The organism is Mesoterricola sp. MK458 (genome assembly GCF_055384935.1).
This window is the reverse complement of the sequence record NZ_AP045075.1, coordinates 2171021-2285730: the sequence shown is the minus strand read 5'-3', so window position 1 is coordinate 2285730 and position 114710 is coordinate 2171021. Positions and strand designations below refer to the sequence as shown.

At 69.9% G+C, this 114710-nt stretch carries 92 protein-coding genes (2 of these 92 running past the window's edge); 42 read left to right on the top strand and 50 right to left on the bottom strand.

Annotated elements, in window-relative coordinates; translation table 11 throughout:
• The 6 genes in view from oraE to argF are tightly spaced (at most 57 nt apart) and all read right to left on the bottom strand, a layout consistent with a single transcriptional unit that may run on beyond the window.
• On the bottom strand, positions 1-578 hold the beginning of the coding sequence (gene oraE / locus ACZ5LB_RS10015) for a D-ornithine 4,5-aminomutase subunit OraE (protein WP_464606106.1). Its footprint begins 1627 nt before the window's first position; the window shows 578 of its 2205 coding nt (coding positions 1-578); the start codon lies at positions 576-578; the stop codon falls past the left edge of the window.
• A complete protein-coding gene (gene oraS / locus ACZ5LB_RS10010; RefSeq protein ID WP_464606104.1) occupies positions 575-949 on the bottom strand; it encodes a D-ornithine 4,5-aminomutase subunit OraS in 375 nt (124 codons plus the stop codon). The genes oraE and oraS overlap by 4 nt, the downstream gene beginning before the upstream one ends.
• Positions 950-966: 17 nt before the next feature.
• Complete coding sequence (ortB, locus tag ACZ5LB_RS10005) at positions 967-2370, bottom strand: 2-amino-4-oxopentanoate thiolase subunit OrtB (protein ID WP_464606102.1); 1404 nt, start codon at positions 2368-2370, stop codon at positions 967-969.
• A complete protein-coding gene (gene ortA / locus ACZ5LB_RS10000) occupies positions 2367-2645 on the bottom strand; it encodes a 2-amino-4-oxopentanoate thiolase subunit OrtA (RefSeq protein WP_464606100.1) in 279 nt (92 codons plus the stop codon). The genes ortB and ortA overlap by 4 nt, the downstream gene beginning before the upstream one ends.
• Positions 2646-2702: 57 nt before the next feature.
• Entirely contained in the window at positions 2703-3758 is a 1056-nt protein-coding gene (gene ord / locus ACZ5LB_RS09995) for a 2,4-diaminopentanoate dehydrogenase (RefSeq protein WP_464606098.1), read from the bottom strand.
• A gap of 13 nt (positions 3759-3771) precedes the next feature.
• Positions 3772-4758 carry an ornithine carbamoyltransferase gene (argF, locus tag ACZ5LB_RS09990; RefSeq protein ID WP_464606096.1) on the bottom strand — a complete coding sequence of 329 codons (987 nt, stop codon included), beginning with the start codon at positions 4756-4758 and terminating at the stop codon, positions 3772-3774.
• Between the two features lie 76 nt (positions 4759-4834).
• On the opposite strand from argF, the gene ACZ5LB_RS09985 reads away from it, so the two are divergent.
• Positions 4835-5389, top strand: a complete 555-nt coding sequence (locus tag ACZ5LB_RS09985; RefSeq protein WP_464606094.1) for a helix-turn-helix domain-containing protein — start codon at positions 4835-4837, stop codon at positions 5387-5389.
• A 267-nt stretch (positions 5390-5656) separates the two neighbouring features.
• On the opposite strand, the gene ACZ5LB_RS09980 is transcribed toward ACZ5LB_RS09985, so the two are convergent.
• Complete coding sequence (locus tag ACZ5LB_RS09980; RefSeq protein ID WP_464606092.1) at positions 5657-5881, bottom strand: MoaD/ThiS family protein; 225 nt, start codon at positions 5879-5881, stop codon at positions 5657-5659.
• Positions 5881-7611 carry an aldehyde ferredoxin oxidoreductase family protein gene (locus tag ACZ5LB_RS09975; RefSeq protein WP_464606090.1) on the bottom strand — a complete coding sequence of 577 codons (1731 nt, stop codon included), beginning with the start codon at positions 7609-7611 and terminating at the stop codon, positions 5881-5883. Before ACZ5LB_RS09975 ends, ACZ5LB_RS09980 begins: the two co-directional genes overlap by 1 nt.
• Positions 7612-7833: 222 nt before the next feature.
• On the opposite strand from ACZ5LB_RS09975, the gene ACZ5LB_RS09970 reads away from it, so the two are divergent.
• Positions 7834-9801, top strand: a complete 1968-nt coding sequence (locus tag ACZ5LB_RS09970) for a sigma-54-dependent Fis family transcriptional regulator (RefSeq protein WP_464606088.1) — start codon at positions 7834-7836, stop codon at positions 9799-9801.
• Positions 9802-9807: 6 nt separating this feature from the next.
• On the opposite strand, the gene ACZ5LB_RS09965 is transcribed toward ACZ5LB_RS09970, so the two are convergent.
• On the bottom strand, positions 9808-10977 hold the full coding sequence (locus ACZ5LB_RS09965) for an acetate/propionate family kinase (protein ID WP_464606086.1): 1170 nt from the start codon (positions 10975-10977) through the stop codon (positions 9808-9810).
• 226 nt (positions 10978-11203) lie between these two features.
• On the opposite strand from ACZ5LB_RS09965, the gene glpX reads away from it, so the two are divergent.
• Positions 11204-12280, top strand: coding sequence for a class II fructose-bisphosphatase (gene glpX, locus ACZ5LB_RS09960; RefSeq protein WP_464606084.1), 1077 nt, complete (start codon positions 11204-11206; stop codon positions 12278-12280).
• On the opposite strand, the gene ACZ5LB_RS09955 is transcribed toward glpX, so the two are convergent.
• Complete coding sequence (locus ACZ5LB_RS09955) at positions 12277-14148, bottom strand: malate synthase (RefSeq protein ID WP_464606082.1); 1872 nt, start codon at positions 14146-14148, stop codon at positions 12277-12279. The two genes, glpX and ACZ5LB_RS09955, sit on opposite strands and share 4 nt — an antisense overlap.
• A 106-nt stretch (positions 14149-14254) precedes the next feature.
• On the bottom strand, positions 14255-15397 hold the full coding sequence (locus ACZ5LB_RS09950; protein ID WP_464606080.1) for a glycerate kinase: 1143 nt from the start codon (positions 15395-15397) through the stop codon (positions 14255-14257).
• 155 nt (positions 15398-15552) lie between these two features.
• Here ACZ5LB_RS09950 and ACZ5LB_RS09945 point away from each other — a divergent pair, with 155 nt between their 5' ends.
• From ACZ5LB_RS09945 to ACZ5LB_RS09935, 3 genes are all read left to right on the top strand, one after another.
• Complete coding sequence (locus ACZ5LB_RS09945) at positions 15553-16140, top strand: isochorismatase family protein (RefSeq protein WP_464606078.1); 588 nt, start codon at positions 15553-15555, stop codon at positions 16138-16140.
• 24 nt (positions 16141-16164) lie between these two features.
• On the top strand, positions 16165-18300 hold the full coding sequence (locus tag ACZ5LB_RS09940; protein WP_464606076.1) for an FUSC family protein: 2136 nt from the start codon (positions 16165-16167) through the stop codon (positions 18298-18300).
• 132 nt (positions 18301-18432) lie between these two features.
• Positions 18433-20190 carry a methyl-accepting chemotaxis protein gene (locus ACZ5LB_RS09935; RefSeq protein ID WP_464606074.1) on the top strand — a complete coding sequence of 586 codons (1758 nt, stop codon included), beginning with the start codon at positions 18433-18435 and terminating at the stop codon, positions 20188-20190.
• A gap of 7 nt (positions 20191-20197) precedes the next feature.
• Here ACZ5LB_RS09935 and ACZ5LB_RS09930 read toward each other — a convergent pair whose 3' ends face one another.
• A complete protein-coding gene (locus ACZ5LB_RS09930; RefSeq protein WP_464606072.1) occupies positions 20198-23248 on the bottom strand; it encodes an AAA family ATPase in 3051 nt (1016 codons plus the stop codon).
• Positions 23245-24387: a metallophosphoesterase family protein gene (locus ACZ5LB_RS09925; protein ID WP_464606070.1), complete on the bottom strand. Its 1143-nt coding sequence runs from the start codon at positions 24385-24387 to the stop codon at positions 23245-23247. The genes ACZ5LB_RS09930 and ACZ5LB_RS09925 overlap by 4 nt, the downstream gene beginning before the upstream one ends.
• A gap of 196 nt (positions 24388-24583) precedes the next feature.
• On the opposite strand from ACZ5LB_RS09925, the gene ACZ5LB_RS09920 reads away from it, so the two are divergent.
• Both ACZ5LB_RS09920 and ACZ5LB_RS09915 read left to right on the top strand, forming a co-directional pair.
• Positions 24584-25069 carry a YaiI/YqxD family protein gene (locus ACZ5LB_RS09920; RefSeq protein WP_464606068.1) on the top strand — a complete coding sequence of 162 codons (486 nt, stop codon included), beginning with the start codon at positions 24584-24586 and terminating at the stop codon, positions 25067-25069.
• Positions 25062-25265, top strand: a complete 204-nt coding sequence (locus ACZ5LB_RS09915) for a hypothetical protein (protein ID WP_464606066.1) — start codon at positions 25062-25064, stop codon at positions 25263-25265. Before ACZ5LB_RS09920 ends, ACZ5LB_RS09915 begins: the two co-directional genes overlap by 8 nt.
• Here the strand turns inward: ACZ5LB_RS09915 and ACZ5LB_RS09910 are convergent, their stop codons facing one another.
• The 7 genes from ACZ5LB_RS09910 to fadB all read right to left on the bottom strand — a co-directional run bounded on the left by ACZ5LB_RS09910 (position 25266) and on the right by fadB (position 37509).
• The gene (locus ACZ5LB_RS09910; protein WP_464606064.1) at positions 25266-28457 is read right to left on the bottom strand and encodes a S41 family peptidase; all 3192 of its coding nucleotides are present in this window, start codon (positions 28455-28457) and stop codon (positions 25266-25268) included.
• An 82-nt stretch (positions 28458-28539) separates the two neighbouring features.
• Complete coding sequence (locus ACZ5LB_RS09905) at positions 28540-29511, bottom strand: electron transfer flavoprotein subunit alpha/FixB family protein (protein WP_464606062.1); 972 nt, start codon at positions 29509-29511, stop codon at positions 28540-28542.
• The gene (locus ACZ5LB_RS09900) at positions 29511-30278 is read right to left on the bottom strand and encodes an electron transfer flavoprotein subunit beta/FixA family protein (protein ID WP_464606060.1); all 768 of its coding nucleotides are present in this window, start codon (positions 30276-30278) and stop codon (positions 29511-29513) included. Before ACZ5LB_RS09900 ends, ACZ5LB_RS09905 begins: the two co-directional genes overlap by 1 nt.
• Before the next feature lie 15 nt (positions 30279-30293).
• Entirely contained in the window at positions 30294-32318 is a 2025-nt protein-coding gene (locus ACZ5LB_RS09895; RefSeq protein ID WP_464606299.1) for a (Fe-S)-binding protein, read from the bottom strand.
• Positions 32319-32320: 2 nt separating this feature from the next.
• Positions 32321-34138 (bottom strand): acyl-CoA dehydrogenase, encoded by a 1818-nt coding sequence (locus ACZ5LB_RS09890; protein WP_464606058.1) that lies wholly within the window; start codon positions 34136-34138, stop codon positions 32321-32323.
• Positions 34139-34186: 48 nt separating this feature from the next.
• The gene (gene fadA, locus ACZ5LB_RS09885) at positions 34187-35350 is read right to left on the bottom strand and encodes an acetyl-CoA C-acyltransferase FadA (protein ID WP_464606056.1); all 1164 of its coding nucleotides are present in this window, start codon (positions 35348-35350) and stop codon (positions 34187-34189) included.
• Positions 35351-35352: 2 nt separating this feature from the next.
• Positions 35353-37509, bottom strand: a complete 2157-nt coding sequence (gene fadB / locus ACZ5LB_RS09880; protein WP_464606054.1) for a fatty acid oxidation complex subunit alpha FadB — start codon at positions 37507-37509, stop codon at positions 35353-35355.
• A 34-nt stretch (positions 37510-37543) separates the two neighbouring features.
• Here fadB and ACZ5LB_RS09875 point away from each other — a divergent pair, with 34 nt between their 5' ends.
• The 3 genes from ACZ5LB_RS09875 (at position 37544) to ACZ5LB_RS09865 (ending at position 41746) form a co-directional block, all read left to right on the top strand.
• Complete coding sequence (locus ACZ5LB_RS09875; RefSeq protein ID WP_464606052.1) at positions 37544-37753, top strand: hypothetical protein; 210 nt, start codon at positions 37544-37546, stop codon at positions 37751-37753.
• Between the two features lie 22 nt (positions 37754-37775).
• Positions 37776-39584: an AMP-dependent synthetase/ligase gene (locus ACZ5LB_RS09870; RefSeq protein WP_464606050.1), complete on the top strand. Its 1809-nt coding sequence runs from the start codon at positions 37776-37778 to the stop codon at positions 39582-39584.
• A gap of 89 nt (positions 39585-39673) precedes the next feature.
• The gene (locus ACZ5LB_RS09865) at positions 39674-41746 is read left to right on the top strand and encodes a prolyl oligopeptidase family serine peptidase (protein WP_464606048.1); all 2073 of its coding nucleotides are present in this window, start codon (positions 39674-39676) and stop codon (positions 41744-41746) included.
• A 17-nt stretch (positions 41747-41763) separates the two neighbouring features.
• On the opposite strand, the gene cadR is transcribed toward ACZ5LB_RS09865, so the two are convergent.
• Complete coding sequence (gene cadR, locus ACZ5LB_RS09860; RefSeq protein WP_464606046.1) at positions 41764-42195, bottom strand: Cd(II)/Pb(II)-responsive transcriptional regulator; 432 nt, start codon at positions 42193-42195, stop codon at positions 41764-41766.
• A 59-nt stretch (positions 42196-42254) separates the two neighbouring features.
• Between cadR and ACZ5LB_RS09855 the strand changes: the two genes are divergently transcribed.
• Positions 42255-44408 (top strand): heavy metal translocating P-type ATPase, encoded by a 2154-nt coding sequence (locus tag ACZ5LB_RS09855; RefSeq protein ID WP_464606044.1) that lies wholly within the window; start codon positions 42255-42257, stop codon positions 44406-44408.
• Between the two features lie 117 nt (positions 44409-44525).
• Here the strand turns inward: ACZ5LB_RS09855 and ACZ5LB_RS09850 are convergent, their stop codons facing one another.
• Positions 44526-45125 (bottom strand): YceI family protein, encoded by a 600-nt coding sequence (locus ACZ5LB_RS09850; protein ID WP_464606042.1) that lies wholly within the window; start codon positions 45123-45125, stop codon positions 44526-44528.
• Positions 45126-45234: 109 nt separating this feature from the next.
• On the opposite strand from ACZ5LB_RS09850, the gene ACZ5LB_RS09845 reads away from it, so the two are divergent.
• Positions 45235-45717 carry a MarR family winged helix-turn-helix transcriptional regulator gene (locus ACZ5LB_RS09845; protein WP_464606040.1) on the top strand — a complete coding sequence of 161 codons (483 nt, stop codon included), beginning with the start codon at positions 45235-45237 and terminating at the stop codon, positions 45715-45717.
• A gap of 22 nt (positions 45718-45739) precedes the next feature.
• On the opposite strand, the gene ACZ5LB_RS09840 is transcribed toward ACZ5LB_RS09845, so the two are convergent.
• Positions 45740-47344 carry a serine hydrolase domain-containing protein gene (locus ACZ5LB_RS09840; RefSeq protein ID WP_464606038.1) on the bottom strand — a complete coding sequence of 535 codons (1605 nt, stop codon included), beginning with the start codon at positions 47342-47344 and terminating at the stop codon, positions 45740-45742.
• Between the two features lie 103 nt (positions 47345-47447).
• On the opposite strand from ACZ5LB_RS09840, the gene ACZ5LB_RS09835 reads away from it, so the two are divergent.
• The 3 genes from ACZ5LB_RS09835 to ACZ5LB_RS09825 all read left to right on the top strand — a co-directional run bounded on the left by ACZ5LB_RS09835 (position 47448) and on the right by ACZ5LB_RS09825 (position 52625).
• Positions 47448-50216 (top strand): PAS domain S-box protein, encoded by a 2769-nt coding sequence (locus ACZ5LB_RS09835; RefSeq protein ID WP_464606036.1) that lies wholly within the window; start codon positions 47448-47450, stop codon positions 50214-50216.
• A 39-nt stretch (positions 50217-50255) separates the two neighbouring features.
• A complete protein-coding gene (locus ACZ5LB_RS09830; protein WP_464606033.1) occupies positions 50256-51350 on the top strand; it encodes a S1C family serine protease in 1095 nt (364 codons plus the stop codon).
• Between the two features lie 105 nt (positions 51351-51455).
• On the top strand, positions 51456-52625 hold the full coding sequence (locus ACZ5LB_RS09825; RefSeq protein WP_464606031.1) for a pentapeptide repeat-containing protein: 1170 nt from the start codon (positions 51456-51458) through the stop codon (positions 52623-52625).
• Positions 52626-52644: 19 nt separating this feature from the next.
• On the opposite strand, the gene ACZ5LB_RS09820 is transcribed toward ACZ5LB_RS09825, so the two are convergent.
• The 10 genes from ACZ5LB_RS09820 to ACZ5LB_RS09775 form a co-directional block, all read right to left on the bottom strand.
• Positions 52645-53331 (bottom strand): hypothetical protein, encoded by a 687-nt coding sequence (locus ACZ5LB_RS09820; RefSeq protein WP_464606029.1) that lies wholly within the window; start codon positions 53329-53331, stop codon positions 52645-52647.
• A gap of 2 nt (positions 53332-53333) precedes the next feature.
• Positions 53334-55730 (bottom strand): hypothetical protein, encoded by a 2397-nt coding sequence (locus tag ACZ5LB_RS09815; protein WP_464606027.1) that lies wholly within the window; start codon positions 55728-55730, stop codon positions 53334-53336.
• A gap of 323 nt (positions 55731-56053) precedes the next feature.
• Complete coding sequence (locus tag ACZ5LB_RS09810; RefSeq protein ID WP_464606025.1) at positions 56054-56887, bottom strand: DUF3667 domain-containing protein; 834 nt, start codon at positions 56885-56887, stop codon at positions 56054-56056.
• A gap of 49 nt (positions 56888-56936) precedes the next feature.
• Complete coding sequence (locus tag ACZ5LB_RS09805) at positions 56937-58559, bottom strand: serine/threonine-protein kinase (RefSeq protein WP_464606023.1); 1623 nt, start codon at positions 58557-58559, stop codon at positions 56937-56939.
• A 9-nt stretch (positions 58560-58568) separates the two neighbouring features.
• Positions 58569-60191, bottom strand: coding sequence for a SpoIIE family protein phosphatase (locus tag ACZ5LB_RS09800; RefSeq protein WP_464606021.1), 1623 nt, complete (start codon positions 60189-60191; stop codon positions 58569-58571).
• Between the two features lie 310 nt (positions 60192-60501).
• On the bottom strand, positions 60502-61833 hold the full coding sequence (locus ACZ5LB_RS09795) for an IS701 family transposase (RefSeq protein ID WP_464602688.1): 1332 nt from the start codon (positions 61831-61833) through the stop codon (positions 60502-60504).
• 179 nt (positions 61834-62012) lie between these two features.
• Positions 62013-62819 (bottom strand): acyltransferase, encoded by an 807-nt coding sequence (locus tag ACZ5LB_RS09790; RefSeq protein WP_464606019.1) that lies wholly within the window; start codon positions 62817-62819, stop codon positions 62013-62015.
• Positions 62820-62878: 59 nt separating this feature from the next.
• Entirely contained in the window at positions 62879-63259 is a 381-nt protein-coding gene (locus tag ACZ5LB_RS09785) for a PilZ domain-containing protein (RefSeq protein WP_464606017.1), read from the bottom strand.
• 18 nt (positions 63260-63277) lie between these two features.
• Positions 63278-64246 (bottom strand): LacI family DNA-binding transcriptional regulator, encoded by a 969-nt coding sequence (locus ACZ5LB_RS09780; protein WP_464606015.1) that lies wholly within the window; start codon positions 64244-64246, stop codon positions 63278-63280.
• Positions 64243-65286, bottom strand: coding sequence for a glucokinase (locus tag ACZ5LB_RS09775; protein ID WP_464606013.1), 1044 nt, complete (start codon positions 65284-65286; stop codon positions 64243-64245). Before ACZ5LB_RS09775 ends, ACZ5LB_RS09780 begins: the two co-directional genes overlap by 4 nt.
• A gap of 255 nt (positions 65287-65541) precedes the next feature.
• On the opposite strand from ACZ5LB_RS09775, the gene ACZ5LB_RS09770 reads away from it, so the two are divergent.
• From ACZ5LB_RS09770 to ACZ5LB_RS09715, 12 genes are all read left to right on the top strand, one after another.
• Entirely contained in the window at positions 65542-67206 is a 1665-nt protein-coding gene (locus tag ACZ5LB_RS09770; protein WP_464606011.1) for an alpha-amylase family glycosyl hydrolase, read from the top strand.
• 45 nt (positions 67207-67251) lie between these two features.
• Positions 67252-68607: a carbohydrate porin gene (locus tag ACZ5LB_RS09765; RefSeq protein ID WP_464606009.1), complete on the top strand. Its 1356-nt coding sequence runs from the start codon at positions 67252-67254 to the stop codon at positions 68605-68607.
• Positions 68608-68699: 92 nt separating this feature from the next.
• A complete protein-coding gene (locus ACZ5LB_RS09760) occupies positions 68700-70373 on the top strand; it encodes an alpha-amylase family glycosyl hydrolase (protein ID WP_464606007.1) in 1674 nt (557 codons plus the stop codon).
• Between the two features lie 110 nt (positions 70374-70483).
• Positions 70484-71530 carry an ABC transporter ATP-binding protein gene (locus ACZ5LB_RS09755; protein ID WP_464606006.1) on the top strand — a complete coding sequence of 349 codons (1047 nt, stop codon included), beginning with the start codon at positions 70484-70486 and terminating at the stop codon, positions 71528-71530.
• Between the two features lie 37 nt (positions 71531-71567).
• A complete protein-coding gene (gene malE, locus ACZ5LB_RS09750) occupies positions 71568-72770 on the top strand; it encodes a maltose/maltodextrin ABC transporter substrate-binding protein MalE (protein WP_464606004.1) in 1203 nt (400 codons plus the stop codon).
• Between the two features lie 58 nt (positions 72771-72828).
• Positions 72829-74364 (top strand): maltose ABC transporter permease MalF, encoded by a 1536-nt coding sequence (gene malF, locus ACZ5LB_RS09745; protein ID WP_464606002.1) that lies wholly within the window; start codon positions 72829-72831, stop codon positions 74362-74364.
• 10 nt (positions 74365-74374) lie between these two features.
• A complete protein-coding gene (gene malG / locus ACZ5LB_RS09740) occupies positions 74375-75265 on the top strand; it encodes a maltose ABC transporter permease MalG (RefSeq protein WP_464606001.1) in 891 nt (296 codons plus the stop codon).
• Positions 75266-75327: 62 nt separating this feature from the next.
• The gene (locus tag ACZ5LB_RS09735; RefSeq protein WP_464606000.1) at positions 75328-75783 is read left to right on the top strand and encodes a pullulanase-associated domain-containing protein; all 456 of its coding nucleotides are present in this window, start codon (positions 75328-75330) and stop codon (positions 75781-75783) included.
• A 79-nt stretch (positions 75784-75862) separates the two neighbouring features.
• Positions 75863-77527: an alpha-amylase family glycosyl hydrolase gene (locus tag ACZ5LB_RS09730; protein WP_464605999.1), complete on the top strand. Its 1665-nt coding sequence runs from the start codon at positions 75863-75865 to the stop codon at positions 77525-77527.
• Between the two features lie 14 nt (positions 77528-77541).
• Positions 77542-79170, top strand: coding sequence for an alpha-glucan family phosphorylase (gene glgP, locus ACZ5LB_RS09725; protein ID WP_464605998.1), 1629 nt, complete (start codon positions 77542-77544; stop codon positions 79168-79170).
• 17 nt (positions 79171-79187) lie between these two features.
• Complete coding sequence (locus ACZ5LB_RS09720) at positions 79188-81428, top strand: alpha-amylase family glycosyl hydrolase (RefSeq protein WP_464605997.1); 2241 nt, start codon at positions 79188-79190, stop codon at positions 81426-81428.
• Positions 81429-81558: 130 nt separating this feature from the next.
• Positions 81559-83379, top strand: a complete 1821-nt coding sequence (locus ACZ5LB_RS09715; protein ID WP_464605996.1) for an AMP-dependent synthetase/ligase — start codon at positions 81559-81561, stop codon at positions 83377-83379.
• Here ACZ5LB_RS09715 and tsaA read toward each other — a convergent pair.
• Positions 83335-83856, bottom strand: coding sequence for a tRNA (N6-threonylcarbamoyladenosine(37)-N6)-methyltransferase TrmO (gene tsaA, locus ACZ5LB_RS09710; protein WP_464605995.1), 522 nt, complete (start codon positions 83854-83856; stop codon positions 83335-83337). The genes ACZ5LB_RS09715 and tsaA overlap by 45 nt on opposite strands.
• 44 nt (positions 83857-83900) lie before the next feature.
• On the opposite strand from tsaA, the gene ACZ5LB_RS09705 reads away from it, so the two are divergent.
• Positions 83901-84416, top strand: coding sequence for a hypothetical protein (locus ACZ5LB_RS09705; RefSeq protein ID WP_464605994.1), 516 nt, complete (start codon positions 83901-83903; stop codon positions 84414-84416).
• 267 nt (positions 84417-84683) lie between these two features.
• Here the strand turns inward: ACZ5LB_RS09705 and ACZ5LB_RS09700 are convergent, their stop codons facing one another.
• The gene (locus ACZ5LB_RS09700) at positions 84684-85094 is read right to left on the bottom strand and encodes a bacteriohemerythrin (RefSeq protein WP_464605993.1); all 411 of its coding nucleotides are present in this window, start codon (positions 85092-85094) and stop codon (positions 84684-84686) included.
• 61 nt (positions 85095-85155) lie between these two features.
• Entirely contained in the window at positions 85156-85518 is a 363-nt protein-coding gene (locus ACZ5LB_RS09695) for a proteasome assembly chaperone 4 family protein (protein WP_464605992.1), read from the bottom strand.
• Between the two features lie 114 nt (positions 85519-85632).
• Between ACZ5LB_RS09695 and ACZ5LB_RS09690 the strand changes: the two genes are divergently transcribed.
• The 4 genes from ACZ5LB_RS09690 (at position 85633) to ACZ5LB_RS09675 (ending at position 89266) form a co-directional block, all read left to right on the top strand.
• Positions 85633-86292, top strand: coding sequence for a methyl-accepting chemotaxis protein (locus tag ACZ5LB_RS09690; RefSeq protein WP_464605991.1), 660 nt, complete (start codon positions 85633-85635; stop codon positions 86290-86292).
• A 70-nt stretch (positions 86293-86362) separates the two neighbouring features.
• The gene (locus ACZ5LB_RS09685) at positions 86363-87334 is read left to right on the top strand and encodes a sensor histidine kinase (protein WP_464605990.1); all 972 of its coding nucleotides are present in this window, start codon (positions 86363-86365) and stop codon (positions 87332-87334) included.
• 6 nt (positions 87335-87340) lie between these two features.
• Positions 87341-88681 (top strand): sigma-54-dependent transcriptional regulator, encoded by a 1341-nt coding sequence (locus tag ACZ5LB_RS09680; protein WP_464605989.1) that lies wholly within the window; start codon positions 87341-87343, stop codon positions 88679-88681.
• An 81-nt stretch (positions 88682-88762) separates the two neighbouring features.
• The gene (locus tag ACZ5LB_RS09675) at positions 88763-89266 is read left to right on the top strand and encodes a DinB family protein (RefSeq protein ID WP_464605988.1); all 504 of its coding nucleotides are present in this window, start codon (positions 88763-88765) and stop codon (positions 89264-89266) included.
• Between the two features lie 49 nt (positions 89267-89315).
• Here ACZ5LB_RS09675 and ACZ5LB_RS09670 read toward each other — a convergent pair whose 3' ends face one another.
• Entirely contained in the window at positions 89316-91856 is a 2541-nt protein-coding gene (locus ACZ5LB_RS09670) for an ABC transporter permease (protein ID WP_464605987.1), read from the bottom strand.
• The gene (locus ACZ5LB_RS09665; RefSeq protein WP_464605986.1) at positions 91853-92530 is read right to left on the bottom strand and encodes an ABC transporter ATP-binding protein; all 678 of its coding nucleotides are present in this window, start codon (positions 92528-92530) and stop codon (positions 91853-91855) included. The genes ACZ5LB_RS09670 and ACZ5LB_RS09665 overlap by 4 nt, the downstream gene beginning before the upstream one ends.
• Before the next feature lie 30 nt (positions 92531-92560).
• On the opposite strand from ACZ5LB_RS09665, the gene ACZ5LB_RS09660 reads away from it, so the two are divergent.
• A complete protein-coding gene (locus tag ACZ5LB_RS09660; RefSeq protein WP_464605985.1) occupies positions 92561-93184 on the top strand; it encodes an arylesterase in 624 nt (207 codons plus the stop codon).
• On the opposite strand, the gene ACZ5LB_RS09655 is transcribed toward ACZ5LB_RS09660, so the two are convergent.
• The 5 genes from ACZ5LB_RS09655 to ACZ5LB_RS09635 are packed head-to-tail and all read right to left on the bottom strand — an operon-like array spanning position 93156 to position 98426.
• The gene (locus ACZ5LB_RS09655) at positions 93156-93704 is read right to left on the bottom strand and encodes an NADPH-dependent FMN reductase (protein WP_464605984.1); all 549 of its coding nucleotides are present in this window, start codon (positions 93702-93704) and stop codon (positions 93156-93158) included. The two genes, ACZ5LB_RS09660 and ACZ5LB_RS09655, sit on opposite strands and share 29 nt — an antisense overlap.
• Positions 93705-93735: 31 nt before the next feature.
• Positions 93736-94788 carry a lipocalin-like domain-containing protein gene (locus ACZ5LB_RS09650; RefSeq protein ID WP_464605983.1) on the bottom strand — a complete coding sequence of 351 codons (1053 nt, stop codon included), beginning with the start codon at positions 94786-94788 and terminating at the stop codon, positions 93736-93738.
• Positions 94785-97280, bottom strand: a complete 2496-nt coding sequence (locus tag ACZ5LB_RS09645) for an FtsX-like permease family protein (protein ID WP_464605982.1) — start codon at positions 97278-97280, stop codon at positions 94785-94787. Before ACZ5LB_RS09645 ends, ACZ5LB_RS09650 begins: the two co-directional genes overlap by 4 nt.
• Positions 97277-97942, bottom strand: a complete 666-nt coding sequence (locus ACZ5LB_RS09640) for an ABC transporter ATP-binding protein (protein ID WP_464605981.1) — start codon at positions 97940-97942, stop codon at positions 97277-97279. The genes ACZ5LB_RS09645 and ACZ5LB_RS09640 overlap by 4 nt, the downstream gene beginning before the upstream one ends.
• Position 97943: 1 nt before the next feature.
• Positions 97944-98426, bottom strand: coding sequence for a hypothetical protein (locus ACZ5LB_RS09635; RefSeq protein ID WP_464605980.1), 483 nt, complete (start codon positions 98424-98426; stop codon positions 97944-97946).
• A gap of 76 nt (positions 98427-98502) precedes the next feature.
• Between ACZ5LB_RS09635 and ACZ5LB_RS09630 the strand changes: the two genes are divergently transcribed.
• The 3 genes from ACZ5LB_RS09630 to amrB are packed head-to-tail and all read left to right on the top strand — an operon-like array spanning position 98503 to position 102188.
• Positions 98503-98964, top strand: coding sequence for a (2Fe-2S)-binding protein (locus ACZ5LB_RS09630; protein WP_464605979.1), 462 nt, complete (start codon positions 98503-98505; stop codon positions 98962-98964).
• Positions 98961-101051: a xanthine dehydrogenase family protein molybdopterin-binding subunit gene (locus ACZ5LB_RS09625; protein WP_464605978.1), complete on the top strand. Its 2091-nt coding sequence runs from the start codon at positions 98961-98963 to the stop codon at positions 101049-101051. The genes ACZ5LB_RS09630 and ACZ5LB_RS09625 overlap by 4 nt, the downstream gene beginning before the upstream one ends.
• 3 nt (positions 101052-101054) lie before the next feature.
• Positions 101055-102188: an AmmeMemoRadiSam system protein B gene (amrB, locus tag ACZ5LB_RS09620; RefSeq protein ID WP_464605977.1), complete on the top strand. Its 1134-nt coding sequence runs from the start codon at positions 101055-101057 to the stop codon at positions 102186-102188.
• Between the two features lie 24 nt (positions 102189-102212).
• Here amrB and ACZ5LB_RS09615 read toward each other — a convergent pair whose 3' ends face one another.
• Positions 102213-103007, bottom strand: coding sequence for an alpha/beta hydrolase family protein (locus tag ACZ5LB_RS09615; protein WP_464605976.1), 795 nt, complete (start codon positions 103005-103007; stop codon positions 102213-102215).
• 218 nt (positions 103008-103225) lie between these two features.
• Here ACZ5LB_RS09615 and ACZ5LB_RS09610 point away from each other — a divergent pair, with 218 nt between their 5' ends.
• Genes ACZ5LB_RS09610 through ACZ5LB_RS09590 form a run of 5 tightly spaced genes read left to right on the top strand, consistent with a single transcriptional unit; the run spans position 103226 to position 106240 of the window.
• Complete coding sequence (locus ACZ5LB_RS09610) at positions 103226-104170, top strand: CsgG/HfaB family protein (RefSeq protein ID WP_464605975.1); 945 nt, start codon at positions 103226-103228, stop codon at positions 104168-104170.
• Positions 104167-104463 (top strand): hypothetical protein, encoded by a 297-nt coding sequence (locus ACZ5LB_RS09605; protein WP_464605974.1) that lies wholly within the window; start codon positions 104167-104169, stop codon positions 104461-104463. Before ACZ5LB_RS09610 ends, ACZ5LB_RS09605 begins: the two co-directional genes overlap by 4 nt.
• Entirely contained in the window at positions 104460-104825 is a 366-nt protein-coding gene (locus tag ACZ5LB_RS09600) for a DUF4810 domain-containing protein (protein WP_464605973.1), read from the top strand. The genes ACZ5LB_RS09605 and ACZ5LB_RS09600 overlap by 4 nt, the downstream gene beginning before the upstream one ends.
• On the top strand, positions 104822-105484 hold the full coding sequence (locus ACZ5LB_RS09595) for a DUF799 domain-containing protein (RefSeq protein WP_464605972.1): 663 nt from the start codon (positions 104822-104824) through the stop codon (positions 105482-105484). The genes ACZ5LB_RS09600 and ACZ5LB_RS09595 overlap by 4 nt, the downstream gene beginning before the upstream one ends.
• Positions 105485-106240, top strand: a complete 756-nt coding sequence (locus tag ACZ5LB_RS09590; RefSeq protein ID WP_464605971.1) for a YdcF family protein — start codon at positions 105485-105487, stop codon at positions 106238-106240.
• Positions 106241-106243: 3 nt separating this feature from the next.
• On the opposite strand, the gene ACZ5LB_RS09585 is transcribed toward ACZ5LB_RS09590, so the two are convergent.
• From ACZ5LB_RS09585 to ACZ5LB_RS09560, 6 genes are all read right to left on the bottom strand, one after another.
• Positions 106244-108247, bottom strand: a complete 2004-nt coding sequence (locus tag ACZ5LB_RS09585; RefSeq protein ID WP_464605970.1) for an ATP-binding protein — start codon at positions 108245-108247, stop codon at positions 106244-106246.
• Entirely contained in the window at positions 108247-109083 is an 837-nt protein-coding gene (locus tag ACZ5LB_RS09580) for an enoyl-CoA hydratase-related protein (RefSeq protein ID WP_464605969.1), read from the bottom strand. The genes ACZ5LB_RS09585 and ACZ5LB_RS09580 overlap by 1 nt, the downstream gene beginning before the upstream one ends.
• Positions 109080-110936, bottom strand: coding sequence for an acyclic terpene utilization AtuA family protein (locus ACZ5LB_RS09575; protein WP_464605968.1), 1857 nt, complete (start codon positions 110934-110936; stop codon positions 109080-109082). The genes ACZ5LB_RS09580 and ACZ5LB_RS09575 overlap by 4 nt, the downstream gene beginning before the upstream one ends.
• Positions 110937-110943: 7 nt before the next feature.
• Positions 110944-112551, bottom strand: coding sequence for a carboxyl transferase domain-containing protein (locus ACZ5LB_RS09570; RefSeq protein WP_464605967.1), 1608 nt, complete (start codon positions 112549-112551; stop codon positions 110944-110946).
• A 2-nt stretch (positions 112552-112553) separates the two neighbouring features.
• The gene (locus tag ACZ5LB_RS09565) at positions 112554-113699 is read right to left on the bottom strand and encodes an acyl-CoA dehydrogenase family protein (protein WP_464605966.1); all 1146 of its coding nucleotides are present in this window, start codon (positions 113697-113699) and stop codon (positions 112554-112556) included.
• Positions 113700-114001: 302 nt separating this feature from the next.
• Positions 114002-114710: the 3' portion of a citrate synthase gene (locus ACZ5LB_RS09560; protein ID WP_464605965.1), read on the bottom strand. It continues 578 nt past the right edge of the window; the window shows 709 of its 1287 coding nt (coding positions 579-1287); the start codon falls outside the window, past its right edge — the gene reads right to left on this strand; its stop codon occupies positions 114002-114004.

Here is a 114710-nt window from a genome sequence, read left to right as displayed (position 1 = left end):
ACGTTGCGGTAGAGGACGTTGTACTGCGGGTCCTGGTGGGCGCCGTTGATGCCCTCCTCGGCGAACAGCACGGCCACTTCGGGACCCGCCACACCCGAGACGTAGGAATGGAAGTTGATGGGCCGGCCCACCTCCTCCTCGATGAGGTCGCAGGCCTTGCGGCTGGCCCGGATCTGCTTGCGGGTGATGGGAACGCCGCCGATGCCCTCGGGGGTGCCTTCCAGCAGGCCGTCGATGTGGCTCTGCCCGGTGGTGCGGATGACCATGATGTGGTCCGCCCCGTGCCAGGCCGCCATGCGCATGCGGCGGATGTCGTCCTCGAAGCGCCCGGAGGCGATCTCGGTGGTGACCACGCAGGAAGGCTGGGGGTCGATGTGGTCGAAGTACTTGGAGGCGGGAAGGCCGATGGAGTTCTTCAGGGGCTTGGACATGTCCCGGAAGTGGAAGGGGCCCATGTTGACGCCTTCCGTGGGCACGTCGCGCCAGGTCCAGCCCTTGCGGGGGGGATGGTAGGTCTCCAGGCCCTCGAGGATGTGCTCGACGTCGAGCTTGACGTTGGGTTCGAGATGCTCGCTCATGCGTTCACGCTCTGGAAGAGGTTCTTGAGGACGTCCTGGTTCTCGAGGATCGCCGCGGCCGCGCCGCGCACGTCCTTCCCGGTGCGTTCCGCCACCCGCAGGAGCACGTTGCCCGCGCCCTTGGACAGCAGGCCCGCCTCGAAGATCCGGTCCACCACGCCGTGGGAGCTCACGCTGTCCACGCCCATGCGCAGGAGCACGGAGCGCTCGATGGAGGGGCTGGTGTGGGTGCGGGCCAGGTCCACGATGGGCTCCACCACCTGGTTGCAGAGCTGCCAGAAGCGCTCCTTGAGCTGTTCGTCGCTCATCCGGGCCAGCTCGGCCTGGCGCCGGGCGAACCGTTCCTTGCGTGCCTGGGATTCATCCGTCATGGGGGTCTCCGTTGGGTTCACAGGGTCGCGGCGGCCGTGGCCACCCAGTCGAGGTCCTTCTTGAGGTCGGCGGCCAGGAAGGCCCGGTCCGCGTCGGTCCACAGGGCGACGGGGTGGGCCTTGGCGGCGTTGCGCAGGTAGGACATGCGCAGCTTTTCCATGTCCTGGACGCTGCCCTGGACCTGGTCCAGGCGCTCGGGAATGACGATGGCCTTGCCCGGGACGTTCTCCCTGGGGTCGCCCACCCGCACCTCGATGCCGTTTTCCCGGGCGAAGGAGAGCTGGCGGTTGTGGTGCTTGCCGGCGCCGGTGTACTCGGTCTCCTGCACCACCACGATCTGGTCCCGGTCCATGGTGCGCGCCAGGGTCACCGCCGCCGTGAGGCTGGTGTTGCCCGCGGGTCCGCGCTCAAGGCCCTCCAGCTTGGCGAGGAGCTCGGTGACGTAGAACACCTCGCCCTGGGTGACCAGCTGGTACTCGTCCATGTAACGCAGGCTCCGGGCCGCGTTGCGGGGCACGTCCACCCGGTCCGGCCAGGTGGCGAAGGGCACGCCGAAGCCGGTGTGGCCGGTGGTGAACGACTTGCGGTTGAAATCGGTGTCGGAGGCCATGTGCAGGCCCCCCAGGTCCACGGAGCAGGCCACGACGCGGGTACCGGTGCTGCCGGCCGCGATGAAGCCGCGGGCGGTGCCCGTGAGGTTCCCGCCGCCGGCATGGGTGATCACCACGGCGTCGGGGTCCTTGCCGTAGCGGGCCCGCACCTGTTCGGCCACCTCGACGCCCAGGGTCTCCACGCCCTTGATGCCGAAGGGGGTGTAGAGGCTCGCGTTGAAGAAGCCGGTCGTTTCCAGGGTGAGCAGGAGCTGGAAGAAGAGCTCGGGTCCCACGGAAAGGCGCTGCACCTCGGCCCCGTAGGCCTCGCAGGCGCGGCTCTTCTCCAGGATCTCGGGCTGGCCCACGCCCCGGCTGTCGAAGACCTCCTGGACGATGATGCACTTGAGGCCGCGCATGGCGGCCTGGGACGCCACGGCGGCGCCGTAGTTGCCCGAGGTGGCCGCCACGAGGCCGGCGTAGCCGCGCTTCTTCGCCTCGAAGGCGCTGATGGCCGCGCGGCGCGCCTTGAAGGAGCCGCCGGCGTTGGCCGCCTCGTCCTTGACGAGGATCCGGGCGCCCTTGCCCGGTCCCGCGAAGGCGCGCACCGCCTCGGTGAGGTTGGTCAGCTCGAACAGCGGCGTGTTGCCGACCTTGGTCTGGGCCTGGATGCGGACGATGTCCTCCAGGGAGTACCCGGTCTCGCGCATCATGCGCTCGTAGTCGAAGGCGATGGGGCTCTGGATGTAGTCGGAGAAATCGATTCCCAGGCTGGCCTTCATGATCTCGTTGCGCCGGCCCATGACGGCCTGGTAGGACATGTCGTTCATGGGCGCACCCCGATGTGGAGGAGTTCCGGCACGGTCGGTCCGAAACTATGGGTATAACCGGGATTGGCGACCTTCAGGACGCCCTGGTGGGCGTGGCCGATCAGGCTGAGCACCGTCACCTGGGCGCCCAGCTCGGCATCCGCCTGGAGGAAACCAGAGATCCTCAGGACATAAGGGTGGATGCGGGTCTCCTCCGGAAGGTTGGGGGCCCGGTCCTCGGGCTGAAGCAGCACCCGCTCGATCTCGACCCAGGTGCCCTTGGGAATGACGGTCATCTCTTGCCTCCCTATGCCGCCTTCGGCGGCCCTCCGGAGAGGGCCGCCGGGAGCGGGCTACTGATGGATCTGCTCCCTCATGTCGCCCATGATGGCGCGGGGCACGGGGAGGTCGATCATGGTGAAAAGGCCGGGCCTTGCGTTGATCACCTGGGGAATCATGTTGATGCACATGGCGATGGTGCCGATGCCGCCGGGGATCTCGGGCTTGTTGGACAGGTTCACGTTGGGCGTGCCCTTGATCACCACGTAGTCGCCGGTGTCGGTGCCTTCCAGCTCGGGCTCGATCTGCTGGGGGTGGACCATCTCGACGGCCACCTTGCCGTCCACGGTGCCGAAGCCCAGCATGGTGCAGCCGGCGACGTTCCCGGGCTTCACTTCCGCGTACTTCGTCTTCCGCAGCACGTTCGAGACGATGGGCGCCATGGACTGCTCCACGGGCTTGTCCAGCTTCCAGCCGATGGCGTCGCAGATCATGTTCACGGACTCGTTGAAGCCCACGTGGCCGGCCAGGTGCCCGGAGGCGGCCTGGCTGTTGAACGCGTCCAGGGTGAGGCCCACGCCCTGCTCCTCCATGACCGCGGGGCCGAAGGGGGAGAGGCTGTTCACGCGCTCGGCCTTGATGTGCTCAACGTCGGTGCAGGCGCCGGTCATGAGGATCACCAGCAGGTCCATGATGAGGCCGGGATTGATGCCGGTGCCCAGGATGCTCACCCCGTTGGCCTTGGCCAGGCGGTCCAGCTCCTCGGCCAGGGCGGGCTCCTTGGCCTTGGGGTAGGCCATCTCCTCGGCGGTGGAGATGACGTTGATGCCCTGCTCCACGACCAGCTTGATCTTGTCGAAGGCCTTGCGGGTGAAGCTGTCGGTGGCGAGGATCACCACGTCGGCGCTGCCGCGGGTGACGACCTTGTGGACGTCGCCCTGGATGATCACGTCGGGGCGGCCTCCCCGGGGAACCCCCAGCACCTCGAACATGCTCTTGCCGACGCGGTCGGGGTGGATGTCGCACACGCCGACGATGTCGACGCCCTTCTTGCGCAGGAGCACCTCGGCGATGCCTCCGCCCATGGCTCCGAATCCCCAGATGGAGACCTTCACGTTTTCCTGTCTCATGTTATCTCCCGTGCTACAGCGTGGCGACCATGACGGCCTTGATGGTGTGCATCCGGTTCTCCGCCTCGTCGAAGACCTTGGAGTGGTGGCTGCGGAAGACCTCGTCGGTCACCTCGCGGATGTCGTGGCCCTTGTCCTTCATGTCCTTGGCGAGCTTCGTCTCGAAGTCGTGGAAGGCCGGCAGGCAGTGCAGGAAAATCATGTCGGGGTTCTTGGTGCGCTTCACGAGGTCCATGGTGACCTTGAAGGGGGTGAGGAGGCGCACCCGCTCGGGGATCTGGTCCTCTTCGCCCATGGAGGCCCACACGTCGGTGTAGATGACGTCGGCGCCCTCGACGGCGTTCACGTCGTCGGTGATCTCGATCTTGGCGCCGGTGAGCTTGCCCACTTCGCGCACGCGGTCAAGGATCTCCTGGCTGGGGTAAAGCTCCTTGGGGCCCAGGCCCACGAAGTGCATGCCCGTCTTGGCCGCGCCGTACATCAGGGCGTAGCTCATGTTGTTGCGGATGTCGCCGGCGAACACCAGCTTGACCTTGTTGAGGGGCTTGGCCACATGCTCCTCGATGGTGAGGAAGTCGGCCAGGATCTGGGTGGGGTGGTCGATGTCCGTGAGGCCGTTCCACACCGGCACGCCGGAGAACTTCGCCAGGTTCTCCACCACTTCCTGCTTGAAGCCGCGGTACTCGATGCCGTCGAAGAAGCGGCCCAGGACCTTGGCGCTGTCCTCCAGGGACTCCTTCTTGCCCATCTGGGAGCTGTTGCTGTCCAGGAAGGTGACGTGGGCCCCCTCCTCCAGCGCGGCCACCTCGAAGGCGCAGCGGGTGCGGGTGGAGGCCTTCTCGAAGAGCAGGACGACGTTCTTGCCCTTCAGGAGGTAGTTATAGACGCCCATGCGCTTCTTGGCCTTCAGGTCACGGGAGAGGTCCAGGAGGTAGCGCACCTCCTCAACGGTGAAGTCCATGAGGCTGAGGAAGCTGCGTCCCTTGAGGTTGACGGCCATGGCGGTTCTCCTTTTCGGCATGGCAAGTATATTGCGCATTTTTGGGATGTGCAATATATTACCCTTTGAGGTTCCCATGGCCTTCGATCCCCGAAAACTCTTCCTGCCCATCTCTCTGAACATTGTCAAAAAGCGGCACGACCTGAAATGGAGCCAGCAGGAGCTGGCGGACCGCGCCGGGCTCAGCCGGCGCATGATCGGCATGATCGAGAGCGGCGAGAGCAACGTGAGCCTGGCCACCCTGGGCCACATCGCCGCGGCCTTCGACCTCACCTTCTCCGAGCTGGTGGACGCGGCGCAGGAGGATGCCCACCCCGACCGGGGCCTCCAGTTGTGGCAGGGCAGCAGCGCCGGCACCAAGGTGGACCTGCTCCAGAGCTTTCCCGCCCGGCGCACCGTGGAGCTCTGGAAGTGGACCATCGCCCCGGGGGACCGCTACCAGGGCGAGCCGGACCTTCCGGGCTACCGGGAAATGGTCTACGTGGTTCGCGGCGAACTCACCCTGGAGCGCGACGGCACCTCGGAGGTGCTCAAGGCGGGCCAGTCCATCGCGTTCCCCTCCGACACCCCCTACGCCTTCGCCAATACGGGCAAGGGAAGCCTGAGCTTCATCCTGAACGTGGTGGCCTAGGAGGCTGTCCAAGTATTCCTCGGCCCCGCGATGATGGCACCGGCCATGGCAAGACAAGGCACGCGAGGAGAGCGATTCGGGTAATCGTTCGACGAGCGTAACGCGGGATTGCCGTGGCCGCTGCCATCACCCGTAGGGCGGCGCCTGGAAGCCCGCTTCTCGTGTGCAAGCCCCTTGAAAATATGACCTATATTTCCTGCGGGTCTTGCGCTCGATAATCGGGCTTCCAGGCGCCGTCGCGGGGCCGAGTAATACTTGGACAGCCTCCTAGCCCCCGCCCACCAGTGGGAACAGGGCGAGCGTATCCCTGTCCTCCAGGGGCCTGTCCAGGGCGGCATGCAGGCCGTTGACCATCACGATCCCCATGTCCCTCGCGGTGAAGTCCAGGCTGTGGATGACGTGGAGGCAATCCGCGCCTTCCGGGAAGGCCTTCTCGGCCTCCTTGAACCTGCCGTTGCGGAAGTGCGCGAAGAGCTTGACGGTGATGATCATCAGAAGTTCCAGAACGCGTCGACCTCTTCGTCGGTGAAGTCCCACACGGCGTCGTGGGGGGCGACGGGGTCGGTGCGGAAGAATTCCGGGAGCCGGTCGTGGACGCTGGTCAGGCCCGCGGCGAGGTTGAAGGCGCGCTCGGTCTTGAGGACGGTCTTGCCCAGGGCCGCCACGTCGTCGCCGGTGAGTTCGGCGCCGAAGCGCGCGTTGATCATGTCGATGAGGGCCGGCAGGCACTCGGGGACGTCCAGGGCGGGGAAGGCGATGAAGATGCACATCCCGGTGGAGTCGATGGCGGCGGTGGCGATCTGGAGGTTCCGGCTGAGCTCCACCTGGCCGTCCTTCTTGAGGGGATCCACCTGGCCGCCCACGTTGAGGATGTTGGTGGCGATGGTGTAGCCGGCGGTGTGGTCGGCGCCCATGGGGGTGGTGGCGTAGGTGATGCCGATGCCCTTGACGGAGCGGGGGTCGTAGGCGGGGATGCCCTGGTTCTTCACCACGGGGACGCGGGTGATGCCGTACGTGCGGCCCACGGCCCCGGCGCCCGAGGCGATGACGCGGCCCAGGGCGGTGCCCCGGCCCACCTCCTCGCGGAGGATGCGAAGCACCTCCTTGCCGTCGCCCCAGGGGAGGATGCCCGCTTCCATGGCCACGCCGAAGGCCACGGCGGTCTCGATGGAATCGATGCCCAGGTCGTCCATGATGCTGTCGGCCGTGGCGATGTCGTCCAGGTCCGTGATGGTGCAGTTGGCGCCCAGGCCCCAGATGGTCTCGTACTCGAAGCCGGAGGTGAGGTAGTTGCCGCCCGCGTCGTTGTAGACCTGCGAGCACTGGATGACGCAGCCGGCGTGGCAGCCGTGGCGGGGCTTGCCGCCCCGGGCGACGATGGTCTCGTGCATGGTCTCGCCGCAGATGGCGTCGTGGCCGTCGAAACGGCCGGAGGTGAAGTTGCGGGTGGGGAGGCCGCCGGCTTCGTGCAGGATGTTCACCAGGACGTTGGTGCCGTAGGTGGGCAGCCCGGTGCCGCTCACGGGGTGGTCCATGAGGGCCTTGGTGAACGTGCGGGAGGCCGCCTTGAACCGCTCCGGATCCGCCAGCCGGATGCCGGGGCCCCCTTCGTCCTCGACGGTGATGAACTTGACGCGCTTGGAGCCCATGACGGCGCCCAGGCCGCCCCGCCCGTGGCTGCGCAGCTTGCCGGAGGGGTCCCGGACGGAGATGTTGGCCGCGGTCACCCGCAATTCGCCGGCGGTGCCGATGCAGAGCACGCCGGCCTTCTTCCCGAGGCGGCCCTCGATGGCTTCCAGCACCGCGAAATTGTTCCTGCCGATGAGCTCCCGTTCCTCCTGGATGGCGACGCCGTCCTTGGTGACCCGCAGGCCGTACCAGGCGTCCCCCTTGGGCAGACCCTCGATGATCAGGGCCTTGATGCCCAGGCGCGCGAACATCTGGGCCGCGGTGCCGCCCACGTTGCTCTCCTTGATGCCTCCGGTCAGCGGGCTCTTGGCGCCGCAGGAGAGGCGGCCCGAGTTGGAGGCCGAGGTGCCCGAGAGGAGGCCCGGGGCGAAGACGAGCTTGTTGTTGGGTCCCAGGGGGTGGCAGGCGGGGGGCACCTCCTTGGCCACGATGGTGGAGGTGAGGGCGCGGCCCCCAAGGCCCGCCCAGGCCGCGGGCGTCTCCTCCGTGCGGGTGGTGAGGTCGGTCAGATTGACCCTCAGGATCCTGTCCATGGTCTGCTCCCTTCGAACCGCAAGGCGGAACCCGTGTAAACGCACGGGTTGTGCCATGTCCTCGCCCCGGGGCGGGATGCCAGGCGCCGCCAGGGGCGGGGCAGGAAAAAAGGACGAAATATCAACGTTCCATGTACGTGCAACTTCGTCACAGGTTGCGCCAGGGCGTACCACGGGGCGAACGATATGGGACACTTCGGTACGGTCCAGTCCGGAGCAGCCATGGGATACCGCAAGATCGACACGCCCGCCATCCTTTCGGCCTGGGAGCAGTTCGTGAGCACCGGCGACGTGGAGCCGGGGGTCCTGGCCCCGGAGGTGGAGGCGTCCTGGCGCCGCTGCCAGGCGGCTGGGGTGGACCCCTTCGCGGGCAGGGCCGTGGGGGTGCTCAGGCCGTCGGCCTTCGCGGCGCTGGTCGAGCGCAAGCAGGACCTGATCCGGGTGGCCAAGCCCTTCATGGACAACCTGTTCAGCCTGGTGGCGGGGGCCTTCGTCGTCCTGCTCTTCGATGAGCACGGGATCCTCCTGGAGGCCGTGGGCGATCCGGAGCGCATCCGCACCTGCCAGGACCTCAACCTCAACGGCGGGGCCCTGTGGGACGAGCACGAGGTGGGAACCAACGGAGCGGGAACCTGCCTGGTCCTGGGCCGGCCCTTCCAGGTTTCGGGCCCGGAGCACTTCTGCCGCAAGCACCACCGCTGGACCTGCTCAGGCGCCCCCATCCTCGATCCCGAGGGCCGGGTCCTGGGCCTCCTGGACCTGTCCGGGCCCGTGGACGAGACCCATTCCCACACCCTGGGGCTGGTGATGGCCGCCGTGGCGGCCATCCAGAACTCCCTGGCCCTGGAGCAGCGGAACCAGGAATTGACCCTCCTGAACGACCGGCTCTCCCGCGTCCTGGGCACCGTCACCGACGGCGTCATCGTGGTGGACGCCCACGGCGCCATCGGCCAGATCAACCCCGTTGCCGAGCGCCTCCTGGGCATCCGGGAGCCCCTGGCGGGAACCGCGTCCATCCAGGATCTGGTGCTGGACCCGGAGCCCCTCGCCGAGCTCCTGGAACGGGGGCGGGAATTCCTGGACCGCGAGATGGACCTGCGAAGCGGGCAGGGCCCGCAGCACTGCCTGGCCAGCGGCAAGCCCATCCTGGGCGCCGGGGGCGCGGTGCGCGGGGCCGTGCTGTTCGTGAACCCCATCAACAAGCTCAAGCGGCTCGTGAACCGGTTCTCGGGGGCCCAGGCCACCTTCCGGTTCGAGGACATCCTGGGGCGCGGGGAGGCGCTGGCCAAGGCGGTGCAGCTGGGCCAGGCCGCCTCGGAGAACGACAGCAACGTCCTGCTCACCGGCGAAAGCGGCACGGGCAAGGAGATGTTCGCCCAGTCCATCCACAACCAGTCCGCAAGGAGAAGGGGGCCCTTCGTGGCGGTGAACTGCGGGGCCATCCCGCGGGAGCTCATCGCCAGCGAACTGTTCGGGTACCAGGACGGCGCCTTCACCGGGGCCGCCAGGGGCGGGCGCCCCGGCAAGTTCGAGCTGGCCGGGGGCGGCACCCTTTTCCTGGACGAGATCGGGGACATGCCCCTGGAGCAGCAGGTGGCCCTTCTGCGGGTGCTGCAGGACCGCACCATCACCCGCCTCGGGGGGGACCGGGCCTTCCTGGTGGACGTCCGGATCATCTGCGCCACCCACAAGGACCTTCGCGAGGAGGCCCGGCGGGGCACCTTCCGCCAGGACCTCTACTACCGGCTCAACGTCTCGACCCTCAGGCTGCCTCCCCTGCGCGAGCATCCCGAAGACGTCCCGCTGCTCCTGGAGGCCTTCCTCCGCAAGCAGGGCCGTGAGGGCCTGGACATCGATCCCGCGGTGGTGGCCGCCCTCCAGGCCCACCCCTGGCCCGGCAACATCCGGGAATTCCAGAACGTCGTGGAGCGCATGGTCCTGGCGGCGCGGGGAAGGCGCATCACCGCCGAGCACCTGCCGGAGGAGCTCATCAGGCCCGCCCAGGCGCCAGCGCCGCCGGCCCCCGTGGCCTCGGGACCGGTGCGTCTACGGGACCTGCTGGCGGAAGAGGAACGGGAGGACATCCTCGCGTGCCTGAGGTCGGCCCGGGGGAACATGACCCGGGCGGCCCAGAGCCTGGGCATCTCCAGGAACACCCTCTACCGGAAGATGGAGAAGTTCGGAATCTAGCTCTCGCTAGCGCACCGCTTCCCTTGCGATCATCAGCTCCTCGTTCGTGGGCACCACGGTCACCACGACCTTGGAGTCGGGCGTGCTGATGATCCGTTCGCCCTTGCCGTGCTCGTTGGCCTCGGCGTCCAGCTTGACGCCCAGGAACGTGAGCTTGCTGCAGACCTTGGCCCGCACGAAGGTGCTGTGGGTGCCGATGCCGGCGGTGAAGGTGATGGCGTCCACCCCGTCCAGGACCGTGGCGTAGGAGCCGATGAATTGGCGCACGTTGTAGGTGAGGAGGTCCCGGGCCAGGCGGGCCCGTTCGTTGCCCTGGTTCGCGGCCAGTTCGATCTCCCGGAAATCCGAGGAGACGCCGGAGATGCCCAGGAGGCCGGACTTCTTGTTGAGCAGGTCGGTGATGGCCTTGTAGTCCAGGTTCTCGTATTCCATGAGCATCTCGACCACGCTGGGGTCGATGGTGCCGCAGCGGGTGCCCATGATCACGCCCTGCAGCGGCGTCATGCCCATGCTGGTGTCCATGCTCTTGCCGTTGAGCACGGCGCAGATGCTCGTGCCGTTGCCGATGTGGCAGGTGATGATCTTCAGGGAGCGCAGGGGGCGGCACAGGAGCAGCGCGGTGCGGGCGGCCACGTACGCGTGGCTGGTGCCGTGGAAGCCGTAGCGCCGGATGCCGTACTTCTGGCTGAGGTCGTACGGGATGCCGTAGATGCGGGCGAAGTCCGGGATGTCGTGGTGGAAGGCGGTGTCGAACACGGCCACGTGGGGGACGTCCGGGAAGGCCTCCATGGCGGTGCGGATGCCCAGGGCGTTGGCGGGGTTGTGCAGGGGGGCGTAGAGGGCGAAATGCTCGATGTCGGCCACCACCTCAGGGGTCACCAGCACCGAGTCCCCGTACTTGGGCCCGCCGTGCACGACCCGGTGGCCCACCGCGTGGATGGGCGTGTCGTGGAGGACGGCGGCGCGCAGCCGCTCCAGGATGGCCTCCAGGGCCTCCCGGTGCGTGGGCAGGGGCAGGGCCTCCTTCCGCCTGTCGCCGGCGAGGGTGCACTCCAGGTTGGTATCCGCCAGCCCGATGCGCTCGGCCATGCCGTCGGCGATGGAGACCTCCTTCGCCATGTCGAAGAGGTTGAACTTCAGACTGGAGGAGCCGGCGTTCAGGACGAGTACGAACATGGCAGAAACAATACCAGGAGTTGCAAGGGAATCTTCCGGATGCTCCGGGGATTCGGACGGCCCCGGAAACCCGGGCCCGGGGATCGGCCGCCCATACAAACAAGCAAGCGTAGGATGGAGCTACCGAAACCCTGAAAATGTTCCCCATAGCCTCCAGGGAGGGCTGGTTCCGTTGTACCGTTCCTAGTCAGCCCCATTCAGCAGCATTCAGCTTAAAGGTGTTCGCATGGCAATCGATCCACCCCCCTTTTCCGACCTGGGCGCCTACGACCGGGAGCGGATCCTGGAGTTCGAGTTCGTCCGGGCCACGGAGAACGCGGCCCTGCAGGCCATCCGGTGGTCGGGGCGGGGCGAGAAGGAGAAGGCGGACGCGGTGGCCTGCGCGGCCATCGCGGGGGTGTTCGACCAGCTGGACATCCAGGGCGAGGTGGTGATCGGGGAGGGGATCAAGGACCAGGCGCCGGGGATCTTCGTGGGGGAGAAGCTGGGCACCTGGCGGCCCGGGGCCCCCCGCTTCGACATCGCCCTGGACCCCATCGACGGCACCACGAACATCGCCAAGGGGCTCCCCAACAGCATCTCGGTGATCGCCGCGGCCCAGGTGGCCGACGGGGCCACCCACGCCCTGCGCCACATTCCCAGCTTCTACAGCCACAAGATCGCCTATGGCCCGGCGGTGAAGGCGGCCCTGGACCGGAACCCGGGGCCCTCCTTCCTGGACCGGCCCCTGGACGAGGTGCTGGGTTTCGTGGCCGAGGCCCTGGGAAAGCGCGTGAGTGAACTGGTGGTGGTCACCATGGACCGGCCCCGGCACGACGACATCATCCGCCAGGTGCGCGAGGCGGGTTCGGCCCTGCGCCTCATCTCCGACGGCGACATCACCGCGGCCGTGGCGCCGTCGCTGCCCCTGTCGGGCGTGGACCTGTACCTGGGCATGGGCGGGTCCCCCGAGGGCGTCCTGGCCGCCGCGGCCCTCAAGTGCCTGGGCGGGGACATCCAGCTGCGCATGTGGTTCGACGGCGAGCGCCACCCCGAGCACCTGGCCGAGGTGGCCGCCCGGGTCCCGGCCGCCGAACTGGGGCGGGTCTTCCACGTGCGGGACTTGGTGGTGGGTGACAGCGCCCTGTTCTGCGCCACCGGCATCACGGACAGCTCCCTGCTGCCCGGGGTCAAGCTCATCGGCCACCAGGCCGAGACCCACTCGATCCTCATGCGGGCCCGCAGCGGCACCGTGCGCCACATCCAGGCCGTCCATCACCTGGACCGGAAGGGCACCCCCATGCGGGAGGGCTTTCTCCGCTAGAAATCCAGGTTCGCCGTGATGCGTTCCCCTGTGGTCTTGAAGGTCTCCAGGAACCGGGCGATGCGTCCCTGGGCGGCCTCCCGTTTTTCCACCCCCAGGTTCAGGTTCAGCAGGTCCACGTACCAGGGGGGCTTCACGTCGCTCTGCACGTAGGCCCAGGCGATGGCCCGGGCGATGGGGAGGGTGGTGGTCTTGGAGTCCTCGTGGACGTCCTTGCCCCGGGCGCGGAGCAGCTTGGCGTACTCCTCCTCCAGCAGCCGGTTGAAGAGGGCGGGGGTGAGGGCGTCGCCGGGGCGCACGCCCAGGACCTCGTCCCCGTCGGTGAGGGGGGCCTTCTTGTGGATCCACTCCCAGAGAATGGAGAGGCGGATCTCTCCGGTGGCCATGTCCTCCATGAGGTAGAGCACGTCGTCGTTGCCGAAGTGGTCCGCGGGCTTGAGCGCGGCGGCCTGGAGCCCCTGCAGGAAGGCGTTGCCGTACTGCAGGGCCACGGAAAGCAGGTCGCGGGCGCCGGGCACGGTGCGGGGGGCGGGTTCGAGGAGGGTCAGGCCGGCGGCGTCCTCCGGGCCGTAGGTCAGGGCGGGGAAGGACCGTCCGGCCTGGTTGTCCTGGCCGGCCTTCTCCCACACGGGGCGCACGATGTGGACCATCTTCCAGTGGGCCACCCACTTGCCCGAGGCGCCTTCCCGCTGCTCCCGCTCGGCCCCGGCCACGGCCCGGCGCATGCTCGCGGCCACGCCCACGTCCGAACCCACGGGGATGTTGGGTTCCATGCCACCCTGCCAGAGGGCGTGCCGGCCCAGGCGGTCCGGGGTGTTCACGGCCCGGCGCACCCGGTCCTCGTAGTTCCCCATGTACCCGTAGGTCATGGTGATGGTGTCGATGTTGGGGTTGTGGAAGGCGGGATCCCAGGCCAGGGCGTCGGCGACGCTGTTGATGTAGTCCCAGCGGCCGGTGTTGAAGCCCACGAAGTGGGGCGCGAGGGCGGCGCGGATCTCCATGAGCTGGAAGCTCTGCTCCAGCTGCTCCACCAGGACGTAGGCCTTGAGGGTGCCGGGCCGCAGATCCAGGTGGGCCTCCACGGCCAGGAGGAGCGCGTTCCACCAGGCCGCCTCCGCGGCGGTCTGGATCTTGGGCAGGTAGTACACGAGGCTGCGGCCCGCCCCGCGCAGGGCGGCCGCGTTGGTCACCGCGAAGGTGGCCAGGTCGGCGATGGAGGCGGAGAACGCGGCGCCGCCGGCGTGGCGGATGTGGCGGTCGTCCAGGTGCATGCCCCGGGCGCGGTAGAGCACGGTGGTTACGTCCAGCTGGCTCCGCCAGTCGGCGATGATCGGGTGGCCGAAAAAGCCCTGGGCCCACCGGTTCATCTCCCGGGAGACCCCTTCGGCCACATCCAGGAAGATGGCGTCCCGGCCCAGGGCGAGCCTGAGGTTGCGGTGGTTGTCCAGGCTCATGGACGCCACCTGGCCCAGGGCGTCCTCCCCGTCGAACATCCATCCGTCGGCGCCCGAGAGGAGCGCGTAGGCCACGTTGCGGATCCCCGAGCGCACGTCGGCATAGGGCTTGGTGGCCGGGCCCGTGCCCTGGATCCACTGCCTGCGCAGGTCGGGGGGGATCTCCGCCCCCTCGAAGTCGCCGGCCCGGGCCGCGGCCACGGTGATGGAGGTGCCGGGGATGGTGGAGGCCGGGTCCAGGAAGCCGATGGGCTCCCGCCGCTCCGCGCGGTCCCGGCGGCGCGCGGCGCGCTCGGCCATGAGCTCCCGTCGACGCGCGTCCAGGGGCGCCAGGGCCTCCAGGGCCCGCTGCACCTGGGGGGTGAGGACGTCGGGGTACTGCGAGAGGATGCCGTTCCGGAATTCCAGGGCCATGGAAAACCTCCGCCAGGGATTCAATTTGGCCCTGGTTTCCTTATGAATCCAGGGAAATCATCGCTCGTCCGGGATTCGAATGGTTCGATAAGGGGTTTCGCCTCCGCTACCGCAGGGCCAGGCCCACCTTCACGAGCCGGCAGACCCGGGCGGCGGCGGCCTCCAGCAGGTGGGCGCCCTGGCTGATGCACGCCTCCAGCGGCATGGGCGCCGGCACGATGCTCGCGAGCGCGTCGATGCCGTGGCCGAGCACCTCGTCGGCGCCCTCCCCGAGGCCCCCCGACAGGCAAATGACCGGCACGCCGTGGCGCCGGGCCACCGCGGCCACGCCCACGGGGGCCTTCCCCATGGCGGTCTGGGCGTCGGTGCGGCCTTCGCCGGTGATGACCAGGGCGGCGCCCCGGACGAGGTCCTCGAAGCCGGTGGCTTCCAGCACGATCTCCACGCCGGGGCGGAGCCGGGCGGGGGTGAACCACAGGAGGCCCGCGCCCAGGCCGCCCGCGGCGCCCGCGCCGGGGCGCAGGGCCACGTCGCGGCCGGTGGCGGCGGCGGCGACCCGGCCGAGGATGCCGAGGGCATGGTCGAGCTCACGCACCGCCTCGGGGGAGGCGCCCTTCTGCGGGCCGTACACGGCCGAGGCGCCCCGGGGACCGCACAGGGGGTTGTCCACGTCGCAGGCCACGAGGATGCTGGCCGCGGCCAGGCGGGGGTCGAGGCCGGAAAGGTCGAGGGTCTCCAGGCGTGCCAGGGCGGCCCCGCCCTCGGGGAGGGGGCGGCCTCCGGCGTCCAGGAACCGCGCGCCCAGGGCCCGGGCCATGCCCGCGCCGCCGTCGTTGGTGGCGCTGCCGCCGATGCCGATGACGAAGCTGCGCAGGCCCGCGTCCAGGGCGGCCTTGATGAGGTGGCCCACCCCCGCGGTGGTGGTTAGCCGGGGGTCCCGCCGGTCCCTGGGCACCAGCGGCAACCCGGACGATGCCGCCATTTCGATGACAGCGGTGGCGCCGTCGCCCAGGACCCCCCAGAGGGCCGTCACCGGCTCGCCCAGGGGCCCCGGCACCTCCGTGCGGAAGAACCGCCCCCCGGTGGCCGTCACCAGGGCCTCCACCGTGCCTTCGCCGCCGTCGGCCACCGGGATCTTGCGCACCTCCGCGCCGGGGAACACGGCGAGGATGCCCCGTTCGATGGCGTCGGCCACCCCGGTGGCCGAGACGCTTCCCTTGAAGGAGTCAGGTGCTACGACGATGCGCATGGGGCTACCCCTATCGGCTCCGGCTTGGAATGGATATGAACATATCAGGGGACGTGCCCCGACCGTGCATCCGTGTGGCGCCGACGCAGGGTTTCCGCCCTGCGGCCGCGCCCCGGCGGTTCCCGGATCGTGCGAGAATCACCGCGGAGGCACCCATGGCCCTTCTCGACGCAAACCGGAGCATCCTGGTCGTCATCGACCTTCAGGGCAAACTGGTCCACATGGTCCACCGCCCGGCCACGGTCCTGGAAGCCACCCGCAGGCTCATGCGCCTGGCGGACCTGTTCCAGGTGCCCGTGGTGTTGACCGAGCAGTACCCCCAGGGCATCGGCCCCACGGAGGCGAGCATCCAGGCCGCCTTCGACGGCCTCACCACGCCCACCTTCTACATGGAGAAGACCTCCTTCGGCTGTTGTGGGGATCCCGCCTTCGAGAAGCTGCTGCGGGCGGCCCGGCCCGGCCTGGAACCCGCGAAGCGCCAGATCGTCGTGGCGGGCATCGAGGCCCAGGTGTGCGTGAACCAGACGGTTCTGGAACTCCTGGCCTCGGGCCACGAGGTGCACCTCTGCTGGGACGCGGTGAGCGGCCGCGGGGAGGACTACCGCAGGCACGCCATCGAGCGCATGGCGGCGGCTGGCGCCGTCCTCACCAACCACGAGTCCGTGGCCTTCGAGTGGTGCCGGGACAAGGTCCACGCCCAGTTCAAGGCCATGTCCGCGATCATGAAGGAAGGGCAGCCTTGAAATGAGCCTCTGATACCATTCCGCATGGCCCTTTCACGACTGCTCGGACGCGTTGCCGCCCGGGAACTGGTTGACCCAGCCGCCACCCGCGCCCTGCGGGCCACGGGGGCCTTCATGCTGCCCCTGGTGCTGGCGTCCCTGGGCCTGATCACGGGCACCCAGGCGGTGCTGGCCTCCTTCGCGGGCCATGCGGTGGGCGGGCTGGATGTGAAGGGCGCCTATTCGCTGCGCCTGTTCCTCCTGGTGGGCCTGAGCGGGGTGTTCGCGGGGGCCGCGTGGCTGGGGGTGGAGGCCGGGCGCAGCGTGCCCATGGCGGTGCTGGCCACGGGCCTCATCGCCCTGGGGGCGGGGGCCTGGCGGCACGGGCTGGGGGAGTACGGGCCTTCGGTGGCCTCCACGGCGGCGCTGCTCTTCTTCCTGGGCCTGATCAACCACGCGGAGGCCTCGGCGCCGGCGGCCGCGGTGGCCACCCTGGCCGGGTGCGCCCTGAGCATCGCGGTGCACGCGGCTTTCTGGCCCTTCCTGGCCCAGCATCCGCTCCGGCGCACGGTGGCGGCGGCCTGGCTCGCCCTGGCGGACCTGGCCGAGGCCCTGCCGGCGGTGGAGGCGGCCGACGCCCCCGCCCGGCACGAACGGGTGGTGGCCTGCGAGAACGAGCTGCGCGCCGCCCTGGACTTGGCCACCGAGGCCCTCAAGGGCGCCAACGCCACCAGCAGCCGTCCCCTGGTGCGGGAGCTGCAGGCCCTGAACGGGGCCGCGGCCCAGACGGCCAACTACCTCATGGCCCTCAACCCCAGCATCGAGCGCCTCATGGAGCCGCCGGGGCCCGGGGCCCTGGCGGCCTCCTTCCGGTCCTTCCTGGCCAGCACCGTGAATTCCACCCGGTCCCTGGCCCTGACGGTGGTGTCCCACCAGGCGGGGCACCTGTCGCGGTTCGAGGTGCGGCTCCGGCGCATGGGGCGCCTGCTGCGGGTGCTCCAGTCCCGGGTGGCCGCCAAGGTGAAGGACACCCCGGAGCGGGCCCACCTGGCGGACGTCCTGGACAAGCTCCAGGAGCACCTGCCCACCCTGAGCGGGACCCTGCGGGCCTCCCTGGAGCGGGTGCGGGAGCGGGGCCCCATCTCCTTCGAGCTGTTCGACCTGCGCGCCTGGAGCCTGCGGCCCCTGGCCTCGGCCCTGAACTTCAGCCTCCAGGTGGACCCGGCCCTGGTACGGTTCACCTTCCGCCTGGCGGTCATCATGATGGCCGGCACCTGGGCCTGGCGCGCCTGGAACCTGCCCCACGGCTTCTGGATCCCGCTGTGCGTCATGGTGGTGCTCCAGCCGGACTACGGGGCCACCCGGCTCCGGGCCACCCAGCGCGCGGTGGGGACCCTCGCGGGCGGACTGGTGGGCAGCGTGCTGCTCTGGCTGCACCTTCCCCTGGGACTGCTCCTGGCGGCCACCGCGGCGGTGTGCTGGACCTTCACCTTCTACGTGAAGCGCAACTATGCCGTGGCCGTGTTCTACATCACCCTGCTGGTGGTGCTGCAGTTCGAAGCCTCGGGTCCCGTGACCCTGAGCCTGACCCTCCACCGGCTCGCCTTCACCATGGCAGGCTGCCTGTTGGCGCTGCTGGCCGCGCTGAGCTTCTGGCCGGTGTGGGAGCGGGACCGGTTCCCCCCGCTCCTTGCCGGCGCCCTGCGGGCCAACGCCCTCTTCCTGGACCGCCTCTGCCAGGGGCTGGGGGGCGATGCGGACATGACGCCCGCCCTGGTGCTCAAGGCCAAACGCAAGGCCCAACGGGCCAACAGCCTCGTGTTCTCCTCCCTGAACCGCATGGCCGGCGATCCGGACGTCATGCGGGAGGGCATCGAGCGCAACGCGGCCCTCGCGAACCACAACATTCGCGTCACCCGCTGGCTCAGCGTGGCGGCGGTGCATTTCCGCGCCGGCGACCCGCCGGTTCCCGGCCTGGAGGCGCTGGCCCGCGCGGCGGGAGGGGCCCTGGAGGCCATGGCCGCGGTGGCCGAAGGGGCGGACCCCTCGACCCTGGCCGGTCCCCGGGAGGCCCTGGAGGCGGTGGAGCTGTCCGGCCTGGCGGAGCCCCGCACCTCCTACGTCACCTCCCAGCTGGATCTGGCGGGGACCGAGCTGAGCGCCATGCTCATCGAGTTCTAGTTATGAAAGAAAAATTCCCCTTCCCGCCCAAGGGCATGCGCCCTGCCCCCCGCCCAAGGATTCCGGAGGCGAAAGCGCGCTGAGCGGTCACTATGTTTGGTGACACCACCAACCACACCGAGGGGGACTGCAATGTTCCTTTTCAAGCTCCTCTACCAATTCCTGGAGAGGACCGTTTTCAATACCCTGCTGCGGAAGATCCTGGGCATCATGGCCCCGCTCTTCCTGATGATGCTGGTGCTCAGCGCCGAGCTTTTGCGCGTGGCCGGGGCGCTGAAGGCCGGGGCGCCGCCCGAGGCCCTGGAGACGCTGGCCCGGGCGCAGATGCTCGCCGTCGCCGTGCCCCTGGCGGCCCTGGTGGTGGCGGCCGTCGCCTACCTCACCTTCCACCTGTCGGTGGTGGCGCCGCTGCGCACCCTCTCCTCGGTGATCGGGGCGGGGGATTTCTCCGGGGACCTGAAGCTGGAGACCCACGACGAGATCCGCCAGCTGGCCGAGGCCTTCAACGTGTTCTCGGGCAAGGTCCGTGACATCCTCAACGAGTCCAAGCGCCTGGGGCTGACCATCGCGGTGGGGTCCACCCGCACCTTCAAGCTCTCCTCGGATTCCGCCAAGGGGGCCCAGCAGCAGGGTGAACTCTCCGAGGTCATCACCCGCACGAGCCGGGACGTGGAGGAGGCCGTGCGCGAAGTGGCCCAGGCCACCTCCCACATCGCCGCACTGACCCAGGGCAACCTCGAGACGGCCCAGTCGACCCGGGAGGAGCTGCTGGAGGCGGTGCAGGGCATGGCCGTCACCAACGGCCGGCTCGCGGACTTCGCCCTCCTGGTGGAGCGGCTCAAGGAGCGCTCCGAGCGCATCAGTGGCGTGGCCCAGCTCATCGAGGGCATCTCCGACCAGACCAAGCTCCTCGCCCTGAACGCCACCATCGAGGCGGCCCACGCCGGCAACGCCGGCCGGGGCTTCGCCGTGGTGGCCGAGGAGGTGCGCAAGCTCTCGGACCGGGCCCGGGAGGCCGCCATCGAGATCAGCCGGAACCTGGGGGACATGCTGGAGGACACCGGGAGCACGTCGCTGGGGATCGCGGGCATCAGCGAGGACATCCAGGGCACCTCCGCACTCCTGGGGCGGGCCTCGGAGCACTTCGGCAGGCTCGTGGGGGACTTCGAGGACAGCACCTCCCAGCTGGGCGGCGCCACCACCGCCGTGGAAGGCATCTCCGCCACCAGCGAGACCATCCACGGCCAGTCCCGGGAGATCCTGGCCCTCAGCCGCGAAGGGGCCCAGCGCCTGGAGGAATCCACCCGTTTGTCCAGCGAGATGAACCGCGCCACGGAAAAGCTGCTGGAGCTGGTCTCGGGCTTCCGCACGGGCGAGAGCGAACTGGAGGCGGTCATCGCCAAGGCCTACCGGTGGCGGGATGCCATGCAGGCCCGCATCGCCGCCCTGGCCGCGAAGGGGGTGGACGTCTTCGACCGGAACTACCGCCCGGTGCCCGGCACTGACCCCCAGAAGTTCCTCACCGGCTACACCGAGGTCCTGGCCGGGGACCTGCAGCCCCTCTTCGACGAGGCGCGCAGGGACCTGGAATCCATCTACGCCGTGGCGCTGGACGTGAACGGGTACCTCGCCGTGCACCACTCGGGCGTCAGCGACCCCATGACCGGCGACCCCCAGGTGGACCTCCTGAAGAGCCGGAACATGAGGCTCTACTTCAACGTCGAGACGGAGAAGCGCCGCTCCCGGAACCTCCAGACCTTCCTGCTGCAGACCTACATGCGCGACACCGGCGAGATCCTGAACGACCTCTCCATGCCCATCCACGTGGGGGGAAAGCACTGGGGTGCGCTCGTGATGGGCTTCAACCCCGAGCGCTTCATCCAGGGCTGAGGGGGCGTCACCGCGACACCCTCACCAGCTCCACCCGGCTGCCGCCGTCCTGCTTCCGCACCCGGACCTGGCAATCGATGGCCTGCTTCATGGCCTCCACGTGGCTAATGAGGCCCACCATGCGGCCCTGGCCCAGCTTGTCCAGGACGCGCATGGCCTTCTCCAGCGTCTCGTCGTCCAGGGACCCGAAGCCCTCGTCGATGAAGAGGGCGTCCAGCTCGATGCCGCCGCTGCGGCCCTGGATGACCTCGGCCAGGCCCAGGGCCAGGGAGAGGGAGGCCAGGAACTTCTCGCCGCCCGAGAGGGTGCGCACGCTGCGCAGGCCGTTGGCGTAGGCGTCGTGCACGTCGATCTCCAGGCCCGCGGAGCGGCGCTTGTCGTCCACGTCCGTGCGGAGCCGGAAGCGGTAGCGGCCCCCGGACAGCAGGTCCAGCTGGCGGGAGGCGTGCTCCAGCACCCGCTGCAGCCACCACGCCAGGGCCCAGGAGGAGAACTTCATGCGCCGGCGGTTGGTGCCGTCCAGTTCGGCCGAGAGCTGGAGGAGGTCGGCGGAAGCCTCGGTGGCGGCCGCGAGCTTGTCCTGGAGGTCCTGGACCCGGGCCCGGCGGGCGCGGAAGGCCTCCAGGGCGTTCCGGGCGGACTGGGCGGCGCTCCCCGCGCGGGTGAAGGCTTCGGCGGCGTCCTCGCGGGCGCCTTCCAGGGCCTCCAGGTCCGGGCGGGCCATGCCGTCCAGGGCGGCATCCAGGGCCTCCAGGCGGGCCAGGCGCACGGTGCGGTCGTCGGCGGCCTTGCGCAGGAGGGCTTCCAGCTCCTGGAGGCGCCCGGGCTCCCGGAGAGCGGCGCGCTGGTCCGTGACCGAGGCGAAGCCGCAGCCGGCCAGGGCACGTTCCAGGGCCGCGAGGGCCACGGCCAGCGCCGTTCCGGCCTGGGCCAGGTGCTCCCGGCGGACCTCCAGGAGCCGGGCCAGGGTTGCCTGGGCGGCGTCGGCCTTCTCGCGCCGGGCGCCCAGGTCCGCAAGGCTCCGCTCCTCCTCCTGGATCCGGGCCTCGCGGGCCTTGTGGGCGCGGGAAGCCTCCCGCCAGGCCTGCTCGGGGTCGTCGATGGCCAGGCCCAGGCTCCGCTCCAGGCCCCGGCAGGTCTCCTTGGCGGCGGTTTCGGCCTGGCGGGCCCCGTCCAGGCTGCCGCGGGCGCCTTCCAGGGCCTCCTGGGCGGCCTTGAGGCCGGTCCTGAGGGGGTCCCGGCCCGCCAGGAGGTCGGCGGTTTCCTGGAGGCGCGCATTCCCTTCCCGGGTGCGGGCGTCCAGTTCGGTCCGGGCCGCGTCGTAGGCGGCGACGTGGGGCCAGCCGCCCTCCCGGAGCCGGGCCAGGGACTGCCCGTGGCGGAGCGCGTCCTCCTCGAGCCGGCTGGCGGCCTGGGCCAGATCCGCCCGGGCGCGGCGGTCCGCTTCCGCCCGGGCCTCGTCGGGGCGGGGCGGTTCGGCGGCCAGGGCCGCGGGATCCAGATCCCCCTGCGCCGGATGCGGGTGGTCGGCGGACCCGCACACGGGGCAGGGGACCCCATCGGCGAGGCGGGCGGCGAGGGCCGCGGCGAGGTTGGCTTCCCGGAGGGCGCGGGCCGCCTCGACCCGGTCCCCGTCCTCCCGCAAGCGGTCCGCGGCGGCGCTGGCGCGGGCCTGGGCCGCCTCCACCGCCTTGCGGCGCTCGGCTTCCAGGGCGGGCCAGGTCCGCACCACGTCAGCGTCGGCCTGCAGACGGTCCAGGTGGCCGCGGCGGGGGACGAGACCGTTCAGCTCAGCCTGGAGGGCCTCCCGGTTCCGCTCCACCGGCTCCAGGGCTTCCAGGGCCGCCTGGAGCTTCGCGACCTCGCCCTGGGCCGTCTCGAAACGCTGGGCCGCGGATTCCAGGGCCGCGGCGGCCTGGGTGCTTTCGCGCCAGGCCGTGCCGAAGGCCTTGAGGTCCTCCAGCCGCTTGAGGCTGAGCACCTGCTCGGCCCGGAGCTCCCCCAGGGCGGCCTGGCGCCCGGGGACTCCGTCCAGGTCCCCCTGGAGGGCGGCCCGGTCCCCCACCGCGGCGGCCAGGTCCCGCTCGGTGTCAGCGAAGGCCCCGGCGGCCTTCTGCTGCGCGGATCCGGCGTCCTCCCAGGCCTTCACGGCGGATTCGCACACGGCCGCCCCCCGGGCCAGGGCGACTTCCCGCTCCTGGGCGGCGCGCTGGACCTCCTCCCTGCCGTAGGCGTCTTCCTCTTCCCGGAGGCGGTCCCGCTCCCGGAAGCGCTGGGCATCCCCCTGGGCGGCCACCACGGCGGCCATGGCTGCGTCGCGGCGCTCCAGGGCGGCCCGCAGGAACGCGTCCGCGGCGGCCGCGGCCCCGTCCAGGTCCGCTTCCTCGGCCTGGGCCTCGGCGGCGTCCCGGGGGCCGCCGCCCCGGGCCTCCTCCAGGCGGAGGCCCAGGTCGGCCTTGAGGGTCCGGGCCTCGTCGGCCTGGCCGCGCACGTACTCGGCCAGGCGCTGGTGCTCCCGGATGGGGAAGAGCTTTTCCAGGATGGCCTCCCGGTCCAGGGTGCCCATTTCCAGGAAGCGCTGGAAGTCGCCCTGGGGCAGCACCAGGATCTTGGCGAACTCGTCCCGGGTGAGGCCCAGGATGGCCTCGATGCGGGCGTCGAAGTCCGATTTCCGGGAGGTCAGGGGCGTCCAGCCGCCGTCCCCCCAGACCTTGAGGGCGTGGACCTCCTCGGGCTTCCGGAACCCGGCGCCCTTCTTCTTCGCCTCGAACCACGCCGGGGACCGGGTGGCGAGGTGGCGCACCCCGCGCACCTCGAACTCGAATTCGGCCAGGGTGCTCTCGCCGTCCCCGGCGAGCTTGGAGCGCACGGTGGACTCGGTGCGGGTGCCCAGGGGCGAGCCGTACAGCGCGTAGCAGATGCCGTCGAACAGCGAGGTCTTGCCCGCGCCGGTGTCGCCGGTGATGAGGAAGAGGGGGTCGAGCCGGGCGAAGTCCACCACGACGGGGTCCCCGGCGTAGGGGCCGAAGTTCATCAAGGTCAGGCGCAGGGGCTTCATGCGGTCTCCAGGCGGGCCAGGTCGGCCACGAGGCTCGCGGCCAGGGCGGTGCGGCGCTCGACCGTTTCCGCATCCAGGCCCAGGTCGGCCGCGAACTGCCGGTAGTCGGACAGGAGGTCCCCGGCGCGCTCGGTCACGGGCGCGTCCGGAGGGGCCTCGCCGCCTTCGGGATCCAGGTAGGTCAGGTGAAGCAGGAAGGGGAACCGCTGCTTGAGGAGGGCGAAGGGGTTCGCGCCGGCGTCGCGCGGATCCAGGGCGATCTCCAGGAAGCTGTCCGCGTGGGGCGCGAAGGCGGGGTCGTCCAGGAGGGCCTGGAGGGTCCCCCGCAGGCGCTTCATGGGATGGGGCGGGAGGAAGGGGCGGGGCGTCACCTCCGGGGTCCGGCCCCGGGCCAGGTCCACGGCGAGGGCCGCCTTGGCGTCGCCGGTCTCGGAGAAGGAGTAGGGCAGGGGGGAGCCGGCGTACCAGACCCCGTCGAGCACCCGCTGCCCCCGATGCAGGTGCCCCAGGGCCGTGTAGTCGAAGGTCGCGAAGAGCGAAGCCTCCACGTCGGTGGCGGTGCCCACCAGCACCCGTTCCGAGTCCGAGGCGCAGGCCCCCCGGGCGAAGCAGTGGGCCATGGCCACCTGGATCGCCTCCGGGTCCTGGAGGGGCCGGATGCGCTCCACGGCCGCGGCCAGGGTCTCCTCCTGGGTGCGGATGCGCCCGCCGCCGCCGTCGAAGTCCCCCGCCCACAGGAAGGGGATCATCCACACCTGCATGCGCGCGCCCGCGGCGTCCCGGATCTCCACCGGCGCCTCCAGGGTGTCCGGCCCGCCCCGCACGTGGATCTTCGCGAGGGCCAGGGCGTCGGCGGCGTAGGCGATGCGGGCGGCGGAATCGTGGTTGCCCGCGATGACCAGGAGGGGCAGGTCCGGGCAGGCCGCGCGCAGGTCGCGCAGGAAGCCGCTCCACAGGAGCACCGCCTCCTCCGAGGCCAGGCTGCGGTCGAAAACGTCGCCCGCGACGAGGAGGGCGTCGAAAGGCTCGGCCGCGCAGTGGGCGATGACCTGCCCGAGGACCTGGCGCTGGTCCTCCAGGAGCGGGAACTCGTGGAGGACGCGGCCCAGGTGCCAGTCCGAGGTGTGGAGGATGCGCATGGGGAGGTCCGTTCCGGTTGAGGCTTGATGGTACCCTGCCCGGGGCGGAGCGACAGCGGGTGACGCTGGGGGAACGGGCGCCAAACGTGCTGGCAACGTGTGGGATGGAAAATTGTCGATTCGAGGCGGAAAGGGACGGCCCCGGGGGCGCCCGGGCCGGGGTGCGGTAGGATGGACCGGACCGCCAGGAGCCCGCTTGATCCAGATCTACGTCGACGCCGATGCCTGCCCCGTGAAGGACGAAGTGTTCAGGGTGGCCAAGCGGCACGGCCTGACGGTGCACGTGGTGTCCAACAGCCGGCTGAACCTGCCCCGGGACCCCCTGTTCAAGGCGGTGGTGGTGAGCGGGCGCTTCGACGCCGCCGACGACTGGATCGTGGAGCAGGCCGGGCCCGGCGACATCGCCGTCACCGCCGACATCCCGCTGGCGGACCGGTGCCTGAAGAAGGGGGCCCGGGTCCTGGACCCCAAGGGGCGTCCCTTCACCGAGGACTCCATCGTGGACGCCATGGCCAGCCGGGAGATCAGCGCCTTCCTGCGGGACATGGGCGAGATGGGCACCGGTCCGAAGCCCTACGCCCCCGCGGACCGCTCCCGGTTCCTGGGCGCCCTGGAGAACCAGATCCAGGCCCTGCTCAAGCTCGAGCGCACCCGCGCCCCCGGAAGGATCCCCAATGATTGACGTGATCACGCCGCTGCGCCTGAGCCTGCTCCTCACCGTGGCGAGGCACCCGGACGCCCCGCGGGAGAAGCTCCTCGCCCTGAAGGGCGTGGAGGCCGCGGACCTGGACTACCTCCTGCAGCACGACCTGATCCGGGAGGGGGCGGTGGGCAGGTACCGCATCTCCCGCATCGGCCAGATGGCACTTAAGCGGTAATTATTTCACGGGATAGGCTGGAATTGGCGGGAACGTGGGGGTGGGGTTCTCCTTGATCCGCTGCAGGAGGGTCGCCACGCCCACCTCCAGTTGCCGGTCATGGCCGGCCAGGAAGCTGGCGGGGTCGTTCTCCACGCGGATGTCGGGGATGGCGCCTTCGTTCTCCACCCACCACTTGCCTTCCCTGCCGTAGAAGGCGTTGTTGGACTGCTCCACGCGGCCGCCGTCCAGGGTGAACTGGGTGTTGATGATGCCCACCAGGCCGCCCCAGCTGGGGACGCCGATGACGGGGCCCAGGTTCCGGGCCTTCACGTGGCTGAGGAAGGCTTCGCCGTCGCTGCCGTTCTGTTCGTTGCTCAGGAACACGTACCGGCCGTCGGAAGCGGTGTTGGGCACGCGGAAGGGGGTCATGCCGCGCAGGACGTTGAAGCCGACCTGATGATTCTCCAGCCTGGCGGTCATGAAGTACTCGGTCCAGCCCCCGTGGTTGCCGCGCACGTCCACCACGATGCCCTTGCGGTACCGGAACGCGCGCCAGAACTTGTCGAACTGGCCGATGTTGGCCGCGCCCATGGCGGACAGGTGCAGGTAGCCCAGCTGGCCCCCGGAAAGCTTCTCCACCTTTGCGATATTCTCGGCGATCCAGCGCTCGTACCGGAGGGGGAACTCGTTGGCGATGGGTTCGACCTCCACGGTCCGGGCACCGTCGGGCACGGGCCGGGTGTTGACGGTGAGCACGACCTTCTGGCCGGGAACCACCTGGAGGCGCTCGTAGACGGCCTCCGGGGCTTTGAGGGGCGTGCCGTCGATGGCGATGAGATACTCGCCCTCCTTCACCTTTCCGGCCAGGGGCCCCTTCAGCTCCGGCGCGAAGGGGGTGGGGCCCAGGATCCTCGTGAAGCGGTAGAGGCCGCCCTCCGCCGCCAGGTCCGCGCCCAGGAGGCCCGCGGTGCGCTTGAGGCCGGGAGTGGCCACGGGTCCGGGGTCGCCGCCGCTCACGTAGGTGTGGCTCACGCACAGGTCGCCCACCATCTGGCTCAGCAGCCAGTTGAGGTCCGCCCGGCTCGTGAGCTGGGGCAGCCACTGGGCGTAGCGGTCATGGTCGGCCTTCCAGTCCCGGCCGTGCATGTTGGCGTCGTAGAAGAAATCCCGGTACCAGCGCCAGGCGTCCTCGAAGATCTGCTTCCACTCCTCCCGGGGGACCACCGTGAGGGCCAGCCGCTCCAGGTTGATGCGCTCGGGCAGCGCCTTGGTGGCCAGGACGGCCTGGACGGGGCCCGCATGGACGGCGTCGGCCCTGCGGACATAGATGCTGGCGCCATCCTGGGAAAGCCCCCACTCGGCAACCGGGTCCGCAAGGACGGTCTCCTTCTTCGGCCCGGTCTCGAACAGATGCACCCTCCACTTGGTCTGGCCGCGCGGCCTGAAGACCTCCTCCACCACGAAGTCGTCCCAGCCTTCCACCGTGGAATAGCCCACGAGGCCCTTGCCGGCCTTGAGGTGGAAGATGTTGCCGGGCTTTAGGGGCAGCAGCGAGGTGCGGTCGCCGAGTCCGGCCACGTCGATGCGGAACGGGCCCCCATCGGTTTCCCGGAGGCGGACGGCCATGACCTGGACCGGGTTGGGCTCGATGGCGTTCATCTCGCCCGCGTCGAGGCGCACCTGGAAATTGTTGTAGCTCAGGTAGTAGAGGGTGGTCCCATCCAGGTCGAAGCAGGGATTGAGGGAATCGAAGAACCCGTCGGTGAGGGCGACCTTCTGCTTCGTCTTGAGGTTGTAGAGCCAGATTCGGTTGTTGCGGTTGGCCTCGGGGTAGGAATAGGCGATCCAGGTGGAGTCGGGGGCCCAGGCGTAGTCGGCCACCTCCCAGGTGAACTCGTCGTTCTTGAGGTTGGAGGAACCGTCGATGCGCTCGAGCTTGCCGGTGGCCACGTCCATGACGTAGAGCGAAAAGCTCTTGTCGCCGAACATGAGCTTCTGGCCGTCGGGGCTCCAGGCGAGATGGTAGAGCGTGGTGGCCAGGCCCGTGGCCAGGCGCGTGGCGGGGCCTCCCTCGGCGGGACGCACGTAGAGGTCGTACTCGCCGCTGGCATCGGAAAGGTAGGCGACGCGCTTGCCGTCCGGGGAGATCTCGGGGAAGCGCTCACGGACGCCGGGCGTCCCGGTGAGGTTCCTGGCGGATCCGGCGGCGTCCACGGGAAGCGAGAACAGTTCGCCCCGGGCTTCCAGGAGAAGGCTTTTCCCCCCGGGGGCCAGGCGCACCGACTGGAGGTAGTCCTTGGCGTTGAGGGTGCGGGGGCCGAAGCGCCAGCCGTCGGAAGGCGCCGTGACCTCGAGGCGGCGGGCCTCTCCGGTGGCCGGATCCAGCAGGTGGAGGAAGCCCCCCTTGACGAAGACGACCCTGCGCCCGTCGGTGGCCGGCCACTGCACGTCGAAGTCCTTGTAGGACGTCAGCGCCTTGGCCGCCCCGGTGGCCAGGTCGAGGGTGTGGAGGTTGGAGAAGCCCCCCTCGCTCCGGTCGGAAAGGAAGAGGACGCCGCCCTGGGCCGTCCACATGGGGTAGGCGCTCTTGCCGGGATGATCGGTGACCCGCCGCCAGGTGCCGGCCTTCCTGTCCTCCAGCCAGATTTCCGCATGCAGTCCGCCCTTGTACCGCTTCCAGAAGTAGTCCTCGCTGCCGGTGGGGTTGAAGAGCACCTTCGATCCGTCGGGGGAGATGGCGGCCTGGAATGCGGTCTTGCCCAGCGGCAGGGCCTGGGGCTCGTGGCCCTGGAGATCCACCGTCCAGATCTGGGTCATGGGGTTGCAGTCGCCCTGCACCGCGGCCCGGAAGAGCACCCGGGCCCCGTCCGGGGACCAGCCCTGGACGGTGCAGGCGCCGCGCCAGGTGAGGCGCCGGGGCGTCCCGCCCCCCGCGGGCATCACGTAAACGTTGCTGCCCCCGTCATACTGGCCGGTGAAGGCCAGCCATTTCCCGTCCGGGCTGAACCGCGCCGCGAACTCCTCGCCCGGATGGCTCGTGAGCCTCCGGGCCGGCCCGCCTTGGACGGTGCCGGTCCAGAGGTCCCCCTCGTAGGTGAAGACCACCTGGTCCCCATGGATGTCGGGATGGGTCACGAACCGGGGCAGCTCGCTCTGCCCCAGGAGCAGGGAGGGGGCCAGGACAAGGGCGTGGCAGATGTTGGGGCGCATGGGGCCTCCGGCAGGGGTGGGGGCTCCAGTTTACCTCAAATCCCGATGCATACCGGTCAATTGGGCTGGTGGGAATGGCGGGTCAGCGGCCCTTCTGGATGGCCTCCGTCAACGCGGGCACCAGTTCCAGCAGGTCGGCCACGATGCCCACGCTGGCGGCCTGGAAGATGGGGGCCTTGGGGTTCTTGTTCACGGCCACCAGGAAGGGGCTGCCCTTGATGCCGCCCAGGTGCTGGAAGGAGCCGCTGATGCCCAGGGCCAGGTAGACCTTGGGCTTGACGGTCTGGCCCGAGGTGCCCACCTGCCGGGGCTTCTCCAGCCACTTGGCGTCCACGATGGGGCGGGAGCAGCACAGGGCCGCACCCATGGCCTCGGCCAGTTCCTCCACCAGGGCGATGTTCTCCTTGTCCCCGATGCCGCGGCCCACGGACACCAGCACCTCCTCGCGCGTGATGTCGATGTCCCCGGCCTCTGCCTGCACCAGCTTGACGAAGCGCCGGCGCGCGGAAAGGCCCGCGGCGTCGGAGGAGCGGTCCACGACCCTGCCCGCCGCCGACCGGGACGCGTCGGCCTTGAAGGCCCCGGAACGCAGGGTGACCACGGCGCCTGCGGACAGGTCGCAGGCCACGTGGGCCGAGGCCTGGCCGCTGAATTCCTGGCGCACGGCCTCGAGGGTCGTGCCCGCGGCGGCGGTGCCGCCCACCAGGTCGGGCAGGTAGGCCGCGCCCAGCTTCACGGAGAGCCCGGGGCCCAGGTCCATGCCCAGGGTGCTGTGGGGCAGGAGCACGATGGCCCCCGGGGGCAGGACGCGGGCCAGGAGGGGCCGGAGGAGTTCGGCGTTGGGGTAGGCCAGGGCCTCCTGGTCGAACTTCCACACCTCGGCGAAGGAGGCGGCGGCCTCCTGGCAGGCGGTGTCCAGGGAGGCGCCGGAGCCCGCCGCCAGGGCGATGGGGGCGGCGCCGGGGAACAGGGTGCGGGCGGCACCCAGGAGCTCCAGGGCGGAGTCGTCCAGCTTGCCGCCGGCGTGGGCCAGGAATGCGAAGACGTTGTCCATCACTTGAGCCCTCCCTTGGCCTTCAGGAGCCCCACCAGCTGTCCGGCCAGTTCGGCCGTGGATCCGGTGAGCATTTCCGCGCCGGCCCCCGCCGGCGGCACGAAGTAGTCGATGCGGCGGACCCTGGCGGGCGCCGGCGTCACGCCCAGGGCGGCGGCGTCCAGCACGGGCAGCTCCACGGAGGCCACCTTGCGGATGCCCCGGAGGCCCACGTACCGGGGCTCGTTGATGCCGGTCTGGATGGAGAGCACGCAGGGCAGGTCGATCTCGCTCACCTCCTGGGTGCCCCCTTCGATCTCGCGGCCCACCCGAAGGAGGCCCCCCTGAACCTCGATGCTGTTGACGAGGGACGCGAAGGGCCAGTCCAGGATGGCGGCCAGCATCCCGCCCACCTGGGCGGCGCCGTCGTCGGCCAGGGCCCCGGTGAGGACCAGGTCGTAGGCGCCCTTGCGCACGGCGGCGGCCAGGATCGTGGCCACGCCCAGGCCGTCGGCGCCGGCGAAGGCCGGATCGGAGAGGAGCAGGCCCTGGTTGGCGCCCATGGCCATTTCGCGCCGCAGCACCTCCTCGGACTCCCCGTCCCCCACGGTGACGACGGTGACGCTGCCTCCCTCCCGCTCGACGATCTGGATGGCCTCCTCCACCGCATAGTTGTCCCACTCGTTCACGGAGTACACGAGGTCGTCGGCGCAGAGGGCGCCGCCCTCCACGACGATCTCGTTCTCCGCGGCGTCGGGAACGCGTTTCACGCAAACCAGGATCTCCATGACGCTCCTCCGGGGTCAGTCGTTCTGAAGGTGGCCGTCGACCAGTTCGCACAAGTCGATGGCTTCCATCTTGCCTTCGAGGCCGGCCACCTTGATGGCGTCCTCGATGTTGGTGAGGCAGTAGGGGCACGCGGTGACGATCACGTCGGCCCCGGCCTTGCGGGCCATCTCCACCCGCACCACGCCCATGCGCTGCTCCTCGTGGGGCTCGTAGAAGAGCATGAGGCCGCCTCCGCCGCAGCAGAAGGAGCGGTCCCGGCAGTTCCCTTCCATCTCCACCCGCTTGAGGCCGGGGATGGCGTCCAGGGCGTTGCGGGGCGGGTCGTAGACGCCGTTGTGGCGCCCCAGGTAGCAGGGGTCATGGTAGGTGTAGGTGCGGCCGTCGGCGGGGGCCTTCATGCGCAGCTTGCCGCTTTCGAGGCCGGCGGCGATGAGCTCGCTCATGTGCTGCACGGGCGGGATCCCGGGATAGTCGTGCTTGAGGGCGTTGAGGGCGTGGGGGTCGTTGGTGACGATGCGGGTGGCCTGGGAGGCGCGGATGCCTTCGGTGTTGTGGTCCTTAAGGCTCTGGAAGAGCATCTCCTCCCCGAAGCGCCGCACGTCGTGGCCGCTGTCCTTCTCCTCCTTGCCCAGCACCACGAAGTCCACCTCGGCCTTGGCCAGGATGCGCGCCGAGGCCTGCGCAATTTTCTGCATGCGGTCGTCGTAGCTGCTGATGCTGTCCACGAAGTAGAGGGTCTGGGCGGTATCTCCGGCGTCCACCTGCTTGACGGCCACGCCCGCGCCCGCGGTCCAGTCGGCGCGCTTCTTCTCCAGCTTGCCCCAGGGGTTCCCGCGCTTCTCCAGGGCACTGAGGGGCTTCTGCATGGACTGCGGCACGAGGCCGTCGTCCACCATGCCCCGGCGCAGGTCCACGACCTTGTCCACGTACTCGATGCCCAGGGGGCATTCCTCCTCGCAGGCCCCGCAGGTGGTGCAGCTCCAGATCTCGTCCTCGCTGAAGATGCTGCCCACCAGGGGCTTGCCTTCCACCGCATCACCCAGCAGCGGGTAGTGGGCGAAGGCGTAGTCCCTGGCCTTGATGCTGATGAAGCGGGGGGAGAGGGGCCGCTTCACGAAGTTGGCCGGGCACCGGTCCGTGCAGCGCCCGCAGTCCGCGCAGCTGTAGAAGTCGAGCATGTGCTTCCAGGTGAAGTCCTCGAACTTCTTGACGCCGAAGGACTTGACCTCGTCCAGTTTGGCGTCGCCGATGCCGTGGCGCACGGGCTTGACGTTGCCGGTCTCCACCCGCATCCAGAACACGTTGAAAAGCGACGTGATGACGTGGAAGTGCTTGCCCAGGGGCAGGAAGCACAGGAACAGGAAGAAGGTGAGGTCGTGGATGGCGTACCCGGCCAGGTTCAGGTGCCCCAGCACCGGCACCGGCGCCGAGGCCAGGGCGTGGCGGAAGGCCCAGGCGAGGGTCAGGGGCGAGGCGGCGCCGCCGGTGGCGGCCAGGAGGGTGCCCTCGAAGAGGCTCTCGGACAGGAGCAGGGTGAGGATCATGCCCAGGATCAGGAGGGCTTCCGGGGTGTGGTCCTTGCCCATTTCCGGCGGAACGGCGTACCGCGCCGGTTTGAAGGCGGCGCGGCGCACGGCGAGGATGGCCACGGCCACGAAGGTGGCGGTGGCCGAATAGTCCTTGAGCACGTCGTAGGCGTGGCCGAAGCCCGGCAGGGTGAACCCGTCGATGAAGCCCAGGAACACCAGCTGGAAGGAACGGGCGCCCAGGACCAGGAAGCCGAAGAAGAGGATGATGTGCAGGACTCCCGCCAGCAGGTAGCGGGGATGCCGCCACTGGGCGAGCCAGATCTTGAGGACCAGCCAGAGGCGGGCCCCCGCTTGGCCTTGCCGGGGATCCGGCGCGGCGCGGAGCAGGGGCTCCAGGCGCCGGCGGATGATCCAGGCGAAGACCCCCAGGCCCGCCAGGGGGATGAGGAGGAACGGGATCCGGGCGGGGAGGCCCGCCAGGGTTGCGGTGGCCGGCGAGAAGGGGACCATGGTCACTTGCCGCCGAAGGCGTCTTCGGGGATCTCCACCGCCACGGCGCAGCCGGAGAGGATGGCGTCCATGCGGCCCAGGGCCACGGGCAGGAGCACCGCGGTGAAGAACTGGGCGCTGCGGAGCTGGCCCTCGTAGAACGCGACGTCCTTCTCCTTGGCGCCGGCGGCCAGGGCCTCGGCGGCGGTCTTGGCCCGCCACAGGAGCTGCCAGCCCAGGACCACGTCGCCGCACACCTCCATGAAGGGGTGGGCGTGGGCGGCGGCGGTGGGCAGATCCCCGTAGAGGGCGGTGGTGCCCATGTGGCGGGCCACCTCCTCCAGGCGGATCAACGCGGGCTCCAGGGCCTCGGCCAGGGGCGCGGCGCGGTCCACGTCCCGGGCCGCGGCCAGGGTCCCGCGCATCTCCTCGAACAGGTCCATGATGGGCCGGCCCTGGTTCTGGCCCAGCTTGCGGCCCAGCAGGTCCATGGCCTGGATGCCGTTGGTGCCTTCGTAGATGGCGGTGATCCGGCAATCCCGCAGCAGCTGCTCCATGGGGTATTCGCGGATGTAGCCGTAGCCGCCGTAGACCTGGACGCCCAGGCTGCACACGTCGAAGCACCGCTCGGTGACGTAGCCCTTGGCGATGGGAATGAGGAAGTCGATGATGCCCTGGAGCCGGGCCTTCTCGTCCGAATCCGAGGACACCGCGATGCGGTCCGAGCAGTGGGCGAGGTGGTAGAAGAGGCTGCGGATGCCCTCCACGTACACCTTCATGAGCATGAGCATGCGGCGCACGTCGGGGTGCTGGATGATGGGCACGGGCGGGGCGCTCTTGTCCATCATCTTGAGCAGGTGGCGGCCCTGGACGCGGGTACGGGCGTAGTTCAGGGCATAGAGGTAGGAGGGGCTGGCGCAGGCCAGGCCCTGGTTGCCCACCATGAGCCGGGCGTCGTTCATCATCATGAACATGGCCCGCATGCCCTTGTTGGCCTCGCCCAGGAGCGTGCCCCGGCACCCGCCCTTGCCGCCCAGGGCGATGGAGCAGGTGGCGTTGCCGTGGATGCCCATCTTCTCCTCGATGCCCGTGCAGACGACGTCGTTGGGCTCCCCCAGGCTGCCGTCGTCGTTCACGCGGATCCGGGGCACCACGAAGAGCGAGATGCCCGCGGTGCCGGCCGGGGCCCCCTCGATGCGGGCCAGCACGGGGTGGATGATGTTGGCCGTGAGGTCGTGCTCACCGCCGGAGATGAAGATCTTGTTCCCGGTGATGGTGTAGGTGCCGTCGGGGTTGGGGGTGGCGGTGGTGGTGAGGGCGCCCACGTCCGAGCCCGCTTCGGGCTCGGTCAGGAGCATGGTGCCCGTCCACTCCCCGGTGAAGAGCTTTTTCAGGTAGAGGCGCTTCTGGGTGTCCGTGCCGAAGGTCTCGATGAGCTTGCCGGCCCCGTGGGTGAGCCCCGCGTGCATCATGAAGGCGAAATTGGCCCCCATGAGGTAGTCGGAGGCGGCCGTGGCCACCACCCGCGGCATGCCCTGGCCGCCCCAGTCCGGGTCCTCGGTCATGGCGAGCCAGTCGCCTTCCCGGAGGGCCTTCCAGGCCTTGTGGAAGGACGGCGGCACCTGGACCTTGCCCTGGTCGAAGCGGGCCCCGATGCGGTCCCCGTCCACCTGGGTGGGAAGGATCTCCTTCACGGCCAGGTTGCGGGCCTCGTTGATGATCAGGTCGATGGATTTGCGGCTGAAGTCGGTGAAGCGGTCGTGCGTGCTGAGCGCCTCGACCTTCAGCTGCTCGTGAAGGACGAAGTCGATGTCCCTGCGGTCCGCAAGAATCTGAGCCATAGTGCCTCCGTGTCGGTGAGGAAACCTGGTGGGTTGGAATGCCCGGTACTATACGCGTTCGAAGACGGTGGCGATGCCCTGTCCGAGGCCGATGCACATGGTGGCCACGCCGGTCGAACGGTTGCCTGCCTTCATGAGGTGGAGGAGGGTGGTGGTGATGCGGGCTCCGGAACATCCCAGGGGGTGGCCCAGGGCGATGGCGCCGCCGTTCAGGTTGACCTTCGTTTCCACGTGGTCCCGCAGCTGCAGGTCCTTGAGCACCGGAAGGGCCTGGGCGGCGAAGGCTTCGTTGAGCTCCCACAGTTCGATGTCGCCGGGTTTCATCTGGGCCCGGGCCAGGGCCTTCTTCACGGCCGGCACGGGCCCGTAGCCCATGATGGAGGGATCCACCCCCGCGGTGGCCATGGCCTTGACCCGGGCCAGGGGCGTCAGGCCCAGGGCGCGGGCCCGGTCCAGGGACATGACCAGGAGGGCCGAGGCCCCGTCGGAGATGGCCGAGGAGTTGCCGGCGGTGACGGTGCCGTTCCTGGGGTCGAAGGCGGGCTTGAGGGCGGCCAGGGCTTCCAGGGTGGAATCCGGGCGGATCACCTCGTCCACGTCGCACAGCCGGGAGAAGCCGCGCTCGTCGTGGCCCTCCACCGGGACGATCTCGTCCGCGAACCGGCCCTCCGTGGAGGCGGCGTGGGCCTTCTGGTGCGAGCGCAGGGCGAACTGGTCCTGGGCGGCGCGGGTGATGCCGTGCATCTTGGCCAGCACCTCGGCGGTGAGCCCCATCATGCCCGAGGCCTTCGCGGCGTGCTTGCTGAGGGCGGGGTTGGGGTCCACGCCGTGGCTCATGGGGATGTGGCCCATGTGCTCCACCCCGCCCACCACGAACACCTCGCCGTTGCCCGTCATGATGGCCATGGCGGCGGCATGGAGGGCCTGCATGGAGGAACCGCAGAGGCGGTTCACGGTCTGGGCGCTGGCGGTGTGGGGAATGGCGGTCATGAGGGACGCGAACCGGGCGATGTTGAAGCCCTGCTCCAGGGTCTGCTGCACGCAGCCCCAGATGACGTCCTCCACCTCGGCGGGATCCACCTTGGAGTTGCGCCGGAGCAGGGCGGTGATCATGGCCGCGGAGAGGTTCTCGGCCCGGACGTTGCGGAACATGCCCCCCTTGGACCGGCCCATGGGGGAGCGCACGGCATCGACGACGACGACGTCTTTCATCGCTAGTTCTCCTGATGGAAGCCGAGACCGGCTTCGGCGAGCTTCTGCATCTGGGCCGTGGGTTCGTAGAGCCGGCCGAGTCCCTTGAGCGCCTCCGCCTTCTGGCAGAGGGCCCGGAGGCCCACGGCGTCGGCGTAGCGCAGGGCCCCGCCCCGGAAGGGGGGGAAGCCCAGGCCGTACACCAGGCCGATGTCCACCTCCACCGGCGTGGCGACGATGCCGTCCTCCAGGCAGCGCGAGCACTCGATGACCATGGGAAGCATCATCCGGTCGATGATGTCCGCGTCCGTGAGGGGCGCGGCGTCCGCCCGGGCCAGGGGCGCGAGGATCGCGGGCACCCCGGGGTCGGGTTCCTTCTTCGGGGCCCCCTTCTTGTCCGGCACGTAGGCGTAGAAGCCCTTGCCGTTCTTCTGGCCGAAGCGCCCCAGCTCGAACATGGCGTCGATGGCCGTCCTCCCCGGGTGGGCCATGCGGTCGGGGAATTCCCGGGCCATGACGGCGCCGGCGTGGTGCGCGGTGTCGATGCCCACCACGTCCAGGAGGTAGGCGGGCCCCATGGGCCAGCCGAACTTCTCCATGACCTTGTCGATGCGCTGGAAGTCCACGCCCTCCTCCAGGAGCTTGAGGAACCCGGCGAAGTAGGGGAACAGCACCCGGTTCACCAGGAATCCGGGGCAATCGTTGACGACGATGGGCGTCTTGCCCATGGCCAGGGCGTAGCCCACGACGGTGGCCACGGCGCGTTCGCTGGATTCCCGGCCCCGGATCACTTCCACCAGGGGCATCTTGTGGACCGGGTTGAAGAAATGCATGCCGCAGAAGTTCCCTGGCCGCCGGAGGCCTTCCGCCAGACGGGAGATGGAGATGGTGGACGTGTTGCTGGCCAGGATGGCATCCTCCCGCACCTGGCCCTCCACCTCCGCCAGGACCGCCCGCTTGACCTTTTCGTTCTCCACCACCGCCTCCACGGCCAGGTCGACGTCCTTGAAGTCGCCGTAGGAGAGGGTGGGCCGGATGCGGGCGAGGACGCCCGCCATGGCCGCCGCGGTGAGCTTGCCCCGCTCCACGCGCTTGAGCAGGAGCTTCCCCGCCTCGGCCATGCCCAGGTCCAGGGCCGAGTCGGCGATGTCCTTCATGAGGATGCGCGTGCCCCGGGACGCGGACTGGTGCGCGATGCCCCCGCCCATGATCCCGGCCCCCAGCACGGCGGCGGATTCCACCTTCCCGCCGGCCTTGGCCAGCTTCCGGGCCACCCGGCCCACGTGGTGGTCGCCCAGGAAGATGGTCACCAGGTGGTATGCGGTGGGCGTCTTGGCCATGCGCGCGAAGGCGGCGGCCTCGATGGCCAGCGCGTCGTCCCGGCCCCGGGTGGCGCCCCGCTGCATGGCCTCGATGGCGGCCACGGGGGAGGGGTAGTTGGGGCCGGCCTTGGCGGCCACGAAGGCCTTGGCCCCCTCGAAGACCATCATGGTCTCGGTGGGGTTCAGCTTGAGGGGCGAGACCTTCTCCAGCCGGCGGGCCTTCCAGTCCCGGCGCCCGGCCATGGCCTGGCCGAGGAGGTCCAGGGCGGCCTCCCGCACCTCCCCGGGGGGCACCACGGCGTCCACCGCTCCGATCTTCAGGGCCGCGTCGGCGCCGTGCTGTTCCCCGGCGGCGATCCACTCGATGGCGTTGTCGGCCCCGGTGAGGCGGGAGAGGCGCACGGTCCCGCCCCAGCCCGGGAAGATGCCCAGCTTGGTCTCCGGGACGCCGATGCGGGTGTCCGAGGCCATGACCCGATAGCTGGTGGCCAGGCAGAACTCCAGTCCCCCGCCGAAGGCGAAGCCGTTGATGGCGGCCACCGAGGGGAAGGGAAAGTCCTCCACTGTGGAGAACAATTTGTCGATTTGCAGGAGCCACTCGGTGAGCTGCTCCTCAGGGTTCTTGAAATATTCAGTAAATTCCGTGACGTCCGCCCCGACGATGAAGCAGTCCTTGCCGCTTGTCACAAGCAAACCTCGGACCTCGGGGTCGGCTTTGATTTGGGCAATGACGTCCGTCAATTCGGAGAGTGTGACTTTGTTGAACTTGTTGACTGAGTCGTCCTTCAGATCGAACCGGAGCTCGACGATCCCGCCTTCGAGCATGGAACACTGGATGGCCTGGCCTTCGTATTTCATGGTGCGGGCGCTCCTATAAGAAGACGAAGTTGTCATGAAGGTCGAGCGGGTGATAACGGATGGAATCGATTTATTAATATCGAATGAATTGGTCGATTTTTCAGGTTCCAGACCCGCCCACGATCCCGAGGAAATCCATCAGCACGGCGGCGGCGCTCGAAAAGATGGAGCATTCTGCCGCCTCCCGGACCCCCTTGCAAGATTTGATTATTTCTTTTTTCTCCGGGAATTGGATATAGGATGACCCAACCTCAAAGGAGACCCCGGTGATCAAGACCATTGCGGAGCTTTTCTACGAAGCCCTGGGTCATGACCTGCCCGACGCCATGGCCTTCAAGGCCGGGGGAACCTACGTGCCGCTGTCCCACCGCGAGATCCGGACGATCGTGGAGCGGCTGGCCCTGGCCCTTCGCCACGAGGGGATCCAGGAGGGCGACCGGGTGGCCATCCTCAGCGAGAACCGGCCCGAGTGGGCCATGGCCGACTACGCCTGCGCCATCCTCGGCATCGTCACCGCGCCCGTCTATCCCACCCTCAACCCGAATTCCACCGAGTACATCATCCGGCACAGCGGGGCCCGGATGATCCTGTGCTCCTCCCGGGCGCAGCTGGACAAGGTCCTGGTGGCCTGGCCCCGGCTGCCCGAACTGCAGGCCGCGGTGCTCATGGACGGCGAGCCTCCCGAGGTCCCCGGCCGGCGCATCCTGACCTGGCGGGACCTGCAGGCCGCCGGCAGGCTCCGGGAGGACCAGCGGCCCCAGGTGCGGGAATGGGCCTCCCGGAGGGACCCGGGCCAGCTGCTCACGCTCATCTACACCTCGGGCACCACCGGCGAGCCCAAGGGCGCCATGCTCACCCACGGGAACCTCGTGTCCAACATCCTGGCCGCCCTGGCGGTGCTTGAAGTCCACCCGGGGCAGCGGTGCATGAGCTTCCTGCCGCTTTCCCACATCTTCGAGCGGATGGGAGGGCACTACACGATGTTCCACGCGGGGGTGGCGATCTACTACGTGACGGACCTGGAGAACCTGCCCGCGGCCTTCCTGGAAGTGCGCCCCCAGGTGCTGCTGGCCGTGCCGCGGGTCTACGAGAAGGTCTACGCGCGCATCCGGGAGGCGGTGGCGGCGGCGGGCCCCGCCAAGCGCTACCTCTTCCACTGGGCGATGTGGGTGGGGCGGAAGATGGCGGCGCTGCGGTACGTGGGCAAGGCGCCGGGGGTCCTGCTGGGCGCGCTCTACCGGGCCGCGGACAAGGCCGTCTTCTCCAAGGTCCGGGAGCGGCTCGGGGGGCGGCTGGAGATCTCCGCCTCCGGCGGGGCGGCGCTGGGGGCGCCCATCATGGAGTTCTTCTGGGCCGCCGGGGTGCCGGTGTTCGAGGGCTACGGGCTCTCGGAGACCAGCCCCATCCTGACCATCAACCGGGTCAACCAAGTCCGGCCCGGCTACGTGGGCAAGCCCCTCCTGGACGAATGGCAGGGGAAGCCCTTCCTCAAGCTGAGCGGGGACGGGGAGATCCTCTGCCAGGGACCCAACGTCACCCTGGGGTACTGGAACGACCCCTTCGCCACGGGGCAGGCCTTCGACGAGGAGGGCTATTTCCGCACCGGCGACATCGGGGCCATGGACGAGCAGGGACGCCTGCGCATCACCGACCGCAAGAAGGAGCTCCTGGTCACCTCCGGCGGCAAGAACGTGGCCCCCCAGCCCCTGGAGCGGCTCCTGACCCAGGACAAGTACATCGCCCAGGCCGTGGTCGTCGGCGACCACCGGAACTTCCTCAGCGCCATCGTCGTCGCCAACATGGCCAGCCTTCGCCGCTGGGCGGAGCGCGCCGGGATCCCCTACGCCTCCGACGCCGAGCTGGTGGCCCGGCCCGAGGCCGTGGCTAAGGTCCTGGACCGCATCGGGCGCATCAACGAGCACCTGTCCAACTTCGAGCGCATCCGGAAGATCGTCCTTTCCTGCGAAGAGATGACGCTGGATTCGGGCCTGCTCACCCCCAGCCTCAAGGTCAAGCGCAAGGCGGTGAGCGAGCGCTACGCGGAGGCCATCGAGCGCCTGTACGAAGGGGCCTGATCCCCTTTGACAGGTGTGGCCGTTCGATGGGAAGGTTGTCTGGTTACAGGACGTAACTGGACCCGGAGTCGAAAATGGCAAGAAGATGGATGCCCATCCTTCTAGGGATCTCGCTCATGGCCTCAGGAAAGACCCCCCCACCCGTCCCCGCCCCCGAGGACGCCTATCTCTGGCTGGAGGACGTCACCGGCGAAAAGTCCCTGGACTGGGTCCGGGCCGCCAACGCCGCCACCGCCAAGGAACTGGAAGGTTCGCCCGCCTACAAGACCCTGGAGGGCGACCTCCTGGCGATCCTGGACTCCAAGGCGAAGATCCCCTACATCTCCAAGGCCGGCGCCCACTACTACAACTTCTGGCGGGACGCGGCGCACCCCCGTGGCCTCTGGCGGCGCACCACCCTGGCTTCGTACCGCAAGGCCGAGCCCGAATGGGAAACCGTGCTGGACATCGACGCCCTGGGCAAGGCGGAGAACCAGGGGTGGGTGTTCCACGGCGCGCAGTTCCTGCGGCCCGGCTTCCGGCGGTGCCTGGTGTCCCTGTCCCCCGGAGGCTCCGACGCGGCGGTGGTGCGCGAGTTCGACGTGGAGACCCGGACCTTCGTGGAAGGCGGCTTCTCCCTGCCCCTGGCGAAGTCCCAGGTGAGCTGGATCGACCAGGACACCCTTTTCGTGGGCACCGACTTCGGCAAGGGCTCCATGACGAGCTCGGGGTATCCCCGGGTCGCCAAGGTCTGGAAGCGCGGTACGCCCCTGGCCCAGGCCAAGGTGGTCTTCGAGGGCCTGGAGACCGACATGGAAGCCTCGGCCTACCACGACTCCACCCCCGGCTTCGAGCGCGACTTCCTCTACCGCAAGCCCTCCTTCTTCACCAGCGAGACGTTCCTGCTGGCCAAGGACGGATCCCGGCGCAAGGTGGAAGTGCCCCTGGACGCCGAGCCCTCCTTCCACCGCGAGTGGCTCACGGTCAAACTCCGCTCCGCGTGGACGGTGGCCGGCAAGACGTACCCCGCAGGGTCCCTCCTCGCGGCGAAGGCCGACGACTTCCTGGCCGGGAAGCGGGACTTCGCGGTGCTCTTCCAGCCCACCGCCACCACCTCGCTGGAGGACTTCACCTGGACCCGGAACCTCCTCGTGCTCAACGTCATGGATGACGTCAAGAACCGCCTCTCCGTGCTGACCCCGGGCACCTGGAAGGCCGAGCCCCTCAAGGGCGCGCCGGCCATGGGCACCACGTCGGTCTCCGCGGTGGACGAGGACGCCACGGACGACTTCTTCATGGTCACCCGGGACTTCCTCACCCCCGATTCCTTCTACATGGGGACCCTGGGCCGCGAACCGGAGCTGCTCAAGGCCCTTCCGGCCTTCTTCGACGCCTCCGGCCTGCAGGTCACCCAGCACTTCACCACCTCCAAGGACGGCACCCGCATCCCCTACTTCCAGGTCGCCCGCAAGGGCCTCAAGCTGGACGGGACGAATCCGACCCTCCTGGACGGCTACGGCGGCTTCGAGGTCTCCTCCGTCCCCTACTACTCCGGTGCCGTGGGCCGCGCCTGGCTGAGCCGCGGCGGCGTCCTGGCCCTGGCCAACATCCGCGGCGGCGGCGAGTACGGGCCCCGGTGGCACCAGGCTGCCCTCAAGGCCAACCGCCCCCGCGCCTACGAGGACTTCGCAGCAGTGGCCCGGGACCTGGCGGCCCGGAAGGTGACCTCCCCCCGGCACCTGGGGATTATGGGCGGCAGCAACGGCGGGCTCCTGGTGGGCAACATGCTGGTCATGTATCCCGAGCTCATGGGGGCCGTGGTGTGCCAGGTGCCCCTGCTGGACATGAAGCGGTACTCCCACCTGCTGGCCGGCGCCTCCTGGATCGAGGAGTACGGCGATCCCGACAAGCCCGAGGAGTGGGCCTACCTCAAGACCTTCTCCCCCTACCAGAACGTGAAGGCCGGCCAGAAGTACCCGGCCACCTTCTTCATGACCACCACCCGGGACGACCGGGTGCACCCCGCCCACGCCCGGAAGATGTTCGCGAAGATGAAGGACATGGGCTACAACGTGCGCTACTTCGAGAACATCGAGGGCGGGCACGGCGCCGGCGCGGACAATCGCCAGACCGCCCACTTCTGGGCCCTGGCCTACACCTTCCTGGACAAGACGCTGCGCTGATTCTCGGCGGCCGACCCCTACCCCAGGTGCGTCGGCTTGCCGGTTCGGGTTTCCCCCTCCATCTCCGCCAGTCCTTGCAGGATGCCGCAGTCCTCCACCGTGCGTTCCGTGCGGCAACGGTCGCGCAGGCTCCTCAGCTGGGCCTCCAGTTGCACCAGCTGTTCGATGCGCACGCGCACGTGGCCGATGTGATCGTCCAGGATGGCGTTGACGGCCCCGCAGTCGCTTTGGGGCTGGTCCAGCAGGGCGGTGAGGGAACGGATCTCGGCGTGGGCCATGTCCAGGGCCCGGCAGTGGCGCACGAAGCGCAGGCGCTCCAGGTGGGAGGCGCCATAGTGCCGGTAGTTCGCCCCGGTGCGGCCGGGGGCCGGCAGGAGGCCCTCCTTCTCGTAGTAGCGGATGGTCTCGACGGTGCACTGGGCCGCGTGGGCCAGTTCGCCGATGGTCATGGACGGCCCTCCCCGGAAATCCCTTGACCCTAAAGTAGCTTCAGGGTTTGAAATGGGCCATGGCTTTCGATCACGAACATCCCCCATGCTCCCATTGCCACTGCGAGGCGCCCGCCCCGGACGCCGCTTCTGAAAGGGCAGGGGCGGTGCCCCCCGGCGCCCAGCGCAGCCGCCTGCGCATCGCCCAGATGGACTGCCCCACCGAGGAGGCCCTCATCCGGCGGAAGCTCGGGGGCCGCAGGGGCATCCACGGCCTGGAGTTCAATCTCATGGAGCGGGTCCTGTCCGTGGTGCACGCCCCCGGGAGCCTGCCGGAGATCGAAGCCGCGATCCGGGACCTGGGCATGACCCCGGAGCCCCTGGACGCTCCCGGCCCGCCCCCGGTCCGCCGCTGGCCCTGGAGCCTGGCGCTGGGCGCCGGCGCCGCCCTGGCCTCCGAGGCGGCGGTCCTGGCCGCACTGCCGTCCTGGGCGGCCCCCGCGCTGGCGGTGGTGGCGGTGGCCGCCTGCGGCCTGGGCACCTACCGCAAGGGCTGGATCAGCCTCAAGAACGGCGACATGAACATCAACGCCCTCATGAGCGTCGCCGTCACCGGGGCCATGGCCCTGGGTGAATGGCCCGAGGCGGCCATGGTGATGGTGCTGTTCGCCCTGGCCGAGCGCATCGAGGCGCTGAGCCTGGACCGGGCCCGCAACGCCATCCACGGCCTCCTGCGGCTTTCCCCGGCCACCGCCACGGTCCTGGGCCCCGACGGCTGGGTGGAGGCCGAGGCCCGGGCGGTGCGGGTGGGGGACCGCGTGCGGGTCGGCCCGGGGGAGGCCGTGCCCCTGGACGGGACCATCGTCGCGGGCCGCTCCTCCCTGAACCAGGCGCCCATCACCGGGGAGAGCCTGCCCGTGGACAAGGGCGAGGGGGACCCGGTCTTCGCCGGCACCCTCAACCTGACGGGCTCGTTCGAGTTCGCCGTCACCGCCGAAGCCGGCGGCACCACCCTGGCCCGCATCATCCACGCGGTGGAGGAGGCCCAGGAATCCCGGTCCCCCACCCACCGGTTCGTGGACCGGTTCGCGAAGGTCTACACCCCCGCCGTGCTGGCCGTGGCCCTGGCCGTGGCCGTGGCGCCGCCGCTCCTGCTGGGCGGCGCCTGGTCGGTGTGGGTCTACCGCGCCCTGGTGCTGCTGGTGATCGCGTGCCCCTGCGCCCTGGTGATCTCGACCCCGGTCACCATCGTCAGCGGCCTCGCCGCCGCCACCCGGCACGGGATCCTGGTGAAGGGCGGGCGTTGGCTGGAGGAGGGAAGGGACCTGGCCTGCATCGCCTTCGACAAGACCGGCACCCTCACCCGGGGCGAGCCTGTGCTCACGGACTTCGTCCCCCTGGCCCTGGAAGGGGAGGCCGCCTGGCGCCTGGCCACGGGCCTGGCGTCCCGCTCGGACCACCCCGTTTCCCGCGCCCTGGTGAGGCCCGGGGCGCCCGCCGCGGACGTGGCGTCCTTCCGCGCCCTGCCCGGACAGGGCGTCCAGGGAACCATCGACGGCACGGTCTACAGCCTGGGCAACCACCACCTCATCGAGGAGCTGGGGGTCTGCTCCCCGGCCCTGGAGGAGCGGCTGGAGGCTCTGGAGCGGCATGGCAAGACCACCCTGCTGCTCACCGACGGCAAGGCCGTCCTGGCCCTGTTCGCCCTGGCCGACGAGGTGCGCCCCGGCAGCCGCGATGCCGTGGCCGCGCTCCACGCCATGGGCATCCGCACCCTCATGCTCACGGGCGACAACACCCACACCGCGAAGTCCATCGCCGCCCAGGTGGGCATCGAGGAGGCCCTGGGCGACCAGCTCCCCGAGGACAAGGCCCGGGCCATCCGCTCCAGGGCCGGGAAGGTGGGCATGGTGGGCGACGGCATCAACGACGGCCCGGCGCTGGCGGCGGCCCACATCGGCTTCGCCATGGGCGCCGCGGGCTCCGACACGGCCATCGAGACCGCCGACGTGGCCCTCATGGACGACGACCTGGGGAAGATCGCCCGGTTCATCCGGCTTTCAAGGGACACCCGTACGGTCCTGGCCCAGAACATCGTCCTCGCCATCGGCATCAAGACGCTGTTCCTGGGCCTGGCCATCGCGGGGAGGGGCACGATGTGGATGGCCGTGTTCGCGGACATGGGCGCCAGCCTCCTGGTGGTCTTCAACGGGCTCCGCCTGCTGCGCCGGTGAACCGCAGACTGTGAGGGGTTGGACGTGGTGGCCAGGCTCCGCCTGGCCACTACGTGGGGGAGCACGAGGGGGGACGGAGAGGCCGCGCAGCGGCCGCGCGGTCCCCCCTCGCTCAAATTAATTGACCTTCTTGGCCTCGATGTTGAGCTCGACGTCCACGTCGTCGCCCACCAGGCCCGCGCCGTAGGAGACGCCGTAGTCCATGCGGTTGATCCGGACGGCGCCCTCGAAGGCGGCGACCACGTTCTTCCAGGGATCCACGGCCGTGCCCAGGTTGGTGACGGGGAGCACGATGGTCTTCGAGACGCCCTTCATGGTGAAGGTGCCGGTGATCTCGAGCTTGCCCTTGGCCACTTCCTTCACGGCCGAGCTCTTGAAGGTGATGGTCGGGAACTTCGCGGCGTCGAAGAAGTCGGGGCCCTTGAGGTGGGCGTCGCGCTTGTCCTCGTTGGTGGAAACGGTGGCCACGTCGATGGTCACGTCCACGCTGGACTTCGTGATGTCCGCGGTGTCGACCTTGACGGTGCCCTCGGCCTTGCCGAACCGGCCCTGGACCTTGGAGAGCAGGTGGCGAACCCGGAAACCGACGCTGGAGTGCACGGAATCGATCTTGTAGGTGTCGACGGTGGAGGGAATGGCGGCCATCAGGCCAGCCGAGGGAGCGGAAAGCATCAGGGCGACGATGGGGAGCGCGAGGGTGGAAGCGGGGTTTCGCATGGGGTTCTCCGATTAGGTGTTCAAACACCATATAGCCATGGTAGACTTCTTTTTTGATGTTGCAACACCTTTTTTCGAAAACCACTCCACCCCCAGGGAGGCCGCCGTCATGCCGATCCGCGACGAGCTGCAGATAACGAAGGTCATGTCGCCCGGGCAGGAGCTCCTGCTCTCCATCCTCCTTACCCGGGAGGTCGTCGCCCGGCTCTCCGACGAGCGCCTGTTCCGGCCCGCCGGGATCACGGACCAGCAGTTCAACGTGCTGCGGATCGTGAAGGGCGGGCCCCCGGAGGGTTCACTGATCCGGGAGATCCGGCGGCGCATCCTCACCTGCAGGGCCGACGTGCCGCGGCTCGTGGACCGCATGGTGCGGGCCGGTCTGGTCACGCGCCGGGAGGACCCCGCGGACCGGCGAGGCTGCCTCGTGAGCCTCACGGCCGCGGGGGAGGATCTCCTGGCGGCCCTGGCCCCCGTGCACGACGCCCTGTGCCGGGAGGTGGCCGGCCTGCTTCCGGAGGAGGCCCGCATCGCGCTCTCCGGTCACCTGGAGGCCCTGCGGGCGGGGATCCAGCGCACGTTCCGCGAGGGGTGAACGGGTCCGCGGGGCGGCCGCGTCAGCGCTTTTCCGCCTTCACGGTGCGTCCGTTCTGCTTGATGACGACGGCGACGACCTTGCCCGCGGCGTCCCGGGTGAAGGTGAATTCCGCCCCGGCGCCGGGGGCCTGGAAGACGTCCTTGTCCACGGGCTCGACCAGCACCTCGGGCTGGTCCGTGCCCTGCACGTAGAGCAGGGTCTCCCGCCGGATGACCTTGACGGTGAAGTCATCGGAGGCGCGGTACTTGCCCACCAGCTTCTGGAGCGCGGCCGCGTCCATGCGATCGGGCTGGACCCGCTCGGCCTTGACCTGGCCCCCGCCCTGGCGGAGGAAGAAGGTGTATCCGGCCGCGCCCCGCACCGGGCGAAGCACCGCGTCCAGGTCCAGGGCGTAGAAATCGCCGGCGCTGTCGAAGCCCAGGTCCAGGGGCGGCCGGTCCTCGATCTGTGCCACGAGGCCGCCGTCCTTCCTCCAGATGGCGAGGCGGGTGCCGCCGGGAAGGGTGTACCGCCCCGTCATGCCTTCCAGGAGGCCTTCGCCCGCGGGCACCGGGCGGCGCGGGAACCCCGGCGAGGGAACCGTGTCGTCCAGGAGGGAGAGGCCCATGGGCACGAGCCCTCCAAGGTTCGAGAGGGACGTGTCCGCCAGGAGCACGACGCCCTGGCGCTTCTCGGGATCCAGGGCCACGAAGCTGGAGAACCCGCCGGTGGCGCCTTCGGCATGGAGGATCTTCCGCCCGGCCACGGTGACGACCATCCAGTTCATGGCCACGGGCGGCAGGGTCCCCTCGAAGGGAACCCGGGTGCGCTCCAGGGCGGGGGTGATGGAAGAGGCGCGGCGGCCCAGGGCGGCCTCCACGTAGCGGACCATGTCGGCGAGGGAGGCGCGCACGCCGCCCGCTCCCGCCATGTCCGGCGGGAAGTCCCAGGGGCCGGCAGGGCGCCCATTGGAAGCGTGGCCCTGGGCCTCGTTGCGCCCGGTGCGCCGGATGCGCGCGTCCTCCATGCCCAGGGGCTTGAAGATATCCCGGGCCAGGAGGGCCTCGTAGTCCATGCCCGCGCGCCGGGCCAGGCCGGAGGACAGCAGCATCATGGCGAAGCTGGAAGGGCGGCTTCGGGTGCCCGGGGCGGCGTCGAGCCTGGCGTCCTCGAGCGAGCCCAGGAGCTGCGCGGGCGTGAGGGAGGCGAAGGGGTTCAGGGCGTCCTCGGGCCGCAGGCGGGCCGGAAGGGAAGGCAGGCCCGAGCGGTGGGAGAGGACGTGGGCGAGGGTGATGGGCGTGCCCTCGAAGGCGGGCACCTTGGCTTCGCCGGCCAACAGCGTGGCCAGGGCGTCGTCCAGTGACGCCTCGCCCTTCAGGATCCGGTCCGCCGCCAGGGCGGAGGCCATGGTGCCGGCCACCGCCCCGATCTCGAAGGCGGTGTGCGCGTCCACCTTGGCGGGGCGCGCGGCGTCCGCCGAGACGAAGGCCTCGGCCGGGACGTCCCCCACCAGGGCGGCCGCGACGGTGATCCCGGTACGGTCACCCAGGAATCGCGCTTCCAGGGCGGAACGGAGTCGCTGCTGGGGGGTGGCCGCGGCCAGGGCGGCGGCGGCCAGGAAAATGGCTAGGGCAGGGTGTTTCACGATCGGCTCCCACCCTGACCATAGCCTATTTCCGGCGTGCGGTGGCACCGGGGTGCGGCGCGGGATCGATGCTATAGTTCAGCTTTCTGCTTCCGGAATGTTCATGAGCCTCCTGGGCCCCAGCGCAGCGCGGCAGGACCCCCTGGGCGGTCCCGGAGGCCACCTGGGCGGCTGGCGGGCCTACCTCTTCGCGGTCCTGTCGACCCTGGCGCCCCTGGGGCTGCGCCTGGCGTGGTCCACCGCGTTTGGTCAGCGGCCGCTGATGATCCTGTTCATGCTGCCCATCATCGTCAGCGCCTTCCTGGGCGGCCTGGGACCGGGGCTCCTGGCCACGGGGCTTTCGGCCCTGCTTCTCGTCGTGTTCCTGGTCCCGCCCACCCACTCCCTGGCCGTCGCAAGCCTTTTCGACCTGGCGCAGCTCTCCTTCCTGATGGCCAGCGGGGTCCTGGTGAGCGTCCTCGCGGGGGCCCTGCTGCGTTCCCGGGCCAAGGAGGCCGCCGCAACCGCCGAACTCCAGGCCGCCCTGGAGGAGGACATGGCCGCCCACCGTGCCCTGGGGGTGAGCGAGAATTCCCGCCAGATCCTGGACGCGCTCTACCGCGGGCTCATGGAGACCACCCCCGCCGGTTGCTTCGTCACCGACGGCGAATGGCGGATCATCCTGGTGAACCAGGCCTACGTCCAGCGCTCGGGGTACGGCCGGGAGGAGCTGCTGGCCATGCGGGTCCCCGACCTGGCCGTGGACCCGGGCGACGCGCCCTACCGGCGCATCCAGGCCGAGGGGCAGGTCCGGTTCGAGACGAGGCACCGCGCCCGGTCGGGGGAAATCTGGCCCGTGGAGGTCGTGGCCTCGTTCTCGCCCATGGAGGGCGGTCGCTGCTTCGTGTTCTGCCAGGACATCACCGAACGGGTCGCCGCACTTGAAACGGTGCGATCCATGGAGCACTTCAACCGGGCCATCCTGGATTCCGTCAACGCCCACCTGGTGGTGCTGGACCCGCGGGGGGTCATCCTCGCGGTCAACGCCCCCTGGAAGCTCTTCGGCAGGTCCCGGGGCCTCGGGCAGGGCGCCGAGGTGGGGGACGACTACCTGGCCGCGTGCGAAAGGGGCGCGGGGGAAGGCGCTCCCGGCGCCCGGGAGGCCCTGGAGGGCATCCGCGCGGTCCAGGAAGGCCGGCTGCCGGGGTTCACCCTGGAGTACCCCTGCGACTCCCCGGGGGAAAGGCTCTGGTTCACCATGAACGTCACCCCCCTGGGGAACTCGGGGGGCGGCGTGGTCATCACGCATCTGGACAACACCGCGCGCAACCGCATGGAAATGGCCCTGGTGGAAAGCGAGAAACGCTTCCAGGACATCGCCAGCGCCTCCTCGGACTGGTTCTGGGAGATGGACCGGGAGGGCCGCTACACCTACGCCTCGGAGAGCGTGGCCAAGGTGCTGGGCTGGACCCCCGCGGAGATGACCGGACGATCCGTGCTGGACGGCTTCGCCCCCGCGGACCGCCCCGGCATGGAGGCCCGGTACCAGAGGCTCTTCTCCGAGGCCCGGGGCTTCCGCAATCTGCCCGCCGCGCAGCTGCGCAAGGACGGGACCCTCTGCCACCTGCTCACCTCGGGCACGCCCCTGCTGGACGAAGCCGGAGCCCTGAAGGGCTTCCGGGGCCTGGACCGGGACGTGACGGACGTCAGGGCCGCGGAGGAACAGCAGCGGAGGCTGGAGGGGGAGCTGGTCCAGGCCCAGAAGCTGGAATCCATCGGCAGGCTCGCCGGAGGCGTCGCCCACGACTTCAACAACATGCTGGGCGTCATCCTCGGGCAGGCCGAGGTGGCCATGATGATGCCTGGATCCCAGCCGTTCCACCCCTACCTCGGGGAGATCATCAAGGCCGCGCGGCGCTCCGGGGACCTCACCCGCCAGCTGCTGGCCTTCGCCCGCCGGCAGGTCATCACGCCCCGGGTGCTGGACCTGAACGAGACCATCCAGGGCATGCTGAAGATGCTGGGCCGGCTCATCGGCGAGGACATCACCCTGGCCTGGATGCGCAAGGAGGGACTCTGGACGATCCGCATGGACCCCTCGCAGATCGACCAGATCCTGGCCAACCTCGCCGTGAACGCCCGGGATGCCATCCTCGGCGTGGGCAGGGTCTCCATCGCCCTGGAGAACGTCCACGTGGACCGGGACTTCCTGCGCGAGCACCCGGAGGCGGTGGAGGGCGATTTCGTGGCGCTCTCCGTGGCCGACACGGGCTGCGGGATGGACCCCGAGGTCATCAAGCACATCTTCGAGCCCTTCTTCACCACGAAGGCCATCGGCAAGGGCACGGGGCTGGGCCTCGCCACCGTCCACGGGATCGTCAAGCAGAACGAGGGCTTCATCCTGGTGGAGAGCCGGCCCGGGCAGGGCACGCGGTTCCGCATCTACCTGCCGCGCCACCAGGGCCCGGAGGCCGGAGCCGGGGACGGCGCGGCCCCGGCCATCCCCGCGGGCCACGGCGAGACGATCCTCCTGGTGGAGGACGAGGCCACCGTCCTGGTGGCGACCCGGATGCTCCTGGAGCACCTGGGCTACGCGGTGCTGCCCGCCCAGGGGGCCGCGAAGGCCCTGGAGATCGAGAGCGCCTTCCAGGGAAGCCTCGACCTGCTCCTCACCGACGTGGTGATGCCCGACATGAACGGCCGCGAACTGTCGGACCGGATCCGGAGCCGCAGGCCCGGGCTGCCGGTCCTGTTCATGAGCGGCTACACCGCCGACATCCTGGATCCCCACGGGGTCCTGGAGGAGGGGGTGCACTTCCTCCAGAAGCCCGCCTCCGTCCTGGAAATGGCCCACGGCGTGGAAGGCGCCCTGGGACGCCGTCCCAGGGTATGATGGGGGCCCTAGGAGGGTGTCCTCCAAGGTGGATTCCGCATGCGAAAAGCCGCAGCCATCCTGTTCATCCTGGCCACGGGCCTCGTCATCGGCTGGTGCGCCGGCCAGGGCACGCCCCGGGGCCCCGCCGCGCCACGCCCGGTGACGCCCCGGGGCGCCCTGCCCCCCGGCGAGCAGAGCGTGGTGGACCGGTTCCGCGAGGCGCGGGCCTCCGTCGTGTACCTCACCTCCCTGGCCTACCAGCAGGACCTCTTCTCCCTTGACGTGCAGGCCGTGCCCACGGGCACCGGCTCGGGCTTCATCTGGGACGCCAGCGGGCACATCGTCACCAACTACCACGTGATCCAGGACGCCCAGGAGGTGGAGGCGGCCCTGGCCGACGGCAGCCGCCACAAGGCCAAGGTGATCGGCGTGGCTCCGGAGAAGGACCTCGCCGTGCTGGCGCTCCAGGACGGAGCCTCGGCCAAGCTCAAGCCCTTGCCCCTGGGCACGTCCGCGGACCTCCAGGTGGGGCAGTCGGTCATGGCCATCGGCAACCCCTTCGGCCTGGACCAGACCCTCACCACCGGCGTGGTCTCCGCCCTGGGCCGGGAGATCCAGAGCGCCACGCGCCGTCGCATCACCGGCGTGATCCAGACCGACGCGGCCATCAACCCCGGCAATTCCGGGGGCCCTCTGCTGGACAGCGCGGGCAGGCTCATCGGCATCAACACGGCGATCCAGAGCACCTCGGGCAGTTCCGCGGGCATCGGCTTCGCGGTGCCGGTGGACACCATCAACCGCATCGTCCCCCAGCTCATCTCCCGGGGCCGGCCCGTGCGCGTGGACCTGGGGTTCGACCCGCTCCCCGAAGGGTGGGCCGCCTCCATCAACGTGCCGCCCGGGGTCATCGTGGGCCGCGTGCGCCAGGGCGGCTCCGCGGACCGGGCCGGCCTGCGGGGCCTGTCCCGCCAGGGCCGGGGCTACGCGCTGGGCGACGTGATCGTGGGCGTCAACGGGGCGCCCGTGAAGGACATGGACCGCCTCCTGGACCTGGCCGAGGCCGAACCTCCCGGAGGCCGCCTCCAACTGGAGGTGCTGCGGGACGGAAAGCGCATCAAGGTGGGTCTGGACCTGGAGCCCGGCAGGATCTGAGCGTTAGCGGGACCCTTCTCCCCCGTTCCTTCACCGCAGCCATTGACGGAGAGTCTCAATCGCCCGATATTGCGGGGAGCTTCGCAACCCGGGGAGAGTACCGCCATGGCCGAACTGACGCGGGATGAAGTCATCGAGCACGTGAAGAACAAGGTGTCGCTGGAGTTCGCGAACCTTTCGGGCCTGGATCTGCGGGGGATCGATTTCCGCAGGACGAACCTGAGCGGCGCGGACATGACCTCCTGCCGGCTGCAGGGCTCCCATTTCCTGGATACCAACCTGACCCGGGCCATCCTGTACGAGGCGGACCTTTCGGGCACGAACCTCTCGGGTTCCGACCTCTCCCACGCGAACCTGCAGAAGGCCATCCTGGTGGAGGCCAACATGACCAACGCCAAGATGGTGCAGGCCAGCCTCCGCCAGGCGGACCTGTCCCAGGCCGACTTCACCCAGTCGGACCTGGCCAAGGCCGACCTGCACTTCGCCAAGTGCAGCGGCACGGATTTCCGCCGCGCCGTGCTGGCCGACGCCAACTTCGGCCGGGCCTTCCTCCGGGGCGCCATGTTCCGGGGGGCCAACATCATGGGCGCCACCTTCGACGGGGCCCTGGGGATCGATCCCGCGGTGCTGAAGGGCGACATCGGCGGCGGCATCGAGCTCGACGACCCCGGATCCGGCCCCTCCCTCCTGGGCATGCTCAAGGCCACCACGACCGTGGACTACAACGCGCCGCGCCCCATGGGCGATTCCGGCAAGGGCGCCCCCGCCCGCAAGACCAAGTACCACCCCCCGCTGCGGGGCATCCCTTCGGTCATCTACACCACCGGCGGCTGGATCCGGGGCACCTTCCACGTGCCCACCATGCACGGCTTCCTGGAGTACCTGAACCTCTCGGGCGAGATGCTCAAGCTCACGGGCGTCATCCTGCCCTACCTCGAGATGGAACTGCGGTTCTTCGCGCTGCGCCGGGGCAAGGCCCTCCTGGTGATGCCCGACTGCGACCTGTCCCTCCTGCAGCTGCCCGAGCCCACCGCCCAGTACCACGTGCATCGCGTCTCCTTCCTCCTGGAAGGCGGCAGCGTCACCGGAAGCCTCGCCATCGAGGAGGACATCCGGGTGTCGGACTACCTGGCCAACCACGATGGCTTCCTGGTGCTGCGCAACTGCCGCTTCGGCGCCCACGACACCCCGGTGGAGGAGGAGAGCCACTTCCCGCTGCTCCTGGTGAACAGCGCCACCGTGGTGGGGGCTTCGGACGAGCGGTTGCGGGACTAGGGATAGTGATCGATCACCCCTACCGGGCATCCTTCAGGTCCAGGACGACCCACCCCACCGTGCGGGGCGAAAAGGAGAAAAAGCCCGCGGGAAGCATGACGGTGTGCAGGGCCAGATCCCCCTTCGGATCCCCCTTGGCCATTCCGAGCGGCTCCGTGACCCGCTTCCCCAGTTCGAACCGGCGGACCTGGCTCCCCGAACGGACGTAAACGGTCCGGGGCTGCCCCTTGACCCAGTAGAACGCCCGTCCATCGAAGGCCCCGAGGAAGATCTCGTTCTCCTTTAGTCCATACCGCTTCCGCGCTTCCGCCTGGGCAACGTAAGGGTAGATGCGGAGGTGGCCCTTTTCGATGCGGTAGAGATCCCGTCCGTCAAAGGCAGCGTCCTTGTCGAAGGAGAAGAGTTCGAGGGATGTCCATCCCGACCAGAACCGGGGCGGAATGGTTTTCTCGTATTTCGGATCGAGGGTCTCCCGATGAACGATCACGGTTTGGGGATCGTTCTTCAGGTACCCCGAGGCCATCGGATAACCGGGATCCCGGTGATAGGCGATCACGATCGTGCATTCCTTTTCGTTCGGATCCAGGGGGTTGAGGCGCGTGAGGACGAGACCCCGTTGTCCAGATCCCAGTCTGGCGGGTTCGAACGGAGGTGCGGCGGCCAGGACGAGGGCCGTTCCGAGGATGAACAGGAGTGGGGTGGCCATCTTCACTTCTCCCAGTCGATTTCATCAATCAGGTTGTTCTGGTGGTAGATCTTGTATGGGTGCAACACGTTGAAGTCGGCATCCCGCGCGAGGGCGGTGCGCAGGTCGCGCGGCGTGTAGGGTGTGCCCGGGATGATCAAGGTATGGTTGGCCCACATGGAACTCAATGGCACGCCACCGGCCCTGAGGCTCTGGATGATCCCATGGGTGCAATTGGTGGAATTCCCCAGATAGCCCGGGTCCAGGAACCAGTGATTTTTCTCCAGGTCCGCAATCGCCGCACCGGCCAGACCGCCCAGGTCCGGAACCTCGACCCGGAAGGCGCTATCAGGTTTGCGGCCACCCTCTTCCAGGAAAACCCTGTGGGGGCGGAATATCAGGATATTGGGCCCGTGCGGCTTCGAGGCACCTCCGGGTTCGTGCGGGAATTGGCTCTGGATGATTCGCCATTGATCGTCCGAACCCTTGATGGCCAGGGCGGCGTGACCCACTGAGTGGTTTTCTCCAATCACGCCGAGCCCTTTCCAGTCCCAGATCAGGACCAGCGCCGATCCGGCCTTTCCGGCCATGGATGAGGAAATGGGACGGAGGAACTCGATCATTTCAAGGTTGGTGGGGTGGGTTGGGGGAGTGGCGGGTGAAGGCGGTGCCATCACCTCCTGGACCTGCCTCAGGTGTTCCTCCTTCGCCTTCTCGATTGCGGCCAGCTGGGCGCGCTGCTGGTTCCGGAACATCTCGTCCATGCGGGCCTGCTGGAGGTCGCTCTGGGTCTTGACCATGTCGGCGATGGAAGGGGGCGGCGGCATGGGCGGTCCGATCAGGGCCGCGGTCCTTTGGCTTGTTTGCTGGATTTCCAGGGCGTTCTTGGCGATCTCGTGGGCCATGAGGCCGGGGCCGTGGAAGAGGGCCTCGCCGGGCTGGGGCACGCGGCCCGAGGCGCCCAGGGGCGGCACGGGCGCGGAGAAGACCTCCATGGTCGCTTCCCGCTTGATGGGGTCATAGGAAATGCCGCCGGGCCACTTGAAGTAGGGTTGGCGGGCCGCGCCTCCCCGGAGGCCGGGGCGGCCGAGGTCGTGCAGGTCGGGGGGATCGCCCGGGTCGCCCGGGCCTTGGCAGATCCACCGCGTCAGGTGGCCCGGCACGGCCACCAGGATTCCCGTGCCCTCATCCAGCTCGAAGGTGGGGATGGGGCCCTCGCTGCCGCCGGGCTCCTTTCCCAGGTTCCAGCGGTCCCGCACGAGGGTGCGGCACGGCACGGGAGCGCCGGCACCCAGCGCGAAATGACGGAAGTGGCGGACGGGGCCCTTGGCTCCATCACCCAGCTCCTGCACTCCCCGGGCGGCGAGGCGCCAACCGGATTCCTGGCCGGAGAGATCCTGAACGGGGGCGCCTTCCCATTCCAGGTGGAGCGCGCGCTGGTCCGAGGCGAAGTCGGTGAGCACCGTGGGGGCGAAGCTTCGCGTCCCGAGGGGGCCCGGACGCTCCAGGGCGGGGGCCCGGCCGTAGCCCAGGCGCAGGGTTTCGCCGGTGCTCTCATCCAGCACCCCCGTGACCTGCAGGGCGCCACGGAAGAATTCCGGCGCAATCCCACCCGGCCCGGCCTCCCCGGGGCGCGCCATCGCCGTGAGGCTGAAGCTGCCCGGGGCCGGGCCCTCGTAGGTGACCCGGATGCGCGCCTCGGTGTCCAGGAAGGCCAGGGACGGGGTATCCGGGTCCTGGCCCGGCCCGTCCAGGGCCGGGACCGGAGCGGCGGGGGCCCGTCCCGCCAGGACCACCCGGACCTTCGCCGCTTCCGATGCCGCCTCGAAATCCACCCGGCTGGGGCCGTAGGTGAAGGTGAGGCGGCCTCCCTCCGTGTCGCGCACCTCCGTGATGCGGAAATGGTGCGCCCCGGACGGGTCGGGGCGGTATTCGAACGCCCGGCCCGCGCGAAGCACCAGGAATCCCCCCGGCCCAGACCCGGCCAGGGGCAGGAGGAGGTCACCCGCAAGGCCGCCCACCGCGGGTCCGCAGGCGGCGTCCGGGCCGTACCCGAAGGGTGCCAGGAGGTCCCGGGGATCCGCCTGCGGCGCCGCGCCACCCGTGCCGCCCCCCGTCCCGTCCGGGAGCGTCCATCGCGCGCTCAGGACCTTCGCGCCGGCTTCCCCGCAGTCCCATCGGCAATGGAGATGTCCCGGGGACAGCTCGAATCCCGACGCGGCCGACGGGGCCGGACCCGGCCCCCCATGGGGGGCGAAGCGCCCCAGGAGGGCCGGCACGTACCGAACGCCGGAGCCGCCCACCCCGGGGCCCAGGGGAATCCGCAGGGTGGCGGCGCCGGTCCCGGGATCCACTTCCAGGACGGAAGCCTGGCCCAGGGTTCCCCTTGGCTTGTCGGCACCATCCGCAGCCAGTGACATGAAATTGAATGCAATCAGGGTCAATGCCTTCAATGTGCAGGGAACGGGGGGACCCAGGCCGCCACGCGGATGAAGGAAGGACGGGATGAAGCTTCGCCGAAGCATGGAACCCCCCTGGCCCGACGCCGCCAGGGCCATCGGGCGATCACGCGTCCCCGGACGCGGGAATGCGTTTCAGGTGGATATGTGTAGGCTGGGGCCCCGGGAGCGCAAGCGGACCGCCCCTTCAGGGCGGGGTGAATGGTGGGGCATTTTGTAATTTAACTTGAATAAATTTAAATTTATTTTATTTAAATGGGAAGACTGCGCTCCCGTCGGAGACCCTACGCCCGGGTGATGACCATGAGCACCACGGCGACCAGCGTGACTCCCACCACCACCAGGTAGGTGGCGGTGAGCGCCACTCCCCGCAGGTGACGCTTCCAGGCCGTTCCGCCGTGGACGCGCTTCAGGGCGAGGCATAGGTGCACGGGCAGGGCGATGAGCAGCAGGCCCCCGGCCATCCTCACCAGGCCCCAGGGCGCCTTGGACAGGACCTCCTGGACGATGAAGACGCTGAAGGCGTAGGCGTGGAAGTGGAGCGAGAAGATGATGTGCTCCACGAAGTAGCGCCCGCTGCCGGAGTGGAACAGGAACAGGAGCCCGGCGAAGGCGGGAAGCAGGAGGAACATGACGCGGGAGATCCAGAGCAGGAGCGCCGCCTTGAAGGCCTCGGGATCCTCCTTGGCCTTGAGGATGCCCTTCCGGACGCGGCCCACCTTCTTCTGGAGGGGCGCGTCCGGGGCCTGGCCGTCGACCGCGAGGTTGATGACCACGTCGTCCTGCGGCTTCGCCTGGGCGCGGGCCGTGCTGCCGCCGTAGCCCAGCATCATGAAGAGCAGGAGGCTGACCACGACGTAGAGCCGGAACGGCGGAAGGTATCGCGCCCGCCTACCGGCGAAGTATTCCAGGGTGAGCTGTCCGGGGCGCAGGAAGAGCAGGCGGAGGGTGGCGGCGAGCCGGGAATCCAGGTAGAAGGCTTCCAGGAAGGCCTCCTTCAGGACGTGCTTGAGGCGCAGGTCCCGGTCCTGGCGCGGCTGCCCGCAGCGGGAGCAGAAGCGGCCGTGGAGCGGGGTGCCGCAGTCAAGACAGGGTTCCAGCGTGGGAGTCGTTTCCATGGGGCTCGCTATGGAAGTGGACCCTCAACCATAGCATCCGGCCCCGGACCTACTTCCCTTCCTTCCTCAGGACGATGGGCACCGGTGGTCTCCGGCCGGGCCCCAGGGTCCCTTCCCAGCGCTTGAAGCCGCGCAGGGACACCACCAGGACGGCGGGGGCGTCCGGCACCCGGATTCCGTTGCAGGGCGTCGTGCCCACGGGGCGTCCGTCCAGCGTCACGGAGGCGCCGGGTGGCGTGCTGCGGATGTCGGCCCAGGAGGTGGAGGGCTGGAGAACCAGGTCAAGGGGGGGCTGGCCGGCGCGGATCTCCTGGACGACGGTGTCGTAGCCGTTCAGGCGCACTTCGATGAGGTGCGTGCCGAAGGCCACCGAGCCCGAGAAGGGCGTTTCACCGGCGGGTTTCCCGTCCAGCAGGACCTGGGCCCGGGGCGGCGTGGTCTGGACCTTGAGGGACCTGGGGAAGAAGTAGAAAAGGGCCGCGGCGGCCACGGCGCCCACGGCCCAGAGCACCTGGCTGCTGGGGCGGGTGCGGGCCGTGGTGAGGGTGGGGGTCCAGCCCTTGGGGTGGGACTTGGTCGCGTAGCCCGCCAGGGTGATGCCCTGGGGGGGCGAGTTCCGGGGGGGAGCGCTCTCGGTGGGTGCCGCGGCGTCGCCCTTGAAGAGGCCCGGGGGGGGGCCGGTGAGGGGCGCCACGGGTTTGGGCGGGGCCGGCACCGCGCGGGGCCTGGGGGCGGTCGTGGCGGCGGGGGTCGCGGGGATGGAGAAGGCCTCGGTCTCATCGGGCCGCGGCATGCGCGGGGAGGAGGGATGGGAGGCGCTGGCCGCGCCTTCGGGGGACAGCCCCCGGGTGACCAGCTTGTCCTTGAGGCCCATGGCCTCGGCCAGGGCGGTGAGGAAGGCCAGGACGGACTCGTAGCGCCGGGTGGGGTCCTTGTGCAGCGCCTTGATGAAGACCCGGGCGAGGGGGGCGGGGGTTCCCGGGGGGATGGCCGGGGGGTCGTGGGCGATGGCGCTCAGCACGGAGGAGAGCGTTTCGCCGGGGAAGGGCAGGGTGCCCAGCACCATCTGGAACGCCATCACCGAGAAGGCCCAACGGTCGGTGGCGGGCGTCGCGCGGTCGCCTCCGAGGAGTTCGGGCGCGGTGTGGGTGGGGGTGCCCATCATGGTCCCGGTGTGCGTGAGGCTGCTGTCGTCGTCCCGGGCCAGGCCGAAGTCCGTGAGCTTGAGTTGGGAGTCCCGGCTCACCAGGATGTTCTCGGGCTTGATGTCGCGGTGGACCACCCCGGCGCGTTCCGCGGCCACCAGCGCCTGGCCGAGCTGCGAGAGCCAGTCCAGCGCGGTGCCGGGATCGAGGGTCCGCTCCGAGAGGATCCTGGAGAGCGCACTCCCGTCCACGTATTCCATGGTGAGGAAGGGACCCACCTCGGGGTCCTCGCCCACGTCGAAGACCGTGATGATGTTGGCCTGGTTGAGCTGGGCGCTGATCTCGGACTCGCGCTGGAACCGCGCGATCATCGTCTCCCAGTCCGAACGGGTCTTCTGGACGATCTTCACGGCGACCCGGCGCTTCAGCAGCGGATCCTGGGCGAGGTAGACCACGCCCATGGCCCCCGCGCCCAGGCGCTGCAGGACTGTGTAACGCCCGATGGCCGCGGGGTCTACGAAGTCCATGGCATCCTCCTAGGCCCTTCGCACCATGACGACGGTGCGATCGTCGGTGGCGGGCGCGCCCCGGGTGTGCTCCTGGAGGGCGGCGGTGAGCCCCTGGTTCAGCTCGGGCAGAGGCAGCGCGCCCAGGCCTCGGAGGGTCCGGCAGACATGGGCGAGATCGAACTCCACGCCCTGGGCATCGGCGGCCTCGGTGATGCCGTCGGTGTACAGGAAGAGCAGGTCGCCGGGTTCCATACGGATGGAGCCCTGGCCGTACTCGGTTCCCGGGAACATGGCCAGGGGGAAGCCCTGGGAGGCGAGCTCCTCTGTGGTTCCGTCCGCGCGGAGCAGGGGAATGGGGTTGTGGCCGGCATTGGTGTAGGTCATGGTGCGGGCCGCCGGATCGAGCAGGCCCAGGAAGGCGGTGATGAACCGGTTGGTGGTGGTGCGCTTGCTGAGGGCCAGGCTGATCTTCCTGGCGAGGAGGGCGGGGTCCTCGGCGCCTTCGGTCCAGGCCTGCATGAGGGCCTGGAACGTGGCCATGAGGAGCCCGGGCCCGATGCCCTTGCCCGAAACGTCGGCGATGGCCAGCCAGGTCTTCCCCCCCGGGCCGGGCCAGAACCCGTAGAGGTCGCCCGAGACGTTCCAGCACGCCACGTTGATGCCGAAGAGCTCGAAGCCCTCCAGGGCCGGGCAGCGGTCCGGAAGGAGGCGCTCCTGGATCCTGCGGGCCACTTCCATCTCCTTCTGCATGGCTTGCTTGACGACCAGTTCCTCCATGAGCCGGGTGGTGCGGATCTTGGCGGCGGCCATGTGGCTCACCACCGCCACCAGGCGCAGGTCCTCCTCCGTGAACGCCCCGCGCATGGGGCCGGCGTCCATGTAGATGATGCCCACCACCTCGCCGCCGTGCTCCAGGGGCACCGTCATGATGGAGGTGATCCCGCTGGACATGATGGACTGCGCCTGGGCGAGCTTCGAGTCCAGCATGGGGTTGTTGATGAGGAGAGCCTCCTTGCGCTCCACGGCGGCTTCGAGCATGGTCTTCGACAGCTCCACCTGGAAGTCGTGGCCCCGTGAGCGGGAACGCGCGGCCACCTGCGTCATGGGCCCCTTCCCGTTCCTCAGGAGCACCGCGCCCCGCCCCGGGTTCAGGAAGGCGTAGAGGCGCTCCAGGAGGTCCCACAGCATCATCTCGGTGGAGACGTCGCCCAGCATGTCGAGGCTGAGGGCGTGGACGATGTCCAGGGCCTCCTTCCACCGCTTGGCGGTGCCGATGTCCTGGGTGCCCGGGGACGACGCCCGCAGCCGGTCCACGTCCATGAGGAAGGAGACGCTCGAATCCTGGGCCGCGGGGATGTCGGGACCTTCCTCGATCCGGATCGAAAGGCGCCCGAAGACGATCTCGTCGCCTCCCCGCACCTGCCGGGGCTCCAGGATGCGGTCGCCGTTGACCAGGGTGCCGTTGCGCGAGCCCAGGTCCTCCAGCGTCGCCGTGCCGTCCCGCCAGGTCAGCCGGGCGTGGTTCCGGGAGAGGCTGGAATCCTCCAGGACCACGTCGTTGGCCGGGTCCCGGCCGATGGTGAGGGCAGCGCGGTCCCTCCCGAGTTTCACGGGGGCCCGGTCGGGTAGGCGGATCCAGAGTTCGGCCATGGGATTGCCTTTGGTCAGGCAATCTTTGTCGGTTTTCTTGACTTGTCAACTACGATTTATAATCTCTTGATAAATAAGGTGTTGAACGGTGCATCCGTTATCCTACCGCCCTGCGCCGAGCCCCATCCTTTTTCATCCCTGAAATCGGCGTTCATGAACACCTCTACTGGGGCGTCAGGGAGCTCTTACGTCGGGCCGAGGCATTCCGGGAGGCGGTCGAGGATCAGGTCGGCCACAGAAGGGACACCAGGGCAAGGTTCGGATTGCCTCTCGGGCGACCCAGGCCCTCAGGGTGGGGATGGAAAACGGGCTATGGCGTTCGGGCCGGACCAGCGGGGGTCCGCCAGGAACGGGCTTCGGGAAAGGGAGGTTTCGGAGATCCAAGGAGTTCGTGAATCGTAGGGGGGAAAACCCGAGCTCGCTCGGTGACCAGGAACGCAAAGGTGGCCAAGCAACAACTGCCATGGTGGTGGAAGCCGGCCCAGGTCCGGCCCTCGAAGTGTCCCAAGCCGAGTTCCCCCTTCAATTCCTGGTAGTCCCGCTCGACCCGCCAGCGCAGCTTGGCCACCTGGACTAGGGCTCGCAACGAGGTGTTGGCCGGTAAGTTGGAGAGCCAGAACCGCACCGGGCTGGGAGACTCCGGTGGCCACTCGACCAGCAGCCATTGCTCCGGATGGATGAACACATAGTTGCCCTTGGAGCGCAGGAGCCCCGGCACCAAAACCCTGCAGGCGGCGAATCGGGAGGTCAATGGTCCCTTCGAGCCTTCTCGCCATTCGATGGATCTCCAAGCCGTCTTCGGTAGCCCCTGGGCCAGGACCAGGACCTTTCGGGTCGGCTGCTTCGGGTTGGGCCTGAAACATTGCGAGTATCTCCCGCGCTTGGGCCTCCGCCGCCGGGGTGGCAGCGGACCTTGTCCCTCCTTCCAGACCAAGATGCTGGAGCGGACTCCCACCATGAAACTCAAACCTCGATCGGCCAGCCCCTTGCGGAAGGCGCCACTGTCGCCGTAACCCGCATCGGCGACTACCGGCGCCAAGTCCGTTCCTTCTGCAATCAGGTCATCGATCAGTCCAAGCGCAATCTCCGGCTTGGAAAGGAACTTCATGTCCTCCGGGATGCCGGTCATCCGGCGGCGGGCTGAATTCTGCGTCCATTCCTTGGGCAGGAACAGCCGGTAGGCGGTAGGCAGGCTCGCAAATTGGTTGGCAAGGTTGATCGTAACCACGCTTTGGCAATTGGCGACGATGCCCCGCTCGCCGCAGTATTGATTGGCCACCCCTACGGAGCAGGAACCGCGTTTCGGGAAGGAGGTATCGTCCACGACCCAGGCTTCCAGGGCACCCCTGGAGAGCAGAAATGGCAAGGCATAGTCCCGGGCCCCGCGCAGAATGGCCCGGTGATCCCAGACGGAATCCGTGATGAATCGTTGCAGCGACGCATGCTTGGCCTGGGTGCTCCCGGGTGCGAGCCGCGCCGCCATGGGCTCCATGCTTTTTCGCTCGCCGGGCAGCGCCAGCCCTCGACAATAGTCGCAAACGACTTGCTCCGGACCCCACCAGTTGGCCTTCCGCAAGGCCGGCACCAACAGAGCACTGGCAAATGCCACTACCTTGGCCTGATCGATGTCCTGTACGGTCATCTGACACCTCCAGACCCCGTAATCTCTACTGCCGCATCGGGACCGAGGGTTACATCCTCCCCCCAGCATCCATAACCCCTGCCAATCCAAGATTCCGGGAATGGCAGACGCGCGCCCCAGTAGAGACACCGATCTCAGGGATGAAGGAGATGAAGCCTTCCCTTCAATCCGAACAGACCCTAACTCTCCCCCCGGATCACCTTCTTGAACGCCTCCATCTCCCCTTTCCCGATGGGCCGGGCCGGGACGCCGCCCCAGGTCTCCCCCGGCCCTACCCGGCTTCCGGGCAGGACGACGCTCTCGGGGAGGATGACGGCGTCGTCGCCGATGACCACGTCGCCCATGACGCAGCAGGCCAGGCCCAGGGTGGCGCGGTGGCCCACCACGACGGGGGCCACCACCAGGTTGCCGCCGCCGCCGTAGTGGGCGAATATGCGCACGCTGCCGCCCACCACGGCGTCGTCGCCGATGGTGATGAGGGAGGGGTCGCTGATGTACTCCGTATTGATGAAGGCATGCCGGCCGATCTTCATGCCCATGGCCTTCAGGAACCAGACGCCGTAGGGCGTGAGGGTGACGAAGGGCAGGAAGGTGAACCGCACCAGGTAGAAGAGGCCGTTGTGCAGGAACCAGGGCACGGCGTCCAGGGTGTAGTAGCCGCCCTTGTAGGGCTTCACCCGCGTGGGGAGGACCTTGTTGTAGGCCGCCACCGCCACCAGGAGGGACATGCCGAACACGAACCAGGCCAGGGCCAGGGCGAAGCCCCGGAGGAGCCAAGCGGGCACGGCGGGAAGCCCGGCCGCCACGCCGAACAGGTGGTAGGTGAGCGCCAGGGCCGGCGCCAGGGCGACGCCCAGGGCCGTGGCCGCCAGGAGGTAGAGCAGGAGCACCACGAGCCCGTAGCTGGCGCGGGAATGGCGGCGGAGCAGGGTCTCGAAGGCATTGCGCGAAGGGGCAGACTTCGCGTGGCCGATGGCATCTCGCATGGGGCTACCTGGCGTCGGGGAAGGCGTGCCATTATGCGGCCGCCCCGGAACCACCACAACTAGTCCTTTTTCCGGATCCCGGAGTGGGCCTGGAACTCCTCCTCGACCTTCTCCACGTCCGGAGAGTTGAAGATGACCAGGTTCCTGAGGTGGATGTAGCTTTCCAGGCCGTCGATGGTGGAGAACTCCATGCCGAAGCCCAGGGCGTTTTCCGCGGCGACGACGCCGGAGGTGCGGATCTCCACCTCGCCGGCCACCAGGGAGATCACCGCCTCGCACGGCGTCCCCACAGGCGGGCGCTCCGTAGTCAGAACGAGCATGCCCTTCATGGAAAGGTCCTTGACGCGGGCCCCCTCGATGGACTTGCCGCCCACGGCGATGCGCACATCGAAGGCGATGGGGACCCGGGTGAATTCGCGCTGCTCGGAGTCGGAGGTCATGGCGGCATCCTCGAACCCCTAGGATACCTTCGGAGCGGGTCCCAGGGTTGTTCCTTCGATGAGGGCGACCGGGACGATGGTCTGATGGACCGTATCCTTGCCGATGGCGGCCAGGGCCAGGGATACCGCCTGGTGGGCGATGGCCGGGATGTTCTGGGCCACGGAGGCCAGCCCGGGGTGCAGCTCCACGAGGCCGTCGAAGCCCAGCACCGAGACCTGGCCGGGCACCTGGACCCCCAGGTCCTCCAGGGCCCCCAGGGCCCCCACGGCGATCTCGTCCGTGGCGCAGAACACGCCGGTGGGGCGGTGGCCCTGGCGCCAGGCGTCCCGCATGAGGCGGTAGCCGCCCAGGACGGAGGCCTCCCCCTTCACGGTCGCCGCCTGGATCCCCGGGAGGCTGGACCCGGCCAGCACGGAGGTGAATCCGTCGGCGCGGTCCTGGGCCCACTGGACCTCGCACGCCACGGTCAGGTGGAGCAGGTTCCGGTGCCCCAGGGACAGCAGGCTGTGGGCCGCCAGGCGCCCGCCCCCCATGTCGTCGGGGGCCACGCAGGAGATGCCGGGGTGGTGTCCGATGAGTACCGCCGGCACGCCCCGCTCCCGCAGGAGCTCCAGGCGCCCGTCGACCCCGTCGCTGTTGAAGACCAGCACCACGTCGAAGCGGGTGCGCACGTGGCTGATGTCCTCGGGCAGCTCCACCACCTGGGTGGCCCGCACCTGCATCTCCCGGAGCAGCGCCCGCCAGATGAGGTTGAAGTAGGGGGAGAGGCGGTTCTCCCCGGCGCCCACCCAGATGCCCAGGGTGTGCTTGGTGCGCATGGAAAGCTCCCGCGCGACGGGATCGGGCTCGTAGCCCAGGCGCTTCATCACCGCCAGCACGTTCTTGCGGGTGGTTTCGGCCACGGTGGACTTGCCGTTGATGACCCGGCTCACGGTTCCCTTGGAGACGGCAGCCTGTCGCGCGATTTCACCGATCGTGATCTTCATGGTCGTTCCAGGCGGAGGGCTGCGTCCGCGGCCCCGTAGAGGCTCACGTCGTAGTCGCGGACGATGTGGACCGGGGTGGCCCGGGTGATGGCGTCGAGGTGCGCGCGGTAGTTGTGGTCGAAGGCGGCCATGAAGCGCCGGCCCTCCAGGAACAGCCCCGCGTTCTTGGAGGCCACGCCGCCGGCCAGGAAGATGCCTCCGGTGGGGATGAAGGCCACGCAGAGTTCCGCGCACACCCGGGCGTAGAGCTCCACGAAGAGCTCCATGGCCCTTCGGCAGCACGGATCTTCCGTCCGCGCCGCGATGGCCGCGGGGCGCCCGGCCTCGGGCAGGGCGAGGATGGCGGCGGAAGCCGCGGTGGGGGCGAAGCGCCCCGATTCCGCCAGGAACCGGTGCAGGGCCGCGATGCCCGGGCCCGACACGGCGGTCTCGGCGCCCGGGGGGCCCGGATACTTCGGGCTGACGTGTTCCCAGAAGGCCAGCGTCTCCGGCCCGGTCATGGGCAGGCCGATGTGGCCGCCCTCGCTGGGGTGGACCCTGGGGCCGTCCGCGCCCCGGGTGATGAACCCCACCCCCAGGCCCGTGCCCGCGCCCACCACCAGGACCGTGCCCTGGGGGTCCGGGGCCGGCTCGGGGGCGCCGCCGTGGGGCAGGGGCAAGAGCTGCTCCCGGTCCCCGGGGTCCAGGAGCAGGACCCCTTGGGAAACGGCGGAGAAGTCGTTCATCAGCTTCACGGGGATGCCCAGTTCGGCGCCCAGGGCGGGACCGTCGATGTCCCAGGTGGCGTTGGTGAGTCGGATCCGCCCGTCCTGCACCTGGCCGGCGGCGGAGACGCAGAAGGCCTCGGGCCGGCCCAGGTCCGCGGCCTCGGCCAGGAACCGCCGCAGGGGCCCCGCCAGGGAGGACTCGGCGGCGGTGCTGAAGACGGCCTTCCGCAGGAGCCGGACCCGCCCTGGGTGCCCGGCCAGGAGGGCCAGGGTCAGGTTGGTGCCTCCCACGTCAGCGGCGAGGACAATCCGTTCCGGAGATCCGGTGGGCATGCAGCCTCCTGAAATACTGGGCACGAAATTTTTCTTGTTGACAACCCTACCTTGATTAGCCAAACATTGCGTGACTTCTTTGTAACCGGTTTCATTCCCCGAGCGCTAGGTAGAATTCTTAACACACACAAGCAGACGGCCAATGGGCACTCTTTTTCGCCTGCAGTTTGTAACCGGTTGCATCGATTCCGTCGGAATGAAGTAGCTGATTAAATCGGTAAGGTATCCACGGACGCGCGCAAAAGGAATCGAATCATGACTTCGCAGTTCACGGAAGACCAGGGCACCCGCCGGGCCGAATGGTGGCGGGGCGCCTCGATCTACCAGATCTACCCCCGGAGCTTCCAGGACACCAACGGGGACGGCGTGGGGGACCTGCCGGGAATCACCGCGCACCTGCCCTACATCGCCGACCTGGGCATCGACGCCATCTGGATCTCCCCCTTCTTCACCTCGCCCATGCGGGACTTCGGCTACGACGTGTCGGACTACCGCAACGTGGACCCCATCTTCGGGAACCTGGCCGACTTCGACGAGCTGGTGGCCAAGGCCCACAAGCTGGGCCTCAAGGTGCTCATCGACCAGGTGCTTTCGCATTCCTCGGACCAGCACCCCTGGTTCAAGGAGAGCCGGTCGAACCGCACCAACGCCCGCAGCGACTGGTATGTGTGGGCCGACCCCAGGCCGGACGGGACGCCGCCTTCCAACTGGCAGTCCGTCTTCGGCGGAGCGGCCTGGGCCTGGGAGCCGCGCCGGCGCCAGTACTTCCTCCACAACTTCCTGGAATCCCAGCCCGACCTCAATTTCCACTGTCAGGCCGTGCAGGACCAGATGCTGGAGGAGTGCCGGTTCTGGCTGGAGCGCGGGGTGGACGGCTTCCGCTTCGACGCCTGCAACTTCCACTTCCACGATCCGCTCCTGCGCAACAACCCGCCGGCCCGGGGCAAGGCCCTGGAAGTCTCCTCCGTGCGCCCCGGGAACCCCTACGGCATGCAGCTGCACCGCTTCGACAAGACCCGGCCCGAGAACCTGCCCTTCCTGCGCCGGCTCCGGGAACTGCTGGACGCCTACGGCGCGGCCAGCGTGGGCGAGGTGGGCGACGAGGATTCCCTCGCGACCATGGCCGAGTACACCGGCGGGGGCGACAAGCTCCACATGGCCTACGGCATGCACCTGCTCACCGACGAGTTCAGCGTGGCCCGCATCCGCGGGGCGGTGGAAGCCTTCGAGAAGCGGGTGAAGCGGGGCGGGGGCTGGGCCTGCTGGTCCCTTTCCAACCACGACTGCGCGCGGGTGGTGAGCCGCTGGGGCAACGGCACCGAGGATCCGGCCTTCCCCAAGGTGCTCCTGGCCATGCTGGGTTCCCTGCGCGGCACCTTCTGCGTGTACCAGGGGGAGGAGCTGGGCCTCACCGAGGCCGTGGTTCCCAAGAACCGCCTCACGGACCCATACGGAATCGCCTTCTGGCCGGACTTCAAGGGCCGGGACGGCTGCCGCACGCCCATGCCCTGGACCCCCGAGGCGCCCTTCGGGGGCTTTTCGGGCGTGGACTCCTGGCTGCCGATGCCCGCGGAGCACCTGGCCCGGGCCGTCTCCCTCCAGGCCCAGGCTCCGGACTCGGTCCTGGGCTTCTACCGAACCTTCCTGGCCTGGCGGCGGGGCCAGCCCGCGCTGCGCGAGGGTTCCATCACCTTCCCCCGGGCCGACGCCCCCCTCCTGGTCCTCAGGCGGGAGAGCCCGGCCCAGTCCATCCTCGCCGTCTTCAACCTCGGGCCCGCACCGGCCGACTACCTTCTTCCTCCGCACATCGATCCCCTCCTCGGCCATGGCCTGGAACCCGCCCCGCTCCAAGGGCGGCGCCTGCGCCTGCCCCCTTGGGGCGGATTCTTCGGGCAATCACGCCCTTCGACCCAGCAGTAACCCCAACCACCGCCGCGTCAGCGGCATCTTCAAGGAGCCAACCCCATGAAGAACAAACTTCTCCTGGCTGCGTTGCCGCTGGCTCTTGCCTGCGGGACCCTGGCCGCCCAGGATACCTTCGACCTCCACGGCTACATGCGCTCCGGCGTCGGCCGTTCCTCCAACGGCGGTGAGCAGGTCTCCTTCTTCCTCGCCAACACCGGCGGGTCCCCCACCGGCGGCCCCGGCTACCGGCTCGGCAACGAGACCGACAACTACCTTGAGCTGGCCTTCGACGTTCGCGCCTACGACAAGGGCGAGGAGTCCTTCAAGCTGCACTTCCGCCCCTCCTTCCGCGGGTACTACCAGGTGCGCGACGCCTCGGCCGATGCCGGCGGCGACGTGGACAACAGCAAGGCCGGTTCCCCCAACCAGCAGGTGTGGATCCGTGAAGCCTGGGGCGAGGCCTCCGGCATCTTCGGCAAGAGCCAGTTCTTCAAGGACGCCACCCTGTGGGCCGGCCGGCGCTTCTACATGCGCCAGGACCTCCACATGCGCGACCAGTGGTACTGGAACGACAGCGGCGACGGCGTCGGCATGGAAGGCATGAACCTGGGCTTCGCCAAGTTCCACTACGCCTTCATCCAGCACGATTCCGGCAACGTCACCAGCGACTGGAACAACGGCGCCATCCGCGGCCAGCTTGCCCCCTACAGCCAGTGGGTGGGCGGCAGCGGCCACTTCGTGATCGGCTCCCACGACCTGCGCCTGAGCGACATCAAGCTCTGGCAGGGCGGCAGCCTGACCCTGGGCTACCAGTACAACGACGCCCACGGCGACGCCAAGGCCGACGCGGCCGGCATGAACAACAAGGGCACCCAGTACAGCCTGATCTACAACCAGTCCAACGTGCTCGGCGGCGACAACCGCGTCTACGCCACCTACGGCAACGGCAACACCTTCTGGAACTGGTACAACCCCGAGGTGAAGACCGAGAACACCTGGTGGATGCTCATGGACTCCCTCTACTTCAAGCCCGCCCGGAACCTTGAAGTGGCCGCCACCGCCATCTACCGCAAGCAGAACGGCAAGGGCACCATGGCCGGCAACACCAACAGCTGGCAGTCCTTCGGCGTGCGTCCCATGTACTTCTTCACCAAGCACTTCAGCATCGCGGCCGAAGTGGGCTTCGACAAGCTGAAGTTCGACAACGAGTCCGAGGACCGGCACCTCTTCAAGGAGACCCTGGCCCTGCAGTGGAGCCCCCAGGCCTCCTTCTGGAGCCGCCCCTCCATCCGCATCTTCGTGACCCGCGGCCAGTGGAACCAGAACGCCAACGCCTGGAACAAGGTGGGCGAGGGCCATTTCGGCGCCGACACCCAGGGCGTGACCTTCGGCGCCCAGATCGAAGCCTGGTGGTAATGAGGGCCTGACGGATGGAACGACCTCCCTTCGGCATCTTCGCAAGCGGTTCCCGGCGCGCCCGTGCGCGCCGGGGGCCGAGGGGAGGCTCCATGCGCCTGAACTGGCTTCTCGCGACGGCACTCGGTCTCGTGGGCCCGCTGGGATGCGCGGGGGGCGGGGGAGGAACCTCGACCCCCGCGTACCCGGCGGACACCACGACCATCGCCGCCGGCCAGCAACTGGAGAACACCCCCCGCTGGTACGACGACGCCATCATCTACCACGTGTGGGTCAAGAGCTTTTCCGACGGCGTCTACAACGACGGCATCGGCGACCTGCCCGGCCTCCAGGGCAAGCTGGACTACCTCCAGTCCCTGGGCGTCAACACCCTCTGGCTGTCCCCCATCTTCGAGTGCACCTACAAGGGCACGAACATGCATGGGTACGACACCACCGACTACTACGCGATCAACAACCGGTTTGGCCGCAAGTCGGACCTGAAGGACCTCATCGACGCCACGCACGCGCGCGGCATGCGGATCATCTTCGATTTCGTCCCGAACCACACCTCGGCATCCCATCCCTGGATGGACGACCCCGCCAAGCGGAACTTCTACGTGTGGCAATCCACGCTGCCCGCGGGTTGGGGTTTCCCCTGGGGCGGAGGCACGTCGTCGGACGTCTGGAAGGCCTATGAGGGCGCGTTCTACTACTCGGCCTTCGCCGGGGACGCGGACCTGAACTACTACAACCCCGAAGTGCGCTCCACCATGCAGGGCGTGGTGAGCTACTGGCTGGACCGGGGGTTCGACGGCATGCGGGTGGATGCCGTGCGCTACCTCTGCGAATCCGGGCCCGGCAAGGCCGCGGACACGCCCGAGACCCACGCCCGCCTCCAGGAGTTCCGGTCGGTGATCGACGGCTACCTGGCCCCGGGCAACGCCCATCCCCGCCCCGGCGGGGACGCCTCCCGGTACAGCGGCAAGATGATGATCGCCGAGGCCTGGACCAACGACGCCGCGGGCGTCGCGCCCTACTACGGCAACGGCGCCAACGAGTTCCACCTCTGCCTGGATTTCAGCGCGCCCTGGGCGGTGTACAACGCCATCAACGGTGCCGACGCCACGCGGCTGACGTCCCTTTGGGAACTGGAGCGGGACACCTACCCCGCAGGGTTCCGTTCGGCCCCCTTCGATTCCAACCATGACAACGTGATCTCCCGGCCCGGCACCCAGTACGGAGGCAGCCGTCCCAGGATCATCCTGGCCGAGGCCCTGAACCTGCTCGGCCCCGGCACCCCCATCATCTACTACGGCAACGAGGTGGGCATGACCGGCGCCTCGGGCACGGACCTGAACCTTCGCGGGCCCATGGACTGGGCGGCGGTGACCGCCCAGTCCGCGCAGCCGGATTCCATCCTCAGCTGGGTCAAGTACCTGAACAGGGCCCGCGCGGCCTATCCGGCCCTGCGGGGCGGCTACGCGACCCTCGCCACCGACCTGGGCCCTTCCAAGGTCCTCGCCTTCATCCGCTCCGCCGGCGCCGAGCGCGTGGTGGTGGTGGCCAACCTCACCGCCACGGTCCAGACGGCGGTGCTCACGAACCTCACGGCCAACGGCGTGGCCCCCGGCGCGGCGGTGGGCGCCATCCTGGGCGACACCAGGAACAATAATTCATTAAATGGAACCCAGTACACCGTCAGTGCCCTGCCTCCCTTCGGCGTGCGCGTGCTGCACGTGGCGGGGGATACCTTCAAGGGCACCATCCATGGCGATATCCAGTAGGTCCGAACAGTTCTAGACTCATTCCCGCAATCCCACCTCTCCTTTCACCTGGAAACAACCTCATGGGCGATCTCCAAATCAAAGCACTGAAAAAAGCCTTTGGCGATGTGATGATCCTCCAGGGGCTGGATCTGGACATCCACGACGGGGAATTCATCGTCTTCGTGGGTCCCTCGGGCTGTGGCAAGTCCACCCTCCTGCGCTGCATCGCGGGGCTGGAGGAGATCACCTCGGGCGAGCTGCACATCGGCGGCAAGAAGGTCAACGACGTGCCGCCCTCCAAGCGCGGCATCGCCATGGTCTTCCAGAGCTACGCGCTCTACCCCCACATGACCGTGGCCGAGAACATGGCCTTCGGCCTCAAGCTGGCCGGCGCCTCGAAGCAGGAGATCGCCGAGGCCGTGGCCCGGGCCGCGGCCATCCTCCAGATCGAGCCCCTCCTGGAGCGCAAGCCCAAGGCCCTTTCCGGCGGGCAGCGCCAGCGGGTGGCCATCGGCAGGGCCATCGTCCGCAAGCCGGACGTGTTCCTCTTCGACGAGCCGCTGTCCAACCTGGACGCCGCCCTGCGCGTGCAGATGCGGGTGGAGCTCAGCCGGCTGCACCACGAGCTGAAGACCACCATGGTCTACGTCACCCACGACCAGGTGGAGGCCATGACCCTGGCCAACCGCATCGTGGTGATGAACAAGGGCCTCATCGAGCAGGTGGGGACGCCCCTGGAGCTCTACCACAAGCCCGCCAACCTCTTCGTGGCCGGGTTCATCGGCTCGCCGAAGATGAACTTCCTGCCCTGCACCCTGACGTCCGCGGAGGACGGTTCCGCCCTGGTGAAGCTCTCGGACGGCACCTCCATCCGGGTGCGGGCCCGGGCCCACGGGCTGGGGCCGGGCGCGCCGCTGACCCTGGGGATCCGCCCGGAGCACCTCCTGGCCTCGCGGCAGGGCGCGGAGGGCACCGCCCCCGCCCGCATCCAGCTGGCCGAACACCTGGGCGACATCACCTACCTCTACGTGGCCGCCCCCAGCTGCCCCGAGACGCTGACCGTCAAGTCCGATCCCGAAAACCCCCTCACCACGGGCGACAACGCGTTCCTGGCGTTCCCCGCGGAGCACTGCTACCTGTTCGACGCATCCGGCAAGGTCCTTCCCCAGGACTGAGTCCCCCCATCCACGCAGCAACCTCAAGGAGAACACCGTGAGCACGCACTCGAAATTCGCCAGACTGGTCACCGCCGCCGCGCTGGTCGTGGCCGGCGGCCTCGGTTCCGCGCTGACCGCCGCCGCACCCCGGGGCCCGCTGACCATCTGGATCAACGGCGACAAGGGCTACAAGGGCCTGCAGAAGGTGGGCGACGACTTCACGAAGAAGACCGGCATCAAGGTGATCGTCGAGCACCCCGAGGACGCCCCCGGCAAGTTCCAGCAGGCCTCCAGCGAAGGCAAGGGCCCCGACATCTGGATCTGGGCCCACGACCGCGTCGGCGAATGGATGGCGGGCGGCCTCCTGACCGAAGTGCGCCCCAACAAGAAGTTCAAGGACGGCATCGTGCCCATGGCCTGGGACGCCTTCACCATCCAGGGCAAGACCTGGGGCTACCCCCTGTCCATCGAGGCGGTGGGCCTCATCTACAACAAGAACCTGGTGCCCGTGCCCCCCAAGACCTGGGACGAGGTTTTCGCCATCGAGAAGAAGCTCAAGCCCCAGGGCAAGCACGCCATCCTCTGGGACTATAACAACACCTACTTCACCTTCCCCATGCTGCAGGCCAACGGCGGCTATGCCTTCAAGCGGCGCGCCGACGGCACCTATGACGAGACCGACACGGGCGTGAACAATGCCGGGGCCATCAAGGGCGCCGCCGTGCTGGACCGCCTCATCAAGGAAGAAGTCATGCCGCCAGAAGCCGGCTACGCCGACATGGAAGCCCAGATGGCCGCCGGCAAGATCGGCATGATGATCAGCGGCGCCTGGGCCTGGGACAACGTGGCCAAGGCCAAGATCAACTACGGCGTCGCCAAGCTGCCCATGGTCGATGGCAAGCCCTCCCGGCCCATGGTCGGCGTCACCGGCTGCATGATCCCCAAGGCGAGCAAGAACCCCGCCATCGCCAAGGAGTTCATCGAGAACTGGATGCTCACCCCCGAAGGCCTCAAGAAGATCAACGCCGACGTGGCCCTGGGCGCCCCCGCCAACATGGCCTTCTTCAACCAGCTCAAGGGCGATCCCCGGGTCCAGGCCACCATGGCCAGCGCCAAGGACGGCATCATCATGCCCAACAACCCCAAGATGGGCCGGTTCTGGGCCGCCATGCTGAGCGCCCTGGGCAGCATGACCGACGGCCGCCGGAGCCCCAAGGAAGCCATGGACGCCGCCGCCAAGCGGATCCTCGCCAAGTAGGCCCATCCAAGGGCGGGGGGCCCGGGGGCCTCCCGCCCGTTTCCGCGGAAGCGACGAAATGACCATTCCACCCGCCATCCGACGCAACCTGGGCCGAGCCTTCCTGGCCCTGCTCGTCGTCGCCGCGCTGTTCCTCGTCACCGTCATCTACGCGACGGGCGAGGTGCTCCTGGCCGGCACCTTCCTGGTCATCATCGCGCTCGCCGCCTGGCTCTACACCTCCCAGAAGACCTACGCGTACCGCTACCTGTTCCCGGGCATCGCCGCGGCCATCATCTTCGTGGTCTTCCCGGTGATCTACACGATCTTCATCAGCTTTTCCAACTACAGCTCCAGGAACCTCCTGGAGTTCCCCCGGGCCACCCAGTACCTGCTGGACCAGACCTACCCGGGGGAGAGCAACACCTTCAGCTTCTCCCTCTTCCCGGACGGCCCGAAGTTCCGGGCGCGGCTGGAGGACTCCGAAGGGGGCGCGGTGTACTTCACCCCGGCCTTCGCCATGCCGGGCGATGCCCCCGTGGAGGTCAAGGCCGGACCCGAGGCGGCCGCGGGGTTCACCCCGGGCGACCCGGTGGAGCTGGGGGACATCATCGCCCACGAGGAGAACCTCAAGAAGCTCACCATCGCCATGCCCAACGGCGCCAAGCTGGGCATGACCGGCCTCAGCGAATTCGCGGCGATGAAGCGCCTCTACGCGGCCCAGCCCGACGGCAGCCTCCTGAACAACCAGGACGGCACCGTCATCAAGCCCAACGTGCGCACCGGCTTCTACGAGACGGCGTCCGGGGAGAAGGTCCTTCCCGGGTTCCAGGTGAAGATCGGCTGGGACAACTACACGCGCATCTTCACCGATCCCAAGTACCGGGAGCCCTTCTTCCGGATCTTCATCTGGACCGTGGTCTTCGCGGGACTCTCCGTGCTCTTCTCCTTCTCCCTGGGCATGGTGCTGGCGGTGCTCCTGAACTGGGAGGCCCTGCGAATGCGCAGCTTCTACCGCCTCCTGCTGTTCCTGCCCTACGCGGTGCCGGGCTTCATCTCCATCCTGGTGTTCAAGGGGCTGTTCAACAACAACATGGGTGAGATCAACCTGATCCTGAACGCCCTGTTCGGCATCCGTCCGGGGTGGTTCTCCGACCCCTTCCTGGCGAAGGTGATGATCCTCATCGTCAACACCTGGCTGGGATTCCCGTACATGATGGTGGTGTGCATGGGCCTCATCAAGGCCATCCCCATGGACCTCTACGAGGCCTCCGCGGTGGCCGGGGCCGGTCCCCTCACCAATTTCTTCAAGATCACGCTGCCCCTGATCAAGCGGCCCATGCTGCCCCTGCTGATCTCGTCCTTCGCGTTCAACTTCAACAACTTCGTCCTCATCTCGCTGTTGACCGGCGGGCGCCCCGATTTCCTGGACACCACCATCCAGGCCGGCACCACGGACATCCTGATCTCCTACGTCTACCGGAACGCGTTCGTGGACTCCGGCCAGCAGTTCGGCCTCGGGGCCGCCATCTCCACGGTGATCTTCCTGCTGGTCGCCGGCATCACCCTCGTCCAGATCCGGTACACGAAGATCGCCGACGACGAGAAGCGTTGAGGAGGGAACCATGGCCATCGTAACCAACAAATCCCAGCGCTGGAGGGTGCTCGCCGCCCACGTGTTCCTCGTGTGCCTGTGCGCCCTGGTGATCTTCCCCTTCCTCCTGACCATCTCCATTTCGCTGCGGCCCGGCAACTTCGCCACCGGCCGGCTCATCCCGTCCGAGATCAGCTTCGAGCACTGGCGCTTCGCCCTGGGCCTGCCTTCCGTGGGCCCCGACGGCACCCTCGTGTATCCCGACCTGCCCGTGCTGCGCTGGCTCTGGAACTCCGTCCGGGTGGCCCTGGTGTCGGCCTGCATCGGGCTGCTGCTGAGCACCACCGCGGCCTACGCCTTCGCGCGCATGCGGTTCGCCGGGAAGAAGGCCGCCCTCACCGGCCTCATGCTCATGCAGATGTTCCCGTCGGTGCTGGCCCTGGTGGCCATCCACTCCATCTTCACCCGCATCGGCAACGCCTTCCCGCTGTTCGGCATGGACAGCCTCTGGTCCCTGGTCCTGGCGTATTCCGGCGGCATCGCCCTCCACGTCTGGACCATCAAGGGGTTCTACGAGACCATCCCCGCCGAGATCGAGGAGGCCGCCACCGTGGACGGCGCCACACCCTGGCAGGCCTTCTGGCGGGTGCTGCTGCCCATGGCCCTGCCCATCCTCATGGTGGTGTTCCTGCTGGCCTTCATCGGGGCGATCATCGAGTACCCGGTGGCCTCCATCCTGCTCCACTCCCAGAAGAACCTCACCCTGGCCGTGGGCGCCAACTCCTTCCTCTACCCCCAGAAGTACATGTGGGGGGACTTCGCCGCGGCGGCCATCCTCTCGGGCCTGCCCATCACCATCGTCTTCATGCTGGCCCAGAAAGGCCTGATCGCCGGACTCACCTCCGGCGGCACCAAGGGCTGATCCGGCCTTCCCCTTCACCCCTTCCGAGGGCCGTGCCCTCGACATCGAACCAGGAGCCCGACATGAGCATCCGTTCCACCCTCGTCAAGGTGTTCGCCGCCGTCGCGCTGGCCTTCGCCACCGTCTCGTCCGTCCAGGCCCAGGCCCCCGCCCCCGCCGCCGGGCCCAACATCACCATCCACTACCACCGCGTGGACGGCAACTACGAGAAGTGGGGCATCCACCTCTGGAAGAGCCCCAACATGCCCCTGGAGGGCGTGGAGTGGCCCACCCCCATGGTCCCCACCGGCAAGGACGCCTACGGCGTCTACTGGACCCGCGAGGCCGCCGAGTTCAAGACCCGCACCAAGATGGTCGTCAACTACATCATCCACAAGGGCGACATCAAGGAGCAGGGCGGCAAGGACATGAGCTTCGACGGCATGACCCACCAGGAGGCCTGGATCTGGGAGAACGACAGCAAGATCTACTTCTCCCTCGACGAGGTCAAGGCCGGCCACCCCGAGTACAAGCAGTAGCCATCCTGGGCGCCCGGGGCCGGTGGTGACCGGAAGGCCGCCACCGGCCCGGCCCCTTTTCACGACCAGCGAGCTTCCCATGACCCTGCGAACCACCTCCCTCGCGTTCCGGCTGTCCCTCGCGCTCTGCGGCGCCACCCTCGCGGCCCAGGGGGCCCCGGCCTCCGTGCCCGGGTCCTTCGCGGACAACCCCATCGTGTACTTCCTCATGACCGACCGGTTCCTGGACGGCGACCCCTCCAACAACGGCAGCTACGGCCGCAAGCGGGAAGTCCTGCCCAAGGACGATGTGGCCACCTTCCACGGAGGCGACCTCAAGGGCGTCACCCGGAAGCTCAAGGAAGGCTGGTTCCGGCAGCTGGGCGTCAACGCCCTCTGGATCACCGCTCCCTACGAGCAGATCCACGGCTGGGTGCAGGGCGGCAAGGCCGAGTTCAAGCACTACGCCTACCACGGCTACTACGCCCTGGACTACACGGTGCTCGACGCCAACATGGGCACCCCCGCCGACCTGAAGGAGATGATCGACACCGCCCACTCCCAGGGCATCCGCGTCCTCTTCGACATCGTCATGAACCACCCGGGCTACCTCGACCTGCAGACGGCCCGGGACCTGAAGGTGGACGTGCTCTTCGAGGGCTCGGAGAAGGCCACCCTGAGGAATTACCATAACTATATTGATTACAATAGTTTCAAATTCGCCGATTGGTGGGGCAGGGACTGGGTGCGGGCGGGGCTGCCCGGGTACCTGGACGGGGGCCGGGACGACCTCACCATGCAGCTGGCCTTCCTCCCCGATTTCTGCACCGAGAGCAAGGACGCCGTCAAGCTGCCCAAGTTCCTGAAGGAAAAGGCCGGCACCCGGGCCGTGGACCTGCCCGGCACCACCGTGCGCGGCTACCTGATCCACTGGCTCACCGACTGGGTGCGGACCTACGGCGTGGACGGGTTCCGCTGCGACACCGTCAAGCACGTGGAGCCCGAGGCCTGGGCGCAGCTCAAGGCGGAGGGCGTCAAGGCCCTGGCCCAGTGGAAGGCCGCGAATCCCGCCAGCCGCATCGACGACGCCCCCTTCTGGATGGTGGGCGAGTACTGGGGCGTGGGGCCCGCCAAGCACAAGATGCACAGCTTCGGCTTCGACGCGATGCTCAACTTCGACTTCCAGAACGACGAGGGGGAGTTCGCCAAGCCCGAGAAGCTCTTCGCGGGGTACGTCAAACTCCAGGCGGGAATGCCTGCGCACATGCTGAACTACCTTTCCTCCCATGATACGAAGCTCTTCGACCGGGACCGCCTGGTGGAGGGCGGCGCCGCCCTGCTGCTGGCCCCGGGTGGGGTGCAGATCTTCTACGGGGACGAGACCGCGCGGCCCGTGGGCTACGAACCGCGCACCGACTACCAGCAGGGAACGCGCTCGGACATGAACTGGGCCGCCCCGGACACCAAGGTGCTGGACCACTGGCGCAAGCTCGGAACCTTCCGCGCCCGCCACGTGGCCCTGGCCAAGGGGGTCCACAAGCAGCTGGGTTCCTCCCCCTACGCCTTCAGCCGCATCGACGCCGCCTCCGGGGACTGCGTGGTGGTGGCCATGGGCGCCAAGGGCGAGGCGACCATCCCCGTGGCGGGCGCCTTCCAGGACGGCGAGCGCCTCCGGGACGCCTATACGGGCCGCACCGCCACGGTGGCGGGAGGGGCCGTGAAGGTCCAGGCCGAAACCTATGTCCTGCTCGAGCGGGCCAACTAGCAAGGAAATCCACGATGGCTTCGAAACTACCTCAGGTCGCCTATTTCTGCATGGAATACGCCCTGGAGAGCTCCTTCAAGATCTATTCGGGCGGCCTGGGCATCCTCGCGGGCGACTATTTCAAGGGCGTCAAGGACCACGGCTTCCCCATGGTGGGCATCGGCATCCGCTGGAAGCAGGGCTACGGCGAGCAGCACGTGGATCCGGCCACCGGCAAGGTCTTCGACGCCTTCCGCACCGGCGACCACGGCTTCCTGGAGGACACCGGGGTCACCGTCAAGGTCGAGATCAAGGGCCGGCCCGTGCACGTCAAGGTCTGGAAGGTCACCTCCTACGGGGTGGACTCCCTGTACCTGCTGGACACGGACCTGGAGGCCAACGACGGCGAGGCCCGTTGGATCACGGGCCAGCTCTACGGCTGGTTCGGCGAGGAGCGGGTGGCCCAGGAGATGGTGCTGGGCATCGGCGGCGTACGGGCCCTGCAGGCCCTCAAGATCAAGCCCGACGTCTACCACTTCAACGAGGGCCACGCGCTGTTCGCCGGTTTCGAGCTCATCCGCCGGCGCATGGCCCGGGGCGCCGCTTTCAAGGATGCCCTGGCCCGCACCCGGGAGGAGGTGGTCTTCACCACCCACACGCCCATCGTCCAGGGCAACGAGTCCCATCCCATCGAGCGGTTCATGTACCTGGGCGCCAACCTGGGCCTGACGCGGGCCCAGCTCAAGCAGTTGGGGGGCTCACCCTTCAACATGACCGTAGGGGCCCTCCGCATGAGCCGCATCGCCAATGCCGTGGCCGAGCTCCACCGGGTCACCGCCAACGCGATGTGGAAGGGCGTCAAGGACCGCTGCGAGATCATCGGCATCACCAACGCCATCCACCAGGGCACCTGGGTGGACCCCAAGATGCTGGAACTGGCCGCCAAGGGGAAGAAGGACGCCCTCTGGCACCGCCACATGGAGAACAAGGGCCGGCTCATCGCCTTCGTGGAGGCGAGAAACGGCGTGAAGCTGGATCCCGACGCCCTCCTCATCGGCTTCTCCCGGCGCGCCGCGCCCTACAAGCGCTCCAACTTCATCTTCACCGACCGCGCCTTCATCGAGCCCCTGCTCAAGAGCGGCAAGGTGCAGATCGTCTTCTCCGGCAAGGCCCATCCCCTGGACGACAACGGGAAGGTCATCGTGGAGGACATCCTGGAGATGACGCGGCTGTACCCCGGGCGGGTGGTCTTCCTGGAGAACTACGACATGGAGATCGGCGCCCTGCTCACGCGCGGATCGGACGTCTGGCTCAACAACCCGCGGCGCCCCAAGGAGGCTTCGGGCACCTCGGGCATGAAGGCCGCCCAGAACGGCGTGCTCAACCTCTCCATCCTCGACGGCTGGTGGCCGGAAGCCTGCGACCACGGGAAGAACGGGTGGCAGTTCGGGGACGGTTTCGAGAGCGCCAAGGACGCCGTCCTCGACGCCCACGACTTCAAGGCCTTCCGGAAGGTCCTGGCCGAGGAGGTGCTGCCCACCTACTACGGCCACCGGGACCGGTGGGTCGACATGATGGTCCGTTCCATCCAGGACACCCGGGAGGCCTTCGGGGTCAAGCGGATGCTGGACGAGTACTACGCCCGGATGTACACGCGCCGCTAGACGCATAGGAGGCTGCCTTGGCCAGGAACCTGTTCTTCGTTTTGGCGGCGGCCTCGGCCCTGGCCTGGACCGGCTGCGGCGGCGGCGGGGGCGGCGCGACCCTGGCCGCGCCCGGTCCCACCATCGACGGCGACAGCGCCCAGTCGCCGCTGCCGGATGCCAATTACCACAAGATCCCCAGCACCGACCTGGGTGCCCGGGTGAGCGGAACGAGCGTCACTTTCAACTACTGGAACCCCACCGCCTCCTCGGTGTCGGTGAACCTCTACGCCAACTGGAACGATTCCCTGGGATCCCCGGCCGCCACGGTGAACCTCACCAAGGGCGCCCACGCCGTGTGGACCAGCGGCCCCATTCCCATCCCGGCCCAGCCCTACTACGTGTACAACGTTGCCGGCACCTACGTCCTGGACGCCTACGCCCCGTCCATGGCCCAGTGGGTGCACACGGGCACCGCCTCCATCGCCGGCGACACCAAGGGCAAGGGCGCCATCCTCGACCCCGCGGCCACCGGCCCCGACGGGGACTGGGCGCCCTATTCCGGATCCTCCGGCTACTTCGACGGCTCGGCCATGAAGGCCGCCGACGGCGCCGCCGCCCCCTACGCCTACGCCTCGGCCCGGGACGCCATCATCTACGAGGCCGGGGTGCGGGATCTCACCGTGGACCCCGTCCTCACCGGGTTCGCCGCGGGGCACACCTGGGGCACCTTCAAGGGGCTGGTGGACATGCTCCCCCACATCCAGAAGCTGGGCGTCACCCACGTGCAGCTGCTGTGCCCCCTGCAGAACTACAACTACGACCAGACCGCCATCGGCACCCGGGAGCTCGACCCCGCCAAGACCAGCGGCGCCAACTACAACTGGGGCTACGACCCCCAGAACTACTTCACCCCTTCGGGCATGTACTCGGCCAGCCCCTCCACCCCCGCGGCCCGCATCAACGAGCTCAAGACGCTGGTCAACGAGATCCACAAGGCCGGCATGGGCGTGATCCTCGACGTGGTCTACAACCACACCGCCAACAGCTCGGTCCTGGGCGACCTCTCGGGCACCAACTACTACTACCGCACCACCAGCAGGAACGGCGCCGGCAGCCAGGACGTCATGTCCGAGCACAAGATGGTGCGCAAGCTCATCGTGGATTCGGTGAAGCACTGGGTGAACACCTACCATGTGGACGGCTTCCGCTTCGACCTCATGGGGGTGATGGACACGGTGACCATCCAGGACGCCTACGCCGAGGCGGCCGCGGCCAACCCCAAGACCCTCTTCGTGGGCGAGGGCTGGACCGGGTTCTATTCCGGGGCCGCCACCGACTACAACGGTGATGCCATCGCCGGCGCGGACCAGACCCATGCGGCCGCCTTCGCCGGGAAGAACATCGGCATGTTCTCCGACGCCTACCGCCAGATCTTCAAGAACGGCTACCCCACCGACGGCGCCTCCGCCTTCCTCACGGGCACCGGCCAGTCCCTGGCGGGGCTGTTCGCCAACGTCTCCGGCAAGCCCACCAACTTCACGGCGCCTTCCACCAACAACGTGGTGAACTACCTCACCTGCCACGACAACCTCTGCTTCTACGACGTGCTGGTCTGCGCCACCAATGCCGCCAAGACCCAGGACGACGTCATCCTGCAGCGGGCCAAGGTGGGCTACGCGACCCTGCTCACCTCCCAGGGCATCGCCTTCCTCCACGCCGGGGACGAGATGTTCCGCACCAAGGAGACGACGGCCGGCAAGGGCGCCCCGAACACCAAGTCGAGCACCACCCGCACCTTCGTGGACAACTCCTACAACGCCTCGGACGCCGTGAACATGGTGGCCTGGTCCAACGTTTACGCGGGCGACCCCATCACCGGAGGCTTCGCCAACTACGCCGTCTCCCAGAACGGGTACAAGCTCTACGCCTACACCCAGGGCCTCATCGCCCTGCGCAAGCGCACGAACGCCTTCCGGCTTCCCGACGCCTACCTGGCGCCCAACCTCACCTCCATCCCCCCCGCCGGCGGCTCCACGACGGTCCTGGCCTTCGGGTACAAGGCCGTGTCCACCGACCTCACGGGGACCTACTACGTCTTCCACAACGCCGACACCTCGCCCCAGTCCTTCACCGCCGACGCGAGCCTCGCGGGCGCGACGCTGCTGGTGGACGGGGACTCGGCGGGGGTCACGGCCATTACCGCGTCCTCCACCGTGACGGTCAGCGGAGCCACGGTGACGCTTGCGCCCCTTTCCTCGGCGGTGTTCCGGTTCTGACCGGCAAGGGGCCGGCAGGAATTGCCCTGCGAACCCAGCAAAACCGTTAACCTTGATGCGCTTTCCGATATAATCGGAGTTCTGCCCTGGAGCACCGACCGTCTCCGGGGCATTTCAATTGGAGTCTTCATTGCGGCAGGATGTCCATCTGGTTCGTTTCCTTCGGGAGCAGGCCCCGGTGCGCGGGGAGAAGGTGGCCCTCAGGACCCACGGCGAAGGCCCCACGGTCACGTGGGCCGAGCTGGGCGCGCGCATGGACGGGATCGCCCGGGGCCTCGTGAAGCTCGGGCACAAGCCCGGCGAGATGGTGGGCCTTTGCGGTAGGAACATGCCGGAATGGACCCTTTCGGACCTGGGCATCCTGGCCGCCAGGGGCGTTCCCGTGCCGCTCTACCCCACCAGCAACCTGGACCAGGCGACCTTCATCCTCCGGGACGCGGGCATCCGGATCCTGTTCGCCGGGGAACAGCCCCAGGTGGACCTGGGGATCGAGCTCCTGGCCCAGGGCGAGATCGCGCATCTGGTGGCCCTGGACGCGTCGGTCGACCTGCGGGGCTGCCCCCAGGCGCTCACCCTCAAGGCGCTCATGGACCTGGGCGACGACCCGGCCACGGCGGTGGAGCTGGAGGCCCGCGTGGCGTCCTTCCGCATGGAGGACCTCTTCACCCTGGTGTACACCTCCGGCACCACCGGGGTCCCCAAGGGCGTGATGCTGGACCAGGCCAATATCGCCGCGGCCATGCGCCTCCACGACCTGCGGCTCAAGGTGGGGCCCGAGGACGTCTCGCTGTGCATGCTGCCCCTGTGCCACATCTTCGAGCGGGCCTGGACCGCGTACCTGCTGTACCGGGGCGCCGAGGTGGTGTACCTCCGGGATCCCCAGACCGTGGTGGCGGCCATCGGCGTGGTCCGCCCGACCCTGATGTGCTCGGTGCCCCGGGTCTACGAGAAGGCCTACGCCGGCATCCAGGCCCGCATGGCCAAGGCCGGGTGGCCCACCTCCGCGCTGTTCGAGTGGGCCATGGGCATCGGCCTGCGCGTGGTGCGGCTCCGCATCGAGGGGAAGGGTCCCGGGCTCTGGCTGGGGCTCCGCCACCGGGTGGCCGACCTCCTGGTGCTGCGCAAGATCCGCAACCTGTTCGGGGGCCGCTGCCGGTTCCTGCCGGTGGCCGGCGCCAGCCTCGCGGACGACGTGAACCTCTTCTTCCAGGCCGTGGGCCTCAGGCTCAAGTACGGCTACGGCCTCTCCGAGACCTGCGCCACCGTCTCCTGCTGGGAGGACGGTCCCATGCCCATCGGCACCATCGGCCGGCCCCTGGAGGGCCTGGAGGTGCGCCTGGGCGAGGAGAACGAGATCCAGGTCAAGGGGCCCACCGTGATGCGCGGCTACTACAAGCGTCCCGAGGAGACCGCCAAGGTGATGACCGAGGACGGCTTCCTGCGCACCGGTGACGCGGGCGGCATGGACGCCGAGGGCAACCTGATCTTCACGGAGCGCATCAAGGAGCTGATGAAGACCTCCAACGGCCAGTACGTCGCGCCCCAGAAGGTGGAAGGGACCCTGGCCAAGGACGCCTTCATCGAGCAGGTGGCCATCATCGCCGATTCGCGGAACTTCGTCTCGGCCCTCATCGTGCCGTATTTCGACCGCCTGGAGGAATACGCCCGGAGCGTCGGGGTGACGTACCGGAGCCCCGCGGAACTGCTCCGGGACAGCAAGGTGACCGCCTTTTTCGAAAGCCGGATCCTGGAGCTGCAGAAGGGCCTGGCGAAGTACGAGCAGGTGAAGAAGTTCACCCTGCTTTCGAGGCCCTTCTCCATGGACCTGGGCGAGCTCACGCCCACCCTCAAGCTCCGGCGCAAGTACATCGAGCAGGCCTTCCGGGCGGAGATCGAGGCGATGTACTCAGCCCTCCCGGGGCTCCCGGGGGCGCCTGAGGCCGGGAACTGAACGGAGGCCCGTGGCCTCGTCCACCGCGTCGATCCAGCCGGCCCGGGCATCCGGGAAGGCGTCGGCGTAGGGAACGTAGGGCTTGATGTCCAGGACCGGCGTGCCGTCCAGAAGGTCGACGTCCCCCAGGAGCAGGGTTCGGCCCTCCACGCCGCGCAGTTCCACGGCCGAGAGCCCGATGGCGTTGGGACGGTGGGGGGACCGGGTGGCGAACACGCCCCGCTTGACCCGGGGCCCCCGGGGGGGCTTCACGGTGGGGGCCCAGCCCTCGCTCTTGTGGAATGCGAAGATCACCCAGACGTAGGCGAACCCCTCCAGGTCGCGGAGGGTCTCCTCGGGCAGCCCCGGATCCAGTTCGAGGGTGGCCTGGCCGGCCACGCCGCCTTCGACCGTGGCCTGGTGGGGGGCGTCGATGCGCTGCCGGTGGGGCGAACGCAGCGTGCCGATGGGGTGGAAGGTGAAGGTCGTGGGGGTCATCCTGCCCAGCCTAGCAGGGAGTGCTATAGTCTCGGGGGGGCCGGATGAGAGCGGGAGCGTGGACGTTGTGCGTTCTGGCCGCCACGGCGGCGTGGGCCGCGGCGCCCCCCGCGCGCACGGTGAACGAACGGCTCGTGGAGCTCTCGGCGGTCCTGGGCTCCGGGTCGACTTCCAGCGACGCCGACCGCATCCGGGCCATCGAGGAGATCGCGGGTATGGGAACCACCAGCGGCCTGGCCTCGGGCCTGATCCTGGACCGGGCCAGCTTCCTGCTCGAGGAATCCCCCGCCGTGCGGGAAGCCGCGGCCCTGGCCGTGAAGAACGTCTGCGACCTGCGCAACCGGGCCTTCGCGCTCAGGCTCCGCCGGGTGGCCGACGCCACCCGCGAACCCGACGCCCGGGTCCGCATCGCCGCGCTGCGGAGCCTCGCGGCCTTCCAGTGCGCCGATGCCGCCGCCAGCGTCCTGGAGGCCACCGGCGAGGCCCGGGAGCCCGACGCCACGGTGCGGGAGGCGGCGAAGGAACTCGTGCGAAAGGGCCTCGCGGCGAACGCGTACTAGGAGGCTGTCCACGTATTACTCGGCCCCGCGACGGCGCCTGGAAGCCCGATTATCGAGCGCAAGACCCGCAGGAAATATGGGTCATATTTTCAAGGGGCTTGCACACGAGAAGCGGGCTTCCAGGCGCCGCCCTTCGGGTGATGGCAGCGGCCACGGCAATCCCGCGTTACGCTCGTCGAACGATTACCCGAATCGCTCTCCTCGCGTGCCTTGTCTTGCCATGGCCGGTGCCATCATCGCGGGGCCGAGGAATACGTGGACAGCCTCCTAAGGCTCCACGGGGTGCTCGCCCAGGAACCTGAAGAACGCCAGGTCCCAGGTGAGGATGTGGCTGGTGAGCCATTCGCCGAGGAACTTGCCCAGGCCCTCCGGGGGCACCAGGGACGGGTCCTGGTCGCGCAGCTCCCGGATGAACTTGACCCGCAGGAGGAGCCGTTCGTGCTCGAGGCGGTGGTCGGCGCGGGGGGGGAAGTCCGCGCGCACCATCAGGAATTCCTCGGTGACGAAGTGCTCCCGGGCGTAGTGTTCCAGGAAGGCGAGCATCTCGTCCATGCGCTGGGGGGCCAGGCCCGCCTCCAGGGCGCTGTCGAACGCGTTGATGGCGTCGAATAGGGCCTCGTGCTGGTGGTCCACCAGGGCGTGCCCGGTGGCGAACTGCCCGCCCCACTGGATTCGCATGGAACGCCCCCTTCTACTGGTGATCCGGTTGGATCATCCTCCCGGCAATGGGCCCGGATGTCTACCCTTCCACCTGGGAGGCCAGGCGGTCGGCCAGGTCCCCCGACAGCTCCAGCACGACGGCGAGCTCCTCCCGGCTGATGCCGTCCACGTGGATGCCGCAGGCCACACACACCGCCACGCCCAGGCGCGAGGCAAGCCGGGTGGCGAGGCTGCGGGCGAGGTCGTCCTCCCGGTGGCCCAGCACCGCCAGCACCGAGGTGGTCGCCCCGTCCCCCTTGGGCCTGGGCAGGCCCAGGGCCACGGCGCCGATGTGCTCCCGGTCGCCCCCGGCGAGGCTCACCGCCAGGTCCCGGCCCATGGCCACACAGGTCATCCGCAGGGCGACGCGGCCCCGGGAAGCGGTGAGCGTGATCGGCTCCATGGGTTCCTCCACGGTCCATGGTCCCGGCCGGGGACGCCGCCCGTCAAGTTCCGGGGCCGACACGGGCGGCGAAGTGTGGGACCATGGGGAGTATCCAACAGACAGGTGCCCATCGTGAGCGAATGGTTCGGCAAGCAGGTCTTCACCATCGGGATCATCGGGGGAGGGCGGGGCGGCCTCGGGCTGCTGAAGTTCTTCGGCAACAGCTCCGTGGGGAAGGTGGTCTTCGTGGTGGACCCCAACCCTTCCGCGCCGGCCATCGCGGAGGCCCGGCAGCGGGGCATCCGCGTCTTCCACGACGACGAGGAGGCCACCCGCGGCGACCTGCCCGGCTTCCTCTTCGACTCCAGCGGGGACGCCGACCTGGAGACCCGCATCCGCGCGCGGCTGCGGGGCACGACCACCATGTTCCTCACGTCCCTCACCAGCCGGATGATGGTGGAGGTCCTGGCGGAAAACGCGGCCCAGACCCGCGAGGACATCTCCCAGGTGGTTTCGACCATCAAGGACGACATCGCCTCCAGCCTGGACGCCAGCAACAGCATCGTGAGCCGCATCAATTCCATCATGTCCAACATGCAGATGCTGGCCCTGAACGCGAGCATCGAGGCCTCCAAGGCCGGGGTGCACGGCCGGGGGTTCACGGTGGTGGCCGACCACCTGGGCAAGTCGGTGGAGGCGGTGCGCAACCTCACCCAGGAAATCAACCACGTGAACCAGAACCTCACGTCGGTCTCGCACCGCAGCGACTCGGTGCTGGAGAGGCTGAAGTAGCTGCTAATATAATTCATTTCTTCATTTAGGGTGGCACGGGCGGTTACCATGGGCCCCGCCGAGGTGCCCCTTGGACCGCTTTGCCCCCACCCCTGCCGTCCGTGCGGAACGCCTCCGCGGGATGGGGTTCTGCGACCCCGCGGAGGTGGACCAGGTGGTGGAGGCCGTGGCGGCCTTCTGCGGCGCCCCGGCGCGCCTGGAGGTGCTGGAGGCGCCGGAGGCGGTGCCCGGGGAGCCCGGCCGCGGGGGGCGCTGGCTCCTGGGGCCCGGGCGCCGGGCCTGGGGCCTGTTGCGGGTGGACGGCCCCCTGGAGCCTAGGCACCGGGAGGGACTGGACCGGGCCGGGCGGCTCCTGGAGGGCATGGCGTCCCGGGCCCAGGCGCGCACGGAGCGGCGGGCCCGCTCCCGGGGCCCCGCGAGCGCCTCCTTCGTGCCCGGCCTGGTGCATGAACTGCGCAACGCGGCCTTCGGGTTCTCGGCGGTGCTGGACGCCTTCGAGGCGCGCTTCGCGGACCGGGAGGAGGCCCGCCGCTACGCCGGCGCCCTGCGCACCCAGCTGGAGCGGCTCGCGGGGTTCATCGACGAGCTCAACGCCTTCGGGGAGACGGTCCCTGCGGTCCTGGCGCCCTTGCCGCTGGCCCAGGTGCTGGGCGAGGCGGTGGCCACGTGCCAGCCCTTCGCCCGGGACCTCGGACGGGAGCTCCGGCTGGCGTGGACGGGGCCGCCGGTGCAGGTCCTGGCCGATGGCGCGGGCCTCCGCGGGGCCTTCGTGTCCCTCCTGCGCTGGGCCCTGGGGCAGGGCCCGGGCCTGCCCGTGGTCCTGGAGGCGGGGCCCGGGGCCGCGGGCCACGTGGACGGTCCCGGGGCCGGGGACCTGGACCCGGGGCGGATCTTCGAACCTTTCTACTTCCGGGGCTCCGGCATGGGGCGCCTGGCCCTTCCCGTGGCCCGCCGGGTGCTGGAGGCCCATGGCGGCGCCCTCTCCGCGGCCCCGGGTCCCGGCGGCGCGCTCCGCATCGCCTTCACCCTTCCCAGCCTCTGAGGCCCCATGTCCAAGCCGAAGATCCTCGTGGTGGACGACGAAGGCGCGGTGCGCTTCGCCCTGCGCGATTTCCTGGAGTTCCGCGGGTTCACCGTGGACGAGGCCGCCACCTGCCGGGAGGCGGAAACCCGCTACCGCAAGGACGTGTACGACGCGGTGACCCTGGACTACGCCCTTCCCGACGGCAACGCGCTGGACCTGCTGCCCCGCCTCAAGGCGATCGACGCCAGCGTGCCCATCATCCTCGTCACCGCCCAGGGCAGCATCGAACTGGCGGTGCGGGCCATCCAATTGGGGGCGGAGCAGTTCCTGGTCAAGCCCGTGGACCTGGGGGCCCTGCAGGTGGTGCTGGAGCGGGTCCTGGAGAACCAGCGCAACCGCCGCAACAAGGTGGCCACCGACACCCGCGACAAGCCCCAGCGCGCCCTGGACCTCTTCCTGGGCAGCAGCGGGGCCATCCGCAGGCTGGAGGAACAGGCGGCCCGGGCCGCGGCGGCGGAGAGTCCCATCCTCATCCAGGGCGACACGGGCACGGGCAAGAGCGAGCTGGCCCGGTGGCTGCACCGCCACAGTTCCCGGGGCCTGGAGCCCCTGCTGGAGCTCAACTGCGGGGGGTTCACGCGGGAGTTCCTGGACACCGAGCTCTTCGGGCACGAGAAGGGCGCCTTCACGGGGGCCGTGGCCGCCAAGGTGGGCCTGCTGGAGGCCGCCAACCGCGGCACGGTCTTCCTGGACGAGCTGGGCGACATGGACCTGCAGATCCAGCCCAAGCTGTTGAAGGCCCTGGAGGAGAAGCGCTTCCGGAGGCTGGGCGAGGTGCACGACCGGAAGGTGGACTTCCGGCTCATCGGCGCCACCCACCGGAACCTGGAGGCCCTGGTGCAGGAGCGGCTCTTCCGGGCCGACCTGTTCTACCGGGTCAGCGCCATCCAGATCACCGTGCCCCCCCTGTCCGAACGCGCAGAGGACATCCCGGACCTGGCCCAGAACCTCCTGGGCCGGATCACCGAGGAGTGGGGCCGCGAGCCCGTCCGGCTCAGCCGCGAGGCCCTGGGCGTGCTCCAGCGCCACGGCTGGCCCGGCAACATCCGGGAGCTGCGCAACGTCCTGGAGCGGGCCCTGCTGGGGGCCCGGACGCTCCTCATCGAGTCCGTGGACCTGGACTTCGCTTCCAGCCCCCGGGCCGGCGCCGGCGCCCTTTCCTCCCGGATGACGCTCAAGGAGATGGAGAAGGTGCTCATCCTCCAGGTGCTGAACGAGGAGGGGGGCCGGGTGGAGGTGGCGGCCCGGCGCCTGGACATTCCCAGGAGCACGCTTTACCAGAAGATCAAGGCGCTGGGCCTGTGAGGCGGGGAGGGGAAATTTTCTTCGGCGGCGCTTGCGTTTCGCTTTTTTTGCGCTACATTGATGTTCTAACAAGGAGAACCGATGTCCATCGCCCAAGCCCTCCTCCCTGAGTTTGAACATGAGATCGCCGGCGTGCGCCGGGTGCTCGAGCGGATCCCCGTGGAGCACCTGGATTACCGCCCCCACCCGAAGTCCATGACCCTCGGCGAGTTGGCCAACCATCTGGCGTCCATCCCCGGGTGGGTGGACAGCACCCTGTCCCGCACGGAACTGGATTTCGCGGCGCCGGAGACCCGGGCCCTCATGCCCAAGCCCAGCACCACCGTGGAGGGTCTGCTCGGCACCCTGGACGCCGGCAAGGAGCGGGCCTCCAAGGCCCTTGCCAAGGCCACCGACGCGGATTTCCAGGTGACCTGGAGCGGGAAGGCCGAGGGCAAGGTGCTTTTCGCCATGCCCCGCATCGCGGTCCTCCGGGGGTTCGTGCTGAACCACGCGATCCATCACCGGGCCCAGGCCACGGTCTACCTGCGCATGCTGAACGTGCCGGTGCCGTCCCTGTACGGCCCCTCGGCGGACGAAGCCTGATCCGGGAACCGGACGGGAAAACCGAAGGCCGTTCCTTCCGAACGGGCGATCAGTCGCCCCGCAGCACGTCCATGGGCTTGGCCTGCAGGGCCCGGTAGCTGCCGGCCAGGCCCACGGCGGCGGTGAGCGCCGCGGCCACCAGCACCAGGGGCAGGGCGGTGATGGGGTCGGGCGCCACGTCCAGTTGGAGAACCCGCGCGCTGTAGGCCCGGGCCAGCCACCAGGCCAGGACTCCGGCGCTCAGGGCCGCGCTGCCACCCAGGATCAGGAATTCCCAGGCCAGGCTGGCCAGGAGCGTGCCGTGGCTTGCCCCCAGGGTGCGCAGGAGGGCGAGGTCCCGCTGGCGGCCCAGGCGGCCGGCCAGGAGGCTGGCGGCCAGCACCAGCAGCGCGGAAGCGAGCATGAGGCCCGAAAGGGCCCGGGTCACCAGGCCCACCAGGTCCAGGACCTTGCCCACCCGTTCCACGATCTCGCCCACGTCGATGGTGCTGATGTTGGGAAAGCGCCGGGCCGCCTCGTTCTGCAGCGCGGCCCGGGCCGGGGCGCGGTCCACCTCCGCGGCCATGATCCACACGGCGGGGGCGCCCCGCAGAAGGGACGGGTGGACCACGATGAAGAAGTTGATCTGGAAGCTCTGCCACACCACGTGCCGCAGGCTGGTGACCCGACCGCGCACCTCCGTGCCGGCCACGTCGAAGACCAGTTCGTCCCCCACCTTCGCGCCGATCTGCCGGGCGAAGCCCTCCTCCAGGCTCACCTCGTCCCGGGGGCCGGCCCCGGGCTGGGTGTCGTCCGGCCAGAAGGCCCCCTGGGTGACGGTCTCGGATTCCCGGAGGCGGGAACGCCAGGTGAGGTTCTGCTCCCGGCGCTGCATGGAGCGGGCCTCGCCACCCCCATCCGCCACGGGATGGCCGGCGATGGCGGTGAGCCGCGCGCGCACCATGGGGGCCTCCATGGGCTCGAAGCCGCTGGCGGTGCGGGCCAGGCCGCGCATGGCGTCCACCTGGTCCCGCTGCACGTCCACGAAGAAGAGGTTGGCCCGCTTCCCGTCCCCCTTCCGGCTGGCCAGGGGCCGCACCAGGTCGTCCTTCACGAACTGCGTGGCGAGGACGAGGAAGACGGACAGCCCGATGACGGCCATGAGCAGCGAACCCAGGGCGGGCCGCGCGCCCATCTGGCCCAGGGCCAGCTTGAGGGGCAACGGGAGGGTGGCGGCGCCGCGCCGGTAGAGGAAAAGCAGCAGGCGGAAGCCGGCGAGCAGGACCCCGAAGAGAACCGCCATGCCCGCCGCGGTGGCGAACCCCACCCGAAGGGAGGGGGCGTTCAGCACGACCAGCGCACAGGCTAGGCTTCCCGCGCCCGCGCCGCAGGCCAGGGCGAGGGCCCGGCCTTCCCGGGACTCCGGCCCCTCCCGCAGGAGGAGCAGGGGACTGACCCGAGCCAGCCGCGCGAGGGTCGGCAGGGTCACCAGGACCAGCATGAGCACGGCCGCCGCCGTTTCGGCCACGGGCAGGGCGGGCGCCTGGCCCTGGCGGATGGCCTGGGGGATGAGGTCGCCCAGGAGGCCGGGCAGGATCCGCCCCGCGGCGGATCCGGCGGCCAGGCCCAGCCCCAGGGCGAGCGCCACCAGGACCGCAGCGATGAGCGCGAAGATCGCCGCGGGCGCGCCGGGCGGGGCCCCCAGGCACCGGAGGATGGCGGCGTCCCGTTCGCGGCCCTTGAGGTAGGCGGCGAGGATGGCCCAGGCCCCCAGGCAGGAGAGGAGCAGGGTGAACAGGCCCAGCTGGCGGATGAAGAGGTTGGTGTTCCGGATGGGCTGGGCCAGGGCGGTGGCCGCCTCCTCGTGGGTCTGGACCCGCAGGCCCCGGGGCAGGGTGGCCCGCAGGCGCTCGGCAGCCCGGGCCGGGGAGGTCCCGGGTTCCAGGTTCAGGAGCAGGCGCGAGGTGAAGCGGGCCCGGGGCGAAAGAAGTCCCACCCGCCGGGCGGTGGCCGCGCCCAGGTAGAGTCGCGGCCCCAGGGCGAAGGCGGACGCCTGGCGCGTGTCGTCCTGGCCGACGATGCCCTGGACGGGCACCACGCCGTCACCCAGGCGCAGCCCGCGCCGCTGCTCCAGGAGCTGCTCCCCGGCCATGCCGGGCGCGGCCGGGCGCAGGCCCCAGGCCTGGGCGAGGCCCGGATCCACCAGCACGCCCCACGGCTCCCCGCCTTCCCGGGGTGGCTCCACCGCCAGGCGGCCCGCCAGCGGGTAGCCCGCCTCGATGGTCCGCACCTCCACCAGGCGGGAGACCGTGTCCGCCGCCGGTCCCGTGGACGTCATGGTGGGAAAGTCGCTCACCAGGCTGCGTTGCCCGCCCAGGGCCCCGGCCCGCTGCAGGGCCTCCCCGGGCATGGCGCCCCGGGCGGTGACCACCAGGTCCGCGCCCAGCATGGACCTGGATTCCGAGGCGATGCCCCGCAGCACCCGGTCCGAGAACCCGTACGTCGCGAAGAAGGCCGCGAAGCCCGCGGCGATGCAGAGGGCGATGAGCAGGAGCCGGCCCTTCTGGTTGCGCAGCTCCCGCAGGGCGCTGCGCAGCACGAACCCGGTCAAGGCCGCACCGCCGGGTCCGCCATGCGGCCCCGTTCGAGGATCAGCCGGGTGGCCAGCCGTTCCGCGAGGTGCGGATCGTGGGTCACCATCACCAGGGTGGTGCCCAGGTCCCGGTGCAGGTCCATGATCAGGTCGAACACGTGGCCGGCGTTGCGGGGGTCCAGGGAGCCCGTGGGCTCGTCGCAGAGCAGGATGGGGGGGCGGGCCACCATGGCGCGGGCGATGGCCACCCGCTGGCACTCGCCGCCGCTGAGCTGGCCGGGCAGGTGGCCCATGCGCTCGGCCAGGCCCACCCGGTCCAGGGCCTCCCGGGCCCGGGCCTGGGGATAGGCCAGACCTGCGATCTCGGCGCCGATGCAGACGTTCTGCAGGGCCGAGAAGTGGGGCAGGAGGTGAAAGGCCTGGAAGACGAAGCCCAGGTTCCGGGCCCGGAAGGCCGACAGCTCCCGTTCGCCCAGGTGGTCGATGCGCCTTCCCGCCACCCGCACCTCCCCGGAGGTGGGCCGCTCCAGGCCCGCAAGGATGGCCAGCAGGGTGCTCTTCCCGCTGCCGCTGGGGCCCTGGACCGCCAGGGAGCCGCCCGCGGGAAGCTGGAAGTGGAGGTCCTCCAGGACGGTGAGCCGTTCGCCGCCGGGGGCCGTGAAGGTCTTGGTGAGGCCGGAGAGCTCGATCATCGGTCAAGATTAACCGGTACAATGGCCCCCATGCGCTGCTTCCCGCACCTGGCCGCCCTGGCCGCCCTGGCGGCCCCCATCCATGCCCAGCCGACGCTGGTCTTCCTGGGGGACAGCCTCACGGCGGGCCTGGGCCTGGACCGGTCCCAGGCCTTCCCGAGCCTGATCGAGGCCCGCCTGCGCAAGGCCGGCCTGGACTGGAAGGTGGTGAACGCAGGGGTGAGCGGGGACACCTCCGCCGGCGCCCGGGCCCGCCTGGACTGGATCTACCGGAGCAAGGTGGACCTCCTGTTCGTGTGCATCGGCTCCAACGACGGCCTGCGCGGCCTGCCCCCCGCGGAGATGGAGCGCAACCTCCGGGCCATCCTGGACCGGGCCCGGGCGGAGGGCACCCGCGTGGTGCTGGCCGGGGCCATGGTGCCCGACAACTACGGCCGCGCCTACCAGCGGGCCTTCGCGGACATCTTCCCGCGCCTGGCCAAGGCCTACCGGGTGCCCTTCCTTCCCTTCCTGCTGGAAGGCGTGGCCCTGCGGCCCGAACTCAACCAGGACGACGGCATCCACCCCAACCCCGCCGGGGCTCGGAAGGTGGCCGACAACGTGTGGAAGGTGCTGGAGCCGAGCCTCAGGGCCGCGCCCCGAGCTTCGAGGTAAGGTCCAGGAAGGCCGCCAGGGCCTTCTGCACGTCCGCGGCGGTCCTGGGGTCCTGGGGAACGCCGTCGGCGTCCAGGTTCCGGTCCGCCAGGGGCACGGTGATCCCCGCGGGCAGGGCCATGGCGCCCAGGTTGGCCAGCGTCGCCCGCCACTGCATCTGGGCCCGGGCGCCCCCGAAGGCGCCGGGGGAGGCCGACGCCAGCAGCACCGGCAGCCCCCTGAAGGGCGTGGGGGTCATGGTGGAGGCCCAGTCCACGGCGTTCTTGAGGTGGGCGGGGATGCCGGCGTTGTATTCCGGCGAGACGATGACGAGCCCCTGGGCGTCGGCGATCAGGGCGTGCAGGGCCACGGCCTCGGGGGGCGGCGGGGCGTCGGCGTCGTAGAGGGGGATGCGGAGCTCGTGCCCCGAGGCGATGCGCACCTTGGGGCCCAGGGCCATGATGCTGCGGGCCAGGTGGCCCAGGAGTTTGAGGTTGAGGGATTCCTTCCGGAGACTTCCGCCCATGATCGCGATCTTCACGGCCACCTCCCGGGTACACCAGAGAGTGTGACTAGAATCGGCCCGCCATGGAATGGGCGTACCCGGTGAGTTCCACGTAGGCGTCCCCGGCCTCCACGCCCCGGGCGTCCAGCACCCGGCAGGCCCCTTCCCAGTAGGTGATCCGCGTGCCCTGGCGGGTGCGGAGCTCCTGGGCGGGCACCAGCGGCGCCAGGGTCCAGGTCTCGCCGAAGGCCTCCAGGCGCAGGGGGAGGGGGTAGGTGGCGCCGGAGGCGGGGCTACGCCAGGCGCCGCCCAGGAGGCGGAAGCTCCGGGTGGCGCGCCGGAGCCGGCCCGAGGCGTCCACCTCCGAGACCAGGGACCAGGGATCCTGGGAACCGTCGTCCCGGCGCAGCCGGTACATCATGAGGCTGCGGCCGTCCCGCAGCTGGATCCCGGCCCAGTCCCAGCCCACCTGGCCCCGGGAGAGCTGGCTGGAGCTGAACTCGTGGTCCATCCAGGAGGTGCCGTGGAGCGTCTCGGAAACGGGGCCCTTGAGGCTCCCCCGGGTCGCCAGGCGCGGGAAGGTGACGTAGTGGCTGGCGGCGGCGGGATCGTCGCCCTTGCGCACGACGCCGTCCTCGCCGAACACCACCGGGGGCCCCGGCGCCTCCAGGTCCAGGGCCAGGTCCGCGTCCCCCACGGTGAAGGCCAGGCGGATGGTGCCGCCCTCCATGCGGGCCGTCCACGAGGCGTTGCGCAGGTCCAGGCGGCCCTCGGCGGCGGAGGCCGGGATGCCCTCGCGGTTCAGGCGCTCGTCGAAGCGGAAGGCGCCCCTGGACACGTCGGTGAGGGCGGCGTGGGCCAGGTGGATCTGGTCGGTGCGCCAGGCCCCGCTGCCCCGCCAGGCCCCCGCGGGCAGGGCCTCCCGGAAGAACGTGAGCTGGTAGCCGTAGCGCCTGGCGCCGTCGGCGCTCCACAGGTTGCCCGTGAAGTACCACCACTCCGTGGCGAAGGCCGGATGGGAACCGTGGTCCCGGGGGAACCGGAAGACGCGGCCGGGGAGGGCCGGCTGGAAAGGCTGCGCGGCGAGGAGGGCGGAAAGGACCAGGGCGGCCAGCTTCACGAGGCGCCCTCCTCGGCCTGGCGGTCCGCGGGGAGCCGCGCCGCCCAGCGCGCCACGGGCAGCTGCGCCGCCGCCGCGAAGAGCAGGCACAGGCCCATGAGCCCGCCCAGGAAGGCCCACGGCAGGTGGTAGGCCAGGGTCCACCCGAACGCCTGGGGGTTGAGCACCTGCACCAGGATCCGCGACAGGAGGAGCCCCAGCCCCAGGCCGCCCAGGCACCCCGCCAGGGCCACGCCGCAGCCCTCCCCCAGCAGCACCGCCGCGACGGCGGCGTCGCCGGCCCCCAGGGCCCGCAGGGTCCAGATGTCGCCCCGGCGCGCCAGGGCGAGGCCGGCCAGGGATTGCAGGAGACCCGCCAGGGCCACCGCGAGCCCGATGACCTCCAGGGCATAGGTGATGGCGAAGGTCTGGTGGAAGATGCGCTCCACCTGGGTCCGCAGGGCGGCGTTGGAACGCACCAGGAGGCCCGGGTGGGCCGCGGCCAGGCGCCGCGCCGCCTCCTCCGCGCCCGCCCCGGGTCGCAGGTACAGCGCCAGGCTCGCGGCCCGGTCATCCCCCACCCAGGCCAGGAAGACGGGGCGGTCCAGGATGAGGCTTCCGCGCTCGTTGCCGTAGTCCCCGTAGATGCCCCGCAGCGTGGCGACGCGTCCGGGGGCCAGCTGCAGCACGTCGCCCACACGCGCCCCGAAGCGCCGGGAGAAGGTCTCGCTGGCCACGGCCCCGGGATCGCCCAGGCCGTCGCGGTGGATGCGGGAGAGCACGGCCGCGCTGGGGCCGCCGTGGATCATGGGCAGGCGCCCCCGCGTGCCCAGCACCTGGAAGTCGCCGGTGGCGAGGGTGGTGATCTGGCCGCGGAAGGTGAAGGGCACGGCCTGGTAGCGGTCCATGGCCGCCACGTCCGGGTCGGCCTGGAGGGCCTCGGCCTCGGCCGGGGGGATGCGGTGGCGGGATCCCGCGCCGCCGGAGCCCAGGGGCGCCACGTAGAGGTCCGCCCGGAGGCTGTCGCCGACCCAGCCTTCCACGGTGGCCTCGAAGCTGCGCACCATCACCCCCATGCCCACGGTCATGCCCACCGCCACTGCGAGGGCGGCCGCCGCGAACCCGTGGCGCCCGGTGGGATGGGCCAGGGGCCGCAGAGCCAGCCTCAGGCCCCAGGCGCGCGCGCCGCGCCCCGGAAGGGCGATGAGCGGCAGGAGGGCCAGGGTCGCGAGGCTGCCGCCGAAAAGCACCAGGGCCGAACCCAGGTAGGCGTGCCAGAGGGTGCCCTGGGCCAGGCGCGGCAGGAAGGCGGCGGCAAGCCCGGCTCCCAGGATCAGCAGGCCCGAAAGGGACAGGGCCTTCCAGCGCATGGGGCGCGCCGCGGCGCCCCGCGCCAGGAGCTGCACCGGCGGCGTGGCCGCGGCGCGCCGGGCCGGGACCCACGCCGCCAGGAGGCAGGTGAGGATCCCCAGGACGAAGGCGGCCGCCGCCTCCTGGGCGCCCAGGGCCGCATGGCGGGCGGAAGCCGACCCGTACAGCGCCTCCATGGTGCGGGCCACGAAACGCACCGCCCCCTGGGCCCCGGCCCAGCCCAGGCCGATGCCCAGGAGGCTGCCGAGGCCGCCCAGGATGGCCGCCTCCGCCAGGACGAACCCCAGGATGCGTCCCCGGGGGCAGCCCAGGGCCTGCAGGAGGGCCCAGGTCTCCCGCCGGCGGTTGACCGCGGCGTCGAAGGCCTGGAAGAGCAGGTAGGCTCCCACCGCCAGGGCGATGAGGGAGAGCACCGTGAGGTTCATGCGGAAGGCTCCGCTCATGGCCCGGGCGCTGCTGGCGCGCTGTTCGGCGGCCTCCAGCGTCCACCCCGGGGGCAGGGCCGCGGCGATGCGGGCGGCGGTGGCGGTCCTCCCGGGGAGGAACCCCAGGTCCAGGCGGTCCAGCTGCCCCGGCCTGCGCAGGAGGACCTGGGCGGCGGGCAGGTCCATCACCAGGAGGTTGCGCTGCACCGGAGGGCGCTCGGGCACCTCGGGAATCCGGCCCGCCACGCGAAGCGTCGCGGGGCGACCGTCCACGAACCCCGCCAGTTCCGGCCCCGCCTCCAGGGCCCTGGACGCCAGCACGGATCCGGGATCCAGGAGGCCCTCCTCCAGGCGCCCTCCGCCGCCGCCCAGGCCCACCAGGTCCGTGGCCAGGATCTGGAAGGTCTCCGGTCCCCGGGGGCCGGTGAGGCAGAAGCTCCCCTCCAGCACTGGGCGGATCCACACGGCGTCCCGCAGGGGCTCCAGCGCGCGGAGCCCGGCCTCGGGCAGGGGCCCGAAGGGGGCCTTCACCGTGTATTCCGCGCCGGTGCCCACGCCCTGGGCGAACCCCTCGAAGCTGGCCACCGCGGCGCGGTTGGCGAGGCGGATGGCCAGGAACACCGACACGCCCAGGGACACGGCCAGCACGGCCAGGAAGGCCCGGCCCGCCTCCAGGCGCAGGGGGCGCCACACGAGGCGGGCGTGGAGGCCCGTCACGTCGCGGGGTCCAGGATGCGGCCGTCCTTCATGCGCACCACCCGGTGGCACATGGAAGCCGCGGCGTCCGAGTGCGTCACCATGACCAGGGCCGCGCCCTCCCGCTCCGTGAGGGCGGCCAGCAGGTCCAGGACGCGCTCCCCGGTGCCGCTGTCCAGGTTGCCGGTGGGCTCGTCGGCCAGCAGGAGCGCGGGCCTGGCGGCCAGGGCGCGGGCCACGGCCACCCGCTGCATCTCCCCGCCCGACATCTCCCGGGGCCAGGCCGAGGCCCGGTCCCCCAGTCCCACGGCCTCCATGAGGCTTGCCACCCGGTCCTCCACTGCGGGCCGGGCCCATCCCAGGAGCTGGAGGGGCAGTTCCACGTTCTCCCGCGCCGTGAGGGTGGGCACCAGGTGGAAGAACTGGAAGACCGTGCCCAGGGATTCCCGGCGGAGCCTCGCCAGCCGCGCCGGGGAGGCCGCGGCCAGGTCCTCGCCCCGGAAGAGGGTGCGCCCCTCGTCGGGGCGGTCCAGGCCGCCCAGGAGGTTCAGGAGGGTGGTCTTTCCGCAGCCGGAAGGGCCCAGGAGCGCCACGCGCTCCCCCTGCTCCACGGCCAGGTCCAGGTCCTTCAGGACCCAGCGCGCGTCGTAGCGCTTGCCGACCCCGCGGGCCTCCAGGAGCATGCTAGGAGGCGGCTTTGTAGGTGATGGTGTAGACCACGGGCCGGGGCAGCTTGGCGCTGGTCACCGTGACCGTAAGGGTCATCGTCCGGCTGGCGGGATCCAGGTGGAAGACGTTGGTGCGCTCCCCGTCCTCGGCCTTGTAGCGCTGCACCAGGTCGTCCTTGTCGGCGGCGGCGGAAATGAGGAACTTGTCGCCGTCCTCGCGCTTCCAGGGCACCGCGGCGCCGTTGGCCGGCATGTGCTGGGGGGCCCGCAGGTCGTAGGTGATGACGTATTCGCCCGGGGTGCGCTCGAGGCGGATGGCCTGGTAGACCGGGTTGGTCTTGCGGAGCCGGGACCGGGCGATGGGCCGGGTCACGAAGTTCATGGGGGCCGTGGCGGCCTCGATGATCGCCGGTACGTCCGGGGCGCCGGCCAGGGTCCAGTGGCCCAGGGGGGCCTGGGCCGCCAGGGGGAGGGCGAGGAGGAAAGGCAGGGCTTTCACGGGGGGGCCTCCGGGTGGTCAGGTTTCCACCATACACGCCTTGCGTGGGTGAGGATAATGGGTTCGCGGAGGTCCCATGGCGATCTCATTCAATCTCAACGGGAAGAAGGTCTCCGTGGACGCCGCCGGGTCCCGGATGCTGGCCTACGTGATCCGCGGCGACCTGGGCCTCACGGGGACCAAGGTGGGCTGCGGGGCCGGCATCTGCGGCGCGTGCACGGTGCTGGTGGACGGCGAGGCCGTGCGGTCCTGCTCCACGCCCCTGGAGGCCGTGGCCGGCAGGGAGGTGCTCACCATCGAGGGGCTGGCCTCCGGCGCGCTCCATCCCTTGCAGGAGGCCTTCCTGGCCCATACCGCCTTCCAGTGCGGCTTCTGCACCCCCGGCATGATCCTCAACGCCTGCGCCCTGCTGCGCAAGAACCCGAAGCCGACCCGGGAGCAGATCGCCCAGGCCATGGAGGGCAACCTCTGCCGCTGCGGGACCCACGCCCGGATCCTGGACGCCGTCCAGCAGGCCGCCGCGGGAGGTGGGAAATGAAGCGCCGGGACTTCCTCAGGACCGCCGGGGCGGCGGGGATCTTCATCTCCTTCCCGGTGTTCGGGCAGGAGCCGGAGCGGGTGCCGGCCAAGCTTCCCGGCTACCCCGCCGACTTCAACGCCTACCTCCGCATCGGCCCCGATGGGCGCGTGGGCTGCTTCGTGGGCAAGGTGGAGATGGGGCAGGGCACCATGACCAGCCTGGCCCAGCTGGCCGCCGAGGAGCTCGACGTGCCCCTGGACCGCGTGGACATGACCCTGGGCGACACGGACCTCTGCCCCTGGGACATCGGCACCTTCGGGTCCCTGAGCATCTGGCAGTTCGGGCCCGTGCTCCGCGCCGCGGCGGCCGAGGCCCGGGCCGTCCTGGTGCAGCTGGCCTCGGAGCGCCTGGGCGAGCCCCCGCAGCGCCTCCGGGTGGATGAGGGGGTGGTGTCCGTGGCGGGCGACCACTCCCGCCGCGTCACCTACGGCCAGCTGGCCGGCGGCGGGCGGATCGAGCGCCACGTGCGCGGGGTCCAGGTGAAGGCCGCTTCCGACTTCAAGGTCGTGGGCAAGGACGCCAGGCGCCTCGACGGGCTGCGCAAGGTCACCGGCGCGGCCACGTACGCCGCGGACTTCATCCTGCCGGGCATGCTCCACGCCTGCGTGCTCCGGCCCCCGGCCCACGGGGCCCGGCTGGCCTCGGTGGACACGTCGGCCGCCGAGCGGCTCCCCGGCGTGCGGGTGGTGCGGGACGGGGACCTGGTGGCGGTGCTGCACGCCCGGCCCGACCTGGCCCGGGAGGCCCTTGGGCACGTGAAGGCCACCTTCCTCCCATCGCCCTCCACCCTGGACAACGCCACCCTCTACGAGCACCTTTCCAAGGCCGCGCCCCCGCCCAAGACCGTCGCGGCCAAGGGCTCCCTGGAAGCCGGCGAGGCCGCCGGGTCCCGGACGCTCGAGGCCGTCTACCGCCACGCCTACGGCGCCCACGCGGCCATCGAGCCCCACGCCGCCGTGGCCAGCTGGGAAGGGGGGCGCGTGACGGTGCGGGCCTCCACCCAGGCCCCCTTCATCGTCAAGTCGCAGGTGGCCCAGGCCCTGGGCGTGCCGGCCAAGGACGTGCACATCGCCGCCCCCTTCGTGGGTGGTGGCTTCGGCGGCAAGACCGAGGGCCCCCAGGCCGTGGAGGCCGCGCGCCTGGCCCGGGCCGTGGGCTGCCCCGTGATGGTGGCCTGGGACCGCCGGGAGGAATTCCACCTGGACACCTTCCGCCCCGCCGCGGTGGTGACGGTGCGCTCCGGCCTGGACAAGGCCGGACGCATCCCCTTCTGGGACCACCTGGTCATCGGCGCCGGCGACGGGGAGTCCCCCACCTTCTACGACATCCCCCACCAGCGCATCCGCGCCGCCGGAAGCTGGTACGGGACCAACCCCGCGGGCATGCACCCCTTCGCGGTCGGCGCCTGGCGCGCGCCCGCCTCCAACACCAACGTCTTCGCCCGGGAGTCCCACATGGATGCCCTGGCCGCCCTGGCCAAGGCCGATCCGTTGGCGTTCCGCCTCGCGCACATCCGGGACCCGCGCCTGGCGGCCGCCCTCGGGGAGGCGGCGAAGGCCTTCGGCTGGAAGCCGGCCCCCGCCCCCAGCGGCCGGGGCTTCGGCGTGGCCTGCGCCATCCACCGCAACACCGTGGTGGCGGCCATGGCCGAGGTGGCCGTGGACCGCGGGACCGGAGCCGTGACCGTCAAGCGCGTCACCGTGGCCCAGGACATGGGCGTGGTGGTCAACCCCACCGGGGCGCGCCAGCAGGTGGAGGGCTGCGTGACCATGGGCCTGGGCTACGCCCTGCACGAGGAGGTGCGCTTCCGCAACGGCGAGGTGCTGGACGTGAACCTGGACACCTACCACATCCCGCGGTTCTCCGACGTGCCGCCCGTGGAGACGATCCTGATCCCCAACCCCAGGCTGGTGGCCCAGGGCGGCGGCGAGCCCGCCATCATCGTCATGGGCGCCCTCATCGCAAACGCCATCCACGACGCCGTGGGCGTGCGCCTGAGGGAGCTGCCCATGACGCCGGAGCGGGTGCGGAAGGCGCTAGAATAAGTCATGCGAACCTATCTGATCCATTGCGCGGCCTTCGGACTGACGGCGGTCCTTTCCGCCCAGGGGGCCCCGAAGCCCCCGGCCGCGCCTCCCACCCTGGAGGAGACCCGCGGGGCCATGGGCATCCCCTCGGCCGGGGACCTGCGCGGCCAGAAGGACACCGTGGGCTTCGCGTCCCGGGCCGACCAGATGGCCCGGGTCTGGGACCTGTCGGCGGCGCCGCCCGCGCCCGAAAGGCTGGGTCCCAGGCCCGCGCCCGGGGTGGCGGGGGTCATCTGCCCGCACGACGACTATCTGTATGCGGGACGCATCTACCGGGAGCTCCTGCCCCTGGTGAAGGCTCGCACGGTGGTGCTGGTGGGCGTCTTCCACGGGTACCGGCGGTACGGCGCCCGGGACGTGATGGCCTTCGACCCCTACCGCGCCTGGCGTTCCCCCGACGGGGAGATCCGGGTGTCGGCCCTGCGGGACGAGGTGCTGGCGGGGTTGCCGCCGGGCGACGCCGTCCGCGACGCCGCCTGGGCCGACAGCGAGCATTCCCTGGAGGCCATCGCCTACTGGCTCAAGCACCAGGACCCCGCCGTGGAGATCCTTCCCGTCATTCTTCCCTCGGCCTCCTTCGAGCGCCTCCAGGCCATGGCCGGGCGCTTCGGCTCGGCCCTGGCGGCGGCCATGGGCCGGCGGGGCTGGACCCTGGGCCGGGACGTGGCCGTGGTCATCTCCTCGGACGGCGTCCACTACGGCGCCGACTTCCGCTACACCCCCTACGGCGAGGGCGGCGTCGTCCCCTTCCAGAAGGCCATGGACCGCGACCGCCAACTCCTGCGGGGCCCCCTGGCGGGCCCCGTGAACGCAGCCAAGGCGCGGGACGTCTTCGAGGCGATGGTGGACCCGGCCCGGCCCGACACCTACCGCATGCCCTGGTGCGGGCGCTTCTCGGTCCCCTTCGGCCTGATGGCCCTGGAGGCCGCCTCCCGCGCCCTGGGCCTGGCGGCCCCGACGGGCATGCCCATCGCCTTCGGCGCCTCCGTGGACGTGCCCGAACTGCCCGTGAAGGCCCTGGGCATGGGAGCGACGGCCCCCGCCAACCTCTACCACTTCGTCAGCTATCCGGCCGTGGCCTACGTGAACGACTGACCCGCGTCCGCGCACAGGGGCCCTTCAAAGCGCCGCCAGGGTCGCCTCCATCGCCCGGCGAAGCGCCGCGGGCGGTTCGGCCGGGAAGGGGTGGGTGGAGCCGAAGGTGTGGTCGCCGCCCTCCACCACCACCAGGCGCGCCCCGGCCTTCTCCAGGCGCCGGGCGTGGGCCAGGGGCACGGCGGGATCGGCGCTGCCGTGGATGGCGGTGGCCCTGCCGCCCCCGGCCACGAAGCGCGCCAGGGCGGCCTCCACGTCCAGGTCCTTCCGGTGGGCCTCCCAGTCCTCCAGGAGGGCCGCGCCCAGGCGCATGGCCTGCCCGGTGCGGGCGTTGCGCGCCTCCACGAAGCCGTTCCGGCGCCAGGCCTCCTCCTGGCCCCGGAAGCCGTGGAGGTCCTCCAGGCCGGCCAGGGAGGCCCAGGTGACCACGCTGGAGACGCCCTCGGAGGCCAGCAGGGCGATGGCGCCGCCCCGGCTGTGGCCCAGGAGCGACACGCGCCCGGCGCCGGGGAGGGCCTTGGCGGCCCGGACCACCGCGCGCAGCTCCTCCACCTCCCGGGTGAAGGTGTTGGCCTGGAAGCGCTCCAGTTCGGTGAAGGCCTGCGGGTCCGCGCCGATGCCGTTGTGGCTGAAGTTGAACCTGAGGCAGGACACGCCGGCCTCCGCGCAGCGCCCGGCCACCCAGGGCCAGCACCCCCAGTCCATGAAACCCTTGAAGCCATGCACGAGCACCACCACGTGGCCGGGGGCCGCGGCGGGGGTGAGCGCGGCCGCCAGGGGAAAATCAACACCTGGAAGCGTCAGTGTTTCCATTTTCATGGGATTCCCCTTGATCCGGTTGACCCTGGGGCGGACCTGCCCCATGCTCAGATCATCGCACCCGCAGGCCCGCCATGTCCCACCCGACCCGCAAGGACGACCCCATCCCCGGCAGCCGGACCCATCGGAACCTTTGGGCGGCGGGGGGCATTCCTTGGGGGATCCCCTGGCCGGCAACTGCGATTCCTTGCACACGGATCCTCCGAGAGGTGAACCCCATGAAGACCCTGACGTCCCTGGCCGCGCTCCTGCTCCTCGCGGGCTGCGCGACGGTCTCCACGCCGAAGTACGAGCCCGCGCAGGCGCCCGCGTCCGGACCGGTGGCCGCGGTGCCCCCGGCGGGCAAGGTGCTGCGCCGGAAGATCGCCGTGGCGCGCTTCACCAACGAGACCCGGTACGGGAAATCCCTCCTGGTGGACCAGAACGACGATCCCCTGGGCAAGCAGGCTTCGGACATGGTGACCAACCGGCTCATCGCCTCGGGCCAGTTCCTGGTCTTCGAGCGCCCCGACCTGCAGAAGGTCCGCAAGGAGCAGCACCTTTCCGGCCAGGAGAACCTGGTGGGCGTGGACACCCTCCTGGTGGGGGCCGTCACGGAGTTCGGGCGCAGCGACTCGGGCAAGGTGGGCTTCCTCAGCGCCACCCGGAACCAGGTGGCCCGGGCCAAGGTGGAGGCCCGGCTCCTGGACGTGCGCACCGGCCAGGCCTTCTTCACCGCCACGGGCACCGGGGAGGCCAACACCGAGACCGGCAGCATCGCCGGCTACGGAAGCCGGGCCGACTACGACGCCACGCTCAACGACCGCGCCATCGGCGCGGCGGTGTCGGACCTGATGAACACCCTCGTGCGGACCCTCGGGGAGCGCCCCTGGACCAGCGACATCCTGAAGGTGGAAGGCACCCGCGCCTTCGTCTCGGGCGGCGAGCGCCAGGGGCTCAAGGTGGGCGACGCGCTGTCCGTCATGCTGCAGGGACCCAAGGTCAAGAGCCAGCAGACCGGGTTCGAGATCACCCTGCCCGGCACCCGGGTGGCGGGCCTGAAGGTGGTGTCCCTGTTCGGGGATTCCGAGGCCAACGAGGGCGCCGTCTGCGACGTGGTGGACGGGTCCATCCCGGCCTCCGGCACCCTGTACGTCACCGACGCCAAGGAGACCCGCAAATGAGAATCGCCGTCCTGGCCCTGCCCCTGCTTCTCCTGGCCTGCGCCGACCCGGTCACCGTCACCCGCGCCGTGGACGACCGCCCCACGATCCTCGTGCAGGGCGCCCCCAAGGGGGCCGTCCTCTTCGTGGACGGCAAGCCCGTGGGCAGCGCCTCCGCCTATGCCGGCGATCCCGGCGTGCTCCGGGTGGAACCCGGCACCCATGTTTTCGAGGTCCGGCTCGGGGAGACGCTGCTGATGTCCCGGAAGGTGTTCCTGGGCGGCGGAGAGCAGCGGACCCTGGACGTCCGATGAGGGCATGGGCGTCCCTGGCCCTGGCGTTCGCGCTGGGGTGCGCCGCCCCCGCCACCCGCCCCGGCTTCGACTGGGGCGGCTACGAGGAGAGCCTCCACCGCCTCGTGCGCAATCCCGGCGGCCTGGAGGCCTACGGGGCCTCCCTGCGCAAGACGATCGAACGCAATCCCGACGGGACCCGCGTGCCCCCGGGCCTCTACGCGGAGTACGGCTACGTGCTCCTCCTTTCGGGCCGGAAGGCCGAGGCCGCCGAGTTCTTCACCAAGGAGAAGACCCGGTGGCCGGAAGCCACCGTGATCATGGACCGCATGCTCCGCGCATGCGCGCCGCCCCCGGCCGAACCCGCGAAGGATCCGTCATGAGGCGCCTGGCCCTGGTCCCGCCCCTCCTGGCCCTCCTCGCCGGATGCGTTCCGCCCGCCGCCGCCCCCGTCAAGGACTACGCGAAGCTCCGCGCGGAGGATCCCGCCTCCATCCTCGTGGTGCCCGTGGTCAACCGCAGCGTGGACGTGACGGCGGCCGACCTTTTCCTTTCGACCCTCACGGTGCCCCTGGCCAACCGCGGCTACTACGTGTTCCCGGTCTACCTGGTCAAGCGGCTCATGGAGGACGACGGCCTGGGGGACGCGGGCATGGTCCACCAGGCGGATCCCCGCAGGCTGGGCGAGCTCTTCGGGGCCGACGCCATCCTCTACGTCACCATCAACCGGTGGGACGCGAAGTACGCGGTGCTCGCCACCAGCGTCGAGGTGGAATTCGATTACGTGCTGAAAAGCGGCAGGACCGGGGAGGAACTCTGGAAGGCCCACCAGGCTTGGACCTACGTCCCCAGTTCCAATTCCACCGGCAACGCCCTGGCGGACCTGGTCTCCATGGCCGTCACCGCCTCCATCGCCAAGGCCGCGCCCGATTTCATGCCCCTGGCCCGCAGCGCCAACCACAAGGCCTTCGACCCGCCCCACCAGGGGCTGCCCGCGGGGCCCCATTCCCCGCAGCACGGCACGGACAAGGGGGAATACTAGATGAGTCTTTTCAATCTGGCCAAGACCGCGGGATTCCTCGCCATGCCCGCGGGACTGGTGTGGGTGGCCATCCTGGGCCTGGCGTTCCTCCTGGTGCGGCGCCGGCAGTGGTACCCAGGCGTCGTCGCCCTGGGGATCTGGCTCGCCTACGGCCTCGCCGGCAATTTCTACGTGGGGACCGCGCTCATGGCGGGGCTGGAGCGCACCGTGCCCGCCCCGGAGGCCGGGAGCCGGGAACCCTTTGACGCCGTCTTCGTCCTGGGCGGCGGCACCGAACTGGATCCTTCGGGCCGGCCCATCCTGGGCGAAGCGGGGGACCGTGTCCTCGCCGCCGCCCGCCTCTGGCACGCGGGCCAGGCCCGGGTGCTCGTGGCCAGCGGCGCGGGCCTGGACGTGGTGACCGGGGCCCGCGACCTGGGGGAGGAGACCCGCGCCATCTGGCTCGCCCTGGGCATACCCGACAGCGCCATCGTGCGGGTGCCGGAGCCCTGCATGAACACGCGCCAGGAGATCGCCGCCTACCGCAGGCTCCAGGACGCCAGGCACTGGCAGCGGCTGGCCCTGGTCACCTCCGCCAGCCACCTGCCCAGGGCCCTTCGCCTGGCGGAAAAGGCGGGCCTGGCGTTCACCCCGGTGGGGGCCGAATGGCACGGCCGGCGGCGCCCCTTCCAGATCCAGCGGCTGGTGCCGTCGGGGGAGGGGTTCCGCCTGGTGGCGAACGCGTGCTGGGAATACCTGGGCCTGCGGCTGGCCTGAGGCTCACGCCAGGACGGCCACCGTCCCCGGACCCTGCAGCACCTGCCCCGGCTCCACGCAGACCTCGGCCACCGTGCCCGCCCGGGGCGCGGTGATCTCGAACTGCATCTTCATGGACTCCAGCACGAACATCAGCTGGCCCTGCTCCACCGCCTCGCCCTTGGCCACGAGGCATTCCAGGATCCTCCCGGCCATGGGGGCCGCCACCTCGCCCCCGTCCGCGGCCCGCTCGGGGCCGGGGGCCAGGTCGGCGCAGGGGTCCTCCAGGCGCAGGGTTTCGCCGAACACGGCCACCGCCATGGCGGCCCCCCCCAGGCGGCAGGCGCGCAGGGGCAGGGCGGGATCGGCCTCGCCCGCCGCGGCCAGGGCCCGGGCCAGGCCGGGACCCCGCTCCCCGGGGCGGGCGGGGGCGTCCAGCAGCCGGCGCAGGATGGGCCCGCGCAGGGTGAACAGGTCCGGGCCGCCCTCCAGGTGGAAGATGTCCTTCTCCAGGGCGCTGCCCGTGCGGAGTTCCGGGTTGCCGGCCTGGGCCTTGAACCGCCCGGCGGGGCCAGGGCCGGGGGCACCGGCGCCGCGGAAGGCCATGGCCAGGGCCTCCCGGAAGGCCGGGGAACGGAAGAACGCGAGCCAGGGCGCGGGCATGAGGGGGGCGTTGAGGCGCTCCAGGTTCCCCTGGATCCAGTCCGTGGCCTCCCGGCCGGCGAGGTAGTCCTCGGAGCGGGCCACGGCCTGCAGGAAGGGGAGGTTGGTGGTGCAGCCCAGGACGGTGAAGTCCTCCAGGGCCTCCGCCAGGCGCGCCACCGCGGCGGCCCGGTCCGGGCCCCACACCACGAGCTTGGCGATCATGGAATCGAACCCCGCGTTGACGAACCCGCCCTGGGCCACGCCGGAATCCACGCGGACGCCGGGGCCCGCGGGTTCCACGTAGACCTTCAGGGGGCCGGGGGTGGGCAGGAACCCGTTGCGGGGGTCCTCCGCCAGCACCCGGGCCTCCAGGGCCACGCCCCGGGGCTCGGGCAGGGCGAAGACGGCGGGGTCGCCCAGGGACGCGGGCCAGGCGCCCTCGGCCAGATCCAGCTGCGCCAGGACCAGGTCCACCCCGTAGGCCAGCTCGGTCACGGGGTGCTCCACCTGGAGCCGGGTGTTCATCTCGAGGAAATGGAAGGCGCCCTCCCCGTCCAGCAGGAACTCCACGGTGCCCGCGCCCCGGTAGGCGGTGCGGCGCACCAGGGCCAGGGCGGCCCGGCCAAGGGCCTCCCGCAGCGCGGGGTCCGCCGCGGGGCTGGGGGCCTCCTCCAGCACCTTCTGGTGGCGGCGCTGCAGGGAGCATTCGCGCTCCCCCAGGAAGACGCCGCCGCCATGGCCGTCCCCGAACACCTGGGCCTCCAGGTGCCGGGGGGACCGCAGGAGGCGTTCCACGAACACGGTGCCGTCCCCGAAGCTGGCCAGGGCCTCCCGGGAGGCCCGTTCGACGGCGTCGGGGAGGTCCGCGGCGGCCTCCACCACCCGCATGCCGCGCCCGCCGCCGCCGCCGCTGGCCTTGACGAGGTAGGGGGGGAGGATGCCCCGCCCGGCCAGGGCCTCCGGCCACGCCGGGGCGGGCAGGGCCGCCAGCTCCTGCGAAAGGAGGGCCTCCAGCACCGGGACCCCGCAGGCCCTGGCCACGGCCTTGGCGGACTCCTTGCCGCCCAGGGCGACCATGTTTTCCGGGGTGGGGCCCACGAACCGGATCCCGGCCTTCTCCACGGCCCGGGCGAAGGCGGCGTTCTCCGAGAGGTAGCCGTAGCCCGGGTGCAGCAGGTGGGCGCCCCAGCCCAGGGCGGCCTCCACGATGGCGGCGCCGTCCAGGAACCCCTCCACCTCGAGCACCGCGTCCGCCTCCCGGCGCACGGGGCTGCCCGCGTCGCCGGAGGTGGACACCACCGCCACCTCCCAGCCCCGGGCGCGGCCCGCCCGGAGGATGCGGCGGGCGATCTCACCCCGGTTGGCGATGACCAGGCGGCGCATCAGGGCCTCCAGGGGGGCGGGGTCTTGCGGAAGTAGGCCTGGAGGCCCTCCTGCCCCTCCGCGGACATGCGCGCGGCGGCGATGGTGTGGGCGGTGAATTCGAAGAGCTCGGGATCCGGCAGCGGCGCGATGCGGCGCAGCAGTTCCTTCGTGGACCGGGCCGCCCGGGGCCCGGCGGCCAGGAACTCCCGGAGGACGCGGGTCAAGGCCTCCTCGTGGGTTTCGGAGGGGTCGATGAGGCGCTGGACCAGGCCCGCCTCCAGGGCCTCGGCGCCGTGGACCCGGCGCCCGGTGAGCATGAGGGGGCCGGCGGCGGCCAGGCCCAGCTTGCGCACCACGAAGGGCCCGATCACCGACGGCACCAGGCCCAGCATCACCTCGGAGGTGGCGAAGAGCGCCGAAGGCTCGGCCAGCACGAAGTCGCTGCACACCGTCAGGCCCAGGCCCCCGCCGATGGCGGCACCCCGCACGCAGCACACCACCGGCGCGGGAAAGGAGGCGAGGCGCGTGAACATGCGGCCCAGTTCCCGGGCGTTCTCCAGGTTCTGCTCCTGGACCGCGGCGCCCTGTTCCTTCATGTAGGCCAGGTCGGCCCCGGAACAGAACACGGACCCCTCGCCCTCCACCAGCAGGAGCCGCATGCGCGCCGGGTCCTGGATGGCGGCCAGCTCCGCCATGGCCAGGGACAGCTCCCGGATCATGGACGCGTCGAAGGCGTTGCACACCTGGGGCCGGGTGAGCACCAGGCGCTTGACCCCGTGGGCCAGGGCCTCAACCCGCAGGGTGCGGCCCAGGAAGGCGTCGCCCTCCCTGGGGAACGCGGCGAGCGGCGTCACGTGCGGCTCCCTTCCGGCACGAGCTCGCCGGGGCAGGGGCGGTTCTCGGGGGCGATGGTGGCCAGGAGCGCCGCCGGCACCTCCACCTCGCACCGGAGCAGGGCCTGGGCGAGGGTCTTGCCCTGGGCGTCCTGGTGGAGGCTCACGGTGCCGCCGCCCCCCAGGGTCTCCTCCAGCAGGAAATTGAGGGCCCAGAGCCGGGGGACCGGGTGACGCTCCACCCGCCCGCGGCAGTGGCTCCCGAACCAGTCCCGCACCCTTTCGGCCGTGACGTGGTCCCGGAGCCAGGCGTAGCAGGGCCCGGAGCGGCCGATGAGGCCGATGTTGGCGGTGTCGCCCTTGTCGCCGCTCCGGGCGTGGGCGATGCGCATGAGGGGCACCCGCACCTGGGCGCCGGCGCCGGGGGCCAGGGTCCAGGGGTCGGTGGCGTCGAAGGGGGTGGTCCCGGCCCCTTCGCTCTCGGGCCAGGCCAGGGGGCCCGAGTCCCAGGTGACCCTGCCGTCCTCCAGGAGCCGCGCCTGGCCGAGCACGAGGCCCCGTGGCACCAGGGCCGGCCAGTAGCTGACGACCTCGGAAAGGGCCGGGGCCCCGCCGGTCACCGCCACCCCGGGCGGGCCCGACAGGATCATGGCGGGCAGGAGCTTGCGGAAGGCCTGCAGGTCGGCGGCGGCGGCGGCCCGGGCCGAGAGGCGCAGGAGGATCTCCTGGGGCCGGTGGCGGGGCGTGAGGGCCCGGTGGGTGGAATCGTCGCCCACGAACTCCGTGCAGGTGGCGGCCAGGGGCCCTTCGGCCTCGCACCGCTTCCAGAACGTCGAGGCCAGGACCTCCGCCTTGGCGCGGGCGTCGGGCCCGGAGACGATGAGGGAGCCTTGCGACTTCCAGCCGTCGGCATAGGCGATGCTGACCTTCAGCAGGTCCGTGGGGGGCCGGCCCTGGACGCGCTCGACCCGGACCCGGTCGGGCCCGTCCTCGCGCAGGTCCACCGTGGAGAAGTCGGCCACCACGTCCGGGGTGAGGTAGGTGCGGGGGTGCCCCATCTCGTAGAGGAGCTGCTCGCGCACGGTCTGGCACGTGACGAGGCCGCCGGTGCCGGGGTGCTTGGTCACGGTGAAGGTGCCGTCCCGGCGGCACTCCACGATGGGGTACCCGATGTCGACGAAGGAGGGGACCTTCCTCCAGTCGGTGAAGTTGCCGCCTGTGGCCTGGGCGCCGCACTCGATGATGTGCCCGGCGATGATGCCGCTGGCCAGGTGGTCGTAGTCCCCCGGCCCCCAGCCGAACTCGTGGATGAGGGGAGCCAGGGTGATGCCGGTGTCGGTGACCCGGCCGCAGATGACCACGTGGGGGTCCCGGGCCAGGGCCGCGGCCACGGGCATGGCGCCGAAGTAGGCGTTGGCGGCCAGGATCCGGTCCGCCACCGGGGCCAGGGGCTGGCCGGTCTCCATGTGCCGCAGCTCCACCCCCGAGGCCAGGAGCCCGGGAATGCGGGGCGCGATGTCGTCGCCGTCCACCACCGCGATGCGCAGGCTGAGCCCCCGGGCCCGGGCCGCCGCGGCCAGGGCCTCGGCGCAGCCCGAGGGATTGACCCCTCCGGCGTTGGTGATGATCCGGATGCCCTTGGCCAGGATCTCCTCCAGGAGCGGATCGATCTGGGTGATGAAGTCCCGGGCGTAGCCCAGGGCGGGGTCCCGGGACATCTGCTTGCGCAGGATGCTCATGGTCACTTCGGCGAGGTAGTCGATGGAGATGTAGTGGAGCTCCAGGGCGCCCCGCACCTGGCGCCGCAGGGCCCAGGGGTCGTCCCCCCAGTAGCCGCCGGCGTTGGCGATGCGGACAATCTTCCTTTCGGTCATGGCTTCCTCACATTCGCAGCACGCCCAGGCGGGTGTCGGGAACCGGGGCGCAGAGGGTGGTGGCCAGGGTCGCCGCGAGCCAGCCCCGGGTGTCGCGCATGTCCATGACGCCGTCGTCCCAGAGGCGGGCGGAAGCGTAGGTGGGGTGTCCCTCCCGCTCGTACTTTTCCCGGATGGGACCGGCGATGGCCTCGGCGCCGGCCTCGTCCAGGGTGCGTCCCTCGCGCTCGAGCTGGTCGCGCTTGACGGTGGTGAGCACCTGGGCGGCCTGTTCCCCGCCCATGACGGAGATGCGGGAGGTGGGCCAGGTCCAGAGGAAGCGCGGACCGTAGGCGCGTCCGCACATGCCGTAGTTCCCCGCGCCGAAGCTGCCGCCCAGGATGAGGGTGATCTTGGGCACCTGGGCGGTGGCGACGGCGTGGACCATCTTGGCGCCGTCCTTGGCGATGCCGGCCCGCTCCACCTGGGCGCCCACCATGAACCCAGTGATGTTCTGCAGGAAGACCAGGGGGATTTTCTGGGAGGTGCACAGCTCGATGAAGTGGGCGGCCTTGAGGGCGCTCTCCCCGAAGAGCACGCCGTTGTTGGCCACCAGGCCGCAGGGCATGCCCTCCACGTGGGCGAAGCCCGTCACCAGGGTCGTGGCGTAGCGCTCCTTGAATTCGAAGAGCCGGCTGCCGTCCACCACCCGCGCGATCACCTCCCGCACGTCGCTGCGCCGCCGGAGGTCCCGCGGCCACGCGCCCAGGATCTCGAGGGGGTCGTAGGCGGGGGGCTCGGGGCTGCGCAGGGCCGCCTGGGCCGCGGGGGCGGGCCCCAGGTGCCCCACCAGCTCCCGGAGGATCCCGATGGCCTGCTCGTCGTTGGCGGCGAAGTGGTCCGCCACGCCGGAAAGCTCGGTGTGCACCCGCGCGCCGCCCAGGTATTCCGCGGGGACGTCCTCCCCCGTGGCGGCCTTCACCAGGGGCGGGCCGCCCAGGAAGATGGTGCCCGTGCCGTCGACGATGACGGTCTGGTCGCTCATGGCGGGCACGTAGGCCCCGCCCGCGGTGCAGCTCCCCATGACCGCCGAGATCTGGGGGATGCCCGCGGCGGAGAGCATGGCCTGGTTGTAGAAGATCCGCCCGAAGTGGTCCCGGTCCGGGAAGACTTCCGCCTGCAACGGCAGGAAGGCCCCGCCGCTGTCCACCAGGTAGAGGCAGGGCAGGCGGTTCTCCAGGGCGATCTCCTGGGCCCGCAGGTGCTTTTTCACCGTCAGGGGGTAGTAGGTGCCCCCCTTCACCGTGGCGTCGTTGGCGACGATCATGCAGGGGCGGCCCTGGACCATGCCCACCCCCGTCACCAGGCCCGCCGCCGGTACCGGGTCGTCGTAGACACCCGAGGCCGCGAACAGCCCGACCTCCAGGAAGGGCGTGGCCGCGTCGCACAGGAGGGCGATGCGGTCCCGCACGAAGAGCTTGCCCTGGGCGGCGTGGCGGGCCCGGGCCTTCTCGTCCCCGCCCCGGCGGAGCCGCTCCTTCTCCCGGCGGAGCTCCTCGCACAGCGCGAGGTTGTGCGCGTGGTTCCGGCGGAAGGCTTCGGAGGCGGGCTTGAGGTGGCTTTGGATGAGCGTCACCCTCAATACTCCTTGAGGACGTGGCGGGCGATGACCATGCGCTGGATCTCGCTGGTGCCTTCCCCGATGGTGCACAGCTTGACGTCCCGGTAGAACTTCTCCACCGGGTAGTCCTTGATGTAGCCGTAGCCGCCGTGGATCTGCACGGCCTCCTCCGCCACCCGGCAGGCCACCTCCGAGGCATGGAGCTTGGCCATGGCCGCGGCCTTGGCGTAGGGCAGGCCCTGGTCCTTGAGGGTGGCCGCCTTGTACACCAGGAGCCGCGCCGCCTCGATGCCCACCTGCATGTCGGCGAGCTTGTGCTGGATGGCCTGGTGCTCGGCGAGGAACTTGCCGAAGGTCCTGCGGATGGAGGCGTACTTCACCGAGGCCTCGAAGGCCCCCTGGGCCATGCCCAGGGCCAGGGCGGCGATGCCGATGCGGCCGCCGTCCAAGGTCTTCATGGCCTGCTTGAAACCCACGCCCTCCTCTCCCAGGAGGTTGGCCGCGGGCACCTTCACCTCCTCCAGGATGAGCTCGGAGGTGTCGCTGGCGCGCATGCCCAGCTTGTTTTCCTGCTTGCCGGCCCGGAAACCCGGCGTGTCCTTCTCCACGATGAAGGCGCTGATGCCCTCCGCGCCCGCCCCGCCCCGGGTGCGGGCCATGACCACGCAGACCCCGCCCACGGTGCCGTGGGTGGCGAAGTTCTTGGAGCCGTTCAGCACCCAGTGGTCACCCTCCCTGCGCGCCGTGGTGCGCAGGGCCCCCGCGTCGCTGCCGGCCTCGGCCTCGGTGAGGGCCCAGGCTCCCAGCATCCGGCCCGAGGCCAGAGGCTTGAGGTACCGCTCCAGCTGGTCCGGCGTGCCCTGGGTGTAGATGTGGTTGGAGCACAGGCTGTTGTGGGCGGCCACGCTGAGCCCCACGCTGCCGTCCACCCGGGACAGCTCCTCCACGACCACCGCGTATTCCAGGTAGCCCATGCCCGCCCCGTCGAACTCCTCGGGGAAGAACACGCCCAGCATCCCCATCTCGCCCAGGTGGGCCATGACCTCCGCGGGGAAGATCCGCTCCTCGTCCCAGGTCATGACGTGGGGGCGGATCTCGTTCTGGGCGAACCTGCGCACCTCCTCGCGGAGGGCCTCGACGTGCTCGGGCAGGGTGAAATCCACGGGATCCCTCGGAATGGGTTGGTTCGGGTTGGGAAAACCGGGCACCGGTGCGGGGAAATGGCCTGTGCCTCCGGGAAGGTACAGACACTATACCGATTGGCCGGGAAGTGACCAGAACTGATTGCGTTCCCGTCTCAACGAGGCCTCGACAAAGCACTATTGATGATTAATCTCTACCCGTTCAGCCGGGTCCTGACGTCCCCACCCGCCCCTGGACGCGTCCGTCAGCTTTCCTCCGTCCCACGGGGGAAAGCGATCTTCCGACACGATCGTTGGAACGCGGTTGAACGGTTACGCCACTCCTACCTTTCGAACAGCGGCACGTAGTGGTTCAGCGTGGGCCCCTGGTAGATCTGCCGGGGGCGGTAGATGCGGCTGTCGCCGGCCTCGGCCACTTCCCGGTAGTTGGCGATCCACCCCGGCATTCGCCCGATGGCGAAGATGACGGTGAACATCTCGGTGGGGATGCCGATGGCGCGCATGATGATGCCGCTGTAGAAGTCCACGTTGGGGTAGAGGCGGCGCTCGATGAAGTAGGGGTCGTTGAGCGCGGTCTCCTCCAGCTTCTTGGCGATGTCCAGCAGGGGGTCGCTGATGCCCATCTTGGAGAGGAGCTCGTCGCACTTGCGCTTGATGATGCGGGCCCGGGGGTCGTAGTTCTTGTAGACCCGGTGGCCGAAGCCCATGAGCTTGGCGCCGTGGTTCTTGTGCTTGACCTTGTCCAGGAAGAGCGTCCCGTCGTCCTTGTCGGCGCGGATCTCCTTGAGCATCTCGATGACGGCCTGGTTGGCTCCGCCGTGCAGGGGGCCCCACAGGGCGCAGACGCCCGCGGAGGCCGAGGCGAACAGGTTGGCCTTGCTGGAGGCCACCATGCGCACCGTGGCGGTGGAGCAGTTCTGCTCGTGGTCGGCGTGCAGGAGGAAGATGAGGTCCAGGGCGTCCACCACGGCGGGATCCAGCTCGTAGTCCTCGTCGGGCTCGGAGAACATCATGTGCAGGAAGTTCTCCGTG

What these genes read in the sequence shown, in the direction of transcription:
- ACZ5LB_RS09810 (WP_464606025.1), bottom strand. Translation starts at nt 56,887, where the DNA reads ATGGAAACGACTCCCACGCTGGAACCCTGTCTTGACTGCGGCACCCCG.
- cadR (WP_464606046.1), bottom strand. Translation starts at nt 42,195, where the DNA reads ATGACCATCGGCGAACTGGCCCACGCGGCCCAGTGCACCGTCGAGACC.
- ACZ5LB_RS09775 (WP_464606013.1), bottom strand. Translation starts at nt 65,286, where the DNA reads ATGCCCACCGGATCTCCGGAACGGATTGTCCTCGCCGCTGACGTGGGA.
- ACZ5LB_RS09790 (WP_464606019.1), bottom strand. Translation starts at nt 62,819, where the DNA reads ATGCGAGATGCCATCGGCCACGCGAAGTCTGCCCCTTCGCGCAATGCC.
- ACZ5LB_RS09895 (WP_464606299.1), bottom strand. Translation starts at nt 32,318, where the DNA reads ATGGTCCCCTTCTCGCCGGCCACCGCAACCCTGGCGGGCCTCCCCGCC.
- ACZ5LB_RS09760 (WP_464606007.1), top strand. Translation starts at nt 68,700, where the DNA reads ATGCGCCTGAACTGGCTTCTCGCGACGGCACTCGGTCTCGTGGGCCCG.
- ACZ5LB_RS09600 (WP_464605973.1), top strand. Translation starts at nt 104,460, where the DNA reads ATGAGGGCATGGGCGTCCCTGGCCCTGGCGTTCGCGCTGGGGTGCGCC.
- ortB (WP_464606102.1), bottom strand. Translation starts at nt 2,370, where the DNA reads ATGAACGACATGTCCTACCAGGCCGTCATGGGCCGGCGCAACGAGATC.
- ACZ5LB_RS09940 (WP_464606076.1), top strand. Translation starts at nt 16,165, where the DNA reads ATGGCCCTTTCACGACTGCTCGGACGCGTTGCCGCCCGGGAACTGGTT.
- ACZ5LB_RS09815 (WP_464606027.1), bottom strand. Translation starts at nt 55,730, where the DNA reads ATGTCACTGGCTGCGGATGGTGCCGACAAGCCAAGGGGAACCCTGGGC.
- ACZ5LB_RS09780 (WP_464606015.1), bottom strand. Translation starts at nt 64,246, where the DNA reads ATGAAGATCACGATCGGTGAAATCGCGCGACAGGCTGCCGTCTCCAAG.
- ACZ5LB_RS09805 (WP_464606023.1), bottom strand. Translation starts at nt 58,559, where the DNA reads ATGGACTTCGTAGACCCCGCGGCCATCGGGCGTTACACAGTCCTGCAG.
- ACZ5LB_RS09575 (WP_464605968.1), bottom strand. Translation starts at nt 110,936, where the DNA reads ATGACCGAAAGGAAGATTGTCCGCATCGCCAACGCCGGCGGCTACTGG.
- ACZ5LB_RS09965 (WP_464606086.1), bottom strand. Translation starts at nt 10,977, where the DNA reads ATGTTCGTACTCGTCCTGAACGCCGGCTCCTCCAGTCTGAAGTTCAAC.
- ACZ5LB_RS09625 (WP_464605978.1), top strand. Translation starts at nt 98,961, where the DNA reads ATGAAGCGCCGGGACTTCCTCAGGACCGCCGGGGCGGCGGGGATCTTC.
- ACZ5LB_RS09930 (WP_464606072.1), bottom strand. Translation starts at nt 23,248, where the DNA reads ATGAAGCCCCTGCGCCTGACCTTGATGAACTTCGGCCCCTACGCCGGG.
- ACZ5LB_RS09820 (WP_464606029.1), bottom strand. Translation starts at nt 53,331, where the DNA reads ATGGCCACCCCACTCCTGTTCATCCTCGGAACGGCCCTCGTCCTGGCC.
- ACZ5LB_RS09765 (WP_464606009.1), top strand. Translation starts at nt 67,252, where the DNA reads ATGAAGAACAAACTTCTCCTGGCTGCGTTGCCGCTGGCTCTTGCCTGC.
- ACZ5LB_RS09585 (WP_464605970.1), bottom strand. Translation starts at nt 108,247, where the DNA reads ATGCGCCGCCTGGTCATCGCCAACCGGGGTGAGATCGCCCGCCGCATC.
- glgP (WP_464605998.1), top strand. Translation starts at nt 77,542, where the DNA reads ATGGCTTCGAAACTACCTCAGGTCGCCTATTTCTGCATGGAATACGCC.
- ACZ5LB_RS09825 (WP_464606031.1), top strand. Translation starts at nt 51,456, where the DNA reads ATGGCCGAACTGACGCGGGATGAAGTCATCGAGCACGTGAAGAACAAG.
- ACZ5LB_RS09755 (WP_464606006.1), top strand. Translation starts at nt 70,484, where the DNA reads ATGATCCTCCAGGGGCTGGATCTGGACATCCACGACGGGGAATTCATC.
- ACZ5LB_RS09700 (WP_464605993.1), bottom strand. Translation starts at nt 85,094, where the DNA reads ATGCGAATCCAGTGGGGCGGGCAGTTCGCCACCGGGCACGCCCTGGTG.
- ACZ5LB_RS09735 (WP_464606000.1), top strand. Translation starts at nt 75,328, where the DNA reads ATGAGCATCCGTTCCACCCTCGTCAAGGTGTTCGCCGCCGTCGCGCTG.
- malG (WP_464606001.1), top strand. Translation starts at nt 74,375, where the DNA reads ATGGCCATCGTAACCAACAAATCCCAGCGCTGGAGGGTGCTCGCCGCC.
- ACZ5LB_RS09770 (WP_464606011.1), top strand. Translation starts at nt 65,542, where the DNA reads ATGACTTCGCAGTTCACGGAAGACCAGGGCACCCGCCGGGCCGAATGG.
- ACZ5LB_RS09705 (WP_464605994.1), top strand. Translation starts at nt 83,901, where the DNA reads ATGAGAGCGGGAGCGTGGACGTTGTGCGTTCTGGCCGCCACGGCGGCG.
- ACZ5LB_RS09795 (WP_464602688.1), bottom strand. Translation starts at nt 61,833, where the DNA reads ATGACCGTACAGGACATCGATCAGGCCAAGGTAGTGGCATTTGCCAGT.
- ACZ5LB_RS09955 (WP_464606082.1), bottom strand. Translation starts at nt 14,148, where the DNA reads ATGGCCCTGGAATTCCGGAACGGCATCCTCTCGCAGTACCCCGACGTC.
- ACZ5LB_RS09730 (WP_464605999.1), top strand. Translation starts at nt 75,863, where the DNA reads ATGACCCTGCGAACCACCTCCCTCGCGTTCCGGCTGTCCCTCGCGCTC.
- ACZ5LB_RS09665 (WP_464605986.1), bottom strand. Translation starts at nt 92,530, where the DNA reads ATGATCGAGCTCTCCGGCCTCACCAAGACCTTCACGGCCCCCGGCGGC.
- fadB (WP_464606054.1), bottom strand. Translation starts at nt 37,509, where the DNA reads ATGAAATACGAAGGCCAGGCCATCCAGTGTTCCATGCTCGAAGGCGGG.
- ACZ5LB_RS09800 (WP_464606021.1), bottom strand. Translation starts at nt 60,191, where the DNA reads ATGGCCGAACTCTGGATCCGCCTACCCGACCGGGCCCCCGTGAAACTC.
- ACZ5LB_RS09590 (WP_464605971.1), top strand. Translation starts at nt 105,485, where the DNA reads ATGAGTCTTTTCAATCTGGCCAAGACCGCGGGATTCCTCGCCATGCCC.
- ACZ5LB_RS09845 (WP_464606040.1), top strand. Translation starts at nt 45,235, where the DNA reads ATGCCGATCCGCGACGAGCTGCAGATAACGAAGGTCATGTCGCCCGGG.
- ACZ5LB_RS09915 (WP_464606066.1), top strand. Translation starts at nt 25,062, where the DNA reads ATGATTGACGTGATCACGCCGCTGCGCCTGAGCCTGCTCCTCACCGTG.
- ACZ5LB_RS09595 (WP_464605972.1), top strand. Translation starts at nt 104,822, where the DNA reads ATGAGGCGCCTGGCCCTGGTCCCGCCCCTCCTGGCCCTCCTCGCCGGA.
- ACZ5LB_RS09660 (WP_464605985.1), top strand. Translation starts at nt 92,561, where the DNA reads ATGCGCTGCTTCCCGCACCTGGCCGCCCTGGCCGCCCTGGCGGCCCCC.
- ACZ5LB_RS09980 (WP_464606092.1), bottom strand. Translation starts at nt 5,881, where the DNA reads ATGATCATCACCGTCAAGCTCTTCGCGCACTTCCGCAACGGCAGGTTC.
- glpX (WP_464606084.1), top strand. Translation starts at nt 11,204, where the DNA reads ATGGCAATCGATCCACCCCCCTTTTCCGACCTGGGCGCCTACGACCGG.
- ACZ5LB_RS09695 (WP_464605992.1), bottom strand. Translation starts at nt 85,518, where the DNA reads ATGGAGCCGATCACGCTCACCGCTTCCCGGGGCCGCGTCGCCCTGCGG.
- ACZ5LB_RS09910 (WP_464606064.1), bottom strand. Translation starts at nt 28,457, where the DNA reads ATGCGCCCCAACATCTGCCACGCCCTTGTCCTGGCCCCCTCCCTGCTC.
- argF (WP_464606096.1), bottom strand. Translation starts at nt 4,758, where the DNA reads ATGGCCGTCAACCTCAAGGGACGCAGCTTCCTCAGCCTCATGGACTTC.
- ACZ5LB_RS09945 (WP_464606078.1), top strand. Translation starts at nt 15,553, where the DNA reads ATGGCCCTTCTCGACGCAAACCGGAGCATCCTGGTCGTCATCGACCTT.
- amrB (WP_464605977.1), top strand. Translation starts at nt 101,055, where the DNA reads ATGCGAACCTATCTGATCCATTGCGCGGCCTTCGGACTGACGGCGGTC.
- ACZ5LB_RS09855 (WP_464606044.1), top strand. Translation starts at nt 42,255, where the DNA reads ATGGCTTTCGATCACGAACATCCCCCATGCTCCCATTGCCACTGCGAG.
- ACZ5LB_RS09640 (WP_464605981.1), bottom strand. Translation starts at nt 97,942, where the DNA reads ATGCTCCTGGAGGCCCGCGGGGTCGGCAAGCGCTACGACGCGCGCTGG.
- ACZ5LB_RS09975 (WP_464606090.1), bottom strand. Translation starts at nt 7,611, where the DNA reads ATGGACAGGATCCTGAGGGTCAATCTGACCGACCTCACCACCCGCACG.
- ACZ5LB_RS09850 (WP_464606042.1), bottom strand. Translation starts at nt 45,125, where the DNA reads ATGCGAAACCCCGCTTCCACCCTCGCGCTCCCCATCGTCGCCCTGATG.
- ACZ5LB_RS09785 (WP_464606017.1), bottom strand. Translation starts at nt 63,259, where the DNA reads ATGACCTCCGACTCCGAGCAGCGCGAATTCACCCGGGTCCCCATCGCC.
- ortA (WP_464606100.1), bottom strand. Translation starts at nt 2,645, where the DNA reads ATGACCGTCATTCCCAAGGGCACCTGGGTCGAGATCGAGCGGGTGCTG.
- ACZ5LB_RS09905 (WP_464606062.1), bottom strand. Translation starts at nt 29,511, where the DNA reads ATGGACAACGTCTTCGCATTCCTGGCCCACGCCGGCGGCAAGCTGGAC.
- ACZ5LB_RS09630 (WP_464605979.1), top strand. Translation starts at nt 98,503, where the DNA reads ATGGCGATCTCATTCAATCTCAACGGGAAGAAGGTCTCCGTGGACGCC.
- ACZ5LB_RS09610 (WP_464605975.1), top strand. Translation starts at nt 103,226, where the DNA reads ATGAAGACCCTGACGTCCCTGGCCGCGCTCCTGCTCCTCGCGGGCTGC.
- tsaA (WP_464605995.1), bottom strand. Translation starts at nt 83,856, where the DNA reads ATGACCCCCACGACCTTCACCTTCCACCCCATCGGCACGCTGCGTTCG.
- fadA (WP_464606056.1), bottom strand. Translation starts at nt 35,350, where the DNA reads ATGAAAGACGTCGTCGTCGTCGATGCCGTGCGCTCCCCCATGGGCCGG.
- ACZ5LB_RS09675 (WP_464605988.1), top strand. Translation starts at nt 88,763, where the DNA reads ATGTCCATCGCCCAAGCCCTCCTCCCTGAGTTTGAACATGAGATCGCC.
- ACZ5LB_RS09680 (WP_464605989.1), top strand. Translation starts at nt 87,341, where the DNA reads ATGTCCAAGCCGAAGATCCTCGTGGTGGACGACGAAGGCGCGGTGCGC.
- ACZ5LB_RS09865 (WP_464606048.1), top strand. Translation starts at nt 39,674, where the DNA reads ATGCCCATCCTTCTAGGGATCTCGCTCATGGCCTCAGGAAAGACCCCC.
- ACZ5LB_RS09890 (WP_464606058.1), bottom strand. Translation starts at nt 34,138, where the DNA reads ATGGCTCAGATTCTTGCGGACCGCAGGGACATCGACTTCGTCCTTCAC.
- ACZ5LB_RS09830 (WP_464606033.1), top strand. Translation starts at nt 50,256, where the DNA reads ATGCGAAAAGCCGCAGCCATCCTGTTCATCCTGGCCACGGGCCTCGTC.
- ord (WP_464606098.1), bottom strand. Translation starts at nt 3,758, where the DNA reads ATGAGACAGGAAAACGTGAAGGTCTCCATCTGGGGATTCGGAGCCATG.
- ACZ5LB_RS09950 (WP_464606080.1), bottom strand. Translation starts at nt 15,397, where the DNA reads ATGCGCATCGTCGTAGCACCTGACTCCTTCAAGGGAAGCGTCTCGGCC.
- ACZ5LB_RS09925 (WP_464606070.1), bottom strand. Translation starts at nt 24,387, where the DNA reads ATGCGCATCCTCCACACCTCGGACTGGCACCTGGGCCGCGTCCTCCAC.
- ACZ5LB_RS09875 (WP_464606052.1), top strand. Translation starts at nt 37,544, where the DNA reads ATGAAGGTCGAGCGGGTGATAACGGATGGAATCGATTTATTAATATCG.
- ACZ5LB_RS09835 (WP_464606036.1), top strand. Translation starts at nt 47,448, where the DNA reads ATGAGCCTCCTGGGCCCCAGCGCAGCGCGGCAGGACCCCCTGGGCGGT.
- ACZ5LB_RS09605 (WP_464605974.1), top strand. Translation starts at nt 104,167, where the DNA reads ATGAGAATCGCCGTCCTGGCCCTGCCCCTGCTTCTCCTGGCCTGCGCC.
- ACZ5LB_RS09985 (WP_464606094.1), top strand. Translation starts at nt 4,835, where the DNA reads ATGGCCTTCGATCCCCGAAAACTCTTCCTGCCCATCTCTCTGAACATT.
- malF (WP_464606002.1), top strand. Translation starts at nt 72,829, where the DNA reads ATGACCATTCCACCCGCCATCCGACGCAACCTGGGCCGAGCCTTCCTG.
- ACZ5LB_RS09970 (WP_464606088.1), top strand. Translation starts at nt 7,834, where the DNA reads ATGGGATACCGCAAGATCGACACGCCCGCCATCCTTTCGGCCTGGGAG.
- oraS (WP_464606104.1), bottom strand. Translation starts at nt 949, where the DNA reads ATGACGGATGAATCCCAGGCACGCAAGGAACGGTTCGCCCGGCGCCAG.
- ACZ5LB_RS09900 (WP_464606060.1), bottom strand. Translation starts at nt 30,278, where the DNA reads ATGGAGATCCTGGTTTGCGTGAAACGCGTTCCCGACGCCGCGGAGAAC.
- ACZ5LB_RS09935 (WP_464606074.1), top strand. Translation starts at nt 18,433, where the DNA reads ATGTTCCTTTTCAAGCTCCTCTACCAATTCCTGGAGAGGACCGTTTTC.
- ACZ5LB_RS09615 (WP_464605976.1), bottom strand. Translation starts at nt 103,007, where the DNA reads ATGAAAATGGAAACACTGACGCTTCCAGGTGTTGATTTTCCCCTGGCG.